The 115,343-nt window shown below is 41.5% G+C and carries 104 protein-coding genes and 3 pseudogenes (1 of these 107 running past the window's edge); 83 read left to right on the top strand and 24 right to left on the bottom strand.

Annotated elements, in window-relative coordinates:
• Positions 1 to 456 precede the first annotated feature (456 nt).
• A complete protein-coding gene (locus BLS16_RS12695; RefSeq protein WP_092333783.1) occupies positions 457 to 1,368 on the bottom strand; it encodes a M56 family metallopeptidase in 912 nt (303 codons plus the stop codon).
• 3 nt (positions 1,369 to 1,371) lie between these two features.
• The gene (locus BLS16_RS12700) at positions 1,372 to 1,728 is read right to left on the bottom strand and encodes a BlaI/MecI/CopY family transcriptional regulator (protein ID WP_092333785.1); all 357 of its coding nucleotides are present in this window, start codon (positions 1,726 to 1,728) and stop codon (positions 1,372 to 1,374) included.
• Positions 1,729 to 1,983: 255 nt separating this feature from the next.
• Between BLS16_RS12700 and BLS16_RS12705 the strand changes: the two genes are divergently transcribed.
• A complete protein-coding gene (locus BLS16_RS12705) occupies positions 1,984 to 4,125 on the top strand; it encodes an ATP-dependent helicase (protein WP_092333787.1) in 2,142 nt (713 codons plus the stop codon).
• A gap of 108 nt (positions 4,126 to 4,233) precedes the next feature.
• The gene (locus BLS16_RS12710) at positions 4,234 to 4,866 is read left to right on the top strand and encodes a hypothetical protein (RefSeq protein ID WP_092333789.1); all 633 of its coding nucleotides are present in this window, start codon (positions 4,234 to 4,236) and stop codon (positions 4,864 to 4,866) included.
• A 6-nt stretch (positions 4,867 to 4,872) separates the two neighbouring features.
• Here BLS16_RS12710 and BLS16_RS12715 read toward each other — a convergent pair whose 3' ends face one another.
• Positions 4,873 to 5,517, bottom strand: coding sequence for a flavodoxin family protein (locus BLS16_RS12715; protein WP_092333973.1), 645 nt, complete (start codon positions 5,515 to 5,517; stop codon positions 4,873 to 4,875).
• Positions 5,518 to 6,275: 758 nt separating this feature from the next.
• Here BLS16_RS12715 and BLS16_RS12720 point away from each other — a divergent pair.
• From BLS16_RS12720 to BLS16_RS12740, 5 genes are all read left to right on the top strand, one after another.
• Positions 6,276 to 6,899, top strand: coding sequence for a TetR/AcrR family transcriptional regulator (locus BLS16_RS12720; protein WP_092333791.1), 624 nt, complete (start codon positions 6,276 to 6,278; stop codon positions 6,897 to 6,899).
• Between the two features lie 38 nt (positions 6,900 to 6,937).
• A complete protein-coding gene (locus BLS16_RS12725) occupies positions 6,938 to 9,604 on the top strand; it encodes a PEP/pyruvate-binding domain-containing protein (protein ID WP_092333793.1) in 2,667 nt (888 codons plus the stop codon).
• Between the two features lie 135 nt (positions 9,605 to 9,739).
• Positions 9,740 to 10,165, top strand: coding sequence for a type VII toxin-antitoxin system MntA family adenylyltransferase antitoxin (gene mntA / locus BLS16_RS12730; RefSeq protein WP_092333795.1), 426 nt, complete (start codon positions 9,740 to 9,742; stop codon positions 10,163 to 10,165).
• Positions 10,155 to 10,571, top strand: coding sequence for a type VII toxin-antitoxin system HepT family RNase toxin (hepT, locus tag BLS16_RS12735; RefSeq protein WP_176786162.1), 417 nt, complete (start codon positions 10,155 to 10,157; stop codon positions 10,569 to 10,571). The genes mntA and hepT overlap by 11 nt, the downstream gene beginning before the upstream one ends.
• Before the next feature lie 371 nt (positions 10,572 to 10,942).
• The gene (locus tag BLS16_RS12740; protein ID WP_092333799.1) at positions 10,943 to 11,989 is read left to right on the top strand and encodes a vWA domain-containing protein; all 1,047 of its coding nucleotides are present in this window, start codon (positions 10,943 to 10,945) and stop codon (positions 11,987 to 11,989) included.
• A 99-nt stretch (positions 11,990 to 12,088) separates the two neighbouring features.
• Here BLS16_RS12740 and BLS16_RS12745 read toward each other — a convergent pair whose 3' ends face one another.
• Entirely contained in the window at positions 12,089 to 12,802 is a 714-nt protein-coding gene (locus tag BLS16_RS12745) for a YjjG family noncanonical pyrimidine nucleotidase (protein WP_242876278.1), read from the bottom strand.
• A 96-nt stretch (positions 12,803 to 12,898) separates the two neighbouring features.
• Between BLS16_RS12745 and BLS16_RS12750 the strand changes: the two genes are divergently transcribed.
• A complete protein-coding gene (locus BLS16_RS12750) occupies positions 12,899 to 13,402 on the top strand; it encodes a GNAT family N-acetyltransferase (protein WP_092333803.1) in 504 nt (167 codons plus the stop codon).
• A 17-nt stretch (positions 13,403 to 13,419) separates the two neighbouring features.
• Here BLS16_RS12750 and BLS16_RS12755 read toward each other — a convergent pair whose 3' ends face one another.
• Complete coding sequence (locus BLS16_RS12755; RefSeq protein WP_092333805.1) at positions 13,420 to 14,496, bottom strand: GTP pyrophosphokinase; 1,077 nt, start codon at positions 14,494 to 14,496, stop codon at positions 13,420 to 13,422.
• A 489-nt stretch (positions 14,497 to 14,985) separates the two neighbouring features.
• On the opposite strand from BLS16_RS12755, the gene polC reads away from it, so the two are divergent.
• A complete protein-coding gene (gene polC / locus BLS16_RS12765; RefSeq protein WP_092333809.1) occupies positions 14,986 to 19,320 on the top strand; it encodes a DNA polymerase III subunit alpha in 4,335 nt (1,444 codons plus the stop codon).
• 75 nt (positions 19,321 to 19,395) lie between these two features.
• Here the strand turns inward: polC and BLS16_RS12770 are convergent, their stop codons facing one another.
• The 3 genes from BLS16_RS12770 to BLS16_RS12785 form a co-directional block, all read right to left on the bottom strand.
• Positions 19,396 to 19,965 (bottom strand): TetR/AcrR family transcriptional regulator, encoded by a 570-nt coding sequence (locus tag BLS16_RS12770; RefSeq protein WP_092333811.1) that lies wholly within the window; start codon positions 19,963 to 19,965, stop codon positions 19,396 to 19,398.
• A gap of 217 nt (positions 19,966 to 20,182) precedes the next feature.
• Positions 20,183 to 20,620 carry a C-GCAxxG-C-C family protein gene (locus tag BLS16_RS12775; protein WP_092333813.1) on the bottom strand — a complete coding sequence of 146 codons (438 nt, stop codon included), beginning with the start codon at positions 20,618 to 20,620 and terminating at the stop codon, positions 20,183 to 20,185.
• Between the two features lie 389 nt (positions 20,621 to 21,009).
• Positions 21,010 to 21,576: a helix-turn-helix domain-containing protein gene (locus BLS16_RS12785; RefSeq protein WP_092333815.1), complete on the bottom strand. Its 567-nt coding sequence runs from the start codon at positions 21,574 to 21,576 to the stop codon at positions 21,010 to 21,012.
• A 158-nt stretch (positions 21,577 to 21,734) separates the two neighbouring features.
• On the opposite strand from BLS16_RS12785, the gene BLS16_RS12790 reads away from it, so the two are divergent.
• Together BLS16_RS12790 and BLS16_RS12795 are read left to right on the top strand one after the other, a co-directional pair.
• Positions 21,735 to 21,935, top strand: a complete 201-nt coding sequence (locus tag BLS16_RS12790; RefSeq protein WP_092333817.1) for a helix-turn-helix domain-containing protein — start codon at positions 21,735 to 21,737, stop codon at positions 21,933 to 21,935.
• Positions 21,936 to 22,084: 149 nt separating this feature from the next.
• The gene (locus BLS16_RS12795) at positions 22,085 to 22,258 is read left to right on the top strand and encodes an aspartyl-phosphate phosphatase Spo0E family protein (protein WP_092333819.1); all 174 of its coding nucleotides are present in this window, start codon (positions 22,085 to 22,087) and stop codon (positions 22,256 to 22,258) included.
• A 103-nt stretch (positions 22,259 to 22,361) separates the two neighbouring features.
• On the opposite strand, the gene BLS16_RS12800 is transcribed toward BLS16_RS12795, so the two are convergent.
• A complete protein-coding gene (locus BLS16_RS12800; protein ID WP_092333821.1) occupies positions 22,362 to 22,754 on the bottom strand; it encodes a pyridoxamine 5'-phosphate oxidase family protein in 393 nt (130 codons plus the stop codon).
• Between the two features lie 113 nt (positions 22,755 to 22,867).
• On the opposite strand from BLS16_RS12800, the gene BLS16_RS12805 reads away from it, so the two are divergent.
• Both BLS16_RS12805 and BLS16_RS12810 read left to right on the top strand, forming a co-directional pair.
• Complete coding sequence (locus BLS16_RS12805; RefSeq protein WP_092333823.1) at positions 22,868 to 23,215, top strand: winged helix-turn-helix transcriptional regulator; 348 nt, start codon at positions 22,868 to 22,870, stop codon at positions 23,213 to 23,215.
• A gap of 253 nt (positions 23,216 to 23,468) precedes the next feature.
• Positions 23,469 to 24,644: an MFS transporter gene (locus tag BLS16_RS12810; protein WP_242876285.1), complete on the top strand. Its 1,176-nt coding sequence runs from the start codon at positions 23,469 to 23,471 to the stop codon at positions 24,642 to 24,644.
• 109 nt (positions 24,645 to 24,753) lie between these two features.
• Here BLS16_RS12810 and BLS16_RS12815 read toward each other — a convergent pair whose 3' ends face one another.
• Positions 24,754 to 25,566 (bottom strand): MerR family transcriptional regulator, encoded by an 813-nt coding sequence (locus tag BLS16_RS12815; RefSeq protein WP_092333826.1) that lies wholly within the window; start codon positions 25,564 to 25,566, stop codon positions 24,754 to 24,756.
• A 107-nt stretch (positions 25,567 to 25,673) separates the two neighbouring features.
• Between BLS16_RS12815 and BLS16_RS12820 the strand changes: the two genes are divergently transcribed.
• Together BLS16_RS12820 and BLS16_RS12825 are read left to right on the top strand one after the other, a co-directional pair.
• Positions 25,674 to 26,450, top strand: a complete 777-nt coding sequence (locus BLS16_RS12820; protein ID WP_092333828.1) for a histidinol-phosphatase HisJ family protein — start codon at positions 25,674 to 25,676, stop codon at positions 26,448 to 26,450.
• A gap of 179 nt (positions 26,451 to 26,629) precedes the next feature.
• Positions 26,630 to 28,375 (top strand): methyl-accepting chemotaxis protein, encoded by a 1,746-nt coding sequence (locus BLS16_RS12825; RefSeq protein WP_092333830.1) that lies wholly within the window; start codon positions 26,630 to 26,632, stop codon positions 28,373 to 28,375.
• Between the two features lie 170 nt (positions 28,376 to 28,545).
• On the opposite strand, the gene BLS16_RS12830 is transcribed toward BLS16_RS12825, so the two are convergent.
• The gene (locus BLS16_RS12830) at positions 28,546 to 29,013 is read right to left on the bottom strand and encodes a CBS domain-containing protein (protein WP_014904260.1); all 468 of its coding nucleotides are present in this window, start codon (positions 29,011 to 29,013) and stop codon (positions 28,546 to 28,548) included.
• 263 nt (positions 29,014 to 29,276) lie between these two features.
• Positions 29,277 to 30,563, bottom strand: coding sequence for a hydroxylamine reductase (gene hcp / locus BLS16_RS12835; RefSeq protein WP_092333975.1), 1,287 nt, complete (start codon positions 30,561 to 30,563; stop codon positions 29,277 to 29,279).
• 404 nt (positions 30,564 to 30,967) lie between these two features.
• On the opposite strand from hcp, the gene BLS16_RS12840 reads away from it, so the two are divergent.
• From BLS16_RS12840 to BLS16_RS12880, 9 genes are all read left to right on the top strand, one after another.
• Positions 30,968 to 32,677 (top strand): DNA repair helicase XPB, encoded by a 1,710-nt coding sequence (locus tag BLS16_RS12840; protein ID WP_092333832.1) that lies wholly within the window; start codon positions 30,968 to 30,970, stop codon positions 32,675 to 32,677.
• Positions 32,674 to 34,374 (top strand): helicase-associated domain-containing protein, encoded by a 1,701-nt coding sequence (locus BLS16_RS12845; protein WP_092333834.1) that lies wholly within the window; start codon positions 32,674 to 32,676, stop codon positions 34,372 to 34,374. The genes BLS16_RS12840 and BLS16_RS12845 overlap by 4 nt, the downstream gene beginning before the upstream one ends.
• A 182-nt stretch (positions 34,375 to 34,556) precedes the next feature.
• The gene (locus tag BLS16_RS12850) at positions 34,557 to 35,930 is read left to right on the top strand and encodes an MATE family efflux transporter (protein ID WP_345788528.1); all 1,374 of its coding nucleotides are present in this window, start codon (positions 34,557 to 34,559) and stop codon (positions 35,928 to 35,930) included.
• 32 nt (positions 35,931 to 35,962) lie between these two features.
• Positions 35,963 to 36,577 (top strand): TetR/AcrR family transcriptional regulator, encoded by a 615-nt coding sequence (locus BLS16_RS12855; protein WP_092333838.1) that lies wholly within the window; start codon positions 35,963 to 35,965, stop codon positions 36,575 to 36,577.
• 327 nt (positions 36,578 to 36,904) lie between these two features.
• A complete protein-coding gene (locus BLS16_RS12860; RefSeq protein WP_034597661.1) occupies positions 36,905 to 37,249 on the top strand; it encodes a PadR family transcriptional regulator in 345 nt (114 codons plus the stop codon).
• Positions 37,236 to 37,943 (top strand): permease prefix domain 1-containing protein, encoded by a 708-nt coding sequence (locus BLS16_RS12865; protein WP_092333840.1) that lies wholly within the window; start codon positions 37,236 to 37,238, stop codon positions 37,941 to 37,943. The genes BLS16_RS12860 and BLS16_RS12865 overlap by 14 nt, the downstream gene beginning before the upstream one ends.
• On the top strand, positions 37,936 to 38,466 hold the full coding sequence (locus BLS16_RS12870; RefSeq protein ID WP_092333842.1) for a hypothetical protein: 531 nt from the start codon (positions 37,936 to 37,938) through the stop codon (positions 38,464 to 38,466). Before BLS16_RS12865 ends, BLS16_RS12870 begins: the two co-directional genes overlap by 8 nt.
• A 91-nt stretch (positions 38,467 to 38,557) precedes the next feature.
• Complete coding sequence (locus tag BLS16_RS12875) at positions 38,558 to 39,040, top strand: GNAT family N-acetyltransferase (RefSeq protein ID WP_092333844.1); 483 nt, start codon at positions 38,558 to 38,560, stop codon at positions 39,038 to 39,040.
• Between the two features lie 221 nt (positions 39,041 to 39,261).
• Positions 39,262 to 40,848 carry an NAD(P)/FAD-dependent oxidoreductase gene (locus BLS16_RS12880; protein WP_092333846.1) on the top strand — a complete coding sequence of 529 codons (1,587 nt, stop codon included), beginning with the start codon at positions 39,262 to 39,264 and terminating at the stop codon, positions 40,846 to 40,848.
• 130 nt (positions 40,849 to 40,978) lie between these two features.
• Here the strand turns inward: BLS16_RS12880 and BLS16_RS12885 are convergent, their stop codons facing one another.
• Positions 40,979 to 42,022, bottom strand: a complete 1,044-nt coding sequence (locus tag BLS16_RS12885; protein WP_176786163.1) for a hypothetical protein — start codon at positions 42,020 to 42,022, stop codon at positions 40,979 to 40,981.
• A 368-nt stretch (positions 42,023 to 42,390) separates the two neighbouring features.
• Here BLS16_RS12885 and BLS16_RS12890 point away from each other — a divergent pair, with 368 nt between their 5' ends.
• The 5 genes from BLS16_RS12890 to BLS16_RS12910 all read left to right on the top strand — a co-directional run bounded on the left by BLS16_RS12890 (position 42,391) and on the right by BLS16_RS12910 (position 46,617).
• Positions 42,391 to 42,939 carry a hydrolase gene (locus BLS16_RS12890; RefSeq protein ID WP_092333850.1) on the top strand — a complete coding sequence of 183 codons (549 nt, stop codon included), beginning with the start codon at positions 42,391 to 42,393 and terminating at the stop codon, positions 42,937 to 42,939.
• Positions 42,940 to 43,082: 143 nt separating this feature from the next.
• On the top strand, positions 43,083 to 43,295 hold the full coding sequence (locus BLS16_RS12895; protein ID WP_014904256.1) for a hypothetical protein: 213 nt from the start codon (positions 43,083 to 43,085) through the stop codon (positions 43,293 to 43,295).
• 267 nt (positions 43,296 to 43,562) lie between these two features.
• The gene (locus BLS16_RS12900) at positions 43,563 to 44,645 is read left to right on the top strand and encodes an AAA family ATPase (RefSeq protein WP_092333852.1); all 1,083 of its coding nucleotides are present in this window, start codon (positions 43,563 to 43,565) and stop codon (positions 44,643 to 44,645) included.
• A complete protein-coding gene (locus tag BLS16_RS12905) occupies positions 44,642 to 45,298 on the top strand; it encodes a hypothetical protein (RefSeq protein ID WP_092333854.1) in 657 nt (218 codons plus the stop codon). The genes BLS16_RS12900 and BLS16_RS12905 overlap by 4 nt, the downstream gene beginning before the upstream one ends.
• Positions 45,274 to 46,617 carry a vWA domain-containing protein gene (locus tag BLS16_RS12910; protein ID WP_092333856.1) on the top strand — a complete coding sequence of 448 codons (1,344 nt, stop codon included), beginning with the start codon at positions 45,274 to 45,276 and terminating at the stop codon, positions 46,615 to 46,617. Before BLS16_RS12905 ends, BLS16_RS12910 begins: the two co-directional genes overlap by 25 nt.
• A gap of 249 nt (positions 46,618 to 46,866) precedes the next feature.
• Here the strand turns inward: BLS16_RS12910 and BLS16_RS12915 are convergent, their stop codons facing one another.
• Positions 46,867 to 47,082 (bottom strand): DUF378 domain-containing protein, encoded by a 216-nt coding sequence (locus BLS16_RS12915; protein WP_034597677.1) that lies wholly within the window; start codon positions 47,080 to 47,082, stop codon positions 46,867 to 46,869.
• 450 nt (positions 47,083 to 47,532) lie between these two features.
• On the opposite strand from BLS16_RS12915, the gene BLS16_RS12920 reads away from it, so the two are divergent.
• The 28 genes from BLS16_RS12920 (at position 47,533) to BLS16_RS13050 (ending at position 79,660) form a co-directional block, all read left to right on the top strand.
• Positions 47,533 to 49,689, top strand: a complete 2,157-nt coding sequence (locus BLS16_RS12920; RefSeq protein ID WP_092333858.1) for an acetate--CoA ligase family protein — start codon at positions 47,533 to 47,535, stop codon at positions 49,687 to 49,689.
• Between the two features lie 185 nt (positions 49,690 to 49,874).
• Positions 49,875 to 50,531 (top strand): DUF1638 domain-containing protein, encoded by a 657-nt coding sequence (locus BLS16_RS12925; RefSeq protein WP_092333860.1) that lies wholly within the window; start codon positions 49,875 to 49,877, stop codon positions 50,529 to 50,531.
• A gap of 344 nt (positions 50,532 to 50,875) precedes the next feature.
• Entirely contained in the window at positions 50,876 to 51,556 is a 681-nt protein-coding gene (locus BLS16_RS12930; protein ID WP_092333862.1) for a cobalamin B12-binding domain-containing protein, read from the top strand.
• Positions 51,549 to 52,247, top strand: coding sequence for a GntR family transcriptional regulator (locus tag BLS16_RS12935; RefSeq protein ID WP_092333864.1), 699 nt, complete (start codon positions 51,549 to 51,551; stop codon positions 52,245 to 52,247). Before BLS16_RS12930 ends, BLS16_RS12935 begins: the two co-directional genes overlap by 8 nt.
• A 46-nt stretch (positions 52,248 to 52,293) precedes the next feature.
• The gene (locus tag BLS16_RS12940) at positions 52,294 to 54,150 is read left to right on the top strand and encodes an ASKHA domain-containing protein (protein ID WP_092333866.1); all 1,857 of its coding nucleotides are present in this window, start codon (positions 52,294 to 52,296) and stop codon (positions 54,148 to 54,150) included.
• Between the two features lie 352 nt (positions 54,151 to 54,502).
• Positions 54,503 to 55,315 carry a methyltetrahydrofolate cobalamin methyltransferase gene (locus BLS16_RS12945; protein WP_092333868.1) on the top strand — a complete coding sequence of 271 codons (813 nt, stop codon included), beginning with the start codon at positions 54,503 to 54,505 and terminating at the stop codon, positions 55,313 to 55,315.
• A gap of 144 nt (positions 55,316 to 55,459) precedes the next feature.
• Positions 55,460 to 56,098 (top strand): cobalamin B12-binding domain-containing protein, encoded by a 639-nt coding sequence (locus tag BLS16_RS12950; RefSeq protein ID WP_092333870.1) that lies wholly within the window; start codon positions 55,460 to 55,462, stop codon positions 56,096 to 56,098.
• 1 nt (position 56,099) lies between these two features.
• The gene (locus BLS16_RS12955; RefSeq protein WP_092333872.1) at positions 56,100 to 57,254 is read left to right on the top strand and encodes a uroporphyrinogen decarboxylase/cobalamine-independent methonine synthase family protein; all 1,155 of its coding nucleotides are present in this window, start codon (positions 56,100 to 56,102) and stop codon (positions 57,252 to 57,254) included.
• Positions 57,255 to 57,274: 20 nt separating this feature from the next.
• A complete protein-coding gene (locus BLS16_RS23660; protein WP_176786164.1) occupies positions 57,275 to 57,418 on the top strand; it encodes a hypothetical protein in 144 nt (47 codons plus the stop codon).
• A gap of 222 nt (positions 57,419 to 57,640) precedes the next feature.
• Entirely contained in the window at positions 57,641 to 58,996 is a 1,356-nt protein-coding gene (locus BLS16_RS12960) for an MFS transporter (protein ID WP_092333874.1), read from the top strand.
• A gap of 249 nt (positions 58,997 to 59,245) precedes the next feature.
• Positions 59,246 to 60,670 carry an MFS transporter gene (locus BLS16_RS12965; protein WP_092333876.1) on the top strand — a complete coding sequence of 475 codons (1,425 nt, stop codon included), beginning with the start codon at positions 59,246 to 59,248 and terminating at the stop codon, positions 60,668 to 60,670.
• A gap of 66 nt (positions 60,671 to 60,736) precedes the next feature.
• Positions 60,737 to 62,407, top strand: a complete 1,671-nt coding sequence (locus tag BLS16_RS12970) for a formate--tetrahydrofolate ligase (protein WP_092333878.1) — start codon at positions 60,737 to 60,739, stop codon at positions 62,405 to 62,407.
• Between the two features lie 257 nt (positions 62,408 to 62,664).
• The gene (locus tag BLS16_RS12975) at positions 62,665 to 63,252 is read left to right on the top strand and encodes a DNA-3-methyladenine glycosylase (RefSeq protein WP_092333880.1); all 588 of its coding nucleotides are present in this window, start codon (positions 62,665 to 62,667) and stop codon (positions 63,250 to 63,252) included.
• Between the two features lie 517 nt (positions 63,253 to 63,769).
• Positions 63,770 to 64,507 carry a response regulator transcription factor gene (locus BLS16_RS12985; protein ID WP_092333882.1) on the top strand — a complete coding sequence of 246 codons (738 nt, stop codon included), beginning with the start codon at positions 63,770 to 63,772 and terminating at the stop codon, positions 64,505 to 64,507.
• Between the two features lie 289 nt (positions 64,508 to 64,796).
• A complete protein-coding gene (locus BLS16_RS12990; RefSeq protein WP_092333884.1) occupies positions 64,797 to 65,588 on the top strand; it encodes a flagellar hook capping FlgD N-terminal domain-containing protein in 792 nt (263 codons plus the stop codon).
• Positions 65,589 to 65,621: 33 nt separating this feature from the next.
• The gene (locus BLS16_RS12995; protein ID WP_092333886.1) at positions 65,622 to 66,941 is read left to right on the top strand and encodes a flagellar hook protein FlgE; all 1,320 of its coding nucleotides are present in this window, start codon (positions 65,622 to 65,624) and stop codon (positions 66,939 to 66,941) included.
• A gap of 41 nt (positions 66,942 to 66,982) precedes the next feature.
• Positions 66,983 to 68,473 carry a flagellar hook-associated protein FlgK gene (gene flgK / locus BLS16_RS13000; RefSeq protein ID WP_092333888.1) on the top strand — a complete coding sequence of 497 codons (1,491 nt, stop codon included), beginning with the start codon at positions 66,983 to 66,985 and terminating at the stop codon, positions 68,471 to 68,473.
• A 4-nt stretch (positions 68,474 to 68,477) separates the two neighbouring features.
• Positions 68,478 to 70,001, top strand: a complete 1,524-nt coding sequence (flgK, locus tag BLS16_RS13005; RefSeq protein WP_092333890.1) for a flagellar hook-associated protein FlgK — start codon at positions 68,478 to 68,480, stop codon at positions 69,999 to 70,001.
• A gap of 42 nt (positions 70,002 to 70,043) precedes the next feature.
• Entirely contained in the window at positions 70,044 to 71,420 is a 1,377-nt protein-coding gene (flgL, locus tag BLS16_RS13010) for a flagellar hook-associated protein FlgL (RefSeq protein ID WP_092333892.1), read from the top strand.
• Between the two features lie 52 nt (positions 71,421 to 71,472).
• The gene (gene fliD / locus BLS16_RS13015) at positions 71,473 to 73,368 is read left to right on the top strand and encodes a flagellar filament capping protein FliD (RefSeq protein ID WP_092333894.1); all 1,896 of its coding nucleotides are present in this window, start codon (positions 71,473 to 71,475) and stop codon (positions 73,366 to 73,368) included.
• A gap of 18 nt (positions 73,369 to 73,386) precedes the next feature.
• Complete coding sequence (locus BLS16_RS13020) at positions 73,387 to 73,830, top strand: hypothetical protein (RefSeq protein ID WP_092333896.1); 444 nt, start codon at positions 73,387 to 73,389, stop codon at positions 73,828 to 73,830.
• A 218-nt stretch (positions 73,831 to 74,048) separates the two neighbouring features.
• Positions 74,049 to 74,228, top strand: coding sequence for a carbon storage regulator (locus BLS16_RS13025; RefSeq protein ID WP_092333898.1), 180 nt, complete (start codon positions 74,049 to 74,051; stop codon positions 74,226 to 74,228).
• Between the two features lie 102 nt (positions 74,229 to 74,330).
• Complete coding sequence (gene fliS, locus BLS16_RS13030) at positions 74,331 to 74,717, top strand: flagellar export chaperone FliS (protein ID WP_092333900.1); 387 nt, start codon at positions 74,331 to 74,333, stop codon at positions 74,715 to 74,717.
• Positions 74,718 to 74,971: 254 nt separating this feature from the next.
• The gene (locus BLS16_RS13035; RefSeq protein ID WP_092333902.1) at positions 74,972 to 76,243 is read left to right on the top strand and encodes a flagellin N-terminal helical domain-containing protein; all 1,272 of its coding nucleotides are present in this window, start codon (positions 74,972 to 74,974) and stop codon (positions 76,241 to 76,243) included.
• Between the two features lie 464 nt (positions 76,244 to 76,707).
• Positions 76,708 to 77,961 carry a hypothetical protein gene (locus BLS16_RS24605; protein WP_282433742.1) on the top strand — a complete coding sequence of 418 codons (1,254 nt, stop codon included), beginning with the start codon at positions 76,708 to 76,710 and terminating at the stop codon, positions 77,959 to 77,961.
• Positions 77,962 to 77,995: 34 nt separating this feature from the next.
• Positions 77,996 to 78,685 (top strand): hypothetical protein, encoded by a 690-nt coding sequence (locus BLS16_RS24610; RefSeq protein WP_282433743.1) that lies wholly within the window; start codon positions 77,996 to 77,998, stop codon positions 78,683 to 78,685.
• 322 nt (positions 78,686 to 79,007) lie between these two features.
• Positions 79,008 to 79,274 carry a hypothetical protein gene (locus BLS16_RS13045; RefSeq protein WP_092333904.1) on the top strand — a complete coding sequence of 89 codons (267 nt, stop codon included), beginning with the start codon at positions 79,008 to 79,010 and terminating at the stop codon, positions 79,272 to 79,274.
• On the top strand, positions 79,271 to 79,660 hold the full coding sequence (locus tag BLS16_RS13050) for an HIT family protein (RefSeq protein WP_176786166.1): 390 nt from the start codon (positions 79,271 to 79,273) through the stop codon (positions 79,658 to 79,660). The genes BLS16_RS13045 and BLS16_RS13050 overlap by 4 nt, the downstream gene beginning before the upstream one ends.
• A gap of 192 nt (positions 79,661 to 79,852) precedes the next feature.
• On the opposite strand, the gene BLS16_RS13060 is transcribed toward BLS16_RS13050, so the two are convergent.
• A complete protein-coding gene (locus BLS16_RS13060; RefSeq protein ID WP_092333908.1) occupies positions 79,853 to 80,293 on the bottom strand; it encodes a hypothetical protein in 441 nt (146 codons plus the stop codon).
• Between the two features lie 162 nt (positions 80,294 to 80,455).
• On the opposite strand from BLS16_RS13060, the gene BLS16_RS13070 reads away from it, so the two are divergent.
• The 4 genes from BLS16_RS13070 (at position 80,456) to BLS16_RS13085 (ending at position 84,836) form a co-directional block, all read left to right on the top strand.
• Positions 80,456 to 81,433 carry a rhodanese-like domain-containing protein gene (locus BLS16_RS13070; protein ID WP_143015531.1) on the top strand — a complete coding sequence of 326 codons (978 nt, stop codon included), beginning with the start codon at positions 80,456 to 80,458 and terminating at the stop codon, positions 81,431 to 81,433.
• 282 nt (positions 81,434 to 81,715) lie between these two features.
• Positions 81,716 to 82,651 carry an ABC transporter ATP-binding protein gene (locus BLS16_RS13075; protein WP_092333910.1) on the top strand — a complete coding sequence of 312 codons (936 nt, stop codon included), beginning with the start codon at positions 81,716 to 81,718 and terminating at the stop codon, positions 82,649 to 82,651.
• Positions 82,626 to 83,819 (top strand): ABC transporter permease, encoded by a 1,194-nt coding sequence (locus BLS16_RS13080; RefSeq protein ID WP_092333912.1) that lies wholly within the window; start codon positions 82,626 to 82,628, stop codon positions 83,817 to 83,819. Before BLS16_RS13075 ends, BLS16_RS13080 begins: the two co-directional genes overlap by 26 nt.
• 300 nt (positions 83,820 to 84,119) lie before the next feature.
• A complete protein-coding gene (locus BLS16_RS13085; protein ID WP_092333914.1) occupies positions 84,120 to 84,836 on the top strand; it encodes a hypothetical protein in 717 nt (238 codons plus the stop codon).
• 314 nt (positions 84,837 to 85,150) lie between these two features.
• Here BLS16_RS13085 and BLS16_RS13090 read toward each other — a convergent pair whose 3' ends face one another.
• Positions 85,151 to 86,035: an SPL family radical SAM protein gene (locus BLS16_RS13090; protein WP_092333916.1), complete on the bottom strand. Its 885-nt coding sequence runs from the start codon at positions 86,033 to 86,035 to the stop codon at positions 85,151 to 85,153.
• Between the two features lie 380 nt (positions 86,036 to 86,415).
• Between BLS16_RS13090 and BLS16_RS13095 the strand changes: the two genes are divergently transcribed.
• The 6 genes and pseudogenes from BLS16_RS13095 (at position 86,416) to BLS16_RS13120 (ending at position 91,904) form a co-directional block, all read left to right on the top strand.
• The gene (locus tag BLS16_RS13095; RefSeq protein ID WP_282433745.1) at positions 86,416 to 86,589 is read left to right on the top strand and encodes a toxin-antitoxin system HicB family antitoxin; all 174 of its coding nucleotides are present in this window, start codon (positions 86,416 to 86,418) and stop codon (positions 86,587 to 86,589) included.
• 454 nt (positions 86,590 to 87,043) lie between these two features.
• Complete coding sequence (locus BLS16_RS13100) at positions 87,044 to 87,340, top strand: nucleotidyltransferase family protein (RefSeq protein WP_092333918.1); 297 nt, start codon at positions 87,044 to 87,046, stop codon at positions 87,338 to 87,340.
• A 114-nt stretch (positions 87,341 to 87,454) separates the two neighbouring features.
• Positions 87,455 to 87,658, top strand: a pseudogene (locus BLS16_RS13105) (ketopantoate reductase family protein); the annotation flags it as partial.
• A gap of 564 nt (positions 87,659 to 88,222) precedes the next feature.
• A complete protein-coding gene (locus BLS16_RS13110) occupies positions 88,223 to 89,884 on the top strand; it encodes a methyl-accepting chemotaxis protein (RefSeq protein ID WP_092333920.1) in 1,662 nt (553 codons plus the stop codon).
• A gap of 261 nt (positions 89,885 to 90,145) precedes the next feature.
• The gene (locus BLS16_RS13115; protein WP_092333922.1) at positions 90,146 to 90,757 is read left to right on the top strand and encodes a 3'-5' exonuclease; all 612 of its coding nucleotides are present in this window, start codon (positions 90,146 to 90,148) and stop codon (positions 90,755 to 90,757) included.
• A 52-nt stretch (positions 90,758 to 90,809) separates the two neighbouring features.
• Positions 90,810 to 91,904, top strand: a complete 1,095-nt coding sequence (locus tag BLS16_RS13120; RefSeq protein ID WP_092333924.1) for a plasmid pRiA4b ORF-3 family protein — start codon at positions 90,810 to 90,812, stop codon at positions 91,902 to 91,904.
• 148 nt (positions 91,905 to 92,052) lie between these two features.
• Here BLS16_RS13120 and BLS16_RS13125 read toward each other — a convergent pair whose 3' ends face one another.
• Positions 92,053 to 92,271, bottom strand: coding sequence for a hypothetical protein (locus tag BLS16_RS13125; RefSeq protein ID WP_092333926.1), 219 nt, complete (start codon positions 92,269 to 92,271; stop codon positions 92,053 to 92,055).
• 343 nt (positions 92,272 to 92,614) lie between these two features.
• On the opposite strand from BLS16_RS13125, the gene BLS16_RS13130 reads away from it, so the two are divergent.
• The 7 genes and pseudogenes from BLS16_RS13130 to BLS16_RS13160 form a co-directional block, all read left to right on the top strand.
• On the top strand, positions 92,615 to 92,920 hold the full coding sequence (locus BLS16_RS13130; protein ID WP_092333928.1) for a helix-turn-helix domain-containing protein: 306 nt from the start codon (positions 92,615 to 92,617) through the stop codon (positions 92,918 to 92,920).
• Positions 92,921 to 93,598: 678 nt separating this feature from the next.
• On the top strand, positions 93,599 to 95,131 hold the full coding sequence (locus tag BLS16_RS13135; RefSeq protein ID WP_092333930.1) for a YcdB/YcdC domain-containing protein: 1,533 nt from the start codon (positions 93,599 to 93,601) through the stop codon (positions 95,129 to 95,131).
• The gene (locus tag BLS16_RS13140; RefSeq protein ID WP_092333932.1) at positions 95,128 to 95,361 is read left to right on the top strand and encodes a ribosomal protein L7/L12; all 234 of its coding nucleotides are present in this window, start codon (positions 95,128 to 95,130) and stop codon (positions 95,359 to 95,361) included. The genes BLS16_RS13135 and BLS16_RS13140 overlap by 4 nt, the downstream gene beginning before the upstream one ends.
• Positions 95,355 to 96,053, top strand: a complete 699-nt coding sequence (locus BLS16_RS13145) for a site-2 protease family protein (protein WP_242876281.1) — start codon at positions 95,355 to 95,357, stop codon at positions 96,051 to 96,053. Before BLS16_RS13140 ends, BLS16_RS13145 begins: the two co-directional genes overlap by 7 nt.
• 42 nt (positions 96,054 to 96,095) lie before the next feature.
• A complete protein-coding gene (locus BLS16_RS13150; RefSeq protein ID WP_092333936.1) occupies positions 96,096 to 96,746 on the top strand; it encodes a flavodoxin family protein in 651 nt (216 codons plus the stop codon).
• Positions 96,747 to 96,877: 131 nt separating this feature from the next.
• On the top strand, positions 96,878 to 97,693 hold the full coding sequence (locus BLS16_RS13155; protein ID WP_092333979.1) for a nitroreductase family protein: 816 nt from the start codon (positions 96,878 to 96,880) through the stop codon (positions 97,691 to 97,693).
• Positions 97,694 to 97,794: 101 nt separating this feature from the next.
• A pseudogene (locus BLS16_RS13160) lies at positions 97,795 to 97,968 on the top strand (HIT family protein); the annotation flags it as partial.
• Positions 97,969 to 98,017: 49 nt separating this feature from the next.
• Here the strand turns inward: BLS16_RS13160 and BLS16_RS13165 are convergent.
• Positions 98,018 to 98,250 (bottom strand): annotated as a pseudogene (locus tag BLS16_RS13165) (transposase); the annotation flags it as partial.
• A 131-nt stretch (positions 98,251 to 98,381) separates the two neighbouring features.
• Between BLS16_RS13165 and BLS16_RS13170 the strand changes: the two are divergent.
• The 5 genes from BLS16_RS13170 (at position 98,382) to BLS16_RS13185 (ending at position 106,882) form a co-directional block, all read left to right on the top strand.
• Positions 98,382 to 99,170 carry a 4Fe-4S binding protein gene (locus BLS16_RS13170; protein WP_092333938.1) on the top strand — a complete coding sequence of 263 codons (789 nt, stop codon included), beginning with the start codon at positions 98,382 to 98,384 and terminating at the stop codon, positions 99,168 to 99,170.
• 362 nt (positions 99,171 to 99,532) lie between these two features.
• Positions 99,533 to 100,429, top strand: a complete 897-nt coding sequence (locus BLS16_RS13175) for a DUF429 domain-containing protein (RefSeq protein ID WP_242876282.1) — start codon at positions 99,533 to 99,535, stop codon at positions 100,427 to 100,429.
• A 38-nt stretch (positions 100,430 to 100,467) separates the two neighbouring features.
• Entirely contained in the window at positions 100,468 to 102,174 is a 1,707-nt protein-coding gene (locus tag BLS16_RS23665; RefSeq protein ID WP_176786161.1) for a hypothetical protein, read from the top strand.
• A 312-nt stretch (positions 102,175 to 102,486) separates the two neighbouring features.
• Positions 102,487 to 105,576, top strand: coding sequence for an AAA family ATPase (locus tag BLS16_RS13180; protein WP_176786165.1), 3,090 nt, complete (start codon positions 102,487 to 102,489; stop codon positions 105,574 to 105,576).
• Between the two features lie 31 nt (positions 105,577 to 105,607).
• On the top strand, positions 105,608 to 106,882 hold the full coding sequence (locus BLS16_RS13185) for a Sec1 family protein (protein WP_092333942.1): 1,275 nt from the start codon (positions 105,608 to 105,610) through the stop codon (positions 106,880 to 106,882).
• Positions 106,883 to 107,123: 241 nt separating this feature from the next.
• Here BLS16_RS13185 and BLS16_RS13190 read toward each other — a convergent pair whose 3' ends face one another.
• Positions 107,124 to 107,966, bottom strand: a complete 843-nt coding sequence (locus BLS16_RS13190) for a radical SAM family protein (protein WP_092333944.1) — start codon at positions 107,964 to 107,966, stop codon at positions 107,124 to 107,126.
• Positions 107,967 to 108,007: 41 nt separating this feature from the next.
• On the opposite strand from BLS16_RS13190, the gene BLS16_RS13195 reads away from it, so the two are divergent.
• The gene (locus tag BLS16_RS13195) at positions 108,008 to 111,157 is read left to right on the top strand and encodes an ATP-binding protein (protein ID WP_092333946.1); all 3,150 of its coding nucleotides are present in this window, start codon (positions 108,008 to 108,010) and stop codon (positions 111,155 to 111,157) included.
• Between the two features lie 17 nt (positions 111,158 to 111,174).
• On the opposite strand, the gene BLS16_RS13200 is transcribed toward BLS16_RS13195, so the two are convergent.
• From BLS16_RS13200 to BLS16_RS13215, 5 genes are all read right to left on the bottom strand, one after another.
• Positions 111,175 to 112,167 carry a glycosyltransferase family 2 protein gene (locus BLS16_RS13200; RefSeq protein WP_092333948.1) on the bottom strand — a complete coding sequence of 331 codons (993 nt, stop codon included), beginning with the start codon at positions 112,165 to 112,167 and terminating at the stop codon, positions 111,175 to 111,177.
• A 31-nt stretch (positions 112,168 to 112,198) separates the two neighbouring features.
• Entirely contained in the window at positions 112,199 to 112,837 is a 639-nt protein-coding gene (locus tag BLS16_RS24615) for a tyrosine-type recombinase/integrase (protein ID WP_345788529.1), read from the bottom strand.
• A 36-nt stretch (positions 112,838 to 112,873) separates the two neighbouring features.
• Complete coding sequence (locus BLS16_RS24765) at positions 112,874 to 113,125, bottom strand: site-specific integrase (RefSeq protein WP_242876283.1); 252 nt, start codon at positions 113,123 to 113,125, stop codon at positions 112,874 to 112,876.
• Between the two features lie 590 nt (positions 113,126 to 113,715).
• A complete protein-coding gene (locus BLS16_RS13210) occupies positions 113,716 to 113,940 on the bottom strand; it encodes a hypothetical protein (RefSeq protein WP_242876284.1) in 225 nt (74 codons plus the stop codon).
• On the bottom strand, positions 113,918 to 114,163 hold the full coding sequence (locus BLS16_RS13215; RefSeq protein WP_092333950.1) for a helix-turn-helix domain-containing protein: 246 nt from the start codon (positions 114,161 to 114,163) through the stop codon (positions 113,918 to 113,920). Before BLS16_RS13215 ends, BLS16_RS13210 begins: the two co-directional genes overlap by 23 nt.
• A 136-nt stretch (positions 114,164 to 114,299) precedes the next feature.
• Here BLS16_RS13215 and BLS16_RS13220 point away from each other — a divergent pair, with 136 nt between their 5' ends.
• The 3 genes from BLS16_RS13220 to BLS16_RS13230 all read left to right on the top strand — a co-directional run.
• Positions 114,300 to 114,608, top strand: coding sequence for a helix-turn-helix domain-containing protein (locus BLS16_RS13220; protein ID WP_092333952.1), 309 nt, complete (start codon positions 114,300 to 114,302; stop codon positions 114,606 to 114,608).
• A gap of 202 nt (positions 114,609 to 114,810) precedes the next feature.
• Positions 114,811 to 114,990 (top strand): hypothetical protein, encoded by a 180-nt coding sequence (locus tag BLS16_RS13225; RefSeq protein WP_092333954.1) that lies wholly within the window; start codon positions 114,811 to 114,813, stop codon positions 114,988 to 114,990.
• A gap of 219 nt (positions 114,991 to 115,209) precedes the next feature.
• Positions 115,210 to 115,343: the 5' end (the start) of a TerB N- and C- terminal domain-containing protein gene (locus tag BLS16_RS13230; RefSeq protein WP_092333956.1), read on the top strand. 3,544 nt of this gene lie beyond the right edge of the window; only the first 134 of its 3,678 coding nucleotides appear in the window; it begins with the start codon at positions 115,210 to 115,212; its stop codon lies off the right edge, out of view.

Genomic DNA, 115,343 nt, shown 5'->3' on the forward strand with positions numbered 1-115,343 from the left:
GGCTCGGCGATACTGTCCACCGGACACTATCGTGCTTTTCGTATACACGAACACGGAAGTTAAGAATCCACATTGCAGGAGTATGCGTCACGAGTCTCAATGTGGCGAAAGGCTCGTCCGCCTTTCGTTCCAGGGCCGATGATACTTGGGGCATAGCCCCTGGGAAAGTAGGATCCACACTGCAGGAGTTTGCGTCACGGGACGCAGTGTGGCGAAAGGCTCATCCGCCTTTCGTATCGCCAGGTAACACACAAAGAAAGACCATCTCTGAATGAGGTGGTCTTTTTTTATGTGTCATCCTTCCACCTCATCTGGGGTGTCTTAAATTCGCCCACGTGGGCGAATTTGGGGAGTCGGGGTTCCACCCCTTCGGGAACACACTGCAGGAGTATGCGTCCCGTGACGCAATGTAGCGAAAGGCCCCCCTTCGTGACGAAGTGATTCTTTGTGGTTCTCCTATACAGTCGCATTCGTGATGATGGTGACCGCAATGGCCATCACCAATAGAGCAAAGCAGAGGGAGGATAAGAGAGTGAGCCTTTTATAGGACAAAATAGTTTCAATTCGCACCTTTGTTTTTGCTCCCCCAAATGCCGACGCGAAGAAAGCTTTGCCAGAGGCACAGGTAAGAATGATGAGAGCATACTCCTTTGTCTGAGTTTCATTCAGGCTTTTTAATACCTTTGCATCACACGCCAGCTCCATATCAACAAAAAAATACTTTAGAAAGATCCAGGATAGTGGATTGAACCAATGAACGCAGGCGGTTATCACGGCTATCACCCGAAACAGATTGTCTCTGCGTTCAATATGCACCTGTTCGTGCAGGATGATATAATCTATATCCCCATCAGCTATCTCAGTAGGAATAATAATTTTCGGATGAATAACACCATATACAGCCGGAGCAGCAATTTTATCTGATTCATAGATATTGTCTCTAATAAGCTTCATTGTCTTAAACTCAGATTTTGTAAAGAAGTATAACAACACCGAAGTCAGAATGGCAGCACAGCAAACTGTAACCCAAACCACCGATGCGACTTTGAACACATTTGCAAGCAGGTCGGTTTTATATTCAATAGGAAAATAGCCTTTTGCCCCCATTATACTGTTGGTGGTTGTGATCTGGGGAAGTTCTTTCCAGACGACCACTGTTTTGGTGGTGAATTTTGAAATTAGGCTTAGCAGGCTGTATTCATTAGCAATTCCAAAAGGAAGCCAGAACCTGATTAACGGAAGAAGCCATAAGACATATATCGCAAAACGTGGCAGAGCTTTGAGCTTACGCAGAGACAAAACGACCAATCCGGTAATACTGCCGATAATACTCATATTAAGTACCCAGTAGAATAGTTCAGATAGCATAGACTACCTCTTTTGCAGGAGCTTTTTTAATGCCTCAAGTTCCTCTTCGGAAATATCGTTTTCAATAAATGAAGCGAAAAAGGCCTTTTTAGAGCCATTATACAACTTGTCGATCAGGCTTTGAGTTTCAGCCTTCTGTACAGCTTCTTTTTTTACTAGGGAAGTGCAGATAAAGTTCGGTTCAGTCCGTTCAAGGGCTTTTTTCTCAATAAGTTTTTTGATAATCGTATAGGATGTGTTCTTATTCCAGCCGATGGTTTCGGCGGCGATAAGGGTGATTTCCTTTGCCGATACAGGCTCCTTATCCCATACAATGTCCATAATTTTTAGTTCACTATCAAATAATTTTACTGTTTCCAAAGTTAAACCTCCAGATTATCTAAGTAGTATGCCTTTATACTACTCGAATAGTCTGATAATGTAAAGACTATTTAATAGTCTGAAATTGTTTAGAAACTTCCCTCTTATTCTCCTTGCTATGATTGACTAGCCACTATACAATAAACTATACGGCCTTATTACATGGAATTCTTGATACTAGGAATTCGATTTTGAGGCAGCAATCAAGTCAAAATAGTAGGACAGGTGTTAGAAATACATAGTGGGAGATTTACGGTGATAAGCGAAAAGGATTTCTTTGAAGAAATCAAGGCCAAAGGTTTTGATTTAACAGAACAGCAAAAACGGGCTGTGGTTCATAACCAGGGCCCTCTTTTACTTTTAGCGGTTCCCGGTGCCGGGAAGACGACAGTTCTCACTGTTCGTTTAGCCTATTTGATTCTTGTGAAAAACATAGATCCTCGAAGGATTCTTTGTCTAACCTTTGGACGAGCTGCAGCCAAGGAAATGCGAGAACGGTTTGTTGAGAATTTTGGGGCAATAGTAAGGGGTCAAACTGAAGGCTGTGGAGAGATTCAATTTTCTACCATTCACAGCTTCGCTTATGAGGTGGTTCGAACCGCTTTTCGACAAAGAGGTACCAGATTTGAAATTATTGAGGAACAAACCGGGGCTGAAAGCAAGACGGGAGTTCTGCGTAGAATCTACGAAAAGCATAATGCTTCCTCAATTACCGATGAGCAGCTGGAAGGGTTGCAGAATTCCATTTGTTATGTAAAAAATACGTTAAGCAAACCCGAAGAACTTGAAAATTGTGACATTAAAAATTTCTCTCTAATATATAAGGATTATGAGAACTATAAACAAAGCAGCCGCCCACGTCTCATTGATTATGACGATATGCTTTCCCTTGCCTTTCAAGAGTTAGATGAAAACCCGGCCTGCTTAGAGTATTATCGAAAACGCTTTGACTATATTCTTACGGATGAGAGCCAAGATACATCCCTTCTTCAGCACAAAATCATCGAAAGAGTAGCTAAGCCCCAGAACAATATTTTTGTCGTGGGGGATGATGATCAATCAATTTTCGGCTTTCGCGCTGCGGAGCCAAAGTACCTATTAGAGTTTGAACAGACGTACCCCGGAGTAAAGATTCTGCGCATGGAGCAGAACTTTCGCTCGACTCCCCAGATTGTTGCCGTAGCCCGCGGTTTTATTCGTTCCAATAAGCTGCGGTTTGATAAAACCATGTTTACTAAGAATCCAAAAGGGGGCGTCCTTCAGAGCCAACAATTTGAAGGTGTTGGAGAGCAATATCAATTTATTATCCGGAAACTCCAGAGTCAAAAGGATTTAGCCCAGGTAGGGATTTTGTATCGAAATAATTTATCCGCCATTTCTTTGGCCGATGAGCTGGATCGTGCAAATATTCCCTTTTATATGCGTGAGTCGGGCAAACAGAGGTTTTTCTCCCACTGGGCCATTAACGATATGTTAAATTTCCTTCGCTTCTCATTTAACGATAAAAGCTTGCCCGTCTTGGAGCGAATTTGGTCAAAGTTAAGTTGTCCAATCCGCAAGCAACATCTTGATTTACTAAGGCAAATGCCAATCGATCATTCAATCTTTGAAATTTTGGCTGAACAACCGGGAGTGACCACTAAGGGAAAAACAGAGTATTTAGACCTCAAAAAGTGGTTTAAGGAGCTTAATACTCTTTCACCCGCGAAGGCCATCCCCTATATCCGAAAGCAACTTGATTATGATAAAGCGATGAGGCGGATGTGTGAGTCCCTAGGCTTTTCTGAAGACTATGTGGTAAGCCTCTTGGATGTTCTGAGTTCAATTGCTCAGAAGGAACCCACGATTGTGGAGTTTGCCAATCGATTAACCCATCTTGACAAGCAAATGGTGACTTCCTATAAAAATAAGCACAAAAATGTTGTTACCCTTTCAACCATCCATTCAGCCAAGGGCTTAGAATGGGATCAGGTCTACCTAATTGATCTTGTCGAAGGGATCATTCCTGAATGGGAGACAATCAAGGATGATCAAGATGGGAAGAAGGAATTGTTAGAGGAGGAAAGACGACTTTTTTATGTAGGCATGACTAGGGCCAAACGAGAGTTAACCTTATGTTCTCTGAATTACTATTATCAGAAACGGGTGAAAGCCTCTCGCTTCCTTGGCGAGGTCAGCCTTGTGCTGCAAGGTAAAAAGCCTCAAGAGGTGATCTCTCAAGTATCAACCCCGCTGAGTGATTTAGTCCCCGGGCTGGTTGTACAGCATAAATCATTTGGAGAAGGAGTTATTCTTAAGGATGAAGGAGATATGATTGTCGTTCGTTTTAAGGACAGTTCACAGCGTTCCTTCATGAAAGATATCTGTGCCAAGCAGAGGCTGATTTGGGCTGTTTAATTTGGAGCAACTCCAATCATTTTTTAACTTTGATTTCTAAGATTCCATCGATTCAACTACAGGAACATCCTCAGCTCTTGGTATTTTAAGACGGGGGGATAAAATGAAATGAGTAAGAGTTTAAAAGTATTATTGACTATTTGCATTATTAGTCTTATAACAACAGGGTGTTCTAAAACTGAACACACTACAAATGGATTAACTGATGTAGCTCTAAACGCTGATAACTCCCAAGAAAAAGGAATCATCAAAGTCATAGAATTTGATGATTCCCAGAAAAAGATTATCAGTGGAATTGGTGCAAGTCTAAATGATATTTTTTACTTCGAGTACAATGGGATTCCTAAAGAATACAATTGGCTAGAAGTATGGATCGAATACTATGAGAAAGGCCAAAAAACCAGTAAACTTTTAAGTATCAATGAAGGGGCAGCTAAGGACGGGAGTATTTTATGCAGGTTTGAAGATATAGATAACAAGACAAGAATTACAATTAACGGTAGTAGCTTGCTAAAAGAGAAACCTATCATGGAGCAGAGTGTTACTACCAATAAAAAGAATGTCAGTTCAATCCTTTGTGATTCTGACGCTGAATTTTTATTGGCAGTTAGAGTTGTCGATGGTGGTAATAGTTCTGCGCTAATACCTGACGAAATTTTTACTGATCTAACTTTTGATGATCAAGAGTTATACCAAAATGATTACGTATATTTGGTAAAAGGGAGATTTTACTCAAAGTAAAGTCGTTTAAAGGCTTGCAAGTCGAACCCCCATGTCAAAGGCGTTTTGACAATCGATGGGGAACTGCTCAGCTTTGATCTGGGACTTGTGTTTTAGGTCGAACATGGATGCTTCATACTTGGAGTAATCTTCAAACTGATAGGTATCCGCGGAAATCATAAATTCAGAGGTTCCATTAAGTAGTTGCAGCACAGTTTTGTTTTGTTGAAATAAAGCTTCGTAGTTAACTTGTTGAATATACTCCTTGGGAACATTCATGGTATAAATGAAACCAGAGGATAATTTCCCAGGGAAAACAGAACGATGACCTTCATTATAGGAAAGGTTGGAGAATAACAAACGTTCTAAAAAAGAACGCATTAAACCGGTTACATTGCCAAAATAGATAGGTGACCCTAACAAGAGAACATCAGATTGCTCAACTTTTTCTAGAACCGCAGTCAGGTCATCTTTCATTGCACAGTGTCCGACGAACTTCGAGTTCTTCCTTTTACAGGCAAAGCAGCTGGTACAACCTTTAAAATTCAAGTCATATAAATGAAGGGCTTCTGTTTGCGCTCCCACAGATTTAGCCCCTTCAAGGGCTTTTTGCAACAACGTATCGGTATTCCAATTCTTTCGCGGACTGCCATTAACAGAAAGTACTTTTATCATTAAAAATCGTCTCCTATCTCCTATAACTTACTTATTTTTGATTTGTTCAATGACATATTCATTATAATGTTCAGGAAGAATTAAACAAGTACGCACATTTTTGTGCCTATGTATTAATTTAGTTAACACATTAGCTAAGTGCAGAGAAAAAAGACCTATCCTAACTATTGCTTTCCAAAGCCAGATTCTCCTCCGGTTATGGAACTTGGGGGCCATCTTTAAGAATTGGCACAAGACCTGAAATCGTTGAAGTTAGGCTTATGTTTAAAAAATAAGGCACCTTACCATAGTTATCTCAGAATAGGCGAAAGCGCCAGACTATGTATATCGACTACGTGAAAATAGTCAATTTCTCTGAAGTAACATTTCAAAAAAGTTCACTCAAAAGCTTCTATTAAATAGTATAAACGACTTATATAAAGCGATAAGCACGTTGATAGCCTAACAACAATTCAACGTGCTTATCGCTTTATATAGGTATCAGGCAGTTCCAGTGAAAAAACACCCTTGGCAAGTTATAGAATACTAAGGGTATTAAAGTATCGGCTTTAAGGATAGGATCTCTAGCGATGAGAATGTCTTGGTGCTACAGTATGATCAACATGTGGAGAGGATTAAAAAAGGTATTGACACACGAGTAGTTAATAGAGATAATTAAGCAAATACACAATGTGTAATTTTACAACTAGTGTAATAGTGACGGATCTTCCCATAATTCTTGGACTGTAAAAGAACAACACATAGGAGGCGTAATAATGGAACCAAGGGATGTGCTGGTGGAAGGCAGGATAGAGCGCAAGAAAAAGGAAACACGGCAGAAAATTATTAGAGCAGCCATGGATTTGATTCAGCGCCAGGGGTTTGACAATACTACCATGGAACAAATAGCGGAAGAAGCTGACGTTGCTAGAAAAACACTATATAATCACTTTCCCGTCAAAGAGGCTATTGTTGACGAATATGTCAGAAGCCTTTCCTGGGAGTTTACACAAGAAACCTTTAATAAATTGCAGGACCTGCCTGATACAAGGTCACGTTTACTGGAGACACTCGACAAAGTATATGAACAGGTGGAAATTAACCCGGAAATCATCGGGATTGCAATGGGCTATCGATTAAAAAATATGTTTCAAGGTGAAGGGTATAGCGGTGGAGGTACTCAAAGCCTTATTGCTGAGATTATTAGGCTGGGCCAGCAGGCGGGTGAAATCCGGCAGGATATTCAAGCGAAACTCCTAGTCAAACAATTAAATATGCTTCGGGGAGCCGTGGTCATGGATTGGTTAAATGATCCGGCTAGGTTAGAACTTCGCAAAGAAATGTCTTTGATGGTTGACCTATTTCTGAATGGAGCCATTGGGAAAGGTGCTAAAAAATAGAAATCGGCGTGAGGAGTATTTAGCAAGGGGTGTTTTATGTGACAGTATGTACAGCAAAGTACTTTTTAACCTGGGATGAAGCTGTTCAATCCGGAGTACAAGTGGCTGGGGGCAAGGGCTGGAATTTGGGGAGATTAGCTCAGTATGGTTTTAAAATTCCCAGCGGAGGGGTTCTTTCTACCTGCGCCTACCAGGAGTTTATCAAGTACAACTGCTTACAGGATATGGTTAATAACATTACCCAGACAGTTACCGGGGAAAATCTTGATGAAACTAATCATCAAGATAGTTTGAATCAATTAAGGTCTAAAATCAAAGCTGGAACTATTCCCCCTCTAATCGTGGAAGAATTAAAAGCTAAGCTTGATGCTCTAGGTATACTGGAAAGATCAGTGGCTGTCAGATCATCGGCTTCAGCGGAAGATTCGGCAAAGGCTTCCTTTGCGGGTATCCACGAATCCTTTCTCAATGTCCGGGGGTTAGATATATTTAAGTCGGTGAAAGAGTGTTATGCCTCCCTCTGGTCTAACCGAGCTATTGCCTACCGCCGGAAATTACGTATCAGGGATGACGAGGTAATCACTGGTGTAGTAGTGATGGAGATGGTGGAAGCTCAAGCTGCAGGGGTAGGTTTTACCTGCGATCCCCAGACCGGTCGCCAAAACATTGTAGTTATTAACGCAAACTTTGGCCTGGGCGAAACGATTGTCACAGGCAGTGTAGAGCCAGACACCTATTATCTGGATGCCAGTCCATGGAACTCAGTACCTCATCTAATTGAGCGCAAAACCGGGAGAAAGGAGGGATTAACCTGTCTCAATCAGGATGGGGGAACTCAGTTTGTCAGGACCCCTGAGTTATCTGACAAGCAGGTGTTGTCAGAAGAGAACATTGAAAAGCTGGGCTTACTTCTTTTAAGGGTTTTCGAAGCGCTGGGAGATTGTGACCAGCACCAGGATGTGGAATGGGTTTTTGACGGTCGAGATTTTATTCTCGTCCAGTCCAGACCGGTAACTGCCTTACCCAGGAGAACCTTTGCTGCCTTAAAGAACCAACCTGATATTTGGTCCAACGGAAACTACAGGGATGCAGTTCCAATGGTTCTGTCACCACTCATCCGACGTTTAACGATTACTACCATCGATAAAATTCTTAAATCAAATTACATTGAAATTGGTTACAGCCTGCCGGATGGTTTACAGTTCTCCAGGTTTTTCAATGGCCGGCTGTATTGTAATCTATCAGCTCTGCAATGGGCTATGTATGATGCGATGGGTGCATTGCCCCGGGAATTTAATATTGGTTGGGGTGGCCATCAGCCCGAAATTGAGTTAAAGGATCCTAAACCCTATAAAGGGCTAAGCGGTATAAAACGGTTATGGCGCGGAATAAGAAGTGTCATTTTGATTAACCGAGCGGCAAAAAAAGCCCCGGAAACTCATGCCCGGTTCTTGCACTCTTTTGAGAATTTAACTCAAAAAGGGTTTAGCCATTTACAAGATAAGGATTTAATTCAACGGTATAACGAACTTAATAAGATTTCCATAGAATTCACAGGGCAATTCTCGTTTTTAAGTGGAGCAGCTTCTATACCCATTGGGGGATTAATGAAAATTCTAACCAAATATTTCGGCGAAAGGGCCCCAATGGTTTTAAATGCTTTAATGGTCGGGGGAGCGGCGGGGATAACCAGTGCTGATCACGGTTACAGACTTGTGGAGCTGGCCGAAATTGCCAGTCGAGACAATGACGCGGTTAAATATTTCGATGGCTCAGCCTTTGACTCCCTTGATTGGGAAGGATTACCTGAAGGATCGACCTTTAAACAAGCTTTCCGTGAATTTATCAAAGAATACGGGCATCGGGGAGTTTACGAGCTGGATATCATTAACCCCAGATGGAATGAAGACCCTTCCTATTTGCTAAACATCATACGCAGCACTATCCATACTGCTGATCTTAGGCAATTGAAGGTAAAGCAAAAAGAAAAATTTGATCAAGCTTGGCAGGAAATACAGACCATAGTGCCATCCAACAAGCATTCCTCAATTAAAAAACTGATCAGTAAGGCCCAGGAAGGGGCTGCCGTGCGGGAAAAGACTAAATCGGTACTGGCAGTGATGATGGAGGTATACCGGAAAATAGCCCAAGAATTAGGTTTCCGTTTTTGTCAAAGGGCTGTCATCGAAGAAGAGGCCGATATTTACTTCTGTACCTGGCCTGAACTGGTTTCTATATTGAACGGTCAATGGAATGGTGTCGGGCTCAAGGCATTAATTACTAAAAGAAAAGTCTTTATGAAAGAAATGGAGTCTATTGCACCACCGGACATTATTATGGGGGATACTCCTAAGTATACTGAACCCTCTCCTCGGTCTGCCGGTAATTTCCTGACAGGTGTGCCTGTTGCCGCTGGAAAAGCCTCGGGTAAAGCTCGAGTGATCAGCCATCCGGCTGAAGGAAACAGGCTGCTGCCGGGAGATGTTATGGTAGCACCATCCACCGATCCCGGTTGGACGCCGTTGTTTTTAAAAGCTAGTGCTGTAATTATGGAAACCGGAGGTTTCCTGTCCCACGGTGCCATCGTGGCCAGAGAATATGGGATTCCCGCTGTGGTGAATATACCCGGTGTCATGCGAGTCATTCAAGAGGGCTGGAAAGTTGATGTCGATGGGGATGAAGGGAAAGTATTCCTAAAAGGTTAGAAGGAAGAGATCTGAATAGTTCTTTATTACTAGCTTAAGCACGTAATCTACATCCTGGTTGAATTTAGAAAATATTACCATAAGCCTTCTTCCGACTCATTTAGCGTGATATAATGGGACAAGGGAGGGTCGCCTATGCGAAAGATACCCATGACAGAGTTGAAATCCTGGCAAGAATTTCTCCAGGATCGAAATGAAATAGCAGCCATTTATCTATTTGGATCATATGGGACAGAATTTGAACATCCACAAAGCGATATTGATTTAGGAGTCGTTTTTAATCGATCAGTTACACTTTCAGAAGAATTGGAGCTTGATTACGCATTAAGTCTCCATATTGGTCATGATCAAATAGATTTGGTAAATCTGAATCGTGCTCCCATCGCTTTACAATTCCGCGCTCTTCATGAAGGTGTGCTTTTGTACGAAGGGGATTATCTAAACCATAGCAATTTTATTGAACAAGTCATAAAGGCTTATCCAGACTATGCTGTAAAGTATGCTATATTCTCTCGTGATTACGAGCAAGCTCTTAAGGAGGAATATAGCCGTGGTCGATAAGGATATATTACAGCGAAAACTCTCTTTTATAGATCTAAAGCTGCATAATTTAGAGACATTGAAACATCTGGAAAGACATGATTTTCTAGCAAGCTTTCAATCAGTTGATTCAGCAAAGTACAACCTCCAAGTTTGTATTGAGGCTCTAATCGATATTTCTAATCATGTTATAGCCAGAGAACGCTGGGGAATCCCCGGCACATCAGCTGAGGCGGTCAAACTCTTAATAAAGCATGGGGTCTTGGATAAGGATAAAGAACTCTCGATTGTGCAAATGGTCAAGTTTCGTAATCGAATTGTGCATTTATACCAAGAAGTTGATGACTCTGAGATTTATCGGATTCTACAGGAAAATCTTGATGATATAAAAGATTTTATTCAAGCTGTAATGAGCAAATTTTTTTAATTGAGCTTTTAGGGGGTACAAGACAGCTAACTTTTTGGAGTGAACGTCTTGCCTTTACTTATTTTCCCGATCCGCTTTTTAGTAAAGCTTCACTTAATTCTCCCACAGTCTTTGATTGCAAAAAAAAACTAGCCTTACCTTTAGGATAGGGCTAGTTTTTTTACAATCAAAGGTTTATTTAAGTTCCTTCAACCTTACTGTTTCACCAAGATTCTCAAGGGACTATAGTTTCTCTTTATATATCGTTATGACAGTATTTGTTAATCTAAATATACTCCTCCAAAGCATAGTATAACAATGTCATTTAGCTTGAGGGGAGGAGCTCAATTGGGACTGTAAAAGGAAGAACCCTTTGTGGCCTAGTGCTGTTAATGCTGACAATCCTGGTGCTTGTCGACGTCAGCAGGGCAGATGGTGATTCAAAACTGAGAATTACTCAAGTAGAGTCGAACTTACCGAATCTAAAATTATTTGTGGAATTAGAAAACGTTAATCTGGATAACAGCAAACTTAAAAAGAATTTGAACATAAAAATCAATGATACTCCAGTCCAAATAACAGACATTCAGTCTGTTAAGAACGGAAACAAAGTTGCTGAAAATACGGCCTACCTAGTTCTAGTCGATACATCGGCATCAATGCAAAACTCTATAAGTGAAGTTCAGAGTATATTGGAAGAATTATATGGCTTTGTCAGCTCAGAGGACAAAATGGCTGTTTTTAGTGTGAGCAACAAATTGCAACAGGGCAAGGATTTTATGAGCAATGATTCTTCAGATCAGGTAAGTAGAAACCTTCAAAATGCTTTATCTTTGGATGCCACTGCAGGAACCTATTTATATTCGGGGATTCGAGAAGCTTATGACCGAGGGAGGGCAGCCCCAGACATCCCTTCCCGGCGGATTATTATACTGATAACCGACGGCGGGGTTGAAGGAGACTGTCTCAGTTGTGATGACTTGAAAAGCTACCTGGATGTCGACAGATTGCCTGTTTATTCCTTAATTCTAAGCCAGCAAGCCACTGTAGATGAGGATTTTAAGAACGCAGCTGATCAAATCGGTGAGAGGACGGGTGGACAATCCTTTGTTAGCATGAGTGGAAATAAGCTCTTCGCTCAGTTCAAAGCTTCCCAGGAGAAGAGCAGTATCCTTATGCTGCGCTGTGATAATTTTAAACCCCTAAACCTGCAGGCTAACCTTACTGTATCCTTGCCAGGGAGTCAGGGGGAAATCGAGCAAACGGTTAAATTCACTGCCACTCCAGCTGCGGAAAATACAACGGAGCTTAATAACCAGCAAAATTTACGAACGAGCTATTATGGAGTTATGGTGATCCTGATTCCCATGATCCTTAGTTTGTTCATTATCCTGGCTATAGGATGGGTGTTAATGACTAAGGATGAGCAACCCCTTTAGGAGGCGTTCGGGGCAGAGTGCGGTTAGCTAAACATTTTATACAGCCCATGCTGCCCCAAAATCGGAAACGTTTCCATTTTGGAGCAGTCCGTTCAATCACTACGCATTCTGCTCAAGGCCGCAAATATCACATAAGTCCGCTAAACTTGTGATCGTATAGGTACTATGAATTTCCGCAGAGGATTTTTGCGATTTGCTATTGATCCAACAGGTATCTATTCCTGACTGAAGGCCACCTTTAATATCAGTATTTAAGGAATCCCCGATAATAAGCGCTTCCCTGATTTCAAAATCCTTTATATGACCAATTACATAATCAAAGAATTCTTTTGACGGCTTTTGGAATCCAATGCTTTGAGAATCAAAGATGTCTTCAAAAAACCTATCTAGTCCCGCATGCTTCAAACGCTTTATCTGAGTTTTTGTTATTCCATTTGTAATGACAAACAGTCTATGGGACACAGATAAACTCTGACACAATTCTAAAGCTCCGTCCATCAGTTGATGCCCATTGCCTAAAAGTTCTCGATATTGATTTTCCCATTCTATACCATCCACAGTTTTGCCCAATTTCAACATGGTTTCTGAAAACCTTGAATTTAATACTTCATCTAAGGCAATAGTTCCATTTTCATAATCAGTCCACAGTTGTTTGTTGACGGAATTGTATACTCCAAACAGCTCATCCGAAAAAGTATATCCATGTTGATGAAACAATTTGTTTAACGAATCAATTTCGTTAGCAGTGAAATCTAGCAATGTATCATCTAAATCAAATAGCAATATTTTATAACCCATTTTTTCACTCCCCATAATATAAATTATCTGAAACTCTATGTATACTAGATGTAGAGAGAAGCTCATTGGCATTGTGCAGCCAATATCGGCTAAATAGAAAGGTGATATCATATGACTCTTGAGAAAATTAGTATTAATGAAATCATGGACGAGGCTAGTTTGGTATGTAGCCTAAATGTTATCAAGGATTCATTCACTACAGTTGCGAGAGAGTTTAAGCTAACTGAAGAAAATTGTCCTTCAAATCCTGCATTCATAAACTTAGAAAACCTTATGACGATGAAAAATAAGGGGATCGCTATGTTTGGTTTGTTTGAAAAAAACAATCAAATCGGATTCGTTGCCGTTGAAAAGGCTGATGATAGTTGCTACTTAGAAAGATTAGCTGTGTTGCCGGATTATAGGCATAAAGGGTATGGTAAACTTTTAATGGATTTTGTCTTTAATTATGCAAAAGCTCAAGGGGCAAAAAAAGTATCTATAGGTATTATAGATGAGAATTCAGTTCTGAAAGATTGGTATGAAATATATGGTTTCAGAGAGACTGGGTTGAAGAAATATGAGCATTTACCCTTTACAGTATGTTTCATGGAAAAGGCAGTTGAGAGTAAATGACCTCATAGGACCTTTCTTCAAGATTTTGAAGAATAGGCCGCCAGGATTTGTTGAATAAGCTCTTGCCGGCTTTCAGGCGTCTCGATTTTGAAGTGCTCAAGATAATCAGCTACTTGCTTCGGGGAACCTCTTCGGCCGACAATGGCATAAGCTAAGTAGAATAAAGAGGTACCCCAATTGATCTTCTCCCCTTGTTTGTTTTTGAGTCCATTGCGAGGGAAATTTAAGAGATCATCTCCGATGTCTTGAACGATTTCATCGAGTTCCCCAATGGTTTTTACTCCCAGGTAACTAAAGACCGTTGTCAGATAGCCAAAAAAACGATCCTTTAATTCCAAATCAGCGTTAACGATATGGCTAATCTTCTGGTCGAGTTCACGGATGTGTTGAGATTTAAGAACATAGGTTTTTAGCGATGCCTGATTGATAAGCACCGTGGTGGGGGTCTTCTCAATTTGAGCTTCAACTTCGGCCTCGTAATTAGCGAGGTTGGAACGAATCTTGATAAACTCTTCATCTGCTAACTCCAGCAATCCGGCTAGTCGCGAGAAGCTTCTCCGGATTTCCCGGGGCACGGCGTGTTCATTTTTATACCCTAAGTCATGTTCGATTTCAGCCCAGGTATGTTGAAGAATGGAGCGGACTTGAATTTCCAACTTGCAATCGTTGAAGCGTTGGTACTCAATAAGCTGGAGTCTAAAGGAGGGGAGTTTGACCACATAGTGAAGGGATAGATAGCCAAATTTCTCAGGGTCAATCAATTCCCGCTTGTCCACAGAATTTGAACGATCTACTTCAAATTCCTCCTCCACGAAACTGGCGATAAGATCCACTTGGTCAGCAAAATAGGTGATAATCCGAATCCCGGCTAGATCAGTGATGTCCTCTAGCTTTGTGTATTTATCATCTTCCCGATGGACCTTTCTCTTTAAGCTTTCTCGGCTTTTTACCCGGGAAGTGATGGAGTGAACGTTGATACCTTTAAGCTGAAGTATTCCTTTTAACAAGTTTTCGGTGACATTTGTAAAATCGGAATATACTGGATAAACTTGATCAAATTTTGCAATGATGTCGGCTGAATTTTGATTGGTCATCTTATATTTCCCTTCGGCTGCTTTAGTTTCTTTTAGCTATTATTTAGTTTCTTTGCTATTATGTTATCACATTAACGGATATTTTTGGCCTCGATATAAAAATACACTGAAATGACCTTCTAAAGTCGAATATATATCTTTCGATGATGAAGAAAACCCAATATAACCATATAAAATATCACGTAAGAAAGCGAAAAATATAATGAATCTAACCCATGTGCCCACGGACTTATGAGCCTTTCTGTCAATACGTAAGCTTTTTTGCATATTTTAGCCTCAAGAGTTTTCTTATCATAACCATTGTGCATATTTCCTTTGGCTATTATACTATGGGCTTTGTTTTATTTCCTTTGGTAAAGATCCCGGACAAATTTACCTTTTCAGAGGAAGGTCATTAATGATAAGATTAGATACGGCAGAAATTAATACTGGTTTTTGCCTTCCATGGCTACAGCCTTCAAAAAATTTTAGGAGAGACTGACAAAGTACATGAAACATATAAATGAAATTTTTAGTGATTATGAAGCTCAGGGTAACCTTAATACTGCTATTGTACAAGCAGTGGTCTTAACTAAAAGTACGAAAACCTTGGAGATGAAAATCAGCTCTGATAAATATATTGAAACAAGAGAAATTGAAGCCCTCAATCGGTTTATCAGAGAACGATTAGCCTTAGACGATTCAATCATCACGGTAGTTTACCCTGAGGGAACCCAGAGAAAACCCTTAGAAGAGGAACTCAAACATATTTTGTCAGTGTTGGCGAATAAGCATCCCATCTTAAATGGAGCGCTCAGAAGTTGTGACTATGAAATCGCTGAAAATCATGGGATCAAATTTACATTTAAAACGGCAGTTTCCTATCTATTAAAAGCCAGAGGTTATGATAAAAAAATTCAGGAGGCCATCAGAAACCTCTACGGGGCTGCCTATCAAATTAATTTTATCGATGATGTAAACAGTGAAGAATTAAAAAGATTACAAGAAGCTACCGAAGCAAATGAGACTATGCTTCTTCAAAGGCAAGTTGCTGCTACGCCAGCCACTGAATCCCCTATGGAAGCTACGCCAATAAAGCCGGAAGCTAAAGGGGACGACGGAAAAAAAGGCGATCCTTCCTTGATCTTAGGCAGAAACTCGACTATCAAGGACACGGTCATTAAAATTACGGACATCACACCGGATGAAGGCAGGGTAGCTATCCAGGGTGAGCTATCCAATATTGAAGCCAAGGAATTAAGAAGCGGCAAAACTTTAATTTCCTTTGATTTATATGACGGCTCAAGTTCCATGACCTGTAAGGCCTTCATCAAGCCCGGTGAAGATGGTGAGATAGTATCCCGGCTGAAAAAGGCCAAGGGAGTCAAGCTGGCCGGAAATGCCGGCTTTAGCCAGTTTTCCGGGGAAATTGAACTGATTGCCAATACCATCGTAGAAACAGCAGGCAGGAAGAAGGCTCAGCGGCTGGATAGAGCAGAGGAGAAGCGGGTCGAGTTGCATATGCATACCCAGATGAGTCAGATGGATGCTATGACCAGTGCTACCGATCTGATTAAAAGAGCTATGAGTTGGGGGATGAAATCTATTGCCATTACGGATCATGGCGTAGTACAGTCATTTCCCGAGGCTCATAAGTTCTTAGGTCGAGATAATCCGAACATGAAGGTTATCTATGGTGTGGAAGCTTATTTGGCCCCGGATAAAAAGTCCTCCCTAACCAACGCCAAAGGCCAGAGCCTTGATACTACCTATTGCGTGTTGGACTTGGAAACCACCGGTTTCTCAGCAGTAACGGAAAAAATTACTGAAATAGGAATCATGAAACTCCAAGATGGCAAGGTCATCGACGAGTTCAGCTGTTTTGTTAATCCGGAAAAGCCGATTCCAGCAAGGGTTGTAGAGGTTACCAACATCACGGATGATATGGTAAAAGATGCCGATACCATAGACCAGGTCTTTCCTAAACTGCTGGAATTTATTGAAGGAAGCGTTTTGGTTGCTCATAACGCTGAGTTTGATATGGGTTTTTTAAAGCATAATGCTAGAGTCTTAGGCTACGGCTTTGATTACACCTATTTGGATACCTTGTCCTTGGCCAAGGAGCTCTTTCCTGATTTTAAAACCTATAAATTAGGCAGAATCGCTAAGAACCTAGGCTTCAAGGTGGAGGTAGCTCACAGGGCCTTGGATGACGTGGATACCACGGTGAAAGTCTTTAAGGTTATGCTGGAAAAGCTTAAGCAACGGGGAGCGGAAACCCTTGAGGATATTGATCGCTATGGCTCCGATGCAGACGCCAAGAGCGTTGAGTATAAGAAGCTTAAAACCTATCATGCCATCATCTTAGCCAAGGACTATGTGGGCTTAAAGAATTTATATAAGCTGGTTTCCTATTCCCACTTAGATTATTTTTATAAAAAACCACGGATCTTAAAGAGCCTCTTTAAAAAATACTCTGAAGGCTTAATCCTGGGCAGTGCCTGCAGTGAAGGGGAGCTTTACCAGGCCATTTTACTGGGAAAATCCAACGAGGAAATTGAAGCCATTGCCGAGGCCTACGATTATTTAGAAATCCAGCCTCTCGGGAACAATGATTATCTAGTCAGAACCGAGCAGGTGCCCGACAAAGACTATCTAAAGGAAATCAACCGTAAAATTGTGGCTCTGGGTGAAAAATTAAACAAACCTGTCGTCGCCACCGGGGATGTTCACTTCCTGGATCCGGAAGATGAGATCTATCGGCGAATCCTGGAAGCTGGTCAAGGCTTTAAAGATGCCGATAATCAGGCCCCCTTATATTTAAAAACCACCGAGGAAATGCTGGAGGAGTTTTCCTATTTAGGAGGAGCAAAAGCCTATGAGGTGGTGGTAACCAACACCAATCGGATAGCCGATATGTGCCAGCAGATCAGTCCTATTTCAGCGGAGAAGTGCGCGCCTCATATTGAAGGCTGCGAGCAAACAATTAAGGATATTACCTACGAAAAGGCCTATGCCCTCTATGGAGACCCCTTGCCGGAAATTGTTCAGCAAAGGCTGGATAGAGAGCTGGATTCCATCATTAAAAACGGCTTTTCGGTGATGTATATCATCGCTCAGAAACTGGTCTGGAAATCTAATGAGGATGGCTATCTGGTGGGCTCGCGAGGATCTGTGGGTTCCTCGGTGGTTGCCTATATGACCGGTATTACGGAAGTCAATGCCCTGCAGGCCCATTACCGCTGCCCTGGCTGCCGGTATTCGGATTTCTCCGATTATGGGGCTAAAATCGGCTTTGACTTACCGGATAAGGAGTGTCCGGTTTGCGGTGAAAAGCTGGCCAAAGATGGCATCGACATCCCCTTTGAGACCTTCTTAGGCTTCAATGGCGATAAAGAGCCGGATATTGACTTAAACTTCTCAGGAGAATATCAGGCCAAGGCCCATAAATATACCGAGGTTATTTTTGGCAAGGGTACAACCTTTAAGGCCGGAACCATCGGTACCATCGCCGAAAAAACAGCCTTCGGCTATGTGAAAAAGTATTATGAGGAAAAAAACCGTACCGTTAGCAAGGCAGAAACTCTGCGAGTCTCCAAAGGCTGCACCGGGATCAAAAGAACATCAGGACAGCACCCGGGAGGAATTATCGTCGTACCGAAGGGACGAGAAATTTTTGAATTCTGTCCCGTCCAGCATCCTGCCGATGACTCTAACTCGGATATCATAACCACCCATTTCGATTATCACTCCATTGATTCTAACCTCTTAAAACTGGATATTCTAGGGCATGACGACCCGACGGTCATCCGAATGCTTCAGGATATCACCGGCGTAGACCCGCAGAAAATACCCATGGATGATCCCGAGACCATGTCTATATTCTCCTCCACAGAAGCCTTACAGGTAACCCCGGAGCAGATCAATTCCAAGGTCGGAACCTTCGGCATTCCGGAGTTTGGTACGAAGTTCGTCCGAGGAATGCTTTTAGATACCAGACCCAAAGCCTTTGAAGATTTAATCTGTATATCCGGTCTTTCCCACGGGACAGATGTCTGGTTGGGAAATGCTAAGGACCTAATTGATGCGGGAACCGTGACCTTAAGTGAAGCCGTTTGTACTCGGGATGAAATTATGACGTACTTGATTAAAAAAGGCCTGCCGCCCAATACGGCGTTCAAGATCATGGAGCTGGTGCGTAAAGGAAAAGCTTTATCCAACCCTGAAAAATGGGCGGAATATGAAGACTTGATGAGGGAGCATAAGGTACCGGAATGGTATATCGATTCCTGCCGGAAAATCAAATACATGTTCCCTAAAGCCCATGCCGCTGCCTACGTCATGATGGCCTTCCGCATAGCCTGGTTTAAGGTGCACATACCTCAAGCTTATTACGCAGCCTACTTCACCATTCGAGCCAAGGCCTTTGACGCTGAATTTATGATCTTCGGCAAAGAAAAGGTTAAAGGCAAAATGAAAGAGATTGAGGAACTGGGTAACACTGCCACCCCAAAAGATAAGGATATGTACGATGACTTGGAATTGGTTTTGGAAATGTATGAAAGAGGCTTTAAATTCCTGCCCATTGATTTGTACAAGTCCCATGCCACAAAATTTCTGCTTGAGGAGGAGGGCATAAGACCGCCTATCAACAGTATATCCGGCATGGGAACTGTGGCAGCGGAAGGTCTCTATAATGCCGCCCGGGAAAAACCCTTCAACTCCATCGAAGATGTGAAGAAGCGGGCTAAGATTGGGAATGCTACTATAGATTCACTGCGGAAATTCGGCTGCTTTAAAGGAATTCCTGAAAGTGATCAGATGAGTCTTTTTGATGTGATTTAAGATGTGATTAAAACAGAAAAACAACAAGCCACCGTTCACAGTGCAACGGTGGCTTGTACAGTTTAAGTAGATGTGCTATTTTTTCTCTGTTAGTCCCTCCAGAAATAAATCTAATTTGTATTCAAGGTTCTCCTGGAAGGGGATTTGTGAACTGCTGGTTATAGCGGATTGGATCAGGCCCATGAACATCTCTGTCACCATTTCAATTGGAATAGTGACTCTAAATTCTCCATTTTCCTGTCCCTCCTGAATAACATTTACTAAAAAATCTTTAAACTCCGGACCATGGGGCGGTTGTATTGGTGATAGTGACTGGTTACGGTATAATTTAAATAATTGTTGATTCTCTTCAAATATTTTACCTAAAATCAATAAAAGCTGAGAGATTTTTTGTGGGGGATTAGCCGATGATTGGTTCAGTTCTTCCAGCGACCTTTTAACCTCACTGATTTTCTGAGCCAGGGCATATTTGAGGATGTCTTCTTTAGATTGAAAATAGTTATAAAAAGTACCTATACCAAAATCAGCACCTTCCATAATTTCAGCAACAGTTGTTTCCTCAACGCCTTTTTCTATGAACAGTTTAATTGCCACATCAACAATAGATTTCTGCACTTGCAGTTTTTTCCTTTGTCTGCGATCCATTAAGTCCTCCGTAAGCTTATCTCCAATAAAGCTAATTCAACAATGAATTTATTCATTGATAATTATAGACAGTTATTCAATCATCGTCAAATGTTGGCATAACCGTTCTATAGCGTTTGAGTATGGAGAGTAAAATCTTGTGGAGGCATTAAAAATGCATACCTATGTAATAGAATTTGTCAGGTATGCATTTTCAAATTATCATTGAGAGGTATTATTACCAAATTTCTTCTACAATCTGTACGGAATCCCTAATTACGTTACTACATATTTTTTCAAATATCCCTGACTCATGGGCAAGTTTAACGTTTTCCGGCTTTGTAAAATCTAAACCCGTAAGATCTTTGCAGGTATAACATCCATGCTTTGCTTTAATATTCTCGATTAGCTCCTGGGAAAGATAGAAAGTTTTCCCTTGAGAGTCTGGGTCGGAGAGGCCCTCATAGTTCCCGTGTTTTAATCCTATGGCTAAAATTCCGCCACTAACAGCCCCACAAATATCACCTTGACATGATATTCCTGCACCTAGACCGGTTGAAATCTTTAAGGCTAATTCTCGTTCTAAGCCAAGTTCTTCACTTAGTGCAGCAAAAACGGACTGACTGCATAAAAACCCATTTTTCATCATCATAACAGCCTTTTCTGAAACAGACATATTGTATCCTCCTCCTCAAAATATGAATATGTTCATATTTGTATTATATTCATAAGCATTAAGACTGTCAATCAAAATGAATGCGTTCATAAATGAAATGATTAAATATTTTTCTGCATTAAAGCTAATCTTCACGAGAAGAAAGCTAATTTCAAGATCTGAAAACAATCCAAGTTCCAACGCTTATTCATCACGGAATAAATGATCAGGTTTGTTTGTACCCACTGGCTATAGAGCAAAAGAGCAGTATTTTATTCTCGGCTTGTACCCTTTGAAGCGTGTGGACATTTCCTATTCTATGACCAGCAGGATAGATTAACCAAAGAATTAATTCGATTCATAGAGGAATAGTATTTTCTGAAACTCAGCAGGAAATGACGTCTACTCGCCTAATTGTCTTTACGGTATTTATTAAGAATAAATTCTTTAAATTCTTCAAGGGCTTTTTTCGCTTCTTCTGGTAGATCCTGCAATGGGTCGTCTGAAGGGGAGGCGGCTAAAGTACTGTAACCTTGTTCGCTTTCCAGTATATAGGATCTTGGCTCAGTGATTCGTCCAAGGAGAAAGTCAACAGAACAATTCAGGCTTTTCGCCAAAACTATCAAAGTGGAGGGGTCAAGAGATTTTTTGCCTGATTCAAATTGTGATATATCCGTTTGAGACATGTTAAGACTTTCGGCTAATTCTTCTAGTGAGATTTCATTTAGTTCACGTATCATCTTTAGTCTATTTGGGACGAGACATTCTTCAATTACTGAAAGTTCTGTTCGTCCTAATAAGAAATCTGTTGAGACTTTAAAATAATCCGCAATTCTTTGGAGAGTATCATAATCTGGTTTACGCCTATCTACTTCATACTGTGCATACGTACTTCTGGACATACAAAGTATTTTAGCTAATTCCTCTTGTGTAAGTTCGAATTTATTTCTTAGCTGTTGCAGCCGTTTCCCTAACATTACAAACATCCCACCTCTCGTATATAGTATAGTCGCAATAAGCGACATTTAAAATATGTGTTGCGAATCTCAACAAAAGCATTGACAGTCGCGAATTGCGACTGTATTATTAAGATAAATTTTAGTCGCGTTAAGCAACGGAACAAAGGGGGAGGATTGTGGCTGAATTTGGCAAGACGAGGCTGTGGCTAATAAAATATCGGGGGGATTTGACACAGCAACAAGTTGCAAATAAAGCAGGGATAAGCAGATCATATTATGCAGAAATCGAGTCAGGCAACAAAAATCCTGGTGTTAAAACTGCTAAAAGAATTAGCAATGTTTTAATGTTTGATTGGACTATTTTTTATAAATCGTGAGTATGTTATCAAGTCAAAGTTCCGATATTGAAATTTGTTTAGTCTTCTTTCAATCCCAAGACACAAAATAAAGTCCTCGGTATTTTGCCGAGGACTTTATTTTGGGGCTCACTGATCCCCAAAATAAAAATTGACTGACGGAGGATAGTATGTCTGAGATCGACGAACTAATAAAGCGAATTGAAGAATTACGCTGGAACGTGATTAAGACAAAAGAGGGAAGAGCTTATACGGATCCGGCAGTCGTAGCCGCAAGTCAAGAGTTGGATAATGTTTTAGACAGGTATCAAGAGATGCTTATGAAAAAAGCTGAGAATGGTTAAAATGGACGCCCAGCCATATCGCGAGTTTTAATAAGTGAAGAGAACAAGCCACCGTTCACAGTAAACGGTGGCTTGTAAAGTTTAAATGGCGTTTATTCGTAAATTAGAACTTAATTACTTTGGGTTCACCTGCAAAGGTAGCTATCGTTGCTATAGCATCCTTTAGATACAATACCTGCGTGTTGGGATCTGTTGCCGAATACCGGGACTGAAGTGAAGGATAGCTTTCCAGCATACTCTGCTTTGCTTCAATACGATCATCCTCTACAGCCACGGCCTGAATTCGAATCCATTCTTGGCCATTAAAAGCGCAAATCTCAATTTTGGGATTTGCTATCATTTGCTTGGAAACGTCCTTTACCTTACCAGTCTGAATATAAAGCTTGCCCTCAAAAATATTGACAGTTCCGAAGGGACGAACTCGTGGCTGATCTCCATCAACTGTAGCTAAGTAATAGGTCTGGCACTTCTTTAAGAAATCAAAAACTTCTTGCATTAAAGAAATCTCCTTTCAAATTTATACAACAAATTTATAATAAAAGTCTTGAAATAACAAGTACGATTATTTATCATACATAGTATCTAATAAGATACTATTGGGAGGGGACTATGGAAGCGGAGAAAGATTTATTTGGGAAATGCCCTTATATGACAGCACAGAAGGTTCTATCTGGTAAGTGGTCAATAATGATTCTCTACCATCTCGGAAAAAAGACCATGCGCTTTGGAGAATTGCAGCGGCAGTTGCCTGATTTAACCCAGTCAACGCTGACTAAACAGTTACGCGCTTTGGAGGAAAACGGATTAATTGAAAGAAAGATTTATCCCCAAGTCCCACCAAAGGTCGAATACTCTTTAAGTGATATCGGGATAAAGTTTAAAAAAGTATTGGTTGAATTGGCAATTTGGGGGGGCGAATACATCGAAACTTTAAAGGATAAAGCAGATAGACCATGAGCTATTTATAGCTTTACGCCAATATTGGTAAATTATTCAGCTCTTCTCTGAATTATAGATTTATCTGCTCCTTGACTAAGCAACGGCTTAATTTAGTTACAGATAATATAAGAATTTATCAAAATTTTTGTTGAGAAGAAGCTTGACTTTTAATCTAGACGAAGGGGTTGATTAGGAGTATTCTAAGAATGGTCGAAATTATCCATAGAATAGTTTTTTCAATCTGAGAAAGAGGCGCAGTAATTTGAGCAACATGTATTTAATCTTTTTGAGCATTGGTCATCTCGTTGTGGATTTAGGTCAGGGGATCCTGCCGATTTTAACACCTGTGTTAGCGAAAAGTTTTGATCTCAGCTATTTTCAAGTTGGTATAATCGCCTTAGCATTTACCTTTAGTTCGGCTATTATCCAGCCGATTTTTGGTGTACTTAGCGACCGATATAGTATGCCCTGGTTAATGCCCGTTAGTCTATTTCTTTCAGGTTTTGGTTTGGCCTTGACAGGCATGGTTCACTCCTACGGACTATTGTTGCTGGCGGTACTATTAAGCGGTATCGGGGTAGCCGGCTATCATCCGGAAGGATCGAAGTTAGCCCATTTTCTCAGCGAGGACAGCAAAGCGGGGGCGTCCATGGCAATTTTCTCTGTGGGAGGTAATCTCGGCTTTGGTCTTGGTCCTATGCTGGCCGTTTTTGTTTTAAGTTTTGCCGGACTGAAGTCGATTCAAGGTGTTATGATCCCCGGGGCTTTGGCCGCACTGCTCTTCTTGTTTTTACTGCCCAGATATAAGGCCATCTTGGCAGAAAAAAGCCACAAACAGAAAAAGACTACAAAACAAACAGTAAAAAGCAAGGTTAGAACCGGAAGCTTAATATTATTGCTGTTGTATGTAACCATAAGATCATGGATACAATCCGGTCTGGTTTATTTCATTCCATTTTACTTTCCAAGTTTTAGAGGAATTGCCGAACCTGAATATTTAGTGAGTACATTTTTAATTGCAGGAGCGGTAGGCACAATTTTGGGCGGGCCTTTTGCCGACCGTTTTGGAGGGAAAAACGGGCTGTTAGTTTCTATGATTGTTAGCCTAATTACAATCTATCCCTTTTTGCATTTAAACAGCACTTTGATCCCTGTTCTGGCTTTTATTGTCGGAGCAGCACTAATCTCGACTTTTTCTACGACTGTGGTATTCGGACAAAGGTTGCTGCCTAATAATATTGGACTTGCTTCGGGTATGCTGCTAGGTTTTGGAGTAGGGATGGGTTCAATTGGGGTTACCTTACTTGGAGGGATCGCTGACCACTTTGGACTGCCTTTAACTATAAACATTATTAGTTTGCTGCCAATCCTGGGAATTATTCTGGCTGTAACTCTTCCGGATATTAGAGCACGGGAAGTTGTTGTTGAGCCGAATTCCGCTGCATAGCAGCAAGTCTGCCTCGGTCACAGAAACGACCTGCCTCTGAAAAATTTACCTTTCAGAGGCAGGTCGTTAATTATAAAATACCCCATTAACTTTGACTTTAAAACTTAATTTATTTAGTTACAGGAAAATAAACTTCCGTGACAAATTCATCCGGATTAGACGTTGCCCCTGGGCCGGTCAGGTAGATATCATACGGTTCTCCTGAATTCTTATAGCCATTATCTTCAATCCATTTCATAACTTTTGCATAGGCTTCGCCTAGTCTTGAATAGGGTCCAACAAATTTTGTATAGGCAGTTAAGCCGCCTTTGAATACTTTGAGTTTGTCACTTTTTTCTACGTTTACCTTATTATTGACTGGAATACAAACTTCTAAATCAGTATTTTCTGCGTCGAATTCCTTATCATAATAAACTGTCATTACGGGTCCGGACGGTTGAAGATTCATCCGGTACATATCTTCAAATACTTTCCCAATAATAACACTAACATTCTCCATCCTTGTCATTGCTCTCCGGCTAATAACCATTATGGGTTCTCTTTCTTTTAACTCAACTTTTAAATCGTTAGTTTCCATTAATTTACCTCCAGACTTGATTTTAGACAGCTTCATGTCGATAGAATTTCTTAGTTTTAAGTTTTTTTCCACTTCTATGTCAATATCCTGAATCTTGTTTATGAGAAATTCTTTCAATAATTCAACATTCTGCTGATCTAATATAACTTTAATTTCTTCAAGCTTGAGCCCGTATTCCTTTAGTTCTAATATTAAAAGGATTAATAAAACTTGTTGATCAGAGTAGTATCTATATTGGTTTTCGTGGTCAACATACACAGGCTTTAATAGGTCAATTTGATCATAATATCGAAGGGTTTTGGTTGAGACCTTTCCAATTTTAGAAAATTGTCCGATTGTGTACACATTTCCTCCTCCTTTTTTGTCGACAGTATAAGTATAAACCTTCCAGTTAAGGGTAAAGTCAATACGAATTATTCATAGTTCAGGAATATAATAATGGAGGACATATCATGAAAAAAGCAGATTATCATATACATTCCGATTTCTCTCCGGACTCTACACTTACCATGGATCAAGCCTGTGAGAGAGCCATTAGTTTAGGTCTTGAGGAACTTTGTTTCACAGATCACTTTGAAATTGCTGAGGACATTAGAATCGACTATACCAAATACCGACAAGCTGTGTTTAGAGCAAGGGAACGTTATGGAAAACAGCTATCCCTAAAAGTTGGTTTGGAAGTAGGATTTGATATAAACTCTCAACATCAGATTCAGGAGTACTTAGGTGACAAGGACTTTGATTTTGTGATTGGGTCCTTGCACAGTGCGGAGGGTTTAGATCTATTTAATGGAGACTTTTTTAGAGGAAAAGAACTTAAGATTGCCTTCAGTGACTACTTCAAGGTTATTCATGAGTCCATACCCAGCTTCGATTTTTCAGTATTAGGTCATATAACGCTCATTAAACGTTTCTTCTTACTGCTTAAGGTTAATCCGTCGGATATCGATTGGAGTTATTATGATGAAGAAATAGAGGCTATACTGCAAGACTTAATCGCCGGAGGAAAGGGAATTGAACTGAATCTGCGGAATCCCTTGATTGATCTGGATTTTCGAGTTCTTCGCCTCTACAAGGAATTAGGGGGAGAAATCATCACCTTAGGGTCGGATTCTCATCATACGACCAGTATGCAGGCAATGGAGGAGGGATTTCAAGCTCTTCGGGAAGTAGGCTTCCGATATTATTGCGTTTTTAACCAGTTAAAGCCTCTTTTCGTTTCAATCTAGCTTATTTCCAACATTTGAAGGAATTTTGGAAAACATGTCGAAAGATTTTATAGTAACGAAGATATTCATTCAAATCTAAAAAGGAATAGTGAGCAATAGCGCTCTTCAATCAACCCTGGTTACCGGGGTTATATGAAGAGCGCTTATTTAATAATGGAAGATTAAGAGGGGGGAGTTTTTTGAGTAATTGGTTGAAACGTTACATTGTACTTATTGTATTTTCAGGGGTTATGCTTTCATTAGGGGTCATATTTAAGAATAGCAATTTAACTTTTTCATTACTTTTAGTTAGTATCGGCGGCTTCATGACTATTTGCTTATTGCATATCAGAAAAACCTTCGAACTATTAGATTACGCTATCGAATATCTTAAACGGGGATCCCTAGGGGATTACATGGTTTTAGAAAAGGGCGTAAAACTGGTTGAGCAGTTAAATGATGAAATAACGGCAATTCTGCAAAGTAATAATTTAGACCGTGATGCACTTATAGATATTCAAAAGAAATTGTTAAAGGAAAATCCTGAATTTATGGCTTTAAGTTCTTTTTGGGAACCCAATGCCTTCGACCAGAGAGACAGCAGTTTCCAAAATATAGATTACTATGATAAAGGTACTTTTACGGCCTATGTTTACCGTGATGCGGATGAAGGCATTAAGGTCATTAGCCTCGGGGATATCTATAATCAGCCATGGTACACTGGGCCAAAGAAAACCCGCAAAATCACAATAACTGAGCCTTATGAGGAAAATATTAAAGGCAAAAAGATTTTAATGGCGAGTGTAGTTATGCCGATTATTGTTAAGGGTAAGTTCCTGGGAGTTATTCCTACAGACATTGTCTTGAACGAGATTGAAAAAATACAAACGGATGTCGTATTGTATAAAAATAGGTTCAAAAATACACTAACCGAAACAATCGTTACGGGTTTGATTAATAGAAACGATGAGTTTGGTATTCTCGGACAAGCAATCAAAGCGACAAATGTCAATCAAAAACAGATCTTGAATCGGTTGTTGCAAACAACAAACCAGGTTACGGAAACTTCTAAAGGACTAACAGTCATATCACAAGAGTCAGCCAAAGCTGTTGAAGAGATTTCTAAAACAATCGAACAAATTGCCTCTAGTGCAACCACCCAGGCCTTAGAGACAGATAACGGCGTCAATGAGATTACGGAGTTAGGTAAGATTATTGAACTGGATCAACAATATTTGAATGACCTAAACAATTCAGCTGAAACAGTCGAAAGAATGAAAAACGAAGGTATAATCGCGATAACAGAACTGATAGAGCGCACACGAGAAAGAGAACAATATACTGTTCGGATAGAGGAAGGAATTAATAAAACGAATGTAAGTGCTGAGAAAATTTATTCTGCAAGCAAACAAATTCAGAATGTCGCAGATCAAACTAATTTGTTAGCTCTAAACGCGGCTATTGAAGCAGCCCGGGCTGGTGAAGCCGGAAGAGGATTTTCCGTAGTGGCAGAAGAAATTCGTAAGTTAGCAGAGCAATCAAGCAATTTGACCAGCGAAATTCATTCCGTAATTGATGAGTTACAATCGAATTCACAAAGTGCCGTAGAAATCATTGGGAAAAGCTCAGTCATTGCTGAGAAGCAAGAAAGCAGTGTTAAGATTACCAGTGAGCGCTTTGAAGGAATAGCCCAAGCCGTAGAAAAGACAAAAGAAATTATTGGAAACTTAAATGTTTCCGGTCAAAGTATGAAAGAAAAAGAGAATCAACTAATTAACATAGTAAAGAAATTAGATCATATTGCCGAAGAGAATGCCGCCAGTACACAGCAAGTATCGGCAGCTTCTGAAGAGCAAACAGCATCAATGATCGAAATAGCCAATGCAAGCCAAGGTCTTTCTACTTTAGCTTATGAGTTACAACAGGCCATTAATAAATTTAAGTAAAGCTTTTATTGACGAGCCAACTTCCGGACTGGATCCTAAAAACGCACTAATGTCACAAAACTTGCCAAAGAACTATCTTGCATAGTGAGCATAGTCTTCCCAAAAAGCAAATACCAAGCCTTCTGAAATTCAGGAGGCCTGGTATTTGCTTTTTAGTTAAAGGAGCACAACTAAGTAAGAGATAATGACCGTTCAGAACTACGATCCTTCATTTTGAAGGTGGGAAAGTAGTGGGGGGAATTTATGAGGTTTAAACAATACTTAATAATTTCGCTGCGACGGACAATACCAATAAATATTCCGTTATCGTCAACAACAGAGACAAAATTTTGTTCGGTGGCGTAGGAGAAGAGATCTTCCATCTGGGCATCTACGTTAACCGGATTGTTAAACGTATGCCGTTCTATGTCTTTGAGGGAAATCTTTTGGGTATTCATAAAGGTTAGCCCAGGTGAATTTTTCATTTTCCAAAGGAGATCGCCTTCTGTTAAAACTCCCACGTATTTACCATCATCGTCGATGATAGGTACAGAGGTATACCGATGATATTTCATTCGCTCTAATGCCTGGCGCATGGTTGAATTTATGTTTAAGTGAATAACATCTTTTTTGGGTAAAAGGAAAAATGCAATATTCATTTCTAAACCTCCAATCAGGTTGGATTTACATAATTACGTTTTGATATTACAAAGGTTACAAATATAGCGAGAGATAATAAAAATGTACAACTTGTAAAGATATTCACAAGTATAGCCTAACATTTATGAGAACAAAAGTCCATAGAGCAATGACATGGTAGATATAAAAATACTCTATGGATTTCTCGAGGTCTGATAACCTTAAATAAAGCGTGGTCAAGGATTGTCGCCCTTGACCACGCTTTATTACTTATAGATTTATCCTATTTACCTGCTAACATATTGGGAAGGTCAGTCTTCACATCTCCGGTCAATTGAAGATTGAAGTTTTCTTGGAGGACACTCAACACACCAGGAGTAATGAATTCCGGAGCTTTTGGCCCAACATAGATGTTCTTTACACCTAAGCTAAAGAGTCCTAATAGAATGGCCACGGCTTTCTGTTCAAACCAGGAGAGAACAATAGTTAGAGGAAGGTCGTTTACACCGCAGCCAAAGGCATCCGCTAAAGCTAAAGCAATTTTCACGGCTGAACCGGAGTTATTGCATTGACCTAAATCGATATAACGGGGAATTCCATCAATCGTACCAAAATCATGGTCATTAAAACGGAACTTGCCGCAGGAAGTTGTTAATATGACACAGTCTTGAGGAAGGGAGAGAGCTAATTCACGATAATAGTCGCCGCCTTTTCCTGGTGCATCACAGCCTGCAATGACAAAGAAACGCTTGATTTTTCCAGCTTTTACGGCTTCAATAATTTGCGGGGCAATACCTAAAACTGTGGTATGGTGAAATCCCGTCAGCAAAGTCTTATTCGATTTGACATCTGCCTTAGGCAAGGACAGAGCCTTTTCAATGATTGGCGTAAAATCGTCATTGGCAATTTTGGCGACTCCTTCCAAACCTGCTACATCGTAGGACCAGAATCGATCACTATAACTTCCTTTAATCGGCATCACGCAGTTGGTTGTGCCAAGGATTGCTCCGGGAAAAGCTTCAAAGAGCTGCCGCTGATCAAACCAAGACTTACCGATATTACCCTTCAAATGCTCATATTTTTTAAGATGGGGATAACCATGTGCCGGCAACATTTCAGAGTGGGTATAAATATTAACGCCTTTGCCCTCGCTTTGTTTTAGAAGCTGTTCCAGGGCAAACAGGTTGTGCCCGGTGACTACAATACAATGCCCCTCAATTTTGTCTTCGGATACGGTTACAGGTGTTGGTGTTCCCAGTAAAGCTGTATGGGCTTGGTCCAGGACATCCATAATCTTGACGGTTGCCGTTCCAACTTTAAGGGCCATGCCAATTGTTTCGGCAAGATTAAAATTTGAGTTGGTTAAGGTTGAATACAACGCTTCATGAGTTATTTTCTCGACTTCCGGGTCGCTATAACCCAGTTGCCGTGCATGTGTGGCGTAGGCCGCTACCCCTTTTAAACCAAAAATTATGGTGTCTTGCAGGCTAGCGATATCCGGATTCTTACCGCAGACTCCGAATTTTGTGCACCCGCCACTAGGGGTTTGTTCACATTGATAACAAAACATTTGATTGATTTCTTTTGCAGAGGCTGTAACGTTTGGGGATTTACCACCAAATGTGAAAAGATCTTTTAATGACATTGTGTTTTAATCTCCTTTTGTTATGTGACTTATGAATTTATGATACTTGATGAAGAGGGATTAGGCTGTGACTAGTCAGTCCTTTTTGTAGTGCTATAAATCACTTTTTAACTGTTAACTGAATCACAAAACGTGTAGCGGGGACGGTCCTTTTAACACAATTTCTTGTGTTAAAAGGACCGTCCCCGCTACACGTGTGCAGGATTTTGACAGATAATATCGAACAAGTGAAAGTACTAAAAAGCCATCTTTCAAGTTTCCGAGCCCAAGCAAATAAGCTTGTTTGATTCTTTGATGCAAATTATCTACCAAGAGGAGAGACTAATACCATGCCATCTGCGACAAATCCTGTGATCGTCCAAAGTGATCGATCTGTTCTCTTAGAAGTCCATAATCCTCTTTACGAAGAGGCTCGGGATACCTTAGCCATCTTTGCCGAACTGGAAAAAAGCCCGGAGTATATCCATACCTACCGAATTACTCCCTTATCCTTATGGAATGCTGCTTCAAGCGGTGTGAGTGTTGGGGAAGTGCTGAAGGCTCTGGATCAATATAGCAAATTCCCTCTGCCTGACTCCGTATGCACGGAAATTCAGCAACTCATGGGCCGCTACGGCCTGGTAAAGCTCCAGCGAGACGGAGACATGCTCCTGCTAACCGCAGCAGACCCGGTAATTCTGTTGGAAATTGTTCGGCATAAAGAGGTTAAACTCTTACTGGCCTCTGCTGAACAGGCAAGGAGCAAGGATTTCTCAAGCCCATCTCTGACTCAAGTAGAAATTAACCCGGAAGCGCGGGGGCAATTAAAACAGCTCCTAATGAAACTCGCTTATCCCGTCGAAGACCTGGCAGGTTATAGCCAAGGCAATCCTTTGTCCATGGCCTGGCGTGGCGAAAATCCTCAAGGAGAACCCTTTGCCCTGCGGTCCTATCAGCAACAAGCCGTGGAAACCTTTCATCAACAAGGTTCAGTGCGCGGCGGGAGTGGCGTCTTGGTCCTTCCTTGCGGTGCCGGCAAGACTGTCATCGGTATGGGCGTGATGATGGAGTTACAGTGTGAAACCCTGATTCTGACGACGAATAATAGTGCCGTCAAACAATGGCTGCGTGAGTTAAGGGATAAGACAACCCTTGAAGCTAGCCAAATGGGTGAGTATACCGGCGAGAAAAAAGAAATCTGTCCGGTGACCGTAGCCACCTACCAAATACTTACTTACCGTTCCAAGGCAGAGGGAACCTTTGATCACTTTCAACTATTTAATGAAAAGAACTGGGGTTTGATTATCTATGATGAGGTACATCTCTTACCTGCCCCCGTCTTTCGGGCCACCTCAGAACTCCAGGCCAAGCGCCGCTTAGGTTTGACAGCGACCCTGATACGGGAAGATGGCAAAGAAGATGAGGTCTTTACATTGATAGGTCCCAAGAAAATGGATGTTCCCTGGAAGATCTTAGAGTCTCAAGGATGGATTGCCACGGCGGAGTGCACGGAATGGCGAATTTCCATGAGTAAGGACCGGCGCATGGATTATGCTTTAGCTGAAGAAAAAGGGAAATTCCGCTTAGCTGCAGAGAATCCCCGCAAGCTGGAGAAAGTATCCGAGTTGATGGAGTGTCATAAGGAGGACCTGGTGTTAGTCATCGGGCAATATGTCCGGCAACTCGAACTCCTCGCTCGTGAACTGAAGGCCCCTTTAATAACAGGTAAAACACCCCAGCGAGAGCGAGAGCGGTTGTATGAAGAGTTCCGCAGCGGATCTTTGCATTGTTTAGTGGTATCCAAAGTCGCTAATTTTGCCATTGATTTGCCCGATGCTAATGTGGCAATCCAGGTTTCCGGAACTTTCGGCTCCCGACAGGAAGAAGCCCAAAGGCTCGGTCGTATACTGCGCCCTAAGCAAGGAGACAGCAGAGCTTATTTTTATAGTTTAGTTTCTAAAGATACCAAAGAACAGGAATTCGCCATGCATCGGCAGCTCTTTCTAACCGAACAAGGGTATGCCTATAAAATCATGATCGAGGAGGATCTTGAACCATGAAGAAGCCGACGACAGGCTCCGTGCGGAAGGCTCAGCAGAATCCGACTACTCCTTCCGAGCAAGCAAAACCCCAAAAGTGGCGGCCTGTATTCGGCGAAAAATTGCCGCCCGGTTTTAAACCACCTGCCTACGCAGAGGAGACTAAGGAAAACCAAGCCACGTCCAAAGGGAGTTCTCCTCAGCCAAGTCAAAGATCCGAATCGAAACCCAAGAATACTGCGGTAAAGAGGCTTAAACCGAAAGCTTGGCCGGATTATTTTGCCCAGATGGATTCTGTGGAGCGAATTCTTTTTGCTTACATGGCTTATACCCGACCAGAGGATAAAACCATCGATTATTTTTGTAGTTATGATCAAAACTATAATGCCAGTTTTTGTTATTTGGATTGGAATGTAAGCGGACTAGACTATCAGGGGGTGGTAAGGCTACTTACCAAATGGTTTAAAATTGGCTTTTTGGCGCAAGGACGTCATCCTAATACCTTTAGTTTTAAAGAAGAGGCTGCCCGCTCCTTTTGGCGCTTTCTCTGTGCTCAAATCCAATTCGAAAATCTCATTGAACCGCAAAACTCATATCGGGCAGGTTTACCCAGCACTTTAGATAACCTTTTTAAGTTTCTTCTCCTAGTGGAGCAGGGAGAGGTGCTTGTCACCCAGAGTCACGAGATCAACAAACACTCCTTAAAACGTATTTTAGCCGCTTTGACTGTGCCGGCAGGATCTGCCCAGGAATTCGACCCGGAGAGCTATTTCTTTTGGCTCTTTGCCATTGCCCGACGTTTCCGTCTCTTCGGACGTAGGGGGGATCGTTTGGTGTTGACGACAAGGGGAGAAGAATTGCCCGAGAGTATTAAAGTGGCAGACTTGCTTTGGGAGATTTATCCGGAATACTTCCAAACAATCCAGAATAAAAGCTTTTTCCTGATCCTGCCCCTCTTAAGCCGCTGTACCGACTGGACAAGCTGGGGTTATATGGTCGGTAGGCTCCTTGCAGAGGACAATGTGAGTAATCTTTTAGACTATGAAACCGTCATCAGCCTGCTCGACCCCCTGCGTTTTCTGGGCTTATTGGAGTGGGGTAAGTATGAAAAGGATATTTTAGTGCGAGTCACTCCCCTGGGCCGGTTGGTACTGGAGAAATTACTTCAAGGGCAGGAACTTGAAGAGGATATGGAGTTTAAGAGCCTGGCAGACCAGATCTATCCCCTGAGTGGTCCCGATACGGCCTATGTCCAACCAAATTTCGAAATCCTGCTGCCTCATTCTGCATCCTGGGCTGCTCGCTGGAAACTATGCCAAATTGCTGTGCTTGAGCAGGAGGATCAGATGCTTAAATATCGCCTGGATAAAATCTATCTCCTGAACGCGCTGAAACGAGGGATGCCGGCAGAAGAAGTTCTGCCAACCCTAAAAACTCTAAGTACCTATCCTTTGCCCGATAATCTGGTACTGACGGTTCAGCAGTGGGTTGACTCCTTTGGCCAGGTTACTTTCCGGCGGCTCAGCCTCTTGGAATGCTCCTCTCCGGAACAAGCGGCATCCATCGCCTCGGCGCGTAAATACCGACAGTATGTGCTTGGTTTATATAGCCCGACGGCTGTCATTGTTCGGGAGATAGAAAAACTGCGTAAACTTCTGGAAAAGCAGGGCATCTACCCTACCCCAGGGGTTTTAGATGGCGAGAGTGTCGGTAAATAGGACGAGCGGGGACGAACGTGTAGCGTGTAGCGGGGACGGTCCTTTTAACACAAGAAATTGTGTTAAAAGGACCGTCCCCGCTACACGTTTCCCTTGAATAATTAGTACAAATGTACTAAACTGGAATTAGTACATTTGTACTAATTATCTGTAGTGGTTAAATTTTGAGAGGGGGAATTCCTGTGGATAATCCATTAGGTACAGTGCCGGTCAGGAGACTGATTATACAATTTTCAATTCCCGCTATTGCTAACACTTTGGTTAACGCTGTCTATAACATAACGGATCAGATTTTCATTGGTCATACGGTTGGAATGCTTGGTAACGCTGCAACAAATATTGCGTTTCCGATTACCACACTCCTGTCGGCCTGCGCCCTCATGATAGGTATGGGTAGTTCAACCAATTTCGGTTTAAGTTTGGGTGCCAAGAAGAAGGATGATGCTCTGAGATATGTTGGAAACGGAATTAGCCTGATGATAATTCTCGGCCTAATCTTTGCCGCTCTTGCGCTTATATTTCTGAAGCCCTTATTGATTCTTTTTGGGGCGACGGAGCAGATTCTGCCATTAGCATCGACTTATCTTGGCATTACCGCCTTTGGTATGCCGTTTCTCCTGTTTGCAACGGCATTCTCATCCATAATTCGTGCAGACGGCAGCCCAACTTTCGCAATGATAACGCTATCTGCCGGGGCGATTCTAAATATTCCTTTAAACGCACTTTTTATGCTAGTATTGGGTTGGGGAATCGCAGGTTCGGCCCTGGCCACAGTAATAGCTCAGATAGTTTCCTTCATATTAACCATTGTCTATTTACGGAAATTCAAGGCCGGCAGGCCGACAAAGGATGATCTGGTGCCAAGGCTGCCTTATATTAAAGGTATTGTAACACTAGGGGCAGCTGGCTTTTTGAATCATTTTATTATGATGCTGGTCCAGATAACAATGAATAACACCTTAGCTCACTATGGCGCATTGTCCCAATATGGCAGCGAGCTGCCTCTGGCTGTAGTTGGGGTTATCTCAAAGGTGAATTTTATAGTACTTGCCTTTGTTATCGGGATTGCTCAAGGAGCTCAGCCGATTATCAGTTTTAATTATGGAGCAAAGAATTACGCCCGGGTCAGGGAAGCCTATCTAAAAGCTGCTATGGGAATAGTGGGTGCTTCCGTACTCTTCTTTCTTTGCTTTCAGCTGTTTCCCAGACAGATCGTTGGCATATTTGGAAACGGGAGTGAGACTTACCTCATCTTTGCCACCCAATATATGCGCATTTTTATGGTGATGATGTTTATTAGCGGAATTCAGCCCTTAACATCGAACTTTTTTGTGGCAACAGGCAAGGCGAAACAGGGGATATTTTTGGCACTCACCCGCCAAGGATTGTTTTTACTGCCACTTCTGCTCATTCTGCCCCTCTTGTTTGGTATTGAAGGAGTAATTTTCGCTGGGCCTATCGCTGATTCCTTAGCGGTCATCGTCTCAATCTTGTTTATGACTCGGGAAATGAAAGCAATGAAGCGCTTGAACGCTAAGAACCCAATGGAAGTTTAAGCCTAAGCTTACATTAAGAAAGGAATATAATCGTGGACACGAAACGAGAAATTCTAAGCATGGCCCGGAGATTGTTTACTGAACACGGCTACAACGGCGTCAGCATGCGGGATATAGCCGGAGAACTAAATATCAGTGTTGGAAACCTGACCTATCATTTTAAGAAAAAAGAAGAGCTTATTGAAGCCATTGTCCAGGACATGCAAAAAAGTTATCAGCCAAGAACTGCTCCGCAGACACTTTATGAGTTAGACAATCTGATCTCTCACATCCAGGAGCTCCAGGAATTGTACGCATTTTACTTCAGCCATCGCACCCAACTGGCTGAAATCAGTGATAAAATCAAAAAAATACAACTAAGAATGCTCAAGGAAAATGATATTCTTTGGAAAAACACCTTTGACAATCTTAGATTAGCCGGGCTTATTAACAATGAAGAATATCCTCATCAGCATGAACATTTAATGAAAGCTGTACAAATGGTCACGATATACTGGTCAGAGCATAGTAAGCTTGAAACAGGGTCTGGTGATGGCACAGTTGAACTTAAGCAATGCGTGTGGGCAATCATTATCCCTATTCTTTCTCCTGATAGCCGCTTATCCTTCAACAATTTCTCGGATCTCCAATTCCAGGCTCAGCGGTAAGACCATGTCGACTACTATTGGGCAGACTGGGGATGCTACATGCTTGTCAAAATCGACACTGGTGTCGAATTTGACCTTACTCATAGAAGAAAAATGAACAGTAGGGTAAGGTAAAACCCCGGATTAATCCGGGGTTTTAGAGGAATGTTTTGCTAATTAGATGGTTTCTTGTAATATGGATTATCAAAATAAGTGTTGCAAACTGAGCAGTAGATCTTCTCTTCATAAGGTTGATCACTTGCACTAAATAAAATGCTTGAAATACCTTGATTATCTATGTATATTATACCTAGATAGTCAAGGTATTGATGTTAAGGAGGGGTTAATGTGAAAATTGATAAAGGTCTGCTCGGAGGAAGCACGCTTTTGTTATTATTGTCGTTACTGGCAGAAAGTGATAGGTATGGGTATGAGATAATCAAAGAACTTGAACACCGCTCTGACAGTACCTTTCAATTTAAGGAAGGGACACTTTACCCGGTTTTACATAAACTTGAAAATAACGGCTATGTCAGATCATATATGGCCAAAGGGGACGCAGGCAAAGAGCGCAAATATTATCAAATTACAAATCAAGGAAAAAAGCAGCTTGTTGAGGAAAAGAAACAATGGCAAATCTATTCGATGGCGGTCAATAAGGTAATAGGCGGTGACGCCCATGCTTTCGCCTAAGGGGGATAAGTATATTGAGAATATCTTATCCTATGTTAAATTTTCCTTTGATAGATATGCTATAAAAACCGAACTGGAAAGCCACCTCTTAGACAAAATAGAGGATTACACTAAAGCAGGTCAGGGAGAAGACGCTGAACAGTTAGCTATCACCGATATGGGAGATGCTGAGGAAATCGGGCTTGAACTTAACAAGCAGCACCATCCCCTCGTTGGTTGGCTTTGGATGATCACGCGATTAGCGGTAGTACTATTGGTCATAGTCGATCTTTTCTTTGTGGGATTGCCGATCGGCATGTCCTTATTTGATAATAATCCCCTCAAGGATATTGCTAAAGCTAATATTGTGTATAACATCGCGGTGAATAAAACGGTTCAATTGGATGATAGAGTTATCAACTTTCGAAATGTTGTATACGAACGAAATGGGAACCTGAATATTATTTATGATTATTATGAGGCCCGGTTCTGGGGGGCTCGGTGGAGTCTGGGAAGTATCGGGATCATTTCCGACAACTTAGGCAACAAGTATTTTGCAGGATCGGGCGGAGGCGGCGGAGGAATAAGACCAATTTGTCGAAGAACGGTTGAGAATTTTTCCAATGAAGCAGACACTGTAATTATAGATTATGACCAATACAATCGAAAATACCGAGTCGAAATCCCGTTAAAGGGAGGGGCAAAGAATGAGTAGATCCCAAAAAATTGTTAGAAACCTGGTGATTTTTTTAGGATTATGTTTGCTATTTATAACACAAACAGCGCTTTATTTGACTCCTTTGTCAGCTCACGAGCATTCTGAACGAAGTTTGCTTTATGGACCATCAGAGGTTGTTCATGTTGAAGATTTTGACGAAGGGAAATACATTCTTGCCAAATATGATAGATGGTATTCTTGCAATAGTGTAGAAAGAACCCTCGGTTTATTTTGGAGATCTGGTGGCGGTTCGATTGGCACAGAAAACGATAAGACTAAAGCTGTTGCTTTTTCCTGGTCGGCGTCATATGAACATTGCGTTGCTTACGGTATTATTAATGATGATCGAGTTAAAAGGATAGAACTTACGCTAAGCAATGGTCAGGTTCTGACCCAAACAAAGTTTTACGACAGGATGTTTTTAATTCTTTGGACTGATAAGAATAATAACAACTATTTCGAAAAGCTTATAGGGTATGATGCTTCAGATAAAGTAATCTTTGAATCAGAGTTACCCTGACGATGTTATCAAAACAACATTTGAAATTTAGGTGAAATGCCAAACGTTGAGATTATAAGTAATTAAATGACACAAAAAGGAGACTATTAAGATGATTTTCAGACAGGCGCTGCCCCAAGAGATAAATCATATCTTCAATGAAGGTTTCAAAGAGTGGAGCAAAAACAGGACGTTTGAACAATATTGCAGCGATAATGCCAAGGAAGATGTGTATGGCACAAGATATGTCCTAGACGTCGATAACGAAATTGTCAGCTCACTGATACTATTAAAACTTAAGGATATTGCTGGAAGAAAAGCATTTGGAATTGGATCTGTGTTAACACCAAAAATTCACGCCGGCAATGGTTATGCTACCCAATTGTTAAAAAGCTGCATACAAAAAGAAAAAGAAGACTGCTTCTTTTTCTTATTCTCAGATATAAATCCGGAATTCTATATAAAATTTAATTTCAAGATATTGCCATTAAAATTTCAAAGATATGAAAAAAGCGTTTGTATGGTATATTGCAACGATGTCAACTGGAATGAACTTTTAAATTGTTCAGTTGATTCTATTCCGAACTATTTTTGAACATGTTCGGCTGTTGCTAGTTGAATATCAGTTTGCTTCCAATCCTGGGAATAGTGCTTGCTGTTACTCTGCCGGATATTAGAGCACGGGAATCCTCTTCGGAGCCCAATTCCGCTTTATAGAAGATGTGTCTGTAAGGGTATCTAAAGATGAATATTGCTCTTATGTTTCTTTTCTTTTATAATAGGCTGTTCTAACAAATTCATTTATTGGAGAAAACAATGATCAAAATTACTGACATAATAGTAGCGCTTACCTATAATTTAAAAATGCTGAAGGACATTGTGGCCAAAAGGCTACATATAGAGGATAGTCGAATAGAGCACCTCAGTATTCTAAAGCGCACGGTAAATGCAGGTAACAAACAGGATATCCATTTTAATATGACGGTGGTTGTACGTGTTTCTGGAGACGAAAATGAAGTCATTTCAAGAAACAAGCACAAAGATATCTCTAAAGAAATAGAGCAGATTTATACATTACCCAAGAACAAAAAACTGAAAGAGCGGCCTGTGGTTATCGGCTGTGGCCCTGCAGGGATGTTTGCAGCCTTGATTCTCGCCCAAGCAGGGGCTCGACCGATTCTACTGGAGCGGGGACTCGATGTCGATAGCCGCAAGAGAAAAGTGTCAAACTTTTGGCGGACAGGAATTCTTGATACTCAAACAAATGTACAGTTTGGTGAGGGAGGCGCAGGTGCCTTTTCAGACGGCAAGCTGAAAATCGGGCAGAAGAATTCTCGTAAGATGAAAGTGCTCAATGAGTTTGTGCAGGCCGGTGCCCCCCGGGAAATTGTGTATTTAAGTAAGCCGCATATCGGCACCGACCGATTGAATGAAACAGTTAAGCGCCTTAGAGAGCAAGTGATAAGTCTCGGGGGCGAGGTTCGCTTTAATGCAACCGTAACAAAAGTATTGATTCAAGACGGACAGGTGACGGGGGTACGCTTTGACGAAAAGGGCCAGAAATCCGAAGTTTCTACAGATATTGTTGTGCTGGCTATTGGACATAGCGCCCGGGATACATTTAAGAGTTTGCTGGATAGCGGCGTCTATATGGAACAAAAGCCTTTTGCGCTGGGAGTGCGTATTGAGCACCCCCAAGCGATGATCGACAAGATTCAGTACGGCGACTTCGCCGGGCACCCTCAGCTGGGCGCAGCTGATTACAAAATGGTCGTGCATCTGCCAAACGGAAGAGGGGTTTATACTTTCTGCATGTGCCCGGGAGGGACAGTTGTTGCGGCGACGTCAGAGGAAAACAGACTGACAACGAATGGAATGAGCGAATTCGCGCGAGACGGTAGAAATGCCAATACTGCGCTCTTGGTGACCATCGGGAAGAATGACTTAGACAACGATGATCCGCTTGCCGGTTGCGCTTTTCAGCGCAGAATAGAGACAGCGGCCTTTGCAGCGGGCGGCGGAGGATATAAAGCACCAGTCCAAAGGTTGGAAGATTTTCTCCAAAAGCGTAAAACAACAGCTTTTGGAGATGTCCTGCCTACCTATCTGCCCGGAACTGAGTTTGCGGAGCTGGATTCCTTTTTGCCGGACTTTATCACTGATTCGCTGCGGCAAGCGATCTTAGAGATGGATCTTTGGATGCCCGGCTTTGCCTATCCGGATGCACTGCTGACGGGAGCCGAGACCCGCAGTTCTTCCCCGGTGCGTATTACCAGAGGGGACAGCCTAGAGGCGATTGGTATCAAAGGCCTCTATCCCTGTGGGGAGGGAGCAGGATACGCGGGAGGGATCATATCAGCTGCAGTGGACGGAGTGCTTTGTGCAGAACAGATTCTGAGATGATTGAGTTGATAAGCGCAACAGGCTGCAATCAGATTTATAGGCTGATTGCAGCCTGTTTTTTTATTTCCAAATAGGGAGCTTAGTAGCAATACTCATGATAGCGTTTGTCCTCTTTCCCATATAGTTTAGGCTACTTAATATTGGCAAAGGCATCTTGAATGATAAAATACGAGGGTTTCAATCGTTCGTGAAAGGAGGGGGTATCCCATTCTTGCCAAGAAAATAAGTTCATCGTCGTAGATCCCACTACGTGATTTTCCTTGAGTAAGATTCCTCCGATGTAAAAACCGTTTGTCTTAATTGATTGAATTCCCGCTTTATATAAATCGTCCATCACCATTGCACTAGAAGGGTCGGTTACGTTTAATAGCGCCCATGGGATTCGGATTTCTAAATTATTATCTTGGACGAAGAAATCAGACAAAGAGTTGTAGTCTTTGCTTAGAGGATTTCCGTTACCATACAGCAATTTTCCAGTTTCATACTTACTGAAGGGGAGTTTTTGTTTATCTACGGGTAAATATAGTTCTTTGTTTAAAGTTAGGTATTCAGGATTGAAAATCCCGGAATTTCTTGCTTCATACGCAGGGTTGGCCTCAATTAGCTTGACACGTTTAGCGTATAAATAGTAAAAGGAATCGTAGTAAGAGTCGACCAAAATTCTTGAATTTTCCTTCCCGTTGAGAATAATGACAAACTCGGAGGGCCTCTCAAATGTTACGTTGTACTTAGGATAGGTACTGTTTCCCTGATTAGAAATAGAATCTATAGGAATTAAGATTGTATCTTGTTCAAAATCATAGGTTTGAGCTGCAATTCTCAAATACAGGTATTTTTCATCAGATTTCACATAGATAGAAAAGTTAGGGTCACTGACAAGGGGGTCTGCATTTTCCCATTCTGAGAAATCCCCATCAACATAGCAAGCAGAGGTCTTATTTCCCGGGTCAAAGGCCATTAACCCAAATTCTTGTTCGCTGGTTTGCGGATTAGACCCAAAGGGCCGTCGATCGGGAAGATCAAAATCCATAGTGTTCCAGCAGCGTTTGAACCACTCATCTTGCCAGGAGAAGATAAGCGCACCTGCATACCCTTCTTCATAAATATCTTGGAGCATCTTGGCATTCATGGTGCCTTGATCGTGCTCACTGAGCATTCCTTGGTTAAGCCTCATTTTGCTGAGATGGGCCATTCCACGGGAAGCGGGTACTCCAAACTCCGCGACGAGTACCGGCAGTGAGCAGTAAAACCCTAGGATTATGCACTAATAATTTCCTTAGCCTAGTATGTTTCGTACTTATTCCAAAACAATACCAGTGGTGCCTATCAGATTTACTAGCTGACAAGTGCTCTTATGGCATTATTTTGAAATATACATAATTGGCAGAAGGAAAATCAGAAAATTCGGCGAATAAGATACTCAAGAATGCCGTCAGCCCTTGAAAAGGCAATATCTCAAATAATTTTCCGAGATCAAGCAAATCGATAAACTATTTACTTCAACGAAGTTATTAAAGAAAGTAGAGAGTGGAGGTAACCAACTTGAACAAATATTTTTTGATAGATTCCGAAGTAGTGTTAATGATCATTGATATTCAAGCCAAATTAGTTCCGGTAATGAAATACGGCGAACAAGTTATTCAAAACGTCAATACACTAATTTCCGTTGCCAAGAAATTAGGTGTTCCTATCATCGCTACAGAACAATACCCCAAAGGCCTAGGGAAGACCGTTTTAGAGGTAAGCAACAATCTCGAGGGATCGTTAACCTGCGAAAAGTCTTCCTTTTCAGGCTGTACCAGTGAGGTAACTTCGGCACTCAAGGGACTGGGACGAAAGAAAGTCATTGTTACCGGAACGGAAACCCATGTTTGTGTTTTCCAAACGGTAAGGGATTTACTTGATAATGGTTACCAGGTTTTTGTAGTGCGTGATGCGGTGTGTTCAAGAACTAAGGAGAATTACTTAAATGGGTTATCCCTGATGACATCTATGGGAGCAGTAGAGACTAACACAGAAACAGTATTATTCGATTTGGTTAAGCAATCAGGTACACCTCTGTTCAAGGAACTCTCTAAACTTATAAAATAAGAGAAGTAATGCATGTAGCTACAAGTTTAAACATAATTTTAAATTATTATATCTTGTGGTCTGTAAAACTCACAGGTTTTAAACTTACTCTTCATGGTGAACTTAGACTTAATATAGTCAAACGTACAAGGGGGAACTTATTTATGGTTTGGATGAATGTTGATAAACCAACCAAGAAGTGTACCTTACACATGAATAGTAGTTGTAACTACTTGCAAGAGAAACGTGAGACAGAGTATAAAGGAATAGGTAACTTAAAATGTGATGGTGGATGGTTGAGTTTTACTGATCCGAAATTAGCAAAATTATATCATCAAATCAATTTGCCTGAGTACGAACTTATTGACCATTGTTAAAGCCGAGGTTGAGATATTTATCAATGGTTTATGTGAAAAGTAGGTACATGTGTTACTATCGCCGAACAGAAAACTTTGTACAATAATAGAGACAAGTTATAGGTGAAAGAATGAACAATGAAACCTATAGGGTTTTGAGTAAATGCATGGGATTTTAGTTATATTTTGGAGACAAAATGGAAAGGATTTGAGTTATGAACTAAGGTCATACATGCGGTGCTGCTTTTTAACGGGCACGGTCTGGACCAACGGAGGTGCGAAACAAAATTGTCTACGAATTGTGCCCTTGCTATTGCTATTCAGGCTGGAGTCCCGATCCTAACCTGGGGGCCCCCAGGTGTGGGAAAAACATCATCCATTTCTATGCTTGCGGATGGACTGGCACTCCCCCTAGAAGTTGTCCTGGCATCCATCCGTGAACCGTCGGATTTTTCCGGTCTTCCGGTCATTGGGGAGGAAGGTGTCCGTATGGAGCCTCCTGCCTGGGCCCATCGCCTGGCACGAGCTGGAAAAGGTGTGCTTTTTCTAGATGAAATTTCAACAGCTCCGCCTGCGGTTCAGTCTGCTCTATTGAGAGTCGTTTTAGATAGGGTTGTAGGGGATTTAGCTTTACCTAATGGAGTATCTGTTGTGGCATCGGCAAACCCGCCGGAACAGGCGGTTGGTGGATGGGATCTTTCTGCGCCTCTGGCGAACAGATTCTGCCACCTTTTTTGGTTCCTGGACACCCAGGGCTGGGTAGACGGCATGATTGGGGGATGGAATAACTCTGACTTACCCCACCTACCTTCGTCCTGGGAGAATTCAATACGAGAAAAAGAGATGCTTGTTGCCTCCTTTGTCCGGCATAGGCCTCATTTATTACTCCAGGTGCCCAAAGATGAAGGTCAAGCCGGGAAAGCCTGGCCGTCGCCCAGGTCTTGGTCCATGACAGCCAGGCTATTGGCAGCTGCGGAAAGTGTGCTGGCAAATGAGGATGTCGTGGCGACACTTACGGCTGGATGCGTTGGCGAAGGAGCCTGTTTGGAGTTCTTAGCCTGGTGCAGGGATTTGGATCTGCCTGATCCAGAAGAGATTCTGGCCAATCCGACCTACTTTCGGTTGCCGGATCGGGGAGACCAGGCTTTTGCCATACTGGTTTCAGTCATCGCTGCCGCTGTTGGCAGGCTGACTGAGGAACGTTGGTCTGCTGCTTGGAGGGTACTTGCCCAAGCATCGGAACATGGAAAAAAAGATATAGCAGCTGTTGCAGCCAAAAGATTAGCCGCAGCCAGGAAACCAGAATTATCGTTACCCCTGAAAGAAGTACAGGAATTTGCGCCGTTGCTTCAAAAAGGGGGACTAATGTGAATTTTCCTTATGTGTACCGCAATATCCCCTGGAAAGAAAGTGTTTTCAAGCAATCCGGACGAGTTTTAGTAAGCATGGAAGGGATGATAAGGGAATCCAGACTGGACTTATTAAATCATGAAGGCTCAAAACTGTCGGCTTATCACATTTATGCTGTGCTCAAAGTAGCCCTGACTGAGGAATGGGTCCAAACAATGGAACAGCTGCATCGAAACAGGCAAAATCAGTGGAAAGCAGAAAAGTTTCTAAGCCCTGAAGGGGAAAAAGAGTACCGGCTTTATACAATTAGCCAGAAAGAGCCTGTGTGTTCCTCGGTAATTACCATTTCCAACAACCAAATCCATGACTTCTCCATTCGGTTGGAAGATGCGGCACCTCTCCTTAAGAAAATCATGGAGGATTATCCGCCCGTCTTTTTGCAACGCTACCGAAATCACCCACTCAATCATCATTTTCCATCCCTATATTATTTAGACGCTAAAAACCTGAAATTCTTAAAGCTTCCGGACCCAATCAAAGAGCAGAGAGAGCGAACCCAAAGAATTATTGTTTATGAGGATGTTCTTTCTTCCGGAATCTCTCAGGCTGGAGAAACGTCTGGAATACTCGAAACAATTGAAGCCATTAAATGTTTGGAGGTGTTGCAGGCGTGATTCTCCCTCTTGAGCTGCAGGCTGCCCGCATCCGCCTAGCAATAGAACGTCCCTATTTGGCTTCTGCTGCCTGGGCCCTCCAGCCGGTGCCAAAGCCTGGCTTGACATCCCTGGCCGTCGATATGTATTGGAGACTCTACTACGACCCTGCCGTATTATCCTTGTGGCCGGTGGAAGTACTCGAAGGCGCTTTATACCATGAAATTTGTCATCTTCTCCGCAATCACGCGGAAAGGATGAGAAACTATAATCCACACTTAAGCAATATCGCTGCTGATGCGGAAATTAATGACGACCTCATCAGTGAAGGTGTTAAGCTTCCGGCTCAAGCAGTAACTCCAGAATCCATCGGACAACAGGATAATCTCCTGGCTGAGGAATACTATGCAGCCTTGGAGAAACAGGAATGGCCGTCTTCAGCCGAGCAAGCAAAAAATAATCCACTGTCAAATTCAACAGTCGAAAAAGAAACTGAAGAAGCAGCGGATGCTTCTGATCGGAATTCTTTTAAGGGCAAAGAAGGAGAGTACGGTGGTTCTAATTCCTCGGAAGAAGAAAGTGAACTTCCTTCACCCGGTTCAGGTCGATGCGGCTCTTGTGCAACCGGTCAAATGGCGTCATGGGAAGATAAATCGCCTAGCCAAGAGTCTTCCTCGGGTCTAAGTGTAACGGAAGGAGAATTAATCCGCCGGAATGTTGCCAAGCAAATCAAGGAACATACAAGAGGTCAAGGCGGTGTACCTGGTCATTGGGTTCGATGGGCAGAAGATAAGCTTTATCCAAGAATAGACTGGCGAAAACAGCTTGCAGCTGCTGTTCGATTTGCAGCAGCGAATATAAGCGGAGAAGTAGATTATACCTATCGTCGGCCCTCACGCCGTCAGGGACGGGTCGGAAATGGGGATGTTATTTTTCCGTCCATGCATTGTCCTGTACCTTCAGTAGCTGTTCTGGCGGATACTAGTGGAAGCATATCTGAGAAGATGCTTGACCAGACCCTAGCCGAAATATCCGGTATCTTAAAGTCCTTGGGACAAAAGGAAAAAATCCACGTTTTGGCGGTTGATCAAACTGTCGAGTTTTGCCATCGGGTGTTTCGCCCAGAACAAATCAAACTTGTGGGAGGCGGTGGAACAGACATGGGGGTTGGTTTGGAAGCTGCTTCAAAATTAAAGCCTATACCTCAATTGGGAATAGTTATTACAGATGGGGTTACACCATGGCCAGATCGTCCACCACGAGGGATGAAAGTAATTGTAGCTTTGTACGGAGACAGAACCGCTCCGGCTTGGGCCAAAGTAATCCATATTAGTCCCTAAAAGGGTACGACTTGATATGAATTTTTAGAAATTACTTTGCTTTTTCCTGAAGCTAGTAATTCAATAAAATAGGGGCTGATGCAAAACGAACAGAGTTCGTAGAGCATCGGCCCCTATTTTATGTATAAAAAAATATAAACAACGTATTAAATGGATACTATCAATTAGTTTTTGAATTTAATTTTAATGTGTTAATACCGAAAGAAGACCAAGCTCGACTGCTGAGCCATATTTTGAAGGATTGCTTTCTCACCTAACTTTATTATTTTCAAAAAGGAAAGAGATAGAGTAAACACCTGCTATACCAACTAGTGTATAAATAATTCGACTTAATCCAGATGAGGACCTTAGTGTATCTCCGCCAAAAAGAGTAGTGACAAGGTCCCATTGAAAGACGCCGACTAACAACCAGTTTATAGCTCCGATAATCACAAGTATTAAAGCAGTTTTCGACAACCAATTCATCAAAGTTTCCTCCTTAAAATTTAAGTATAAACATATCTATATTATTGGCATATTTTAGTGTTTTATACTCACTCATAGATCTCGATTTTCGAAGTAAAAACCTATTTAATCAGGTAAACTACCGGCCTTTTTCTTTTATTTTGGAATATTCAGCTAACGTTGAAGGAAAACAAGCAAAAATGTGGAACAAATTATTAGAAAACTTGTTAATTATCTATTGTCTTTGAGAACAATCTAATTAGCTAGAGTTTCATAATTTCAAATAGAAGTTGAGGACTTTCATGGAGTTATTAATAAACAAATTGATTAAGCAATTAAAAGGACTAATTCCGCGGAAGTAAATTGGCCATCATTAGTACCTTGCTAAGTATACGGTTTGAATAACACGTTGATAAAGAAGGCTTTTTAGAGTTGTTCTTTAACAGTGAATCAGAATTTGGAGGGCTTATTATGAATGAGGTGAGACCCATGTTTAACGATTTCAATTCTTTGAAACAATTTTTTGAACCTGAATCAATAGCTATTCTTGGAGCTTCAAGTGATACAACTAAACCTAGCTCAAAACCCCAGGTGTCGCTGATAAACAGAGGATATAAAGGTAAGATTTATCCTGTTAACCCAAAATACAAAGAAATATTTGGCCACAAATGTTACTCTTCCTTGGCAGATATACCTGGTAAAGTGGATTTGGTAATAATCTCAATACCTGCTCAAGGAGTCTATACCGCTTTGGAACAGTGCATTGCCAAAGGTATTTGCTCAGCAGTCATCTTTAGTTCGGGATTTGCGGAAACCGGTTTAGAGGGGCGTGTACTTCAGGACAAAATCACAGCGTTGGCTAAGGCGTCCGGTATCCGCCTGTGCGGACCTAATAGCGTTGGGTTGATTAATACCATTAACGGAGTCATGGCTTCTTTTGCTCATATTGTGGATATTCCGGACGTGGCCTCGAAATCTGTAGGTTTTGTTACTCAAAGCGGCGCTTATGGAGTCTTGATCTATGCTCAGGCTCTTGCCAACGGTGTTGGGTTTAATTATTTCGTCAGTGTGGGCAATGAAGCGGACACGGAATTTGCTGATTTTTTAGGATATATGATTCATGATAGCGCAACCAAGCTGGTAGGGGGGTATCTTGAGGGCGCGAGAGATGGGGCTAAATTACGAAGAGTGGCTGAGGAAGCAGTGAAACTTGAAAAACCCATAATGATTATGAAAGTGGGGCGAAGTAAGGTTGGAGCAAAGGCTGCTTCCTCGCATACCGGCTCTCTGGCAGGGGTTGACCAGATCTATGACGGTTTTTTTAAACAAACAGGGATCATCAGAATTGATGGGTACGAAGAGATGATTGCTTTTGCCCCATTTATTTCAGCGGGACGATTACCTCAGGGAAAAAACGTTGCCATAGTGAGCATTTCCGGTGGTATCGGAATTACTCTAGCCGATGCATGCGAGGGGCTGGGTTTAACTCTGCCCATGCTTAAAGAAAGCACTATGGCAAAGATGAAAGAGGTTCTTCCTTTCTTCGCATCCGCCCAGAACCCCATCGATATGACAGGCAAGTTCATGACTCATCCACAAATACTATTGACCTGCTTAAATGCTTTACTTGAGGATGATAGCATAGATATTATTTTTGCAAACTTTGAATTATTTGAACCATACGGAGTTGAAATTGCTCGAGGAATTATTGATATTTATAACTCTACCAGTAAGACCATAGTCCTTAATCCCTGGGTTTACCCCGGAACTGACGAAGGCGAAGGGGTCAGAGAACTGCGTAGGGCAGGGTTGCCTGTGTTCTTTAATCCAACCTTGACAGTTCGTGCACTAGCTCAGATGGCTGATTATGCCGAGTTTCTGCGTAAACGGAAAAATAGAGAATATCAAATACCTGTTATAAATCAAGGGGAAAGAAGCAAAGTTGAGTTAAATGGTTTAGAAGGTATTTTAAGCGAAGGGATATCTAAAAACCTCCTAGCCAGTTTCGGCATTCCGGTTACCAAGGAAAGCTTGGCCCAAAATGAGGATGAGGCTGCTTTCATGGCTAGGCAGATAGGATATCCTGTAGTTCTCAAGGTGGATTCATCGGATATTCCACACAAAACCGAAGCCAATGCTTTAATGCTTAATCTGTCCTCGGAAGAAGAAGTAAGAAGGGCGTACAAGATTGTACTGCAAAATGCGAAAAAACATAAGCCGGATGCCAGGATTAATGGGGTGTTAGTACAGGAAATGTTGTCGGAGGGTATAGAAGTAATAATTGGGGTTACCAGGGACAAAGTATTTGGTCCAACTATCATGTTTGGTTTAGGCGGAATTTACGTAGAAGTGTTAAAGGACGTTTCCTTCCGTGTAGCGCCACTCAGTCCAGGAGATGCCCGGGATATGATTGAGGAAATAAAGGGTTTTGGGCTACTCAAGGGAGTAAGAGGAAAGCCGCCCGCCGATTTAGATGCGCTTGTGGATGTAATTATGAAGGTATCTGCCATGGTAACGGAACTGAAGGATCAAGTTGAAGAGTTGGATATTAACCCCTTAATAGTATATCCTGCTCAAATGGGGGCTAAGGCTGCAGATGCTATGGTTGTTCTACGAAGCAGTTTTTGAGCTGATAAAGCCGAAGAAATTGGGTGAAGTCGCCCGGTTTGTTAAATAAAATCTAGCGTTTACAGATTAGACGCTGTATATTTAATACAATACTGTACATGCACGTTTAAATAATTAGCAAAAGAACAGGCTGTTCACATGTGTCAGACTGGCTGAAGTAAGACGAGTCAGAAGGAGATAGTGTTATGAGTCTAAAAATAATAGCCTGTGAGGTTATAAAAGAAGAACTACTTGAAATTGCCTCAGGTCGGGATATTGATTTTGAGTTTCTTCCCCAAGGAAAGCATAATTATCCGGATAAATTAGGTCAGGAATTGCAGGGCATTTTGGATGGGATAAGGGGTTATTCACATGTTATCCTGGCCTTTGGTCTGTGCGGCAATGCAACAAAGAATTTACGGTCGGGTGATTTTAAGCTGACCATCCCCAGGGTTCACGACTGCATCCCCCTGCTGCTTGGCTCACAGGAAAGCTATGATAAACATCACCGGGAAGAGGTAGGAACTTTGTATTTGTCCTGTGGTTGGACAAACAGCGAGGGCTCTGTTATGGGAGAGTATAAGCGTACTCTTGAAAAGTATGGGGCCAAAAAAGCTGCTCGAATTTATGACATGATGTATAAAGGCTATAAGCGGGTATTATTTATTCGGACAGGAGTTGCAAATGAAGAAAACTATCTGAAGATCTCCAAAGGGATCGGAGAATTATTAAGCTTGGATCATCAAATCATCCAAGGGGATTTGACATATATTGAAAGGCTAGTCAATGGGCCTTGGCCTGACCGGGAGTTTATTAACATTCCTGCCTACGGAAGCATTGATGAGTCTTATTTCACGAGGTGAATCTAAATCAGCTATAAGGTTGAGATTGTCAAGGCACTGGTAAAAAGGGTAGTCCTGGGGTATGTCGGTATTAACAAAAAATCAAAATCCTTCAGAACCGAGTTTCTGGAGGATTTACTGTTTCTTCTGCTAATTAGAATAATTAGACATAATGGTTTTAAGCGGCACCTAGCGTTTAAAAAAGAGAACTTCAGTATTGGACAATTATGACCTAAAATAAGAATAGAACGTTTGACAAAATAAATTTTTGATTATAATATAAATTTAAAATATTCCTTTTGTTTATACCTGTATATATAAGAATAATTCTTGCAAAACCCTAAAATGGTTTGGGGAGGAAAAAGATGAATGACTTTACAGAGATAAAGGAATCACTAGTCAACTATGTGGAACAATTAGACGAAGAAAAGTCCCTGGAATTGGCTAGAGAAGCCTTAAATTCAGGGATTGATCCTCTAAGCCTGATTGATGTAATGAATGAAGGAATGAAGAGGGTCGGGATACTTTACGACTCTAAGGACTATTTTATTGCCGATCTAATCATGGCAGGGATGATTTTTAGACAAGTACTAGGGCTAAAGGAAATAACAGATTATTTCCATAGAACTAATCATAAAAAAATTGGGAAAGTAGTTATTGGAACTGTCAAAGGAGATATCCACGATATTGGAAAAGATATTTTCAGGTATATGTTAGAGGCCAATGGCTTTGATGTAATTGATCTGGGGGTAGATGTAGCAAGAGAAGTCTTTATTAAAAATGTCCAAAAGCATAATCCGGATATTTTGGCCCTTAGTGGTGTTTTAACGAGCACCGTAGATGAAATGCGAGAAGTCGTAAACGCTTTGACGGAAGTACAGCTTAGAGATAAGGTTAAGATCATTATTGGTGCTAATCATCTTACGGAAAATTCTTTCAGGTTCATAGGTGCTGATGGATTTGCTACAGATGCATCAGTAGGCGCCAAATTGTGTAGGGAATGGATGAATCTTGGCCACGGGCAAGGAGTAGAAGGTAATGGGTGATCCAGTTTATATAAAAATTGTCGAAGATATTAAGAAGAAAGTTAACAGTGCAGAATTGAAGCCCGGTGATACCGTTCCTCCTGAAGCCGCACTTTGTAAAGAATATGGTGTTAGCAGAATGACGGTCAGAAAAGGGTTAGCTATTTTATCGAGTGAGGGATATATTTATTCTGTTCCGGGTAAAGGTAGTTATGTTCAAAAACCAGAAGTTAACAAATATACGTTACATTATGATGAGATGAATAACCCAATTAATAGTGTAGATAAGGCAAAATTGTTGGAAGTAACGATTATCATGCCCGATGAAAAATTAGCAGATGATTTGCAGATTACAAGAAATAAGCATGTTATTATGATTCGCAGGTTATTCTATACTGATGGAAGCCCAGTAGCCTACGATGTTAAATATCTGCTGTATAACAAAGGGATGCCTATCGTTGAAAAAGAGATTGAACAAGCTACATTCCAGGAAATGGTGGCGAATTCTTTGCCTATTTTTGCACTAAAGAAGAAGATAAGTATTAGTGCAGAGATACCTAATGAAGATATTAAAAGGTATCTCAATATCTATGATGATCTGGCTTTACTGGTAGTTAAATTGAAACTTTACAACAATGAAAATAAACCTATTGGGATAGGCTTTACTAGTTACAGGGGAGATTATATAAAATTACAGGGTAGCAGTGATTAATTTGAGTCTCTTGGTCAGATCTTGAAGATATAGGGGGCGGAACATCGTGAACTATCACAAAGTGGTTTTTCAACCAGGTGAGGTGCTGCTGGAAGTTCCGGAAGGCAAAACGCTAAAAGAGGCCATGAATGATGCAGGTTTGGAGTTCGATTTTCCCTGCGGCGGCAGAGGAACATGCGGGAAATGTCGCGTCAGAATTTCTAAGGGATTGGCCGCACCGGTTCCTAGAGAACAAGAGATAATTCAAGCTCAAGAATTAGATGAAGGTATTCGCTTAGCCTGTTTAACCACTGTAGACAATGATTTGCTAGTTGAACTTCCAAACAAAAATCAACTTAAACACAATATCCTAATAACCTCTGAGGCAAGGTCTTTCCAAATTGCTCCCCACCTGCAAAAACTGTATCTTGAAATTGAAAAGCCCTCCCGTGAGGCTCACAGTTCTGATTGGCATCGCCTAAAGGATAGTTTAATAAAACAGGGCTACGAGGAGCGTGAATTGGAATCGAAGATTTCAATTTTCAGGAAGTTGCCAGATGTGCTTAGAGAGGCGGATAACCGTGTCACTGCTGTTATGTATGGAAGTGAAGTGGTTGGGATCGAACCGCTGGATTCTAGGAATACATTGCTGGGAATGGCCTTTGATATCGGAACCACTACTATTGTGGGCTATCTCCTCGATCTGTCTTCTGGAGAAGAGTTGAATGTAGTTTCGGCCCTTAATCCACAGACGGCTTTTGGGGCCGATGTTATTTCCCGCCTTACCTTTGCAAGCCATGAAGAAAGTGGTTTAAACAAACTGCACAACGCGGTGATTGAAGCTATTAATAAACTTATTACCGAGGCAATCCAGAAGAACTCTATAGCAAGAGAGCAAATCTATGGAATCTCTATAGCAGCAAATACTTGTATGCATCATATCTTTTTAGGCATAAATCCCCAGAGCATTGCAGTATCTCCCTATGTTCCTGCTCTGAGCGAGCCTTTGGTTTTAGATGCTTCTGACCTTAAGATTGACATTAATCAGGCAGGAAAGGTTTTTGTGCTGCCGAATATTGCTGGTTTTGTGGGGGCTGACACGGTAGCTGTGTTATTGAGCACTGAGTTGGATCAGAGTAAAGATATTAAGCTTGTTATTGATATCGGGACTAATGGCGAAATTGCCCTTGGCTCAAGAGAAAAGATAGTGGCCTGTTCAGCTGCAGCTGGCCCTGCCTTTGAGGGTGCCCAGATTAGCAGTGGGATGAGGGGCGCTGTAGGGGCAATCGATCATGTTTATTATCGAGACAAGCTTGAGTATTCTGTCATAGGAGGCGGCAAACCTTTGGGAGTGTGCGGCTCTGCTTTACTGGATACCGTTGCCGGATTAGTAGAACTTGGTATCCTGAATAAGAGAGGTAAAATCTTAGCACCCGACCAATTAACAAATCCTGTGGCTCAAAGATTTAAGGAAAACCTTATTGAGTATGAGGGACAAGGGGCCTTTCTGCTGGCTAAGGAAAATGAATCAGGGCATGGCAGACCCATTATGATTACCCAAAGTGATATACGAGAACTTCAGATGGCCAAGGGTGCTATGGCTGCCGGGGTTAGGGTTTTGCTGGATGCCTATGGCATTCAGGTTCAAGATATTCAAGAAGTACTTTTAGCTGGGGCCTTTGGCAACTACTTAAACCCCCATAGCGCTTGTGTCATAGGATTAATTCCTCCTGAACTGGAAAGTAAGATTAAGATGATCGGCAATGCAGCAGGTACCGGTGCAAAGTTGGCATTGCTTTCTGCCAATGAATATGGAAGGGCAAGGGATATTGCTGAAGGTGTAAAGTTTGTGGAATTAGGCAGTTACCCAAGATTTAACAGTATTTTTGGAGAAAGCACTTATTTTAAAGTTTCAATAACCTAAGCGCAAAATAAAGCAAGGACGAAGCACTATCTAGGTAGGGGCTTCGTCCTTGCTTTATCCAATCGTAAGACTCCCACTTCTGCAAGTGGGAGTGGGTCCCCGTACTCCGCTTCGGTGGGGGTAGACTCCCCCACCGAAGTCTCGATGTTCAACTTTAGTTGAGTGAGTTCACTTGCCCAAAAACACAGCAATTAAAGCAAAAAATGGCTAGCTCAGGAATTAATATTTTAAAAATTTATAATATTGGCTTTTGTGAAAAAGATAATTTGACAAAAATATTGAATATTGCTAATATATGAACAAGATACATGTATATACAGGAATAGATATGCTTCGGGGAGGGATGTCTTTTATGATTATTATCGGAGAAAAAATTAATGGAACAATCCCGAGTGTTAAGAAAGCCATAGAGCAAAAGGATGAAGAGTTTATTCGTGACCTGGCCCTACGGCAGACGGAAGCAGGTGCAGATTATCTTGATATCTGTGCCAGCACTTCACCGGAAATAGAAGAAGAAACTTTAATATGGCTTATGGACATTGTGCAGAATGCCGTGGATACGCCCCTTTGTATTGATAGCCCTAATCCACTGATTATTGAGAAAGTTTTTCCCTATGCTAAGCGACCAGGATTAATAAACTCAGTATCTGAGGAAGGGGGAAAGTGTGAAATAATTTACCCCATCATTAAAGGCACAAAATGGGAAGTTATTGCCTTGACTTGTGATAATAGAGGTATCCCTAAAGACACTCGAACAAGGGTGGAAATTACTGAGATCATGGTTGAAAAGGCCCTTAAATATGATATAACTCCTGACCGAATCCATATTGATCCCCTTGTGATGGCCCTATCTGCAGATAATCAGTCTCTAGTAAACTTTGTGGAGACATTAAAGGAAGTAAAAACCTTATTTCCTACAATTAAAGTAACTTCAGGTTTGAGTAATATATCCTTTGGAGCGCCTCTAAGAAAAGTCATTAATCAACACTTTTTAACCTTGGCAATGTATGCAGGAATGGATTCAGCTATCCTGGATCCCTGTAACCGAGATATAGTGACAACTTTGTATGTAACAGATGCTTTACTGGGAAAGGACCGCTTTTGCAGAAATTACTTGAATGCTTACCGTAAAAACAAGATTGGTCCCGTAAAAGTACAAGAATAAGACTGGGCGGAAGAATTTTTTTTCAACCAACTTGTATATACAGATAAACAATGGTGTATCTAAGAGTACTTTTTGTCCCGATGGAACAACACCATACTATACACATTTTAAGAGACGATTTAACGAATTAGAGGAGGTTTCATCATGATCGATTTACAGGCACTAACTCAAGCAGTAGGAGACCTTGACGAAAAAGCTATCATAACCATGATTGAGGACTTTGTAGCGACAAACCCCAGCGGTGAAGAGGCACAAAAGATTGTTTTTGCCTGCCAGCAAGGCATGGGGATCGTCGGAGAGTTGTTCGAAAAAAATGAGTACTATGTGGGCGACTTGATTTTTGCCGGAGAATTGCTATCCAAGACTATTGAGCTTTTGAAACCTGTACTAAACGATGTAGCCACGGAAAAAGTAGGATCTATTGTCATTGGTACAGTTCAAGGAGATTTACACGACATTGGAAAAAATATTTTCGGCAGTATGGCCGAGGCTGCAGGTTTTGACGTGTACGAATTAGGGGTTGACGTATCTCCAAGTGCATTTGTTGAGAAAGTAAAAGAAGTTAAGCCACAAATTGTCGGGATGAGCGGGGTTTTGACCCTTGCGATTGATTCTATGAAAGAAACAGTCAAGGCCATCACGGAAGCAGGTTTAAGGGATAGTGTAAAGATCATTATTGGTGGAAATCCTGTCAATGAAGATGCCTGTAAGCAAATCGGCGCAGATGCTTTTACTACAAACGCCGCAGAAGGGCTGAAAACTTGTCAAGGGTGGGTGAGTTAAGATGACTGATGCCATAGCAAGGACAAATGAGAGAAACCAATTATTTAAAGATCTGTTCAGTGGAAAAACTCCCAAAAGAGTACCGATTAGTAATCCTGCAACTCAGGACTTTGCAATTCAGTATGCGGGGTTGGACTTAGCTGAATGTCAATGGGATTTAACAAAGTTAGAACCAGTCTACGATAAGTTTTGTCAAGATTTCTATACTGACACGTATCCTGGCGGTTCGATCAGAATTCCCTCCCATTATCAAATTTTAGGTTCTACTCCTATTGTCATGAGTTCCAGCGGATTCATGCAGCATCCGGATGTGGTTGGCATGTTGGCTGAGGAATACGACGAGTTTATTGCCTCCCCTTATGACTGTATAGTCGAAACCATTTTGCCCAGATTGTACACGGAGTTTAACGGGCCTCCCGGAAAAGTGGCAATGGCCTTAGCCAAAGCAATGAAGGCTCAAGCCGACGATCTAGCTTCATTAGGAGCAATAAGAGCAAAAATGAACGCAAAATATGGCTTCGCTGCTATGGTTGGTGCTTTGACAGAAGCTCCCTTTGACTTTATGTCTGATTTTCTTAGAAGCTTTAAAGGGATTTCAGGGGATGTTCGTCGATATCCGGATAAAGTTGCGGCTGCTTGTGAAGCAGTGCTGCCCCTAATGATCAAAAAAGGTACGCTGCCGAACCCTTCTATGTTAGGCTACACCTTTGTTCCCCTACACATGGCTCCCTATTTGCGGGAAAAGGACTTTGCTGCCTTATACTGGCCAACCTTCAAAAAGATGGTCGAAACCTTGGCTGGGATGGGACAAAGTGTCCAATTATTTGTGGAACAAGATTGGATGAGATACATCGACTACCTATATGAATTGCCGGAAAATACCATCATGAGGTTTGAATACGGAGATCCGAAACTTATTAAAGAAAAGCTCGGTAAAAAGCACATTATTTCGGGACTCTATCCTGTGACATTGCTGCAAACCGGGACAAAGCAACAGTGTGTAGATAAAGCCAAAGAATTATTGGATATACTCGCTCCTGGCGGAAGATATTGGTGGCAGGCGGATAAGAGCATTATCCATTTGGATATCAATGGTCCGGTAGTAGAAAATCTCAGAGCTGTCTTGGACTATGTGCATGAAAACGGAACCTACTAACCTTGAAAGGAGAGGATGAAATGGATACCAAATACTACACAACCTGGGAAGAATATTTGGCAGAGCATTCGGAATTAGAGGGAAAACCTGAACAAGCGATCGCACCAAAAATTGTAAAGTATGAAGACGCGATGTTTACTTTTATTATGGATTTGTTGTTGTAGGTCTTTAATGAAGTGTTATAGGGCAACACTGTACCTCGTAAAAATCATTGCACTAAGCTGCAAAGAAATACTAAATCGAGGACGGAGGTTGCCCTCCATTTAACCCCATATATTTCTGAATATTCCCAGTTGGGGAACAAATCTGAGTTTTAAATAGAAGGGAGTAAGGTTGACGGAAGATAAGAGATAGTAAAAAGAAATGATTTGAGAGGAGATTTTACTATGGAAAAGGGATTAAAGAAGTCCGTTATCAATCTTTACGGATTACCATCTTTCGGATTTCAGTTATTCGTCAATATGGAAGTGTTCTATTTTGCGGCGTTTCTAACTGATTTTGCTAAGCTCCCTATGGCCCTGGTCGGCACTGTCTTATTGATTACCAGTATCTGTGATATTCTGTGGGTTCCTACGGCCGGAGTCCTATTGGAAAAGAGCAATATGAGATGGGGGAAATACCGTTCCTGGTTGCTTGTGGGTCCCCCCTTTGCGGCATTGTTCTTCATTTTACAGTTTTCTAAAATCGGCTCTCCGACAATCAATGCTATTATCATTACCGTCGGATTTGCAGTCAGTCACTTAATTTGGAATATTTTCTACGCCGGGCATGTGGCCTTAAACTCTTCAATGACAACAGTCCGAGAAGAAAGAATTGCGATGTCAACGAATAGAGGGATGTTTAATTCTCTAGGTGCTATTGCATTTTCCTTAATCGGTATGAAGATGATCCTGTCACTTGGTAAAGGCAATCCTGCCATGGGATATACCCTTACCGTAGTATTTACAGGTGCAGTCATGATTGCTTGCTATTATACCTTGTTCTTCATGACCAAAGACTATGCTTTCCATGGAACTTCTGTTCAAACAGGTCAAACTGAAAACAAAATGTCAATTGGCGAAATGTTGAAACAGATCATCGTCAATCCGCCGCTTATTGGCTTGATGTTAGGTGAAATTGGAAGATATTTAGGCAGGTTTGTTATCTTTGGCTTAGCGTTCTATTACTTTAAATACGTAGTAAATAATCTGGCTGTTATTGCTGTTTTCATGACGGGGCTAAACGTAGTAACTTTCGTCGGGGCCTTGATTGCTAACCCACTTGCCAAAAAATTCGGAGAGAGAAATACCTACATTTTATCCCTTTCAATCTTTATAGTGGGGCTGTTGGCTGTCTGGGCTTTACCTATGAATTACGTCTCCTTCATGATCATTATGTTCATTGCCTATTTAGGATACGGCATGCCTGATGCCTTGGGTGTAGTTATGTATTCATCTACCGTTGACTACGGAGAATGGAAAACAGGTAAGAATGCCAGAGGGTTCATCATGTCCTTAATCAATTTCCCGATCAAAGTAGCAATTCTTGTCAGAAGCGTCATAATCACGGGTGTACTTGCCGGAGCAGGATATGTTGCCAATATGGAGGCAACACCTTTACTGGTAGAATCTATAAAGAATGGATTAACCCTAATCCCTGCAGTCATCATGTTAGTAGCATTAATCCTCATCACTCTTCTTTTCAGAATTACTCCTAAAAGCCTTGCTGCAATGCAAAATGAGATCGCGGCTAGAAAGGCATAGACTGACTCCTAAGTTAGGTCTAATGAGTCTCAAAAATTAAGAGAGATGGACATGCTTCATCTCTCTTTCCTCTTAAAGCTTGGACAGCGGCAACGGAGGAAATGGCTACAACAACTGATGAAATCTTCTCTGTTTCTAAGCAATTGTCAGATTTTGCTAAGGTTGAAACAGTTGAGGAATTAATCACTCAGAAGAAGATATAACTACTTCTTACCTATTAAGAATGGATTATAGGAGGAGATGGTTAAAATGGCGGTGCTTAAAGAGAAGGGCTGGCAAAAGTATCACACGATTTGGATCATGCTCTTTATTGGCTGGGTAGTATCCTATGCTGACCGAACATTGACTGGCCCGGTGGTTACGTGGATGATTGCCAATAACGTTGGTTTTTTAGAAGCTGCCAATAACCCTCATGCCCTGGGTGGACTGTTGGGAAGCTTATTTTTCGCCGGATATATGCTGACCCAATTTCCGGGGGGGTACTTTGGGGATAAATATGGTTATAGGACAATCGTGGTTATCAGTATCTTTTGGGCTGGCATCACCACCTTATTGACGGGCTTAACCGGTGGCTTGGTGGCATTTATTGCCTTGAGGGTTTTCACCGGACTTGGCGAAGGAGTTCTCTACTCAAATGACCGCTCCCTGGTTGCCGAGGTGACTCCGCCCAATAAGCTGGGCTTGGGTATGGGAGTAGTAATGGGCGGACTTACTGTGGGCTTGTCGGCAGCCTTGGTAGGGACAGTATACTTGATTGAGTTAGCTCAACCGGTGATGGGTGTCGACGCTTGGAAAGCCCCTTTTCTTATCTTGGGAACAGTCACAATTATTGCAGCAATCTTTATCCGTCAGGCTCTAAAGCCTCAAGGAAATTTAGGGTCAGAGAATTTTGGCAAAGCCTTATTCAACTTGCTTAAATATGCCCTTGTCTTCTTAGTAGCGATTATGGCTGTTTATTTTATAACAGATGCTATGCATTTAAATGATGTGATGATTGCAGTTATCCTAACCTGTTTAGCCTTTGTCTTAATTGCTTTTATCTTTATCAGGAAAGGCAATGAAGTCAACCCGATTTTAAAGAACAAAAACCTTGTGCTTATCTATGTCTCCTATATTGCGGTGTTATGGCATCTCTGGTTTTATGGTTTTTGGGGAGGAGCTGTAATCAAGGATTTTGGTGGCGGTACTCTGGCATCTGCTCTCTTGGTTATCTCCTTTAACGCTATTGCTGGAGTCATCGGTTTTCCTTTAGGGGGAAAGATTTCCGATATGGTAGCCCATAAACCCAATGGTCGCCGCAATGTCTTAATCGGTATGGAAGCCCTATTGACGGTGTTTATCTTTGTTTTTGCAGCCTATGTCATGTCCGGAAGAAATGATATGGTTGTCCAATCGATTATTCTCTTTGTTTCAGGTTTAATCTTTTTTGCTTTGCAAGCAGTTGCTCACGCTCTTACTTCAGAAATTGCTCCCGTTCATTTGCGGGGAGCTGCTTTTGGCATGCTGAATCTTGTATCGGAAATAGGAGCCGTATTATCGCCAGTGATTTCGGGAGCAATTCGAGATAGTACAGGAAGTTGGGGAACCCCCTTAATTTTGGACGGGGTCTTAATGGGAATCAGCTGTATCATGATTATGGGAGTAAGTACAAAACTCGCGAGTAATAAGAAGTAAATAAGGTCTATCTCGGTGTTTTGGTATCTGAATGAAAATAATTAAGCAAGAATAGGAGAATGCAACATGAAAAGTGACATCGAAATCGCCCAAGCAGCAGTAATGAAACCAATCCTGGAGATAGCCAAAAACCTTGACTTAAAAGACGATGAGGTAGAGTTATATGGCAAGTATAAAGCCAAAATCAATTTAAGTGTTTGGAATCGCTTAAAAGATAAGCCCAATGGCAAGCTCATCTTAGTTACCGCAATTAATCCTACCCCCGCCGGAGAAGGTAAAACGACAACCACAGTAGGCTTAGGGCAAGCACTCTCGAAAATGGGCAAGAAGGCTATGATTGCGGTACGGGAACCATCTCTAGGTCCGTGTTTCGGAGTTAAAGGCGGAGCGGCTGGAGGCGGATATGCTCAAGTTGTGCCTATGGAAGATATTAATCTCCATTTTACGGGAGATTTTCATGCCATTACTTCAGCCCATAGTCTCTTAGCAGCGATGCTGGACAACAGTATTCAACAAGGAAATCCTTTAAATATTGATCCGCGGCAAGTGGTTTTCCGTCGTGTTGTGGATATGAATGACCGCGCCTTACGTAAAATTGTCATGGGCTTAGGGGGCAAGATGGAAGGAGTACCCCGTGAAAGCGGGTATGACATTACTGTAGCCTCGGAGGTCATGGCCATTCTTTGCTTGGCAAAGGACCTTATGGATCTCAAAGAACGATTTGGCAAGATTGTCGTAGCTTATACCTATGAAGGAGAACCAGTAACCGCTCATGATTTAGAAGCGGAAGGAGCCATGGCGCTTCTCATGAAGGACGCAATTAAACCAAATCTTGTCCAAACTTTAGAAAATACCCCAGTCTTTATTCATGGCGGACCGTTTGCCAATATTGCCCACGGGTGTAATAGCATCATGGCCACAAAACTTGGTCTAAAACTGGCAGATTATCTGGTCACAGAAGCCGGTTTTGGAGCAGACCTAGGGGCAGAAAAGTTTTTTGATCTGAAATGCCGTTATGGTGAATTGAAACCTGAGGCTGTTGTCATTGTGGCAACTGTTCGGGCCTTAAAGATGAACGGCGGCCTGGCTAAAGATCAATTAGGTACAGAAGACTTGGGAGCCTTGGCACGGGGGGTAGTCAATCTTGAAAAACACATTGAAAACATGGCGAAATTCGGTGTGCCGGCGGTTGTGGCTATCAATAGATTCCCAACGGATTCGGAAGCTGAACTAAGCCTAGTTCGCGAGAGATGCCAGGAGTTAGGGGCAGAAGTTGCCCTTTCCGAAGTGTTTATGCGCGGTGGAGAAGGAGGCGTTGAGCTTGCTGAAACAGTCCTTTCCGTGCTCCAACGGGAAGAAGCTAAATTTAAGGTGCTCTATGAATTGGATTTGTCCATTGAAGAGAAAATCGAGAAAATAGCTAAAGATATTTATGGGGCAGATGGAGTTATCTTCGATAAAGCTGCTCAAGCTTCTATGAAGAAATATGTGGAGATGGGTTATGGAAATTTGCCGATTTGCATGGCTAAGACTCAGTATTCTTTCACTGACGATCCCACTCGCTTAGGCAGACCGACAGGTTTTACCATCACAGTTCGGGAATTGCGTCTTTCCGCCGGTGCCGGGTTCCTGGTTGCAGTTACAGGTACGATTATGACCATGCCGGGATTACCAAAGCGACCGGCAGCCACGAGAATGGATATTGATGCTGAGGGAACAATTACAGGGTTGTTCTAATCCTAGGTTTCATTCGTAAGTTAACTCTTTTGTTTTATAATTAAAGTCCTCATTTCCTGACTTATAGAAGATAAAAAGGAAAAAGGCCGCCGATACCTTTGTAATGACACAAGGAATTCGGCGGTCTTTAAAATGTCCCTGCATAAAAACAATTAAAGAATAACTAAGCTAATATGAGGTAAAATGACGCTAGGGTAATATCAGAAACATGAGTAATTCCTCTACTACTGGAAGTTCGGAATAAAGGAGATAGAGTTATGACATTTCAACCGATAGACTATGCTTTTTTTCAACAACCTACCCTTAGCTTAGCTCCTGCTTTGTTGGGGAAATTGCTAGTGAAGGAAACAGAGTTTGGCACAGCGTCGGGATGGATTGTAGAAACTGAAGCCTACATTGGACCGGAAGACCGAGCGGCCCATGGTTATGGCAACCGAAGGACTAAAAGAACTGAAGTAATGTTTGGCCCACCTGGGTATGCCTATACTTATGTTATGCATACCCATTGTCTTATGAATGTGGTCAGTGGAGAAATCGGGCACCCAGAGGCGGTGTTAATCAGAGCCCTGGAGCCCTGTTCCGGATTTGATCTGATGTATCAACGCCGGGGAAAAGTAAAAAAAGAACTGGAGTTAACAAATGGACCGGGAAAGTTAACGAAATCTCTAGGTATAGTTAAGGAAGATTACGGGAGAGGGATGTTTGAGTATCCACTTTTTATAGCAGACGGGAAAGAAGTCGGCTCCATTGCCGTAGGTCCAAGAATAGGTATTAATAACAGCAGAGAAGCCGTACACTATCCATGGCGTTTTTGGGTAGAGGGCAATCCCTTTGTATCTAAATAAGGAACAATGGCTGCAGTTCAAATTCGTATTCGAATCCAAATTTGAACTACAGCTAGGCGGTGCTTCTTTTAGGTATCCTAAAGGAGGAACGGGCGCAATTCATCCTTGATATAGGTAAGCAACAATCTCAAGGGATCGTTAACCTACGAAAAGACTTTCTTTTCAGGCTGTACCAGTGAGGTAACTTCGGCACTCAAGGGGCTGGGACGAAAGAAAATGATTATTCAGCTGATTTTCAGCTGATTTTCAGCAAACACTCAGATTAAACTCAGCAAATTGTTATATTATATATGTTAGTCATCAATTTTATCATTGAAGTAGTGCGTCATTAGTTTCCCTATCATTTGAGATTCATGGTCAGGTACATATTGATTGAGCCTTAGTAAAACTGAAGATAAATTGCATGGATGCAGCAAGCAGCATTAAATTGCAGGATATTGAGCCTGGGCAATTTAATGTTGTTATCCTTAAGGAAAAGGAGATGGTACAGCAAGCTTTGATTGGAGTGTAACCATAGATGTTTCAAGTCTATTTAGTAGAACCAGACATGCAATTAAATCATCTCCTATCCTTATATCTTCAAAAAGAAGGATTAATAACAACATCCTTTTTGGAAGGTGAGAAAGCAATCAGAAGTATTGACAAGAATCCCCACCTTTGGATATTGGACAGAGAAACGCCGACGATTGACGGCTTTGCAATATTAAGCGAAGTGAAGAGTAAATATCCTGATATCCCGGTAATTATGATTTCGGAGCAAAATTCGACTATTGACCGGATTGTGGCTTTAGAAATGGGCTGTGATGATTATTTGTCTAAGCCTTTTCTGCCCAAAGAACTGGTGCTGCGTGTCAAAAAAATTCTGGAGCATATCCATGGGAGTGTTAAAAACCTAAATCGAATCATGTTATATGCTGATTACAAAATCGATGAAATAGTGCGTATAGTACAAAAAGATGAAGAAATGATTAATCTTACTTCCAAAGAGTTCGACCTTCTCCTGCTGCTTGTTAAGAATTTGTATAGGACTTTTTCCAGAGAACAAATACTTAAATACGTTTGGAATGATGTACATTTGGGGTCGGAGCGCTCTGTCGATGACTTGGTAAGAAGACTGCGCCGGAAAATGAAGAAGCTGCGAATTGAGTCGATCTATTCCTATGGATATAGATTATTGCCCAACCAAGTTCTTAATACAAAAGGGTGTGGGACGGTCATTAGCCCAAATGAAGATGCGAAGGGATTATTTCGGTAAAAAACATACAAAAATGATAAAACCTCTGATAGATGATATAAATCTTTCAGAGGTTTTTTTGTACTATCAGAGACTTGGCGTCAGCCAAGTTTTCTTTATTTTGCTCGGGGCATTTAATAATTCAGCCTTTAATTTCATAATGTATCACAAAATACCACAGTAACCATTAAATATCATAATCATTTGGTATTTAATCATAAATAAACATTATATTTCGATAATTACCCCACAATTCCCTGCTAATATTCGTTAAAGCCAGCACACTAAAAGTAGGGACGGAGGAAAAATTATGAGTGTAAGTTCGGTCGCGAACAGCACAAGTTACACAACTTCAACAACAACTTCAAGTAGAAGTACTTCCAGTGAATTAGGTAAAGAGGATTTCCTCAATCTTCTGGTAACTCAGCTAAAATATCAAGATCCTTTAAATCCGGCAGACAGCACAGAATATGTATCCCAGCTGGCTCAGTTCAGTGTGCTTGAACAGATGACCAATCTGAATGCAAGAATGGCTGTTCTGGAGTCAATTGCTATGACAGGAAAATATGCCACAGCTTCAGTAACGGATAGCACAGGTACAGTCACTTCAGTGGAAGGAACTGTAGATTCAGTCAGTCTGGACGATGGTGAGGCAAGCCTGGTCATTGATGGGACAAGCGTTGAACTGGACGATGTTACGTCTGTCTATGACTATGACCGATCGGACCTTTTCAGTATTGCCTCGATGATCGGCAAAACATGTGAAGGCTATATCTATGATGCAGACACTTTAGATGTGATGAGCGTAAAAGGAACGGTTTCAGGGGTAGTCAAAGGGTCCTATGAAGATTATGCCCTGATTGATGGCGTAACTGCCACCTTGGATTCCATTAGCTCAGACGACTACAGCAAATCTGAAGATGAGTTGGAGTATTTAACGGATCATATCGGTGAGGAGATTAGTGTGAATATAACGGATTCCGGAAAAGTAGTTCCGGTTACAGCGGTGCTGGAATCAGCTGCAGAGGGAGACGACGGCACGATCAGCTTAAGCCTGAACAGCGTTAAAGTCCCCATTGATGGAATCTATAGTGTGAATTGAAGAGGTACCTGACAAAAGAAAGAAGGAATTTCTATGATGAGAGCTCTCTTTGCCGGAGTTTCCGGCTTGCAGGCTCACCAAAAAAAGATGGATGTCATCGGCAATAATATCGCCAATGTCAATACGGTGGCCTATAAAGCGTCAAGGGTGACTTTCAGTGATGTTTTAAGCCAGACGCTAAGCAAGGCAACGGCAGCGAATTCCGACAGCGGCGTAGGAGGAACCAATCCCAAGCAGATTGGCCTGGGGGTAGGGGTAGCTTCCATAGATATGTTAATGACGGATGGCGGAACGGAGAGCACTGGGAATACAACAGACCTCAGCCTTGAAGGAGATGGTTTTTTTATTGTACGCAATGGTACTACCGGTTCCTATATGTTTACCAGAGCAGGAGATTTCTCTGTTGATGAGACGGGAAATCTCGTCACCAGTGATGGACTGAACGTTTATGGGTGGTCAAGTTATTCAACGAATGCAGAGGGTGATTATGAATTCGATACGGACAACGAGGTTGAACTGATTAATATATATGCGGATGCCTATAACGGCAATAAGAAAATTCTTAAAGCACAAGCCACTGAAAATGTGGTCTTCAGCGGCAGTTTAGATTCATCTGAGGAAGCTGTCGAGGACATTGACGATGATACAGAACCACAGTACACCACCTCAATGACGGTCTATGACAGTCTGGGCAATGAGCACGAATTAACGGTTAATTATATTAAATCGGATACCGATACGTGGGATTGCTATGTGACCTATGATTCCGGAGAGACGGATACAGAGGGTGACGCCATTCTTACCAGAGTTGATCTGGGACAACTACAATTCGATGAAAATGGAGATATTGTTGAAGACGATACATCTTATCCTACCACCCAAGTCCTGACCATAACTCCGACTACCGGGGCCGCCGACCTGGAAATCACTTTGGATTTCTCAAATCTCAGCACAGGGGCTGATGACAGTTCTGTAGAGGCCGGAGAAATAGATGGTTATTCTGCGGGAACCTTAGATGATATATCCATCGACTCCAATGGGATTATCATGGGAGTTTACTCCAACGGATCTCAGCAGCCCTTAGGGATGATTGGGGTTGCCCAGTTTGCCAATTCTTCCGGACTGCAAAAAACAGGTTCGGGCTATTACACCGCTACAGCAAATTCAGGGGAATTCACGAATGGAGTTTCCGCCGACGGGGCGATTTCTTCCGGGACCCTTGAAATGTCCAACGTAGACCTTTCCTATGAATTCAGCCAAATGATCACTACCCAGAGAGGTTATCAGGCTAACAGCACATTGATTACCACAGCAGATGAAATGCTGGAGACTCTGATCAATATGAAGCGTTAGATGAGCCTTAAAAAAGGGAGGGCGGTTAAAGGAGGAGAAAGATGAGTTCAACATTTTTTGGCTTGTCTGTATCGGTTTCTGGTTTATCAGCGAGCCAAAGGGCTTTGAATACCGTGAGTCACAATATCTCCAATATGGAAACAGAAGGTTATGTGCGACAACAAGTCGTCCAGGTAGACCAATCCTATCTGAAAAGCGGGCAATATCAAGTCGGGCGGGGGACCAGTGTGGAAGCCGTGCGCCAAATACGAAGCATCTTCTTGGATAACATGTATCGAGAAGCGCAAAGCGCTCTCAGCTATTGGCAAACTAAAGCCAGTGCCCTTGAAGATGTTGAAGCAGTAGTGAACGATTTCTCAGATGATGAGGGAATCCAAACGGCGATGGAGGAGTTTTTAGCGGCTTGGGAAGACGTTGCCAACGACCCGTCCAGTGATACAGCCAGAGCTTCGCTTTTAGGCTATGCCGATTCCCTAACAGCACTGTTTAATCTCGTTGATGAGCAGCTGGATCAGATCCAAGAAAATCTGGATACCCAAATCCAGTCAATGACCGAGGACATCAACACCATAGCCGGGCAGATTGCAGGACTGAATAAAGAGATCGCCAGGGCTGAGATCAATGGGGATAATGCCAATGATTACCGAGATCAGGTGAACAGCTTACTGGCTACCTTATCAGAGTATGTGGATACCAGGGTTTCTATAAACAGCCAGGGGATGTATAACGTATCTGTCGGAGGAGTTAGTTTGGTTAACGGTACCCAGGCAAACCAATTAAGTTGCCAAACCAAGAGCTCGCAAGGAACCTTTACTGCGGTGGTCTGGAAAGATACGCAGCTGGAATTGAAATTGAAGGATGGCATGCTCTTAGGTCTTATTGAGGCTAGAGGGGAAGACAGTTCAGTCGTGGAATCGGGAACGACTGAAGAAGATGCGGATGCCGATGCCGCAAACTATAATTTTAGCGGAGACAGCGCTAACTTAATATCAGAAATACGGGCAGGGTTTAATATCCTTGTCAATCTGATGGCGCGAAAGATCAATGGGATTCACAGCAGCGGGGAAGACTTGGATGGAAGTACAGGTGCGGATTTCTTCGTCAAAATCGATGAAAGTTTGCCCTTCGGAATAGGAAATATCCAAGTAAATCCTGAGCTGCAGGATACGGATCTGATTGCAGCTTCCAGTGTAGGGAATGCAAATGATGGTGCCATTGCCTCGGAAATTATGGCTTTTGCAGATAGTGATTATTTTACCTTTGATGGGCTGACCATGAATATCAGCGATTATTATGCGGAGTTAATAGGCTGGATAGGAACCCAGGGGGAAGAAGCGGATTCCAACGTCTCCAATCAGGAAGCTTTGGTTGAACAGGCTCAGTCGAATTGGCAATCTCTATCCAGTGTCTCCATGGATGAGGAATTAACCAATTTGTTGAAATATCAACATGCTTATAATGCTAGTGCCCGGGTTATGAGTACACTAGATGGCATGCTGGAAACCCTGATTCAGCAAATGGCAGGGAGGTAAGGTAATGAATTCATTTTTTGGCTTGAATGTCGGCGTTAAATCACTGTTTGCCAGCCAGGCTGCCCTGAATACGATTAATCATAATATCAGTAATGCGGATACCGTGGGATATTCCCGGCAGGTGGTCAGCCAAAAGGCCTCCCGGGCCCTTTCCACAAGCAATGGCAGCGGCATGGTGGGGACGGGAGTGAATATCGAATCTATTGTTCAGATTCGCAATGTATTCTTGGACCAGCGCTATTGGCAGGAAAATACTCAATATGGGGAATACAGTGTTAAAAGTGCTTCTTTGTCAGAACTGGAATCCTTATTGAGCGGTGCTTCTGATGACGGGCTTGATGATGCGTTGAACAGCTTTACCTCCGCCATGGAGGATCTGGCTAATGATCCAAGCGATGACTCTGCCCGGTCAGCCCTGGCGGCTGAAGGAAGCGCTCTATGTGAGTATTTGAATAATATGTACGGAACCTTAGAGGATTTGCTTGCTGAGAATAACAGTGCCGTTAAGGCAAAAGTGGATGAGATCAATTCCTTAGCCAAGCAAATCGGTGTCTTGAACCAACAAATCTATAAATCAGAATCCACCGGAGATACAGCCAGTGATTTAAGGGATCAACGGACTGTCCTGATCAATCAGCTTTCGGGCATTGCTGATGTTGAGGTCAAAGAGGTATCATTTGGCACCTTAGCCAATGGAAAAAAAGATTTGAGGTTTAGCGTCAAAATTAATGGGGTTAGTTTAGTGAATCATTTTAGTGTCAATGAGCTGGAGTGCTCTGAAAATAGTGATGGTACCTATGGCGTGCAATGGGCAGAGACCCATAATAAAGTTTCTTTTTCAGGCGGAGAAATCAAAGGTTATTTGGATATGTGTCAGGGAGATGGTTCTGATGGGGAGTTCAAGGGAATTCCCTATTACATGAATCAGCTGAATCGTTTTGCCCGAAGTTTGGCCAAAGCCTATAATGAAGGGGTTTATGCCGACGGAGAATCCCATTCCTCCGGACATGCCGGCGGCGTTGGCTTGGATGAAAGCACTGGGGTAAGGTTCTTTTCCTACGAGGAGAAATCCACAGCTGAACTGATGAACAGCGGCACGGATATGGATGGGATCTACGCCAACATTACGGCGGGAAACCTATCTCTCTCATCTGATGTCCTCAATGATACGGACAAAATTGCTGCGTCCTCGACCGCTGGAGAAGCGGAGAACAGTGATAATCTCACTGAACTGATAGAGATGTTTGATGACTCAGAGGTCTTTGACAATGGTACACCAGAGGATTATGTCAATGGGCTTTATGCGACAATAGGCATTGAAACAGCGCTTGCTTCAAGGCTTGCAAATATCCACGAAAATGTTGTAGGGCTGATTGACAGTCACAAAACCTCTATCTCCGGGGTATCCCTGGATGAAGAAACTTCCAATCTGATTAAGTATCAGCTGGCCTATAGTGCTGCTGCGAAAGTAATCAGTGTTATGGATGAAATTCTGGATGTGACCATCAATTCCCTGGGAGCAGGCTGAGAGTAGTAAAGGCTAAAAATATCGTGGAAATGGGGTGAAAATGTGAGAATTACCAACAATATGATGATCCAAAACACAATCAGCAATATTAATAACAACCTAGTCAAGCTTTCCAAGCTTCAAGCCCAGGCTTCCTCGCAAAAAAAAATAGAAGTTCCTTCTGATGATCCGGTAGCTGCTGTCAAGTCTCTGAAATTGACAAGTTATAAGGCAAACATCCAACAATATCAGGAAAATGCCGAGGCTGCCAACTCCTGGATGAGTTATTCGGATTCAGCCCTCAGCCAGATCGGCGATATCCTGGCCACTATTCGCGAAGAAACGGTTGAGGCAGCCAATGGGACTCTTACAGAGGATGACCTGGAAAAAATCGGCACGGAAATTACGGAATTGAAAAATTCCATTATAGAAGTTGCTAATACCAGTTATGCGGGCCGCTCTATTTTTGCCGGCTATCAAACGGATGAAACTCCCTTTGCAGAGATTGCCACGACGATAGGAAATCAAGTGACCTATAATGGCCAATATCTGTCATTGGGAGGAGTTGCTGCTGCTTCCGTAGCAGATAGCGATCTGATAAGTTTTTACACGGATAATATGGATGAAATCAGTGGACAGGCGGAACTATCTTCTGCCACTTTTGGAGAGTTCACGGCGGCCTCTCCCGAGCTTGATTTTTCCGTCACCTTGGGCGGGGTCAGCAAGACCATCAGTTTGGCTGACGGTACTGACTATGATATAGATGCAATGGTGGACAGCCTTCAGAGCCAGTTGGATGCAGCCTTCCCAGCAAGCAGTGGGCAACCGGATTCCTTGATTAAGGTGAGCCAGGATGAAGGGAAAATTGTCCTTACGGTTCAAGACGGAAGTAGTATAGCCATTAATAGCGGCACGCTGGATGTCAGCTGTCTGGGTTTTGCCGATGGTCAAAACTCCAGTACGGGGGATACCCAAAAGATCAAATACAGAGTGGGAAGTGATAGCTGGGTTACTGTCAATGCAGAAGGAAGTGACATCGTCGGCGAAGGGGAGGACTGTTTATTTAATACCCTGGCCAAGCTGGAATTGGCCTTGTCAGGAGAAACTCAATACAAGTCAGTCAGCTATGATGCAACTGCCGGAGTAACGGTGGAAACCCATGATTTGGATCTATCCAGCTTATTAGATGATTTGGATGAAGACATCAATCGAGTGCTCAGTGTCAGAGCGGATTTAGGGGCCAGAACCGGTTATGTTCAGAAAACCCAGACTCGCTTAGAAGACAATGAATTGACCTATACCGAGATCTTATCCCAAAACGATGAGGTGGATCTTGCCGAAGTAAGTGTTAACTTATCAAGTGCTCAGGCAAGCTATCAAGCAGCCTTAGCTGCAGGGGCCAAAGTGATTCAAAACAGCTTGCTGGATTATTTGACTTAGTTTTTGCCGGGGAAAACAGGCATCAATTTAATGAGGGAGAGGAGGTCCCTGCATGACCTCAATCAGCAGTTATTCTTCCACGACGACGCGGGTTACCGGTCTGGTCAGCGGCTTAGATGTGGACAGCATCGTTGAATCCTTGATGGATGCAGAAGAAGTGCCTCTTAATAAACTGGAACAAAAAAAGCAGCTGGCGGAGTGGAAACAAGATGCTTATCGCCAAGTGTCCACCAGCCTAAAGACCTTTGCCGATGAATATTTCAATTACTCCAACTCTTCGTCCAATATGCTGTCTCAATCAACTTACGACCAATATACCCTAACATCCAGTGATGATTCGGTGGTAAGGATTTCAACGACTTCATCCTCCCAAGCGGGATCCCATACGGTTCTGGTCAACAATTTGGCTACAGCCGCTGCTTATCAAAGCTCTGCTGTCACTGAGGGCATATCAGCTGACTCTGCCGCAGATTTCACTCAAGCAGCGGGTAACGCTTTTTTACTGACAATCGACGGCAGGGAATACACCGTGGACCTGGATGAGAATATCACAGACCTGGCAGGCTTGCAGGAAGCAGTCGATGAAGCGGTAGGAAGCGGTAAAATTGCGATTTCAGACACCAATGGGGATGGGACAGGGTATCTGACCATGGAAAAAGCGGCCGGGAGCGGCATAGGGATGATCACAGTCAGTGCAGGGGAAAGCGGCGGCGCTTTAGAGGCGTTGGGCTTTTCCGGTTCAGGTAACCTGACAAATTATCTGGATACTTCCGAAACCTTGGCGGACATCGGGAACCAATTAGGTTTCAGCTTTGATTCCAATGGGAATATCGGGCTGACCATCAATGAAGTTGATTTTGAATTCTCATCAAGCATGACCCTTGATGAGATGATGGAAGAAATCAATGATTCCGAGGCCGGGGTTACCATGTCCTACAGCTCAACCAACGACAGCTTTCTCTTGACAGCCAATCAAACGGGTGCCGGCAAAACCCTGGACATCAGTGAAACGGGAAGCACTTTCCTGCAGAATGTGGGACTGAACGACTATACGGCAGGCGAGGATGCAGCAGCCACCATTGATGGGGTAAAGTATACCCGTAGCGAAAATTCATTCACCGTCGACGGCTTAATCTATAGCCTGAAGGCTGAAAGCACGGAAACTCAAAGGGTATCTCTCACTCAAGATACAGAGGCCATCCTCGCCAAAATAACCAGCTTCGTGGCAGATTACAATACCTTGATTGACTCCCTTAACAGCACGATTTCTGAAGAATACGACCGGGACTATACGCCCTTAACCGATGCCCAAAAGGAAGAGATGTCGGAGGATGAAATTGAAACTTGGGAAGAGAAGGCCAAAACGGGTATCCTCCAGAATGATGCTGCCTTGACTAGTCTTCTGCAGAATTTACGGACCGCGTTATATGAATCTGTGGCTGGGGTCTCCACGCATTTAACCGAAATCGGGATAACCACCAGCAGCAATTACGCAGATAAGGGCAAACTGGTGATTGACACAGACGCCTTGAAAGAAGCCATTGCCACGAACCCGGAGGAAGTTGCGAGTTTGTTTGCGCAACAATCGGCTGCTTATGGGGGGACAACGACGGTCGTGAATTTAACCTCGGAGCAAAGGCAGGTCAGGAGCAGCGAGGAAGGATTAGCCTACAGAGTTTACGATATCTTGCAGGATAATATTTCTACCTACACTGGGATTGATGGACATAAGGGGATTCTGCTTGAAAAGGCCGGTCAGGAAGGGGATGGGTCAGAATATGATAACACCTTGACCAGTCAAATCAGCAGCTACGATGATGAGATAGAGGAAATGCTCGCTAAATTAGCGGACAAAGAAGATTACTATTATGAAAAGTATTCGGCCATGGAGACCTTTATCAATCAGATGAACAATCAGATCGATTCTTTGCTCTCTTATCTGGAATAGAAACAGGGAGAAGCTGATATGGAAAATGAATATCTGGCCTTACTCAAGGAGAAAAGAAACCTTGCTCAAGGGCTTTGGCGGGGGACAGTTAATTTAACCAACGCTGTGGAGAAGGAAGACTACGGGTCAATCAAAAAGCTGCTCATTGAACGGCAAGGGCAAATGGATCAACTTGTAAAATTGGTTGGGAATTATCAGAAAGAGGTTCAGTGTCCGGAAAATGAAGAAACCCTCAGGATTAAGAGGGATGTCAAGAGTTTGCTGGAGCAGACCGTCACTCAAAGTCGGCAGACATTGGAAAATATCATTCGGCAGAAGGATACCGCAGCTCATAAAATACGATGCTTACAGTTAAGCAAAAAGGCCATGAGTGAAGGATATTTCAAAAAAATTCCCCAAAGCTATGGGTATTTTATCGATAAAAAGATCGGTGCTTTGCACCTTAAAGAGAGGAAGAGGTGAAACGTCATGCTAGAAACTAAAAAAAATTCTCAAAAAGTACTAAAGTTTTCTACAGAACTGCCGATATATATAGTGTCACAATTAAATACACAGTTTTTCAGGGACGAGTTATTTTTTATGGGTGTTTTGCAGGACGCAAAGCCTCATGAGATTTAGCTTGTTTTTTGTTTTTCCTGAACTTATTTTGAAAAGTGAAAGCCTCAAGGAGGGATTTGCTGATGCTGGTATTAGGAAGAAAGCCTGGAGAATATGTGATGATTGATGACAATATTAAGATCAAAGTGGTAAAAAGTGCCGAGGGGGATTTACGGTTGGCTATTGATGCTCCTAAACAAATGAAAATTCTGCGTGGAGAAGTTTACGAACAACAGAAAGGCCAAGACGGGCGGATCGCCTGAGGTCAAGTCCATATGGAGGGGGGTCACTATGAGAGTTAAGAACAAGAGGGCAGCAGGCAAAGGAGAGTTGGCTGTCTGTGCAAAGCTGAAGGACCGGCAGTTATGATAGCCAAGCAGTATAAAGAAGCCTATCTGGAAAGTATCGTTTTTACCGCCAGTCCCGAGAAATTGACCTTAATGCTCTATTCTCATTTAGTCATGCTAATCAGGCAAGCTCAGGCCGGCCTGGAAGAAAAGGACTTAAATAAGTCCCATAATAACATGGTTAAGGCAAAGAAACTGATTATTAACCTTGAAAATACTCTGGACCGGAAGTACAAAATTGCTGACGACTTGCTGGCTATGTATGAATATATGTATAGGCGGCTGACAGAAGCTAATCTGAAAAAGGATTGGGATATCCTTGAAGAGATCCTCAGCTATGCCAGAGTGCTGAGAGATACTTGGGCAGAGGCCGTAAAAATTGTTAAAGAGCAAAATAAGAAATAATTTTTTCGAAATGTATTAAGTTTTTTGGCTGAGTTGTCGATATGAATAGGAAGAAACGAATTTAAAGGTTTTCAGGGACGAGTTAATTGTCATGGGTGTTCTGCAGGACGCAAAACCCCATGGGAGTTAGCTCGTTTTTAGTTTTCTAAAGAGAAATGAGGTATCTAGACTGTTACGGCAACCCGGGGCCGTAAGGTCTAATATATAAATCAACCTGGAAGAAAGTTTGTACAAAACAAGGAGGGGTAATTACTATGAGAGTCAACAGCAATATTGCAGCACTTAACACCTTAAATCAACTTACCCAAAACGAGAAAAGCACCAATAATTCCTTGGCCAAGCTGTCATCAGGTTTGCGCATCAACAGTGCGTCTGATGATGCAGCAGGGCTGGCCATCAGTGAAAAAATGAAAGGCCAGATTCGTGGTCTGGATAAGGCCAGCAGTAACTCAGAAGATGGAATTTCTATGGTTCAGACGGCAGAGGGGGCTCTGTCGGAGACGGAAAGCATCCTGCAGAGAATGAGGGAACTGGCCGTTCAATCCTCTTCCGATACCATTACAGATGCTGACCGAGATAATATCCAAGACGAATTGTCCCAGTTGGTTGATGAAATAGACCGCATCAGCCAAACCACTCAGTTCAACACCAAGAATTTGCTGGACGGCTCGATGAGTGGAGTAGTTGCCAGTGATTCAGCAAACGTCCTGACCAATACCGCATTGGCTTCAGCAACAACCGATGCTGACTTACTTACGGCATTACAGGATAATAACGGAGATAGTCTGGGAATCGCAGTCGGTGATACGATCAAGGTATCCTGGACAGTGAATGGAGAATCGCATAGTGAATCACTGACAGTTACAGAAGCATCAGCAGGAAGTACCGATTCGGCAGAGGATCTGGCGGATCTTATGGCGAAAGTCACCAGTGGCGCAGCGGCAGTTGAAACAACAGCAGGAGACACCCAAGGAGACATCAGCGTGACCGCCGGCGGTACGGGTTATGCCAATGCTGTTGGAGCCATAAGCTTTGAAGTAAGCAATGCCGATGGGGAAGTGAACTCAGAAGCATCCGCTGCTCTTTCAGCCTTTACTGAAACCACAGCGGCCGAGGAGGCAAAAACCGAGGATGGCCGGGCAGTTCTGCAAATCGGAGCCAATTCAGGGCAAATCATGAAGGTCAGCATATCTGATATGGGTGCCAACGCTCTGGGTATTGCGAATATGGATGTATCCACTCAAGAAGGTGCCAGTATAGCTATTTCGGTCATTGATGAGGCTACGGCAAAAGTGTCTTCCCAACGGTCTTATCTGGGGGCAGTTCAGAATCGTCTCGATCACACCATCAATAACCTGGACACGTCATCGGAGAACTTGAGTTCAGCTCAATCTCAAATTGCCGATGTGGACATGGCTGCCGAAATGATGGAATATACCAAGAACAATGTTCTGTCTCAGGCAGCTACGGCAATGCTTGCTCAAGCCAACCAAAAACCTCAAAATGTTTTATCTCTCCTTCAATAGTATATTTGCATTCAATTCAGGTCAGTTCTAATTTAGTATTTAATAAATTTTGGGGGCGTGTCGCAAAACGTTTATACGAAAACGGAATGCGATACGCCCCTTTTGTAGATTATTTTTCAGTACATACTTTCTGAAGCTAAACAACTAGGGCAGCCGCCTGCGCTTGGAAGGTTTGGATTATGAATGGGTCCAGGGGAGGCACTGGGTCTTACGCTCTCTTGTGAAATATGATTCATGAGGCTGTGCTTCTGTACTGCAAGTTTATTCCCACGTATTCCTAAAATCTGAGAGAATCTGAATGTAGTATGTAGACTTCGGGAATACGCGGAACGTTACCCAAAATGTCCTTACCCAAGTATTCTAATTCTGTCCATTTGGAACGTTTTGCATGTGGGTATGAAAGTTTCGGAAGGAACGGAGGGAATGAGAAAAGACCCCCAGTGCAGGGGATCTTACTAATTATCGTGAATATATTCGATTTTACTCAACAAGATATAAAAATCCGTTACGTGCATTTCCCAAGAATATCCTCTTTCTTAACCGAACCGGTAGGGGATGTGCTCTCCAGAGGACCCAACAGCATCGACTGCCTGAAATTCTTTATTAACCATGTAGAAAAAAGCCTAGCTTATATGGTCGATAGTAACCACGGCTGGAAGATTGCTCGCTGGCTGGACCGGCGAAAGGTCGAGTTAGCCCATGGGGATGAACTCATAGCAGCCGAGTTTGCTAATTATGAAAGAGAACAGGGTCAAGAAGCTGCAGAAGTGTTGAAAGGAAAGGTTAGTAGTCTGCTTCTAAGTGCCCCTTCAAACTTAGTATTTACGAGTAACGGTGTAGGGGTGGTTGTGGCAACCCATGCCGGAATACGAGACCACTATATCGGCAAGGAATCCAAACGCATCCGAGACTTTTGTCGGTATGGTGATCCAGAAGGCTTCGAAGAGAGCGGGAAACCGATACGCAAAGATTGGTTTGTCAATCATAAATCCGGAGAAACCATTGTTTGGGGGCATGACCCCAGACCCCAGCCGATGGTCATCAATAACACGATCAATATTGACCAAGGCGTCGTTTTCGGTGGCAGGTTAACGGCCTATCGTTATCCGGAAAAACAGTTTGTGGCTGTTGAGGCTCAGAAAGACTATGCCGAAGATCCGGAGAGTTTCTTACAGAAATGGAAAAAAGAACGCTTCAATCCTCCTAATATCCAGAGTTTTCTCAAGGGCTATTCTGTAAAGACAGAAGACTATGGGGAAATTAAAATTCATGCCGACTATGTAAAGTCTGCGATTGAAGCTATTTCTCACTATACTGTCCCACTTGAGGAATTGCTTTATATTCCTCCAACCATGAGTCCAGCCCCTGAGCCTTCCTCCTTGGATAATTATTTTGAACATCCGCAAGAGGCTTTTAAGTATTATCGAAATCAGGGGATCACCACCATGGTAGTGGAGAAGAAACATATGGGCAGCAGGGGGATTCTGTTGCTGTTTAAGGATGAGGAAACTGCGATTGGATATGTAGGTTCAGCAAAGTTGGGAACCATTTATACCAGGGCGGGTCGAGGGTTTTTTGATCAGGAATTATCCGCAAAGCTTATCAAGCAATTGAATACGGACTTACATCAAGGACAATACTTCACAAAGTACAACACGGATTTCGTGCTGTTAGATGCGGAAATTTTGCCCTGGAATTTAAAGGCCAAAGACCTTTAGCTCTCAACACGCTCATGTTTCGGAAGTATCACTCTTGGACCGCCGGAAGCTTTTAGAGAAACTTGAGTTGGCCAAAGTGAATGGCTGGGAGGTTAACTCCTGGATCGAGGAATACAAGGGTAAGCTGGAGAACGCTCAAGTCTTTCGTGAGGTGTTCCAAAAGTATTGCTGGGATACCCAAGGGGTTGAAGGGGTCAAAATTGCTCCCTTTCATGTCCTGGCTCACCAGGGACGAACTTATTTTGACCAATCCCATCTGTGGCATATGGAACAGAACCGGGAGCTTGCTAAGCTGTCTGACCTATTGATTGAGACAGAGTTCAAAGTCGTGACCAATGAGAGGACTGAGGAAGAAGCAATTCTCTGGTGGGAGGAAATGACGGAAAACGGTCATGAAGGCTTTGTCGTAAAGCCGGAAACGTTTATCGCCAGAAATGAAAAAGGCTGGTTAGTGCAACCGGCCATCAAAGTTCGAGGGAGAAAGTATCTTCATATTATCTATGGCATGGATTACTTACAGCCTGAGAACCTGGTTCGCTTAAAGCAAAGAAATGTTAAACGCAAACAACGTCATGCCGTCATGGAATTTGCCTTAGGAGTGGAAGGGGTTAAGCGCTTTGTAAGTCAGGAGCCGATCAGTCGGATTCATGAATGTGTGTTAGCGACCTTGGCTTTGGAAGCAGAACCGGTTGATCCAAGGTTATGCCGCCCGGATCATCAATGATAAAATGACGCCCCTATGCAGGGGCGTCAATCAGGTTTTGAATCTGACTGGCACCCTTTTACATCTCCGGTTGAGGCGATGTATCTCATGATTGCATTTGCGACACTCATTGTTATGATCATGAAAAAAAAATAACCGCCCTCCGGCCGGATGGCGGTTATTTCTTATAACTCCAAATCGGGCTAACCGTTGCGGTTAGACAATCTGCCAGACTGGCGTGCTTGCAACACGTCAGTCCTTATATAATAATATATCCATAGATTGTAAAATATGCAACCGGCTCACCTATGGTTAATTTGATCAAAGAGAAAGGGTAAGTGCATTGACTAACTCTATTAAGAAGGATGCAGAATGGACCGAAGCAAAAAAGAAATGCAGGCTTAACGAAGAAACCTTAAAAATGGCTAAAGAAATGGGTTTGAATCCCAGAAGCCTAATTAAAAACATACCTAGTAAAAGTGAACAGTGGAAGGCTCCTGTAAGTGTCTGGATCCGTGAAATGTATGAAAAACGACAAGAAAATGCATTTCGGAAAAAGGCCCGCAAGAGAGAAAATCACACCTTTAGGAAAGAAGGGGAAGCAAAATAAGTGAATGTATTTTTTGCAAGCTCCCAGAGATAGCTATCCTTGTCCAGAACGATCTAGCCCTGGCCTTTTTTGATAAGTTCCCAGTCAATGAAGGGCATGTTCTGATTATTCCCAAGCGGCATGTCGTAAGCTTCTTTGACCTAACGGAAGAAGAAGTTCTGGGCACCTGGAGATTAGTTCAGGAAGTAAAAGATTTGTTAGACAGCCGCTTTCATCCCGTCGCCTACAATGTGGGGGTTAACGTGGGAGTAGCTGCCGGACAGAGCGTTTTTCACGCGCATATTCATGTTATTCCCCGTTATGAGGGGGATGTCACAAATCCCCTGGGCGGAGTTCGGAATGTTAAGAAGAGTATCGTTCCATATGCCGGGGATGGGGAGAAGTAGCGAAGAGCATCCACCTGCAATTGCTTTTTTAAAATATCCTTCCACAACCGCGAAGATATTTCACCTGTCCCCTTGGAGATTTTGGTGCGTTTTAAGCTTCCATCGTCCATTATTTTTCGATAAAAATAATGATCTGTATCTTTGTATAGCTCCCATCCATCCCGTTCACAGAATCGCTTTAATTCTCTCCAGCTAGGCATCAAGCAAACCTCTTACGGCATCCTCATCTTTCTGGATTAGCACCCGCATAACATAAGGGAAATGAGCCTTTCTGTTGGGAGCCCCATAATATTTATCGAACTCATCCATGTATTCTTGTGCATATTCAATCAATTCTTTAGCAATCTCTGTTTTTAACGCCCCTAAACTTGCAGCATTAGCTATGATATCCAGCTCTTTCAGAGAACCACTTAAGCTGCCGTCAGCCTCTTTTTCATATTCAAGAGTGAACCTATACGGTGTTAAAACAACTTCTAAATGCTCAAGAGACATAGCTGCAAGATAGTCTCTGTTCCGTTTTACCAAAGAGGGCTTTAAACGCACAACATTATCAATAAAACGTCCCCAATCTTTCCTGACATCTGTGGCATTAATAACTTCTTGCATAATTACACCCTCCTTTTTCGGAACCATGCTTTCACCTCCTATTGTATATTACGTACATAGCGTACGCAATATGCATTTTGAGAAAATATAACAACCTGGGTTCGTCATCTGAACTATTTTCTTTACTAAACGAAGTGAGTTAAACTATAAGTAAAAAAGGCAACTATAAAGATTGAGGAGAAAACTAACTTGAAAAAAATCATCCAGATATTCACCGTTTTAGTTTTTGTAAGTTTCCTAAGCTTGGCAGGGTGTTCACCAGTACAATCTGAATCTGACAAGAATCCTGCCTATCAAACTATTACCAGTGAAACTGCCAAGAAACGTTTAGACAATGAAAATGGTATCATTCTGCTGGATGTAAGGTCTGAAGCCGAATACGCAGAGAAGCATATCCCCGGAAGTTTGTTAATCCCCGTTGAGACTATCGAGACACAGGCAACAGAAAAGCTTAAAGACAAGGATGCAGCCATATTCGTTTATTGTCGAAGCGGAAATCGAAGCGCTATTGCCGCTCAGGCACTCGCCAATATGAACTATACCAATGTCTATGATTTAGGCGGTATCAATAGCTGGCCATATGAAACGGAAACGACTCTCAGCACCAATCAAATGACAGAAGCAACTCTAGCAAATGAACAACAAACTAAAGCGGAAAAAGAAGTAAAGTCTTTAGAACAAACAAATCCGGAGAAGATACAGCAGCCTGTCGCTTCACCAGCCCCTCAGTCACCAACACCTAAACCTGTCCCTAAACTGACTCCGACTCCAGCACCAACTCCCCAGATCAATGCTCAAAAGCAAAAAATGTTAGATTTAATTAATGCTGAACGATCTAAAATAGGAGCAGCACCATTAAGCACAGATATAAAGGTGATGGAAGTTGCTCAAATAAAGTCTGAGGATATGGTCAAAAATAACTATTTTTCTCATACTTCTCCAACCTACGGATCTCCTTTCGATATGTTGAGTAAATTAGGTGTTACCTTCCACGGAGCTGCTGAAAACATCGCCTTAAACTCTTCCGTTGAAAATGCCCATGCCGCCTTAATGGCTTCAGAAGGCCATCGGAAAAATATGCTTAATGCTAGCTACAGCTATATCGGAATCGGGATTGAAGATAGTACAAAGGGAAAAGTTTTTGTACAAATGTTTGTAAAAAAGTAAACAGCTTGAAAGGGCACCAATCAGAGTATTAAACTGATTGGTGCCCTTTGCATAGCTTTTGAAATATTTGGTGATTGGTGGAAGGAAATGCGTGAAGTTCGGCGAAAACGAAAATATATGACAAATGTTGTCTCTGAGGCCAGAATCGCTTGAGGGATGAATTCATATCTAATTAAGAGTTAGACAAGCACTGATAAGTCATGGAATGATGACTCATAGGGTATAACTAAACAAAGTTCTTCGCGTAGGTGCCCAAGAACTAACTAAGCTAGGAGTGCATCAATGAACAACACTTTAGACGTCAAAAACATCAACAAAACCTATAATGGGGTAAAAGTGATCAACGATATTTCCTTTGCAGTTAAAGCGGGGGAAATCATGGGTATTATGGGTCCTAATGGGGCCGGCAAGACGACTACGATTAGAATGATCATGGGAATTACTGCTCCCGATCAAGGGGAACTACATTTCTTCTTAAATGGAGAGAGCAGAAACCGAATTCCTCAAGCCAGTGTTGGATATCTACCTGAGGAAAGGGGTCTTTATAAAGAAGCCAAGGTAATGGAGATTTTACTGTTTTTATCTGGCCTAAAAGGTTTAGATAAAGTCATAGCCAGAAAGAGAATCATGGAATGGTTAGAAAAATTTCAATTGGCAGACAAAGCGAACTCTAAAGTTCAACAGCTTTCCAAGGGCATGGCTCAAAAGGTCCAGTTTATCGCCTCCGTACTGCACCAACCTGCTCTGGTTGTTTTAGATGAGCCCTTTTCTGGCTTAGATCCCGTAAGTCAGGATATTTTTAAACAGGAAATTCGTCAGTTGGCGGATGAGGGCATGTCCATCTTGATATCTAGTCATCAAATGAATTTAGTCGAGGAAATCTGTAATCGAATATTTATCATCAACAAAGGGGAAAAGGTATTATATGGCCCTCTTCAGGATATCAAGGCCCAGTATGGCAGTTATCAGGTAAACATAATTGCCGAACAGGAGATTCCCGAATTAACCCAATCCCCCCTAGTTCAGAGTTTTCAGAGGCTGGGAAAGAAGTGGTCCTTAGTATTAAAGGACAATACTGCACCGGCCAAATTTTTGGCCACTATACCACCGGGAGCACCCATCGATGAACTCTCTGTGGCTAGGATCTCCCTACATGATATCTTCGTAAGAATTGCCAAAGGAGGGTCCTCGGATGAAATTAACTTGGAAAATCGCTAAATGGGAATTCACAAGAAATTTTACGAACAAGCAATTCTTAATAGGCCTATTACTGACCCCTATCATTATGCTTCTCTTTGCCGGCGTGCCCCAATTGATCTCTAAGTTAGATAAACCTCAACAGGAAGTCTTTTATGTCATTGATGAAATCTCTGAGTTCGGGCAATTAGTGGAAGCTGCAACGGATACAAATCTTAAGTTTGTGCCGTATCAGGGGGAGCAAGCAGAATTAGATGAATTAGTCCTGGAAGAAGAAGCCACGGGATATTTTATCTTGAACCAAGCCTTTCTAAAAACAGGCCAAGTCCAAGTTCACACTGCTGAAAAAAAAGTCGTGTTTAAGGAATTACAAGGCTTATTAAGTAATTTATTACAAGGACTAAGGGTTCAAGAAATAGGAATAAAACAAGAGCAGGTCGCCTACTTAACCTCTCCGGCCCTTCTGTCATCAGTGCAAATTGGTGGTGAGAGCAACGGAGATCAATCCAACCGCATTGGTGTATCAATAGCCCTAGCAGGAATTGTCCTGTTTTTGATTTTCACCTCAGGTGCCATGCTTTTGCAAAGTGCCTTACAAGAAAAACAAGATCGAATGGCAGAGATCATCCTTTCCTCGGTAAGCTCGGATAACTTAATGCAAGGTAAGATTATCGGTCACTTTCTCTTGGGAATTTCCCAACTGGTGCTTTGGCTTTCTATTGGATTGCCGGCAGCTTGGTATTTTCTGGACATACCCATCTTTGAAATGATTTCTTTAGGTCAATTACCAATCTTGATATTCTTTGCCTTGACGGGTTATCTGCTATTTGCTGCGCTTTTTGTGGGGATTGGTTCAACTATGACGGATATGCAAAGTGCCAGTAATACCCAAGGCATGGTCTTTATGTTACCCATGCTAGGATTTATATTTGTTGGTCCGGTGATTTCGAATCCTAATGGTCTAGCGGCTCAAATAGGTACATTTTTCCCTTTAACCAGTCCGACCATTACTATACTGCGACTTGGTTTGGCGGAGGTTCCTACCTGGGAACTTGTTGTTGCGGCAATCACCTTATTAGTGACCACATTATTGGTGATTAAAGCTGCCGCAAAATTATTTCGAGTAGGGATGCTAATGTATGGAAAATCAGCCAGTGCAGCCGAGATGTGGAAATGGATGCGCTATTAAGCATAACTTTTCTTGGCAACCATGTCTGGTAAAGCAGCGTATTCGATTGTGTTGCGCCAGTTCGTTTTCAGTGGGTTCAACCATAGTGTTTAGAATAATGAAAATATGGGTAGTAGCGACGTTTGTTCGGCTACTACTCTTTTCTTTTTTAACCAGAGGTGCTCAATATTTTGTGAAGAAACAACTATTGTGGGCGGCAAATGAGAGGAATTAAGTGCAGCTTGGCGAAAAAAGATAGATGAGCCAAATTTTGGTTTTTATCAGATGTTAGGTGAAGCCGGAATTATGAGGAGGGTAATTATGAAGTTCTTTCAAAGACCTGTTTTCCGGGTAGTTGGAATAATCATCGTAGCGACGGTAGTTGGTGTTTTAGGACTGACTTCTACAGTATCTGATCAAGCTGAGAATGAAGGGGACATCTTCTCAACTTCTGTGCTAAGTGAGAATGGTCCCTTGCCAAGTGAAGAAATTTTAAAGCTGAATTCTCTCGAAAAGACCTTTTTGGACTCGGATTTTTACCGGAAGGATGGAATGCTCCCGCTGACAGTAACTAAGGATCAGAAATATTTTGTGACTTATAAACTAAATAAGCAAAGTATGGCAGCGGAGAATGAGCTGATCCTAATAGGGATGCCCAGGCAGTTGATTGAGCTATATTTAGTTGACCTCAGTGAAAATAAGGCTGCCTTCTTAGGTAAAACAGAATTCGTAATTAATCAGGCCTGGTCGGAAGACGGTGCTCGTTTAGCCCTTGTTTCTGACAAGTCGGTTAAGGTTTTAGATCTTGCTAAGCGAAGTTTGGCAGAAGTACCGATGAAATATGAGACCGATATCTACAATGCAAGCTGGGGACTTGATAACCGAACCATTTATTTGCATCTGGATACTACTCCGAACTATTATGCCTATGATACCTATTCGAAGCAGATGGTGAAAGTTAGGGGCGGATTTCAGGAGGGTGATGTTGCTTACAGAGGTAAGGCCGGCGGCGGCATTCTCACCAGTAAGGGCGGTTAACCCGGATGCCAAAGAAGCAAAGTGAAAATGATCGTGACGCTCAATGATGGATCAACTGAAAAGCTCCAGGGTTACTTTTCAAGGGCAGATTTCGGAGATACCTGGATATTTCAAGGGTTAGGCAAGCTGTCACCGGGTCTGTTCCCGCAAACTTATTAGAATTGGCACATGGGGACGGTTCTCTTGTGTCAAATTAGAGTGAATGGCAGAACTTGAGAAAAGGGAGAAGAAGCGTAAAGGAGGCTCAATCCATATCCCTAGCGCAGAATTACATGGGAGTTCTAAAACGACTACTTAGAGGATCTTTACGATTGCTAAAACAACCTAAGCTGATCATTGCAATAGCCTTTTTTGTATGCCCGAATAATGTCGTCCATTTTGTAAAGCATGCCAAGCCTTTCACACTCACTCTTCATCAACTGCCAGAGCTCGTTGGAGCTAGGGGAGTGACACTCGTAGGAATTACCATATTGACGAGCATATTTCTCTTTAAGATGCGGAAAAATTTCATCAAGTTTTCGATAATACCAATCTCTTTGATTTTGTCTTAGTGTTACACCAAAAGCTGGGTAGATGAATTTAGCGCCATTCTCAGAGGCGAGACGAATAATACCGCTAATGTTCTCTACGTTATCCTCAATAAATGGCAAGACAGGCATGAGCAGTATCCCTGCAAAAATATTGTTCTCAGCTAATTGTTTAAGCGCAGAAAAACGCTGCGAGGAAACCGCCACATTAGGCTCAATCTTTTTGCAAAGCACGTCATCACAGGTGGTAATGGTCAGCTTGATGAGAGTTGGGGAATGCTGGCGTATCTTATTTAAGATATCAATATCCCTAGTAACCAAATTACTTTTTGTAGCAATCGAAATTCCAAAACCGAAGGAGTTAATTAGGTTTAAGGCACCTCTGGTAAGTTCATACTCCTTTTCTATAGGGTTGTATGGATCACTCATGGCACCTGTACCGATTACTCCTGTTTTACGTTTTGACTTAAGATCACGGTGAATTAAGGTCAGAGCATTTTCTTTAGCTCTAACCTTATCAAAGTTTTCGACATGGTAGCACTCACTTCTGCTGTCACAATAGATACAGCCATGACTACACCCTTTATAAATGTTCATATTATAGTTGTTTCCAAACCATTTATTGTCTCCACTGTAACCTGATATAATTGTCTTCGCCGGTATGAAATCCATATATTATCCCTTTCACTATGATTATAAACAATCTGTCATTTGCAGCTTATCACCTTAGATTATTATATCTCGAAAAATATGACAACTGTCTGTCATATTCAATATGTCTCAAGGTGCAGGATACGAAAGCGGCGGTACCCATAGCCTGCTTGCCGAGATTATTAACTGATCATTCTATTAAAATATGCTTCATCCACGATGCTAACGGGAGGTGCAGCTTGCTAAGTTATCAACGGTCAAAATATGCAACTAATATTTAGTTGCATATTTTGACCGTGCACGATGAGGAAAAGAGATAAACTTATAGGCAGATTGCTGAAGGCAGTAGTGTCAGTGAACTAAAGTCAGCATTTGAAGAAGCGGTTGAGGATTATCTTGAACTGTGCAATTTGAACGGTAAAGAACCTGAAAAGATGTATAAAGGTAGCTTTAATGTAAGAATAACCCCTGAGCTTCATAAACAAGCAGCACAAAGGGCCTTGATAGAGGCCAAATCATTGAATCAGTATGTTGAAGAAGCGATAGAAAAGTATTCAGCAAAAGAACAAAAATGAAGAAGAACCGTTGAAGCATTTAAGTATTCCTCAAAATATAAGCTAGTTGCTGAATTTATGATTCAGGTCTTTAACAAAGCGGGAATTCCTTCAGAACAACACGGCCTACTAAGGGGAATTAGAGGATTTAGATCATCAGGCACAAATACCGACCCTGGCTAGATTGCGGTTATTTTTTATAACTTATAATTCGGGCTAACCGCTTGGTTAGGCAATCTGCTGGGCTGACGTGCGTGCAACACGTCAGCCCTTTTACCTCCAATTCACCGCCGGGGCTGTATATTGATGTGATGATTAAAACCAAGAAAAGCACATTGACGGGACAATTTCAGCATGCTATGCTGAGAATACCAATAATTGGAGACGGAAATTGCCAAGTTAATAGTTAAGTTTTTTAATTAGCCAAAGATATTAAACAAAAAGTCTTAGATAATGACATGAGGATGTGATCTGAATGCCTGGGCAAAATCATCAGATATCTGAATTAGAAAGTATTATGCATCGAAATAATCTATTTAAGAAATTCAAATTGAGCAAATTGGGAGTATTCGGTTCTACCGCAAGAGGAGAAGTGTCTAATGATATAGATATTCTCATTGAGGACAATGTTGATTACCGATCACTGTCAGTCTTTAGAGATGAGCTCCAAAAACTTACAAATATACATATAGATATTGTAATTGAAAAGTATGCCAATCCCATAGTGCTGCATAGAGCAAAAAAGGAGATTATCTATGTTACCGAGCATTAAGAACGACCTCATGTATCGGAAAACTGACAATGTCAGTTTTTTTTATACTGAATTAAACCTAGAGAGACAACAGGAGATAGGGTCATGTCACCTTGCTATCTGAGCCCATATTTGGATTTATCGTATTGGCTGAATGTTTTGGATCACCTTAGTCCGGAGGGCAAGCCCTCTATGCGTCAGGACATAGAAGCCAAACGTTTCAGCGAGGTGGACCTATTTTCCGGTACAATATTGGAATTAGGGAAAAAATACAGCCTTTCAACACCGGTAAATGAAGAGCTTTATCGGCGGATTAAAAAGATTGAGTTGCGATACTGAATGCCAGCAACTGTTATATCGGAATCGGGATTGCGGATAGTCTAAACGGAAAAGTTTTTGTGTAAATGAATATTTGAGAGCAAAACAAAGTACTCCGAGCTATTTGACTAGGCCCGGAGTACTTTGCTTTGCTAAGATCACCGATGTAAAATGTAAAATCCCAGACCAATCTGGGACTATTAAGATTAAGATCATTCTATATAAAATATGCTTCATCCGAATTTTTATCCATGAGTTATTAGATGATTGTGACTTATATCACAGTAAAAATATCACAACTATCACGATACATCTTTTAATTTTGATCTAAACTTAACTTATCACCAGAGAAATAACATATATAGGAAGGAAAACGAGAAATGAGTATGTTTGGTTTACAATAAAATCAAGTTTTAGCTTACTTATAAAGTAGTAGATACCGTTGAATTTTGACCCAAATTGTGGTTAAGGCTGCTCTAAAGGTAGTACATAGTGGCGCGTTTTCCTTCGATTAACTATGAGTCGTTTGGAGGTTTACATTAGTCGTAAAAAACAATGAATGATAATGCAGGATGATGTGAAGGGATGATAAAATTGAAACTCAAGACTAAACTGTTATTAGTGTTTTCTATGATGCTTTTTCTATCAATTGCAACCGTTGGATTGAATTTAATCACCTACAAATCATTAGACAGTGATGCTGTCTTTGTAAACAGCGCCGGAAAATTGAGAGCAAATAGCTACAGAATGGCATTCCTTTCAGAACGAATTATTATTGGTGGGGTTGATCAACAAACAGAGAGTAAAGAGTTACTGGAAAGGGTTACGTTCTTTGATAATTTGATTAAGTCATTGATCAATGGGGATGAAGCTCTTGGACTAAAGAAACTAGAACAGCCAGAAATGCTGGAAAAATTGCAAGCCATTGAAGGCAAATGGAGTAATCAATACAAAACTGCCTATGAAGTGATAGCAAGGGATGGAAGTAAACAGGGACTAAGTAGTATTGAGGATTCAGTGGATAGCTTTGTAGCTGAAGTTGACCAACTTGTTGGTGCATATTCGGCCCTATCCCAGAGTAAAGTAACCAATGCAAAAGTTATTAGCAATATTATGCTCTTAATCACGGTTTTCTTTGGAATATTTGGTGTGATTATGGTTAGGGCACAAGTAATACGTCCAATTGAACGTCTATCCATGGAAATGAAAGGTATTTCTTCTGGAAACGGTGATTTAACGACGATGATCAAAATTGTAAGACAGGATGAACTTGGCGAATTGATCCTGCATTTCAACAACTTCTTAGTTAGCATTAGGGAGATAGTCATTAAGATATCAAAGTCCTCGGATGTGCTTAGTAACTCGATGCAGGGTATTTCCGGAACTAGCTATGAACTGTCAAAGTCCACAGAAATGATTGCCAATGCCGTAATGGAAGTTTCTAACGGCAGCGTAGAGCAAACTGAAATGATAGACAGTCTCAATGCTTTGGTGGAACAGATGAATGATGATGTGGGAAAGGTGCTTTATAAGGCTGAGAAACTGCTTCAGGGTTCGGCAAGTTCTAAAGCTTCTGCGGGAGAAGGAAATCAACTTCTGGAGCTTCAATCAAGAGACTTAACGAAAGTTGTTTCGAGCTTAGCAGATGCAAATACATCAGTAAAAAGGCTCGAAGGCTATTCCAATGATATTAAAGGTATCTTAGAGATAATCGATAAAATATCTAGTCAAACTAATTTACTGGCGTTAAATGCCGCAATAGAGGCGGCTCGTGCGGGTGAGTCCGGAAGAGGATTCGCGGTAGTTGCAGGAGAAATAAGAAAACTAGCAGAGGGTACAAGTCAAGCTACAGTTCAAATATCCGAAATTATAACCAATATCACCGGACAAACAGTTATGGTAAGAGATAACATGGCACAAATGGCTGAGAGTATTGAAAGTCAGTCTCAAAGCATGGATGTTGTAATGAGTAAATTAAGTGAAATAGTTAACAAAGCTGAAACTACTTATACAGATGCCAAAGAAATTGAGTCCATTAATTTGGCAGTCAAAAAACAATTCGGAACAATTGCAAGTTCGGCAAGTAAGATTTCCGAAGTTGTGACGAATAACTCCAGCAACACCCAAAACGTTGCGGCTGCGGTACAAGAACAGACAGCTTCTTTCGAAGAGGTAAGTGCGAATATGAGTGCATTGAATGATCTTTCGAGTGATCTTAAGCTTGTCGTTGGACGTTTCAAAATTTGATAATGGGTTATTGGGCACAGAGGGACGGTTCAATCTGCTGGGCTGGCGTGCGTGCAACACGTCAGTCCTTTTTTTTGCCTGCTTTTCTAAGGTTATATTCAAGTCTTTAATTATACATTTTGTAAGAATAGCAATAACTGCAGCAGGGTTTAGCAGAAAAAAGCAGAAATTATCTATGAGTAAACAGTGCTAGAAACTGTGCAAAAGACAATTTTCTGATTGGCTTGCTCAAAAAATGCAGAGAAATGGGAGGAACGTTCAATGAGAGCAGTGTGTATAGATTTTGAAACTGCGAACGGATTTATTGGCAGCGCCTGCTCGGTTGGAATTGCAGTTCTAGAAGAAGGACAGATTGTCGATACTAACTATTGGCTGATAAAACCACATCCCCGGTATTGTTACTTTGACCCTTTAAATGTCTCAATCCATGGAATTAAAGCGCAAGATGTCAAGGATGCTCCGGAATTCGATTTCATTTATGGGCAGCTTAGCCCTCTCTTTGAGAATGCCTATGTTATTGCGCACAACGCTTCCTTTGATATGTCGGTGTTGCGTCATGTTTTGGACTTATATCAAATCCCATATCCTGAAATAGACTATTTATGCACCTATAAAACGGCACTTAAGACGTGGAGTGGCTTAGATAACTATAAACTTGATACAGTTTGCAGATTTCTAAACCATGATTTTGCCCATCATAACGCCTTAGAAGATGCCATTGCCTGTGGCAATGTTCTATTATCAGCCTTATCTGCCAGGGGAGTGACCACAATAAAAGAGCTCGCGGCTCTTGTGGGAATGAGGCTTGGTAAATTGTACGCAGGAGGATATAACCCATGCAGCATAGCGAAGCGAACGTCTAAAAAGGCTTAGAGTCTCGTCTAATTAGATATAGGATTAAGTTCTTGGACTTAGGAGGGAAAAAATGCAAATATGCTGTACAAAAAAACTATATGACGAATTGGGGATAGTGCCTGGAAAAGGAACTGAAGAAAACGATCTATTTTGTTGGAGCGTGCATTTAATCACGGTGAAGCGCAGAAAGACACTTGTCGCAGTCAATGACAGCAATCGCTATGGGTTTGTTCTGCATGGTTTGAAAGCCAAGGATTTCAAACACATCAATGAGTTACTTATCCAAGGAATTAGAAATTGTTTGAGAGACGAGAAAATTAAGAGCGAAATTATCGAAAGGTATTTGAAAGCAGCAGGAGAGTTAGTTTTCTCAAAGACCAGAGGTTCTAAATACGTTGCTCGCCTCAATAAAGCCTGTGAACGGGTAAACATATTTGATAATTTCTTAGAAACAAAGGAACTTTATCAGACTAATGTTGCCAAAAGGATGAACAATGACCTCATGAAAGTCCCCCAGGAATCTGATTATACATACCCACACGCCCTTTTATACAGAGATTTCAAGCGTTTTGCCGGGGAAGAAATCGTTCAGTGTGAGGCAGCCGATATAATGGTCAAGCTGAATTTAGATCGCCACACAGCCTGGAGACGAGTTATTACTCCTGCAGATATTACGTTCAAACAGCTTCATATCATATTACAAGCAGTTTTCGGTTGGAAAAGTTATCATCTGTATGATTTTAATATTTTCGATGAGGCAAATAAGTGCGTTTTAAGGGTGATTAGTGAATTTGAAGAAATTTTTGAGCCAAGGCCGGACTGCCCCATGCGTTTAGATTCAGAGGTTAACTTCTCTGAATATGCCCGGCAGCCTTATAAAATAATTTATTGCTATGATTACGGCGACAACTGGGAGCACGAAATTACCATTCGAGGGACAAATACTGAATATAATAAAACCTATCCGGTTTGCTTAATGGGGGAAGGTGATGCACCACCGGAAGATGTGGGGGGCATTCCGGGATTCATGGAATTTTTAAAAATCATGGCAGATCCGAACCATGCTGACTATAAAACGATGCAGAACTGGGCTCAGAGCCAATGGTATAGAAGCTTTGATATGGAATTAATCAATAAAAGGTTAGAAACTATCTTACGTGTATAGTGATGTTAGTTGAGTACTGCCCGGATCGGCGATGAGACAACGTACCAATGACTAATTACTTTAAAGGTATATCCATAGATTGTAAATATTGACGAAGCAAAGCATGTCCGGAATGACAACGTTGTCGTTTCTGGGGCATGCTTATTTTCTAATGATCTGATGTAATCGCAACAAGACGGATTTTAATACCTAACTCCAGGAAATAGAAGCCCATACCTCGGGAAAGCTCTGCGTTAGCCCCCCTTGCCTGCATATATGCGACTCCCAGTTTCCATAAATCTTGGGAGCTATGTTCGGCTAAAAACGAATAGCGCTTACGGACATATTCATAGCCAATCTCAAAATCACTGAGGTCTTGTCTGGACATCGTTTTCCTCCCACTGGGATTGTTCTCCGATCAGTTCGGCAATACTAACACCGAGAAAGGCAGCGAGTTAGTTAAGGTTTGAATTGAGCCTATAGAAAGACCATTTTAGATTTTATTTATCATGCTTCATCGATATCAACTAAATCAGCAAGTTATTTTTGAGTCATTTTAGTGTCGTTCTTATCTATTTATTTGTGTCTATAGTATTCAATAAAACTACTAGTTAAAAGATTATAGAATTATATTCTAAATGTCAATAGTAAAAAATGAATTAAACTCATGATATTTACATTTGTGCGATTCAGATATAATTGAACATGAATTATATTCAGGATGTGATGAAATGAATTACGGACAGCGAATAAAGTTCTTTCGTAATACAGTTGGAATTTCAGCCAATGCTTTAGCGAAGAAAGTTGGACTGGATCCGACTACAATTTATAAAATTGAAGCCAACGATTCTAAACCCTCACTGGGTTCCCTCGAAAGCATATGCGCTGCCCTCAACATTAGTCTTGCGGAATTCTTCACAGAAGAAGAACAGGTCTTAGGACCGGAAATTCAACGACTACTGGGTACCGCGAAAAAGCTTTCACCACAACAAATCGACTATCTTCAGAAGTTACTGGAATCGCTCAGTAAAGATTGATTTTTTGGCTTTTAGGGTACCTATAGGGTGCCCTTTTATAGTTTAATCTATCGAGAGTAGTCGGCGGAACATGCTTACGGGCAGTCATTTTTTGTCGGTTCCGCGTAGGTTCCATGCCCCTCCGCGAAACGACGAGTTTCGGCGAGTACTTAATATTTTGTGAAGAAACAACTATTGTGGGCGGCAAATGAGAGGAATTAAGTGCAGCTTGGCGAAAAAAGATAGATGAGCCAAATTTCGGGTTTTATCAGATGTTAGGTTAAACTGGAATTCTGAGGGGGGTAATTATGAAGTTCTTTCAAAGACCTGTTTTCCGGGTAGTTGGAATAATCATCGCAGCGCGGTAGTTGGTGTTTTAGGACTTACTTCTACAGGAGCCCATCAGCCGATTTATGAATGTGTGTTAGCGACCCTGGCTTTAGAAGCAGACCGGTTGATCCAAGGTTATGATTCCGCCCGGTGCGGCCGGTTAATGTTGGGATGTTAGGCACCCCGACATATAGTTCGAGTAATTGCGACACTCATTGATATGTTTAATCTTCGTAGTAAGATTCCCTTGGCCAATCAACTGCGAGGGGTGTCGGAATGACTAATCAGGGAACTCAGACAAGCGGTCAATGATTAAGCAGGTATAAGGCAACTTTGTTTAATTCATAGGATTAAATTGAGAGGTGAATTATGTCTTTTGACTATGGAGAACTCAGAACAAAAGCAAAGGCAATTGTTCAGATTCCGGAGCATTACCGGCAGGTAATGGAAGACAATAATCGCGATGAGCAAGAACGGTCCTTCATTTGGGAGGATCCAGACAAGGATGACTGTCAAATTGAAATTACGCTGGATATTCAAACCGGACAGTTGATCAGCCTGGACATCAATATGGAAGCCAAAGATTCCATCGATCAAGCTAGCTCGGCAGAGGAAGTGATGGCTGTCACTGACGCTTTTTTAGTGAAATATTCTCCTGGCTATAGTGCATTTACTTGGGTAAATAGCGAGAAAAAAGGAAACTTGCGATTCATCACCTATAGGGAGGAAGTGGGAGGGCTACCCCTTCCCGATACAGGCTGCAAAATGATACTGGATAATGAGTTGAACGTTATCCGCTATCAAGTGGAAAAATCCAGACAAAAAGCTGCTCCTAAACCAGAATGGCCTAGCATCATCGTTGATGTGGAGACTGTGAGGCAGCAAGTGTTGAAAGACATGCGAATGGAGCTGACGATTGTTGCATTATATTCGTCCATGTATGAAATGGAGGGAACAGAGCCTGAATACCGGCTTGTCTATGAACCGATTCCTGGCCATCGCTTAATAGACGCTGTTACAGGTATTGATCTGTTTGGAATGGAACATTATGTGATGCCCTCCTGTCTCCCAATTACTCCTATGGAGTCTGATAAAAGTAATGAGCCAACGATTAAAGACATTGCGACCTTGGAGATAGAGCTTGGTATCGACCCGGAGGTATACCTGCTTGAGAATTCGAAGGATGACGGTGAGAGAATCAAAAGGTTGTATAAGTTCAGAGGGGAAGTAGTCGAAGATCCGGAATCAGAAGCACTTTCTGTGGATGCTTATATGAAAAGAAAATGGGGCGATTCACTACGGAATCTGGAAGCCTCGTGTAAGATTCAATTCGAGAAGTCCACGGGACGTCTGGTGGGGTTCCACCGGAGTGAACGGAAGAAAGAAGCTGCACAGTCACTAACTCGGAAGCAGTGTTGGGAGAAGGCGGAACAGTTCTTGCAACAGGTATTCCCGGAGTACACTTCTTACCTTCAAATCGAAGTCGATCAGGAGGATATGGATGTGCAGCCTCGTGAGCGTGAGTTTTTCTATCTGCCTGTCTACATCGGCAATATCCCTGTTAATCATGAAAGGGTCATGGTTAGTGTCAGCACTTCAACAGGGAAAATCTGTGTCTTTAGGGGAGTGTCTTATGAAATGATTCGTGACCTGGAAGAGTGTGATTTCCTCTATCCGACTCTGACGGCAGAAAAGGCGTTTGGCCTATACAGTGAGTATGTCAGATTCCGACTTAGATGGTTTAAAGACTTGGAGGACGAGGATCGGCCGGTTTATCGGTTGATCTATGAGCCTATAACGACTGGTCAAAAGGGATTTTCCTTGGATGCTGGCTGTAATTCAGGATTAAGATATGTCGATGCCTGCAGTGGTGAGCTTATTTGGGAGCGGGATTATTTATGATTATTGCAGGCGCTATTAGGGCGTTACAAAGTGACATTACACGTATAAATGTAAATTTAAATATAATTGCTAAACAAATTGGAGTGCCTGATACTGTAACTAATGAATTAAAAATTCTTATTTCAGAAGGTAAAAAGATTGAAGCAATAAAAAAATATAGGATGGTAACTGGATTGGGGTTAATCGAAGCGAAAGAATATGTTGATTCCTTATGTGTAAAGAAATGCTAAAAAAACTCTATAATATTTTGGCAATTTCCATTTTAATCCTAGTGTTAGGGGGGGCTTTTAATTTATATTTTTCAGTAGGGTATTTATGCTCAATCTTAGCTCATGAAGCGGGGCACTTTTATACTGCTAAATATTTTAATCTAAAAGTCAGGTTTGGAGGATTCACGCCATTTGGCGCGTTTGTGGTTCATGAAGAAACTGCATCAGTTAAAGAAAGCGCAATAATAGCTGTCGCGGGTCCTGTGTTTGGTGTGGTATTTGCACTTGTTTGTTATTTCATATATTTATTGACAGAGAATAATACATTTTTAGTACTAAGCTATATTTCGGTACTAATGAATCTTGGTAATTTAATACCGGTAAAGCCTCTTGATGGGGGCTTTATTGCAGAAGCTGTATCGCCTATAATATGTTATTTAGGCCTGCCACTGTTATTATACTTATTTATAACATCTGAAAGAATCAAAGTGAAAGTTATATTGTTTATTGTATTAATAATAGGTACATATCAAACTTATGTACTAAGAAAAAAATACAAAGAAGATAAATACTATGAAATAGATAGAAAATTTAAAATTAAATTATTCTCTTGCTACATTATTTTTCTGTTCATATTATTAGTTATTGGTGTTATCTATTTTAAAATTCTAGGTAATGTTGCTGACTTAATAAGCAGTATTGCAAGGTTTTAAGCAGTATTTAAAAATTCAACATCATTGAAGGAGAGAACTATAGTGAAGATTATTGCTCTTAACGGCAGCCCGCGAAAAACCTGGAATACAGCAACCTTACTGAACAAAGCTCTTGAAGGGGCTGCTTCCCAAGGAGCTGAAACTGAATTGATTCATCTCAATGATTTGAATTTCAAAGGGTGCATCAGCTGCTTTGCGTGTAAACGAAAAGACGGGCAGCATGGAAAATGTGCCATGAAGGATGATTTAGCAGAGATACTGAATAAATTAGAAACAGTTGATGGGATTATTTTTGGATCACCGATTTACTATATGAGTATTACAGCCGGTATGAGGGCACTTTTAGAGCGATTCTTGTTTTCCCATAGCATCTATAATCCGGAAATACCAACAGTGTATCCCAGGAAAATCCCAGTCGGATTTATCTATACTATGAACGCATCAGAAAAACAAATCGAGCAATTTAGGCTTAAGCAAAGTTTAAATTTACATGAAATGATGATTGCCAAAACCATTGGAAATCCGCTTACAACTCTATACAGCTATGATACTTATCAATTTTCTGATTATGAAAACTATGAATCATCGATGTTCTCTGAAGAGGCTAAGGCAAAACAGAAAGCTGAACAATTTCCCCTTGACTGTCAAAGGGCTTTGGAAATGGGAATCAGGCTGGCATCCACTGAGATCTAACAACAGGGGGACTCACCAAATTACTCAGGATGAAAGGGAGACAAGAGCTTCCACATCAATATATCGGTAAGCATATGAAGAATTTGCATAAGTCCGGAAAAGAGAGAAGTAGGAGTGATGAATGTATGAGTATGGATCTGATTCAAGTTAGCCAGGAAAAATGTATCCGCTGTGGAATCTGTGCAGAAATCTGTCCCACAGGAAGTATCATGATCGAAAACCAAATGCCCCAGGCCACAGAACGGAATTGTATTGCCTGTGGACACTGCGTAGCTGTATGTCCTGTGGCGGCAATAGATAACGTGAAGGCACCGATGGCCAAACAGTTGCCCCTTGATAATGTACCTGTCCTTGACGCTGACACTGCAGCCCGCTTTCTCCGCTCCCGACGGTCTATTCGTCGCTACAAAGAAAATCCCGTACCCCGGGAAAAAATAGTGCAGCTCCTCGATATGGCGCGTTTGGCCCCAAGCGGAGGCAACACTCAGGGGGTTGCTTATCTCGTCATTGATAACGCTGAAATACTAGGCAAAATAACGGCTGCTACAGTTGATTGGATGGAAGAACAATTAAAAAAGGGTTCTGCATGGGCACAGTATTATAGCAGAGTGGTGGAAACTTATCGCCAAACCGGTCAAGATGTCATATTACGAAACGCTCCATGTCTGATTGTGGCTATGACTGCAAAGGACTTTCACCCCCGTGGACGGGATAATACCCATTTTTCCCTTGCCTACGCTGAGCTCTACGCCCCGGCTATTGAATTGGGAACATGTTGGGCGGGATTTTTTGAAGGGTGCGCCTCTGCCAATTATCAGCCCTTGCTGAGTATCTTGAACCTGCCGGAAAACATGGTTGTCACCGGTGGATTGTTAGTAGGTTTTCCAAAGTATACTTATAAACGATTAGTGGACAGAAATCCCTTGCAAGTGTCGTGGTGGGACTAAAGGGGTGCTTGGTACCAATTATAAATCAAACAACCCTCGCTTTTCAGGCGAGGGTTTTCAAAACATTACTGTTTTGTCAGTGCTATCGGTCAGGTTTTTTGTACAATGTGGGGGTTAATGTAGGAGCAGCTGCCGGGCAGAGCGTTTTTCACGCGCATATTCATGTTATTCCCCGTTATGAGGGGGATGTCACAAACCCCCTGGGCGGAGTCCGGAATGTTAAGAAGAGTATTGTTCCATATGACGGGGACGGGGAGAAGGAAGAAATGGCCTAGAATGACAATGTTGTCGTTTCTGGGCCATGTTTATTTTCTAATGATCTGATGAGACATATCTAAGCGTATTCCTTACCTGATGTACAATGCAGCGCTGGTATTCCGTATTAGGAAAAGCCGCCGAAATAGCTTCTTTTATCCCTGTAAGCCCGTCTGCACAGATCAGATGATATCCTTAACTCCCCGGTTCTTCAGATCGTTCAGAATTCCAAGCCAGTATTTGCCGCTTTCGTTTTCTCCTATCTGCAGGTTTACGACTTCCTTCTTGCCGGACAGTGTGATCGTTGGAGAAAGATTAATAAAAGATTAAAAAACTCTTTTGATATTCTAATCTTTTTATTATGTAACATTAATTTGCAACAACTATACTGAAATCGGTATGTAAACCAAACCAAATATACGGAGGTCATGTAATGAATATTAATACTAAGAAATTAGCAAAAACGACCATTCCTTTTTTTTTAATAATGTTCTCGGTTGTTTTTAGCTCCCTTATTGAGGGGATTTTCGAAAATGCAGTTCAACTTAGCATTATGGCAGCTCTAATAATATTTATTTTGTTTGCCATTATCTTCAAAAGAAGCTTTTGTGGGTTTTTGTGCATGGTGGGGGCGCTGCAAAGAATTGTTGGATATATAGGATTCAAGCTTTTAAAAAAAAGGGTCACAGTTCCTGCAACACTCGATAAATATCTTAGAGCAGTGAAATACATCATACTTACAGGTTTTGCAGCATTATCCATTGCAAGCGGCAAGTTTCTGCTACAAGTCAGTGTTGACGATGTGTTTGAGCAATATAGCATAATATTGCCTGGATTAGCCTGGATAAGTATTATGTTGATGTTTGTAACAATTATTGGCTCATTTTTTATTGATTATTTCTTCTGCAAATATATCTGCATACAGGGTGCTATCGCCGGAGTTGCAGGTCGGTTTAGCCCCAGTGGTATCGTCCGATGCGAAGATAAGTGCATCAATTGCACGTTATGTACAAAGAAATGTCCCTCAAATCTAGAGGTGCATAAAATGAAGAAGGTAATATCGGCTGAATGTTTTAACTGCCAAAAATGCATTGTTGCATGTCCAAAGAAAGGGGCATTAACTAATAGTTTTGCAGGCGGAAAAATCCCGTTAGTTTTGTTTGTAGCAATGGCAGGAATGCTTTACATATTGTTAACCTTTTTAATACCGCTATTTTTATAGATGGTGCTATGAGCAGGTGTCGATTCATTTCTTTAACAATTAAGAATTGGTTATACAAATAACCAATTCTTAATATAGCATAAAAATGATAGAAGCAAAAAGACTCAAACTACGAGGGTTCGAGTCCCTTTGCTTTATTTTAGTTTGGAAAGTTAGGTGAATATAGATGCCAAAAGTTCTGAAGGGCGCCAATCAGATTTAAGACTGACTGGCGCTCCTTAGCATAGTTTTTAAAATATTTGGTGATTGGTGGAAGGAAAAGCAGGAAGTTCGGCGAAAAAGAAAAGTATGCGTCAAATGTTGTCCAAAAGACTGTTCGCTTGAAAATTGACTTAAAGCCAAAGACTTTGGGGGTTAAATAAATGCGTTATATCGGAATCGACTTAGCATGGACCTATGCCAATGAATCGGGAATTTGTGTGATCGCTGACAATGGAGAAATCGTCTATTGTGAGTCCCAGGTTTTCAGCGACGAAATGATTGCGGACATCGTTGCAGAGCATTCTCAAGAAGGAGCTATCGTGGGGATTGATGCTCCTTTAATCGTAAATAACGAAACAGGTTCCAGATACTGTGACGGAGCTATTATGAGAGAGAAAATTCATGGTAAAAATCTGTCCGTTTTCACCTGCAGTAAAAGCTTTATGCTCAACCACTTCGGAGTAGTTCGAGGAGAAGAGGTCGTCAAAGCCATTCGAAAGCGGATGCCGGCTTTTGCCCTCACAGGTGACCTAACCAATAAAAAGCACGTGATTATCGAAACCTTTCCCACGGGAATAACTTTAGGCCTTTTTCCCGATGCTTTTCCCATTAAATATAAAATCAAACATAAGATCAAATTTGAAACAACTAAAACGGAGATGGGCAGGATGGTTAACCTTTTAAAAAGGTTAAGTGATTTCAATCCCCCCGTCCATAATATAGAAGATTTCTTCAATCATTCATTGAGCATTCAAGCTATGTCTAAGAAGGGGTTTAAGAACCTTGAGGACAAGCTGGATGCTTTTTTATGTGCTTACGCCGCTTATTGGCTGGCCAATAATCAGGGGAAGGTTTTTGGCGATGATCAGGATGGGTTCATTACTATTCCAATAATAGATGAGAATGAAGTCCGTGATGGCAAATCAGAGAAGGTAAAAGTCTACAATAAACTGATTCGCGATAAGATACCTCAGATCATCGAAGACAGCGGTAAGAAAGCTATTATTGAAAAGGTTTCAGGCCCAGAGTACCTGGACTTATTAAACGTTACCTTGTGAAATATATATTGGCTAAAAAACTTATCGAGAGGTGTATTATGGTAGACTTCAAGCGTGTTTCCGAATTAATTCCTGTTCATAGTGGGCTGCAGGTTTGTATTTCAGACTGTAAGCCTATTCAAGTGCTCCAGTGGCAATGCCAAGATGAGCCAACAGCTGATCTTGAGAGGGGAGTCTATACGACAAACCCATTACATATTAGTAAGGCGATTAACTTTGTCCATTTAGCGAAAGAAACATGTTCCGACCTCGTCTTGACACCGGAGTATTCATTTCCTTGTGAGGTGCTCGACAGCGTAGTTGAAAACCATGAACTTTGGCCTGAAAGGGGCTCATTATGGTGTCTGTGTATGCAAGGTTATGCACGACAGGAGTTTGCTAAAAAGCTCGAACAGTGGACAAGAAATGACACGTTAATAATACGGAGTGCTTTTGAACAAATATTGGGGCGTTACTTTGTGGATGCACTCATTTATTTATTCATTTTAGATGATGGGCGTCTTTGCATACTCCCTCAGTTAAAGACAACACCTATGGCAGAACGTTGGAATGATCATGAAGTTAGAGGACTTTGCACTAGCGATTTAATTTATATCTTTGACCTCTACGGGAATAGTGATGATCAAAATCGGTTTTTGTCCATTTTGTGTTCTGATGCACTTTCTGTTAAAGCGCAGGATATCCTTGATCATACAAAAGGCAAGCAGCTTATTGTCTTTCATGCACAGTTAAACCCAGAACCACGGCATTCGGATTTTCAATTATTTCGCAGTTCTTTTTTTGACCTGAACGCCGGTAGGGATATTCGCCTCATATCCTTAAATTGGGCGGAAGGAACCAAGATCGATAACCAGATGTTCAGTAAGCCCTGGTCGGCCTTTTATAAAAAATCCTATCGGGGACAAGTACCGGAGCAGGAATTAAGAGCTCGGAATCATGACAGGGGCACTTATTATACGCTTCATCATTATACAGAGATATGGTATTCCGATAGAGAAGAGCACTGCAAAAGGTTTGATATCAATAAGGGCTTTCAGTGGGGTGCTTCTTATCCGGCTATAACTCATGATGAACCGATCACACATGATTATTTTTTGTATAGTCCTGCTGATAGCTCCTGGAAACCTGTACTAAAAGAAAACCATCATCCTTCTTTGGTTGAACTCATTGACAGCCACGGTTCGGATTATGACTTCCCGCTGGGTGCATCTCCTCATGACAGCGATGCATTTTTCGGTCTTTGTTTCGGACATTTTTTAGAAGGAGAACTCAGTGCTGATGACAATGAGCTCGTCACCAGGTTATTCTCCGGCTCTGATCAGGAATCTGATCAAAAACGGCGATCCAAAGCCATTCAGTATAAAAAACTGATTCAATTAATTAAAAAACAAGAATTTCCCCCTGAGTTAGGAAATTTGATCGATAATCATATTCTTTATCTGGACTCTGCAACGGCGGAAGAAAAGAATAAATATGGGAATGTATACCCTAAAAACGTTGCCCCGGACCAGAGAAGCCCATCTTCATCAGCTCTTTTCATAATATCCGGATGCACTACCAGAGACGAGGTTGAAGAACAGATTGATATGCTCAGTAAAAAGTTGCACCCCAATCTACATAACAGAGTGGTAATTTATTATTTTTCCCCTGAAACGGAGCGCTACGAATGTTTTGCCGAACATTTGATGCAGACAAGAATTGACAAGGCGACTTATTCAAAACCACTTAGTTCAATTAAAGGGTAAAACCGGCTGAGGAGGATTAGCGTGAAACTTAGTGATGTATTAGAGTCCCTTCGTTTTGATAATGAGATTAAACCTGGAGAATTTTCCTTTCGTAACGAGGAGTTTGAGTTTTTTAGAGTAATACGATCGGAAGAGTTGTTGCCTAGCATCCAATTTTCTGAGTATTTTTTTATGAAAGTATCTGAAGCGACGATAGCGAAGATGACTGAAGAAGATGATCTTACTTATTTTCGCGAATTTCAGGCGAAACTGTTGGCCAAACCGTTTTTTGCTCATAAAAGCGATTTGCGCTGGAATCTATATTTAATCATAGTGATTGAAAGCTATGAATTGTTAAAGGACAGCAATCTGGCACGTAAGATCGAGGACGATGCTGACTATGCGCGTAAATTTATAACCATACCTGACGATATATCAATTTTACTAGATAAACAGTGGTTACAAACAGCTAAAGCAGATAATATTGGACAAATTGATCCTTTACAAGAGTGGAATCATCATCTGGAGCCCCTCCAGTTGACTGGTTGCTTGACTCAAGCTTTTGCTAATAAGGGCAAAGAACGTGTTAGTCAATACTTGGAAGGACAGCCCTTTTTAAGTGAAGGAACAGCTCCTCCTATACGTAGAAGCCGGAATTCCGAAGACTATGAAGAAAAGATTAGAACTGTTGAATCGATTTCTTTTGATGGCTTTCGTAAACATTGTTTTGATCAGCTTAAGCCGATTCTGCCAACCAAAGTGAATTTGATCCACGGCTCGAACGGTTCCGGAAAAACTTCCGCCGTGGAAGCAATCGAGCTTGCTCTTACCGACGATATCAGGCGTTGTTCTGAATTCGGTGATTCGGTAGAGGAAACAGCAAACCAATTACAAGTTTTGTGTCGGACAGAATCGGGTAAGACACTACCTTATCAATCTGGAAAAAAACTAGCCGACTATAAAAAATTGGCTCAATCCTGGTATGGTGTAACACCCGGTCATAAATCCGAACTCAACAATTATTTTCATAGATTCAATTACTTTGATTCTGAGGCCGCCTATCGGTTTGCCCTAAGTGAAAGCAGTAACAAGAACCATGAAAGATTTGATTACTCTGATAATCTAAGCCAACTTGTCTTTGGTGATTCAATCCTGGAAACGCAAAAGAAGTGGCATCGTTATAAAGAAGAGTTTGATGATCAACTCAAGGCTTTAAAGAAAGGAAGAGATGAATACCGGGCGTTAAAGACAGAATTGGGTTTAAAATTTGAGTCTTTAAGTCATGTTCAAGCTGTGCAGCCTATGGAATTAGATAAGTTATTGGCATCCATTCATTTGCGAGAATCAAAAACAGAGTTTGGAGCAGCAACTGAACTGGAGAATATGGAAAGCCTCAATCTCCTTATTAAATCGGTAGAGCCGCGTCGAAAGGAAATTATAGAATTTCCTTTCAACAAGGACACGTTAACCTTGGAACAGGTTCAAATCCAGCTGAAGTTAAGTAAGGATAATCACGATTTATTGATGACAGACAAAGAAAGTAAAGTTGCAGATCAAAAGTACTTGGAATCAGAACGAAACCGCCTCAGTTCAGAAATAACAAAATATAAGGAAAAAGAATTTCTAGTTGAACAAAGTATTGAGGACATCAAGAGATATTGGCAGGAATGGAAAGCAGTTCGGAAAGTATTAGAGGATGATCAGGCACAGGTTCAAAAACGAAGAAAGTTGGAACAAAAATTAGAACTTCTGAATCATAAACTCAATCTCCTACAGAGCTTCGGAGCTCGTTACAGCCGATTACCCATAATAAAAAAGCCTGATTTGTCTTTGTTGCCTCAAGAAAGTATTCAACAACTTCACGGAGCGGTGGAAGATAAAACGAAGAGTCTGAAGCAATTAAAGCAAGAGCTTGTGGCGGCAGAAAATTTAATGGGCGAGCTTAAGGCTATGCTCTCACGTATACAACATATTGGCAAAGACTTTCTTGAAATTGATAGAACCACGATAACCTGTCCGCTTTGTAAACATAACCATGGCACGCATATTCAGTTGACCGAAGCGATTCAGTCTGCTAATGCTATGAGTGGGCAAGAAGATAACAGCTTAAATGTATTGCGTCAACGTATTGAAGATTTGCAAGCCGACATTGATCTTTTGAATAACCAGCTAAAACAACAAGATTTAACTAAACGTGATGTGAAGCAGGTTAATGAGGCCTACATGGAATTGGCAAATGACTTGCTGTTTGAATTAGATGCCTCGCAGAAGAATCCTGAAGAACAATTACAAAACATCCATAACGTATTGGCGGCCCAAAATGAATGGCAAGAACAGCTGAATATTATTCGCGATCAATTGCAGGTTCTTGATAATATAGGATTTAGCAATACCGAAATCATACAAGCGGAGCTGTTTCAAAAAGAAAATGAATTTTACATGTTATACATAGAGCAACAATCTGCTGATTCCTTTGAAACTTATGTAATTGTAAAGCAAAAAGAGTTGCAAGGCCAAGCGAATGAGGTGAATCAAGCGTCAGCACAGCTCCGCAACCAGGATGCTGACTTGGAACAACGTTTGTTGCAAATTTCTTTAGAAGAACTCAATAAATCAATTGCCGAACAGGAAAAGCAGATCGGTTTATGGAAAAATTTTCAAGATAGTCTAGAAACCTTGCTTCCGGATTTTCAATTGGAGCAAGACGATAATTTACGAGCTTGGGCTATCCAATTAGAAACTGCGAGAATACAAATCGAATTATTGCTTGAAAAAAACAAGCAGGATCATGAGAAAATGCGGTTGCAATCAGAATGGGACGAAGCAGGAAAGGAGTTAGATAGACTCCAAAATAAAATACACCGTTGCGAAATGGCGAGTAATGTCTTGGGGCAATTGAGATCACTTAAAACTTATACTGAAGAATTCATTACGAAAAATATTGCCAAGATAGAACGGTTCTTTAAACTGCTGCATACGCCAAGAGAGTTCGATGAAATTCACTTGGGGGAAGAGGGATTAATATTGCATCGTAAGCGGGATCAGGAGGAGTGTGCTGTGAAGGCTTTTCAGATGTCTTCCGGACAGCGGGCTTCTCTGGCGCTTTCAGTCATGTTTGCTGTTCACCTTGCAGCCCCTAATGCTCCTAAATTTATAATTATGGATGAACCGGTGGCCAATATGGATGATCTTCATCTTATGAATCTTTTAGATTTGCTGCGTGACCTTGCGTTGTCAGGCCGGCAGATTTTTTTCACAACGGCAAATCCGGATGTAGCAAATTTGTTCCGAAGAAAATTCAGTTTCTTTGAAGAACAATTTACTCACTTTGAGTTTTCGCGTCACTCCGGCAAACCTGTTCAAATTCGAGCAATGAAGTACTCACCGGATAAGGAAAATCCATTTTTTTCTCACATTAGCTAATTGCTGAGCTTTAACTGAAAGGATGTTTTTAATGTCATCTAGCCGTAGCGCACATATTCATGCTTTATTATTAAACCATTTTCAATATGGGGATGGAGCTGCAGGTTATTTAAGGGGAATGATTCCTGGTTTATATAGGTATCTGCAAGAATTCTTTGCCACTCGCTCGGATATTGAACGACTGCAACAGGCGGAATTTTTAAGTGAGCGTATTTTGTCATTAACCGATTTCGCAGATATGATTCCTTTGCGTTCCACGGTTGCAACGTTGGAAATTAAACACTTGATTCGATATAAAAAGCAAACTGATCACACAGCGCATACCGTGTATCTGTTTTTGCTTGGTATTTGGATATACGATCATATTACAGGAATACGTGAAGTGATCGACAAATCTATTGACAGTAGAAAACCACTGAAATTGTTCGTTTTTCAATGGACATTTGCCTCTCTCCTCCATGATGTGGGCTACTTGTATTACGATTTTGAAGAGGGAGACAATTCCTCATCGTGGAAGTTATTTGATGACATGCTTTCATTTAATTATTTTCTACGATTTTCAGAAGAGCTAGGTGAAGAGAGAAAAATAGAATTGAAACAATTATGGCAGGAATTTTCCGAAAAGTATGAGTTACCATCCCATGCGGAACAAACAAGTTCAGGGCAGCTCATTGAATCGTTAGACCATATTCCGTGGCTTGCTGAACTGCTCCCATCATACCACTCCGGATTAGAAACGATGAATTCCAGGCATAGCATTGGAGCTGGGTTACATTCATTTGCTTATCAAATGTCTTCTACCGGGTATAATGGACACCCAGTCGTCGATCATGGTATAGCAGGCAGTTTGATTTTATTTAAGTACACTTCGATTTGGTACTGGTTAAGCAAACATGCGGCAGAAAAGTATCCTTTGCTGCATGAGGAACTGAATGCACGTTTTCATTACTATCCTCACACTTTGGAAAAGTATGTAATTTCTGCTTGTAAAGCAGTGGCTTATCATAATATGCCGGAAGTTATGTTCAATCTTGAAGAAGAGCCTTTACTCTACTTAGCTGTACTGTGTGATGAGCTTCAGATTTGGGACCGCTTCCATTCAGGACCGGAGCTTATTGACAATTGGAAGTCGATTAAGCATTGTATGGCTGAAAACATAGAGGCAGAGTTGATCGTGAATGAAATTGAATCTCCCATGCTTCATCTTATGGCTTCCCAGCACCATTACGATAAGCTGCGTGACAATTTAGAGAAAAGGTTAGTGGAATGGGAGTGTTATGTACGGGTCACTAAGATCGATAATTGATTCTTAATAATAGTAAGAAAAATGATTTATTGAATTATTGTAGAGAATGTAATTATTTGTTTAAGCCATATAATCGAGGTTAAGGGATAATTCAAAATATGAAATATGTCTGTTTGGTTTCATTTTTTTGCAGAAGAATATTAAATATTGAGATATTAGCAGGAATCCAATGAATCGACAGAGAAAATTTGAGGTACAGCAGTTAAGTTCTAATATATCAATAAAGGATAACTATAAATTATCAGACGGTCCACTCCGATATATTACGATTAGAAATACGCCAATCGTTTCCTTCGGTACGGTTTTTCACATCACAATAACGGCAGAATGGAATGGGAGTGGTAAGGAAATTTAGAATTTCTTTTTTATCCTTAGCTTGATAGATATTAATGCAGTCTTGTGGGGAGAGAGATAAGTTAGTATTAAAGTAATGATTAAAATGATGAATATTTGGAGCTATACAACAAGTGTATAGTTTTCCTTCTCTGAGAAAGATGCATCTATTGGCAATATCACAACTAATAAAACTGTGATATGCATCTTGTTGTCCTTGGAGATCAAACGGAAAATGTGAGGATTTTTTTTCTCTTCCCGGCGTATTACAAAACTTATATTTAATTTCATGTTTCCATATAGTATGAGCTAAAACTTTATAGTCTACTTTAATCGGATACTTGGTAAGTATGAATTCAATTTGGGCAGATTTACAGGCAGACCAAAAATTTTGATCCATCTGGTCGAGTATTATGCCGTTGGTGTATAAAATAATATTCGTTTCTGGGAAAAAGGCTCTGGCAACGTGGAAGAAATCCGTAATATCAGGATGAAGCAAAGGCTCCCCTCCTAAGAGCATGATATATTCTACCTCGTTGCCAAAAAGTATCGCCAAACGCTTCATGTCACGTTCAAATTCCTTTATATCAGCAAACACCGGTTTGGCAAGTGGTGAAAAATGTGTGCACATATGACAATTTAAATTGCAGTGTTCTACCAAATGGGTTTCTAATCTTAAAAGGGTGCGAGGGATACGTTGGGGTAGCCCATTATGCTCAGAAATAAGATTAGGTTCGCTTCTTTTGTCCATTGTATCAATTCCTTTCACTGTAATGTTGGGAGAAGAAAAATATGGTTGATGGTCTAAACTGGGGAAGTATTAAAAATGGATTTCAGGGATTTGAGCATCTGGCCTATGATTTTGTACAAGCTGCATTTCCGTCTCCCTCCTCGCAAAGATGGAGTAAGACACGGGAAACCCAAGACGGAAATCGAGATGCCTATTCCGTTATATTGGGCTATCAGCCAACACCGCTATCTGCGGAAGAATGGTGGATGGAAGCTAAATATTCAACTAAAAAGGAGGTTTTGCCACGCTATCGCTTGGATGCCACAATTGTAAGCGCCGCAATAGAAGGAAATGTATCTAAAGTAATCTTTGTCACAAATATCTCTATCAGTACAAAAACCATTGTAGATATCCGTCTTGCCTTGCATCATTCCTTGCAATGCAGAGATGTCCATTTCTGCACAAAAAATACCCTGGAATATTGGTTGTTGAATAATCCTAAAATTTTTAAAAAGTATTTCTACAAGCCAGATCGGGATAAACTTCGGTTAGCCCCTTTATTTCTGATAGAAGGGCTGGAATTCTATTCGGAAGCAAAACGGAGACAGTCATTTTGTGAACCCTTGGAGACTTTGCGGACAAAGCATAAGTATCATCTTTATTTTTCTCTATTTAGTGGTTCAAGCCAAGAACTTCGGCTATCCATTGCCTCTGGACTAAGGGGTATCCATCTGTGCTCAGGAGAAAATATTGATGTTAGCGAAGGGGAAAATCAAATTATTGCCGAGGTTGAGCTGTCCGAGCAATATGAAATAGATTATAAAAGTCCGGGGGGAAAAACCACAATACGCACTGATTTTTTAGATGGTACAGTGTTTAAACTTGGGGAAATAGAAATTATTACAAAACGTCCATTGGATGTAATTTCTAATACGAACATGCCTCTTGAGATCCAAAGGCAAAAAAGGATCTTAACATTACTTCAGGAATCCTTCCTCAGCTTTAAGAAAAATCAATCCGCTGTAATCCATAGTATTTATGGTAATTCCGGAACCGGGAAAAGCTTTCTTCTGATAGATTTCATTAATAGCGAGCTGCTTTTGGATCGAATTGTACTTTTTATCACTTTTTCCGCAGACAGTTTAGTCAATGATAAACGTATTTGCGAACTGCTCCTCTTCATACTGTTTCCGTATTTAGCATTTGGCTCCATAGATAGTGATTATTTGAAGGAGATCCAGGCAACGCATAGAATCAGTGAATTCGTGCTTCAGTCTGTAGCGGCTAAAGACAAGCCTGATGTGCTCCATAAACTATATTTTGGAGTTTCTTGGGAGACGGAGATCTTTCCCGATGAGATTTCTATTAATGAGCGTATTATCATCTTGGATGATATGCAAAAGCTCCATCCTGATACTGCCAAAATATTATATATAATTTTGGCAGAACTGAAACGAAAAAAAATTCCGGTCTTTGTTGTCTTAAGCGGATGGCCGGATTTTCGTACCTTATCTGAATATGGGGTTTTCCGGGAAAGGACCACATTAAATGAACATGAATATGCCCTTGTAGCAGAAGACCTAATCACAGCTTTTACACAAACTTATCCCTTATCATTTCAATTAACTCCCCAGCTTTGTAATGTCATCTTTCCCAGTGTCATCGACTTATTACAGTTTATTAAATATTATGACAACATTAAACATGGGACTTTCACTTTAGAAGATTTTTTACTGGCCTGCCGGATGTTTATAAACGGACAAATTGCCGAGGAATATATCTTGGAACCGTTTCTCAAGCTTTTCCAAGGGGATTCTTGCGTGAAGGCTTTGTGCAACCAAATTTATTGGTCAATTAGCGGTGTGGTGGCCAAGCCAGACAGGGCGGACGCTGCTCGAAAATTACTAAAAAACAGTTTGGTCAAATATAGTGAAAATGGTGGAAGATTAGTTCCTTATCATGACCATTATCAACAGATTTATCGGAGACGTATTCTAAAAACTTCTGGCGATACCCCTTTATCCACTGGTAATCCTTATGAGGATCTCCATAATGTGCTCTTTTTCAGTGTCGACATTGAACGCCTTCGAGATGCGGCAAAGGATGTCTTGGCATTAAAGGAACTAGGAAGATATTATTCACTTCTTTATATTCTGGAAAATGTGTTTGAAGGTGACGATAAAAATCTTTTGCGGGGAAAGCTAGGAGACGTTTTGTTCTATAAACTTTATCTCGCCTACGGCTTCGGTATTGCCAACCAGAGCCGCACAAAATCCGGAAAAGATGTTTTTGCCCAAATTTGTTTAGAAACCTGTGGCAATGGCAATATGGAAGTTCAGCTAACTTGTATGGATGCTACTTTTGAATTAATAAACAGCAGCTATGAGTGGCTGGATCATAAGCAAGCGGAAAAGCACATCAAGGATCTGCTTACACTTGTTGCAAAGCTGCAAATGTTTGGGTATGTAGATAAAGATATCAATCGATGCGAAAAATATATTCTTTCCCGCTCTATTAAGATGCTGATGCTCTCTGATCAAAATCAGCCGGTTGCTGAAGAGGAATTTCGGAGCTTAGAGACTGTTGCTTATGCTTACTGCTATAACTATGAAGCACTTTTCTTTAAGTTGAGATATGCGGAAACTCTTTATTTTCGTGATACCGATGCTGCTTTTGGCATGGTACAGGCGTGTATGGTCGGTTTGAAAGAATTGCGCGGTCAGGAGGAAAAGTTTTATTTGTGGGCAAAAATGGATTATCATTTTCTGGATATGATACTTCATGATCAGACTGAGCTAATTCAAGAAGTGATCAAGGACCATCAGGAACTAAAAAGAGATTGCTATAATGACTACCGCAAAAGAGTCTTTGTTTTAGCCAGTTATTTTTATAGCTATGGGCTAATAGAGGAAGGCAATCGCTATTTCTTCTCTGATATCGTGGTGGCACGGGATCTACGCCCGCGTCAGAAAGCGTTTTACTATGAAACACTAGCTTTATATGAAGCCCTAAATAATAATGGGATAGCAGCATTATCAGCATTGCAGGAAGCAGCTAAACTTTTTGCGGAGCTTCCAACTTATTTGGGAATTATTCAGCATAATCAAAGGTTGCTTGAAAGTGGACAGTTTTCAAGATGTAATATACGTTTTTGCCGCAATGGTATACTTGAACCGGGAATATATAGTCTCGACCCTCGTTGTATATGGTAGCCCCAGCAATAGCCTATTTAATAGATTTTAGTGTCTTTAATATGAGGCTGAATATGCTGGCGTAATTGTTCCGCCGTTGTATATTCCATGTATTCCTCAAAATCAACAATTTTCTTTATACCTTGGAAAGAATATGCCATGAGATCCTTGCGGGTCTGCTCTTCAAATGTAAATTCAAAAATTTCGCGAATAATAAGGTTATAAAACTGCTCACAAAACTTATAATAATTAAATCGGTAACGCTCATATTTTTCATAATCCTTTAAATAAGTTCGCAAATGGCTAAATACTTTGCAAAAATCATCAATATGTTTTTGAGAGATGGATTGGACTATAGAATTAGAACGTTTATAGTGATGATAACAGACTAAGGGAATACAAATGACCTTTTTAGCGTTAAGGGTTGCCACAAAGGAAAACAATAAGTCTTCAAATAAAGTGTTTTCTAAAAAACGGAGCACCTGATATTCTAAAAATTCTTTGCGATAGATCTTATTTACACTGGAAGGAATAATATTTATACCTAAGTCATATTGTTTGGTTAGCACTTTCAAAGCCACATCCCCAGTAAAGGTGATCAATTTGTCATATTTGCACTTAAATAACGGTTCTGGAATTGGCGCATCGTAGCTTCGGACCAGAGAACACATGCCAATATCAGCTCCATGAATCTCCATATGCTTGACACATTCCTCATAATAATCCACATCAACCCAATCATCACTATCACAGAATGCTATATAGCGCCCTTTTGCCAAATTCATTCCTATGTTCCTCGCGCCTCCAGGTCCTAAGTGAACTTTTTGGCGCTGAAAGATAATTACTATTTCGTTGTTAATTTGGTAAGGATAAATGATTCTTTCTACATCTTCATCTGAACAATCGTCTATGATGATGATTTCTAAGTTTTTCAGCGTTTGAGATATCAGCGAATCTATGCATTGTGGTAGATATTTTCCTGTATTATATACGGGAATGATCACACTGAGTATAATATCCAATTCTACCATGCGGATCTGTCCTCTCAACGATAATTTATAGTTATCCTTTATTGATGATGATTTTGTTTCGAGGATGTTTGGCTGTAAGGATATATTTTTGTTTTGTAGATGTAACGTGGGTGTAAATTTGAGTCGTAGTGATAGAACTGTGTCCCAACAACTTTTGGATATAGCGAATATCGACATCTTCCTCAAGCAAAAGAGTCGCGAAGGAATGCCTAAACATATGGGGAGTTATATGGTTTGTGATGCCGGCTTTATCGACATATTTATTAATCATGTATCTAACCGATTGTTCAGATAAACGGTTTTTTAATCGATTGACAAAAAAGAATCCACTAGATTTAATATCATTGTGAAATTTTTCGCTATAACTTTTAAGAGCAGCAATTACATCTTCATTACCTAGTTGAATTATCCTCTCTTTTGAGCCTTTACCTGTTATTAGAATAGCTTTATTTATTAAATCCACATTATGATTAGATAGAGAACAAAGTTCGGAAACTCTTGCTCCGGTTGCAAATAACAACTCAAGTACAGCGATATCCCGATAAAATGTTTTAATTTGAAACTCTGTGTTATCGTGTCTGGAAATTTCCGAATAAACAACGGATAGTATTTTTTCTAGGTTATTAATTGGTATTGTTCGAGGTAATAGTGAAGGCTCTTTAAATTTCACATTAAGTCTTGAAAATGGGTTTTTAGCTAGAATTTCTTATTCTAAATAATTAAAGAAAGCTTTTAAACAAGCGATTTTTCTTTTAATTGTTTTTGGTTTGAATATCTTATGAATATGAGTCAGATAGTTACTAACTCCGCCTTTATTGATTTCATATCTGGAATATTCCATGAAATTTATAAATTGATTTAAATCAATAGAATAGGCCTTTATGGTCTTGGGATTTAAATTTTTTCGATACAGACAATAGCTTAAATAATTTTCAGTCAATAGTTTCAATTCTTGCATAACAGTTCGCTCCCTCATAGTCGATTAAGGGATATTGTATCTAAAAGAGCTGATTCTGTCTTGATGCAGAAGAGAGGTTGGTAGAAAAGGCGACTCGCATCAATTGATAATGATACAGATGATTTTACAGATTATCTTTCGAAGATGATCGACCAAGTAATAGAAAAAAATCACAATGATAGAGACAGCTAGATTTATGCAGTAATCTGGATTGCCGCCGTCATCGAGATCGGAGGCGACTGGCGGAGGCCAAGGTCCTGCTTGAAATGGAGAATGGGGTAAGTGGCTGGTAGAGAGAGTACGGAGCCGGACGGCTTATCTCCTCAAATTCGGATTCGAATCCGAATTTGAACTGCCGCCTTGCGGTGCTTCATTTCGGTATCCCAAAGGAAGAACGGGGAAATTCATCCTCGATATGGATAGCGAAGCGTTTTTCACGAGCATATTCATGTTATTCCCCGTTATGAAAGGGAGGTCTCAAATCCATTGGCCGAGTTTGGAATGTTAAGAAGAGTATTGTTCCATATGACGGAAATAGGGAGAAGTTAAGCATGGCCCAGAATGACAGTGTTGTCGTTTCTGGGCCATGCTTATTTTCTAATGCTCTGATGTAATCTCGGCAAGGCGGGTTTTAATGCCAACTCCAGAAAATAGAAGGCCATGCCTCGGGAAAGTTCGGCGTCAGCGCCTTTTGTTTGCAGATAAGCGATTCCCAGCTCCCATAAATCCTGGCGGCTACGCTTAGCTAAAACGGAATATCGTTTGCGGACATATTCATAGCCGATCTCAAAATCACTGAGGTCTCGTCTGGACATGCTTTTCCTCCTGCTGTTCAGGGGATTGTTCTCCGATCAGTTCGGAAATACTAACACCGAGGGCGGCAGCGAGCTTGGTCAAGGTTCGGATTGAACCTGCTGAATGACCATTTTCAATTTTATTAATCATGCTCTCGTCCATATGAATTAAATCAGCTAGTTGTTTTTGAGTTAGTCTGAGTGATACTCTTAGCTTTTTAATTTGTTTTGCCGTTGTATTCACAATAAGACCACCCCTGATTAAAAGATTATAGAATTATATTCATAATGTCAATATATAAAGTGAATTAAAATCATGATATTTACATTTGTGTGATTCAGATATAATTGAACATGAATTATATTCAGGATGTGATGAGATGAATTACGGACAGCGAATCAAGTACTTTCGTACTACAGTCGGAATTTCCGCCAATGCTTTAGCGAAAAAAATCGGACTGGATCCGACTACAATTTATAAAATTGAAGCCAACGATTCAAAACCCTCACTGGGTTCCCTCGAAAGCATTTGTGCTGCTCTGGGCATTAGTCTTGCCGAATTCTTTACAGAAGAAGAACAGGTCTTGGAGCCTGAGGTTCAACGACTACTGAGTACCGTGAAAAAACTTTCACTGGAACAAGTCGATTATCTGCAGAAGTTCTTGGAATCGCTGAGTAATGATTTTTAATAACGCAGAACAAAAAAGACCCCATAACATGATGGAGGACTTTCCCTTTAATGCTGGGTGCCAATCAGTTTTTGGTGCCCTTTTGCTATAGTTTTTGAAATATTTGGTGAAGGGTGAAAGGAAAAGATAAAAGTTCGGTGAAAAAGATACAATGCGTCAAAGGTTGTCCGTAAGGTCTGATTACATTCTAGGGGGAGTTTTCGTGTTTCGTAATGTTGAACAGAGAAAATTAGGCCAAACACGCTCAGGTATTGAATATATTAGCACTATGTCCCCTGATGGAGTTAATCTGGCAGTTTTTGATAATAGCTTATTAAAGTGTACAAGCACGACCGTTTATGATGTAAAGGCTCTTAACTATTCATATGACAAAGTTAAATAGACTTAGTTGCGCCGCAGTGAATTCTGTCGGCGTTTTTTTCTGAAGAAAATTGAAAATTGCTTATATCCGGTTTCAAAGAAAGAAATGGCGAAAAGATCTGAAATTTTCCATTTTGTCAAGATCAATACAGGAAATTACAATTTTTAAAAGAAATATACCAAAAGGCTTCATTGTCCTTAAATAAGTTCATAGGCTAATGCAAAGGTTGGTGAAAATAAGATGAGCCTTTTTAAAAATATTTTATCCGGAATCTCCGGTATCTTTTCCGGCTCCCCATACCGAATTATTCTCTCTACAGAAGACAAGAAATTCTATCTAAATGCGTATAAAGGAGCCGGAGCGATACCCTTTGC

The organism is Desulfosporosinus hippei DSM 8344, from assembly GCF_900100785.1.
Taxonomy (GTDB): Bacteria; Bacillota; Desulfitobacteriia; order Desulfitobacteriales; family Desulfitobacteriaceae; genus Desulfosporosinus; species Desulfosporosinus hippei.

Coding starts and splice junctions, on each gene's coding strand:
- BLS16_RS12695 (WP_092333783.1), bottom strand. CDS start 1,368: ATGCTATCTGAACTATTCTACTGGGTACTTAATATGAGTATTATCGGC.
- BLS16_RS12710 (WP_092333789.1), top strand. CDS start 4,234: ATGAGTAAGAGTTTAAAAGTATTATTGACTATTTGCATTATTAGTCTT.
- BLS16_RS12720 (WP_092333791.1), top strand. CDS start 6,276: ATGGAACCAAGGGATGTGCTGGTGGAAGGCAGGATAGAGCGCAAGAAA.
- mntA (WP_092333795.1), top strand. CDS start 9,740: ATGCGAAAGATACCCATGACAGAGTTGAAATCCTGGCAAGAATTTCTC.
- BLS16_RS12740 (WP_092333799.1), top strand. CDS start 10,943: ATGCTGACAATCCTGGTGCTTGTCGACGTCAGCAGGGCAGATGGTGAT.
- BLS16_RS12745 (WP_242876278.1), bottom strand. CDS start 12,802: ATGGGGAGTGAAAAAATGGGTTATAAAATATTGCTATTTGATTTAGAT.
- BLS16_RS12750 (WP_092333803.1), top strand. CDS start 12,899: ATGACTCTTGAGAAAATTAGTATTAATGAAATCATGGACGAGGCTAGT.
- BLS16_RS12755 (WP_092333805.1), bottom strand. CDS start 14,496: ATGACCAATCAAAATTCAGCCGACATCATTGCAAAATTTGATCAAGTT.
- polC (WP_092333809.1), top strand. CDS start 14,986: ATGAAACATATAAATGAAATTTTTAGTGATTATGAAGCTCAGGGTAAC.
- BLS16_RS12770 (WP_092333811.1), bottom strand. CDS start 19,965: ATGGATCGCAGACAAAGGAAAAAACTGCAAGTGCAGAAATCTATTGTT.
- BLS16_RS12775 (WP_092333813.1), bottom strand. CDS start 20,620: ATGTCTGTTTCAGAAAAGGCTGTTATGATGATGAAAAATGGGTTTTTA.
- BLS16_RS12785 (WP_092333815.1), bottom strand. CDS start 21,576: ATGTTAGGGAAACGGCTGCAACAGCTAAGAAATAAATTCGAACTTACA.
- BLS16_RS12795 (WP_092333819.1), top strand. CDS start 22,085: ATGTCTGAGATCGACGAACTAATAAAGCGAATTGAAGAATTACGCTGG.
- BLS16_RS12800 (WP_092333821.1), bottom strand. CDS start 22,754: ATGCAAGAAGTTTTTGATTTCTTAAAGAAGTGCCAGACCTATTACTTA.
- BLS16_RS12805 (WP_092333823.1), top strand. CDS start 22,868: ATGGAAGCGGAGAAAGATTTATTTGGGAAATGCCCTTATATGACAGCA.
- BLS16_RS12810 (WP_242876285.1), top strand. CDS start 23,469: ATGTATTTAATCTTTTTGAGCATTGGTCATCTCGTTGTGGATTTAGGT.
- BLS16_RS12820 (WP_092333828.1), top strand. CDS start 25,674: ATGAAAAAAGCAGATTATCATATACATTCCGATTTCTCTCCGGACTCT.
- BLS16_RS12830 (WP_014904260.1), bottom strand. CDS start 29,013: ATGAATATTGCATTTTTCCTTTTACCCAAAAAAGATGTTATTCACTTA.
- hcp (WP_092333975.1), bottom strand. CDS start 30,563: ATGTTTTGTTATCAATGTGAACAAACCCCTAGTGGCGGGTGCACAAAA.
- BLS16_RS12840 (WP_092333832.1), top strand. CDS start 30,968: ATGCCATCTGCGACAAATCCTGTGATCGTCCAAAGTGATCGATCTGTT.
- BLS16_RS12845 (WP_092333834.1), top strand. CDS start 32,674: ATGAAGAAGCCGACGACAGGCTCCGTGCGGAAGGCTCAGCAGAATCCG.
- BLS16_RS12865 (WP_092333840.1), top strand. CDS start 37,236: ATGCTTTCGCCTAAGGGGGATAAGTATATTGAGAATATCTTATCCTAT.
- BLS16_RS12870 (WP_092333842.1), top strand. CDS start 37,936: ATGAGTAGATCCCAAAAAATTGTTAGAAACCTGGTGATTTTTTTAGGA.
- BLS16_RS12875 (WP_092333844.1), top strand. CDS start 38,558: ATGATTTTCAGACAGGCGCTGCCCCAAGAGATAAATCATATCTTCAAT.
- BLS16_RS12880 (WP_092333846.1), top strand. CDS start 39,262: ATGATCAAAATTACTGACATAATAGTAGCGCTTACCTATAATTTAAAA.
- BLS16_RS12885 (WP_176786163.1), bottom strand. CDS start 42,022: ATGAGGCTTAACCAAGGAATGCTCAGTGAGCACGATCAAGGCACCATG.
- BLS16_RS12895 (WP_014904256.1), top strand. CDS start 43,083: ATGGTTTGGATGAATGTTGATAAACCAACCAAGAAGTGTACCTTACAC.
- BLS16_RS12910 (WP_092333856.1), top strand. CDS start 45,274: ATGTTTGGAGGTGTTGCAGGCGTGATTCTCCCTCTTGAGCTGCAGGCT.
- BLS16_RS12915 (WP_034597677.1), bottom strand. CDS start 47,082: ATGAATTGGTTGTCGAAAACTGCTTTAATACTTGTGATTATCGGAGCT.
- BLS16_RS12920 (WP_092333858.1), top strand. CDS start 47,533: ATGAATGAGGTGAGACCCATGTTTAACGATTTCAATTCTTTGAAACAA.
- BLS16_RS12925 (WP_092333860.1), top strand. CDS start 49,875: ATGAGTCTAAAAATAATAGCCTGTGAGGTTATAAAAGAAGAACTACTT.
- BLS16_RS12930 (WP_092333862.1), top strand. CDS start 50,876: ATGAATGACTTTACAGAGATAAAGGAATCACTAGTCAACTATGTGGAA.
- BLS16_RS12935 (WP_092333864.1), top strand. CDS start 51,549: ATGGGTGATCCAGTTTATATAAAAATTGTCGAAGATATTAAGAAGAAA.
- BLS16_RS12945 (WP_092333868.1), top strand. CDS start 54,503: ATGATTATTATCGGAGAAAAAATTAATGGAACAATCCCGAGTGTTAAG.
- BLS16_RS12950 (WP_092333870.1), top strand. CDS start 55,460: ATGATCGATTTACAGGCACTAACTCAAGCAGTAGGAGACCTTGACGAA.
- BLS16_RS12955 (WP_092333872.1), top strand. CDS start 56,100: ATGACTGATGCCATAGCAAGGACAAATGAGAGAAACCAATTATTTAAA.
- BLS16_RS23660 (WP_176786164.1), top strand. CDS start 57,275: ATGGATACCAAATACTACACAACCTGGGAAGAATATTTGGCAGAGCAT.
- BLS16_RS12960 (WP_092333874.1), top strand. CDS start 57,641: ATGGAAAAGGGATTAAAGAAGTCCGTTATCAATCTTTACGGATTACCA.
- BLS16_RS12965 (WP_092333876.1), top strand. CDS start 59,246: ATGGCGGTGCTTAAAGAGAAGGGCTGGCAAAAGTATCACACGATTTGG.
- BLS16_RS12970 (WP_092333878.1), top strand. CDS start 60,737: ATGAAAAGTGACATCGAAATCGCCCAAGCAGCAGTAATGAAACCAATC.
- BLS16_RS12975 (WP_092333880.1), top strand. CDS start 62,665: ATGACATTTCAACCGATAGACTATGCTTTTTTTCAACAACCTACCCTT.
- BLS16_RS12985 (WP_092333882.1), top strand. CDS start 63,770: ATGTTTCAAGTCTATTTAGTAGAACCAGACATGCAATTAAATCATCTC.
- BLS16_RS12990 (WP_092333884.1), top strand. CDS start 64,797: ATGAGTGTAAGTTCGGTCGCGAACAGCACAAGTTACACAACTTCAACA.
- BLS16_RS12995 (WP_092333886.1), top strand. CDS start 65,622: ATGATGAGAGCTCTCTTTGCCGGAGTTTCCGGCTTGCAGGCTCACCAA.
- flgK (WP_092333888.1), top strand. CDS start 66,983: ATGAGTTCAACATTTTTTGGCTTGTCTGTATCGGTTTCTGGTTTATCA.
- flgK (WP_092333890.1), top strand. CDS start 68,478: ATGAATTCATTTTTTGGCTTGAATGTCGGCGTTAAATCACTGTTTGCC.
- fliD (WP_092333894.1), top strand. CDS start 71,473: ATGACCTCAATCAGCAGTTATTCTTCCACGACGACGCGGGTTACCGGT.
- BLS16_RS13020 (WP_092333896.1), top strand. CDS start 73,387: ATGGAAAATGAATATCTGGCCTTACTCAAGGAGAAAAGAAACCTTGCT.
- BLS16_RS13025 (WP_092333898.1), top strand. CDS start 74,049: ATGCTGGTATTAGGAAGAAAGCCTGGAGAATATGTGATGATTGATGAC.
- fliS (WP_092333900.1), top strand. CDS start 74,331: ATGATAGCCAAGCAGTATAAAGAAGCCTATCTGGAAAGTATCGTTTTT.
- BLS16_RS13035 (WP_092333902.1), top strand. CDS start 74,972: ATGAGAGTCAACAGCAATATTGCAGCACTTAACACCTTAAATCAACTT.
- BLS16_RS13060 (WP_092333908.1), bottom strand. CDS start 80,293: ATGGTTCCGAAAAAGGAGGGTGTAATTATGCAAGAAGTTATTAATGCC.
- BLS16_RS13075 (WP_092333910.1), top strand. CDS start 81,716: ATGAACAACACTTTAGACGTCAAAAACATCAACAAAACCTATAATGGG.
- BLS16_RS13080 (WP_092333912.1), top strand. CDS start 82,626: ATGAAATTAACTTGGAAAATCGCTAAATGGGAATTCACAAGAAATTTT.
- BLS16_RS13085 (WP_092333914.1), top strand. CDS start 84,120: ATGAAGTTCTTTCAAAGACCTGTTTTCCGGGTAGTTGGAATAATCATC.
- BLS16_RS13090 (WP_092333916.1), bottom strand. CDS start 86,035: ATGGATTTCATACCGGCGAAGACAATTATATCAGGTTACAGTGGAGAC.
- BLS16_RS13100 (WP_092333918.1), top strand. CDS start 87,044: ATGCCTGGGCAAAATCATCAGATATCTGAATTAGAAAGTATTATGCAT.
- BLS16_RS13110 (WP_092333920.1), top strand. CDS start 88,223: ATGATAAAATTGAAACTCAAGACTAAACTGTTATTAGTGTTTTCTATG.
- BLS16_RS13115 (WP_092333922.1), top strand. CDS start 90,146: ATGAGAGCAGTGTGTATAGATTTTGAAACTGCGAACGGATTTATTGGC.
- BLS16_RS13120 (WP_092333924.1), top strand. CDS start 90,810: ATGCAAATATGCTGTACAAAAAAACTATATGACGAATTGGGGATAGTG.
- BLS16_RS13125 (WP_092333926.1), bottom strand. CDS start 92,271: ATGTCCAGACAAGACCTCAGTGATTTTGAGATTGGCTATGAATATGTC.
- BLS16_RS13130 (WP_092333928.1), top strand. CDS start 92,615: ATGAATTACGGACAGCGAATAAAGTTCTTTCGTAATACAGTTGGAATT.
- BLS16_RS13135 (WP_092333930.1), top strand. CDS start 93,599: ATGTCTTTTGACTATGGAGAACTCAGAACAAAAGCAAAGGCAATTGTT.
- BLS16_RS13140 (WP_092333932.1), top strand. CDS start 95,128: ATGATTATTGCAGGCGCTATTAGGGCGTTACAAAGTGACATTACACGT.
- BLS16_RS13145 (WP_242876281.1), top strand. CDS start 95,355: ATGCTAAAAAAACTCTATAATATTTTGGCAATTTCCATTTTAATCCTA.
- BLS16_RS13155 (WP_092333979.1), top strand. CDS start 96,878: ATGGATCTGATTCAAGTTAGCCAGGAAAAATGTATCCGCTGTGGAATC.
- BLS16_RS13170 (WP_092333938.1), top strand. CDS start 98,382: ATGAATATTAATACTAAGAAATTAGCAAAAACGACCATTCCTTTTTTT.
- BLS16_RS13175 (WP_242876282.1), top strand. CDS start 99,533: ATGCGTTATATCGGAATCGACTTAGCATGGACCTATGCCAATGAATCG.
- BLS16_RS23665 (WP_176786161.1), top strand. CDS start 100,468: ATGGTAGACTTCAAGCGTGTTTCCGAATTAATTCCTGTTCATAGTGGG.
- BLS16_RS13185 (WP_092333942.1), top strand. CDS start 105,608: ATGTCATCTAGCCGTAGCGCACATATTCATGCTTTATTATTAAACCAT.
- BLS16_RS13190 (WP_092333944.1), bottom strand. CDS start 107,966: ATGGACAAAAGAAGCGAACCTAATCTTATTTCTGAGCATAATGGGCTA.
- BLS16_RS13195 (WP_092333946.1), top strand. CDS start 108,008: ATGGTTGATGGTCTAAACTGGGGAAGTATTAAAAATGGATTTCAGGGA.
- BLS16_RS13200 (WP_092333948.1), bottom strand. CDS start 112,167: ATGGTAGAATTGGATATTATACTCAGTGTGATCATTCCCGTATATAAT.
- BLS16_RS24765 (WP_242876283.1), bottom strand. CDS start 113,125: ATGCAAGAATTGAAACTATTGACTGAAAATTATTTAAGCTATTGTCTG.
- BLS16_RS13210 (WP_242876284.1), bottom strand. CDS start 113,940: ATGTCCAGACGAGACCTCAGTGATTTTGAGATCGGCTATGAATATGTC.
- BLS16_RS13220 (WP_092333952.1), top strand. CDS start 114,300: ATGAATTACGGACAGCGAATCAAGTACTTTCGTACTACAGTCGGAATT.